General features: G+C 45.2%; 101 protein-coding genes and 1 other RNA gene (1 of these 102 running past the window's edge). 54 read left to right on the top strand and 48 right to left on the bottom strand.

The window, feature by feature from the left end:
- Positions 1 to 208: 208 nt before the first annotated feature.
- Positions 209 to 1,384 (bottom strand): 2-octaprenyl-3-methyl-6-methoxy-1,4-benzoquinol hydroxylase, encoded by a 1,176-nt coding sequence (locus V1U08_RS19410; protein WP_330471280.1) that lies wholly within the window; start codon positions 1,382 to 1,384, stop codon positions 209 to 211.
- Positions 1,385 to 1,719: 335 nt separating this feature from the next.
- Here V1U08_RS19410 and miaB point away from each other — a divergent pair, with 335 nt between their 5' ends.
- From miaB to lnt, 5 genes are all read left to right on the top strand, one after another.
- A complete protein-coding gene (miaB, locus tag V1U08_RS19415) occupies positions 1,720 to 3,144 on the top strand; it encodes a tRNA (N6-isopentenyl adenosine(37)-C2)-methylthiotransferase MiaB (protein ID WP_014231058.1) in 1,425 nt (474 codons plus the stop codon).
- A 72-nt stretch (positions 3,145 to 3,216) separates the two neighbouring features.
- Positions 3,217 to 4,314: a PhoH family protein gene (locus tag V1U08_RS19420; protein ID WP_014231057.1), complete on the top strand. Its 1,098-nt coding sequence runs from the start codon at positions 3,217 to 3,219 to the stop codon at positions 4,312 to 4,314.
- 2 nt (positions 4,315 to 4,316) lie between these two features.
- A complete protein-coding gene (gene ybeY / locus V1U08_RS19425) occupies positions 4,317 to 4,781 on the top strand; it encodes an rRNA maturation RNase YbeY (protein WP_239951773.1) in 465 nt (154 codons plus the stop codon).
- A 104-nt stretch (positions 4,782 to 4,885) separates the two neighbouring features.
- Positions 4,886 to 5,785 carry a CNNM family magnesium/cobalt transport protein CorC gene (corC, locus tag V1U08_RS19430; protein ID WP_014231055.1) on the top strand — a complete coding sequence of 300 codons (900 nt, stop codon included), beginning with the start codon at positions 4,886 to 4,888 and terminating at the stop codon, positions 5,783 to 5,785.
- A 34-nt stretch (positions 5,786 to 5,819) separates the two neighbouring features.
- Positions 5,820 to 7,337, top strand: coding sequence for an apolipoprotein N-acyltransferase (gene lnt / locus V1U08_RS19435; protein ID WP_330471281.1), 1,518 nt, complete (start codon positions 5,820 to 5,822; stop codon positions 7,335 to 7,337).
- 41 nt (positions 7,338 to 7,378) lie between these two features.
- Here the strand turns inward: lnt and V1U08_RS19440 are convergent, their stop codons facing one another.
- Positions 7,379 to 7,849 carry a zinc ribbon-containing protein gene (locus V1U08_RS19440; protein WP_014231053.1) on the bottom strand — a complete coding sequence of 157 codons (471 nt, stop codon included), beginning with the start codon at positions 7,847 to 7,849 and terminating at the stop codon, positions 7,379 to 7,381.
- A gap of 154 nt (positions 7,850 to 8,003) precedes the next feature.
- Here V1U08_RS19440 and leuS point away from each other — a divergent pair, with 154 nt between their 5' ends.
- The 12 genes from leuS (at position 8,004) to lipA (ending at position 20,561) form a co-directional block, all read left to right on the top strand.
- On the top strand, positions 8,004 to 10,580 hold the full coding sequence (gene leuS / locus V1U08_RS19445; protein WP_020333724.1) for a leucine--tRNA ligase: 2,577 nt from the start codon (positions 8,004 to 8,006) through the stop codon (positions 10,578 to 10,580).
- Between the two features lie 157 nt (positions 10,581 to 10,737).
- A complete protein-coding gene (locus V1U08_RS19450) occupies positions 10,738 to 11,280 on the top strand; it encodes an LPS-assembly lipoprotein LptE (RefSeq protein WP_014231051.1) in 543 nt (180 codons plus the stop codon).
- Positions 11,281 to 11,285: 5 nt separating this feature from the next.
- Positions 11,286 to 12,305 carry a DNA polymerase III subunit delta gene (gene holA / locus V1U08_RS19455; RefSeq protein ID WP_239951767.1) on the top strand — a complete coding sequence of 340 codons (1,020 nt, stop codon included), beginning with the start codon at positions 11,286 to 11,288 and terminating at the stop codon, positions 12,303 to 12,305.
- Positions 12,306 to 12,392: 87 nt separating this feature from the next.
- The gene (gene rsfS, locus V1U08_RS19460; RefSeq protein WP_020333722.1) at positions 12,393 to 12,710 is read left to right on the top strand and encodes a ribosome silencing factor; all 318 of its coding nucleotides are present in this window, start codon (positions 12,393 to 12,395) and stop codon (positions 12,708 to 12,710) included.
- Positions 12,711 to 12,714: 4 nt separating this feature from the next.
- Complete coding sequence (rlmH, locus tag V1U08_RS19465) at positions 12,715 to 13,185, top strand: 23S rRNA (pseudouridine(1915)-N(3))-methyltransferase RlmH (RefSeq protein WP_010446437.1); 471 nt, start codon at positions 12,715 to 12,717, stop codon at positions 13,183 to 13,185.
- A gap of 29 nt (positions 13,186 to 13,214) precedes the next feature.
- Positions 13,215 to 15,140, top strand: a complete 1,926-nt coding sequence (gene mrdA / locus V1U08_RS19470) for a penicillin-binding protein 2 (RefSeq protein WP_330471282.1) — start codon at positions 13,215 to 13,217, stop codon at positions 15,138 to 15,140.
- Positions 15,140 to 16,261, top strand: a complete 1,122-nt coding sequence (rodA, locus tag V1U08_RS19475; RefSeq protein ID WP_020333719.1) for a rod shape-determining protein RodA — start codon at positions 15,140 to 15,142, stop codon at positions 16,259 to 16,261. Before mrdA ends, rodA begins: the two co-directional genes overlap by 1 nt.
- A 2-nt stretch (positions 16,262 to 16,263) precedes the next feature.
- Complete coding sequence (locus V1U08_RS19480; RefSeq protein WP_330471283.1) at positions 16,264 to 17,070, top strand: septal ring lytic transglycosylase RlpA family protein; 807 nt, start codon at positions 16,264 to 16,266, stop codon at positions 17,068 to 17,070.
- 93 nt (positions 17,071 to 17,163) lie between these two features.
- Complete coding sequence (locus V1U08_RS19485; RefSeq protein WP_014231045.1) at positions 17,164 to 18,342, top strand: serine hydrolase; 1,179 nt, start codon at positions 17,164 to 17,166, stop codon at positions 18,340 to 18,342.
- Between the two features lie 139 nt (positions 18,343 to 18,481).
- The gene (ybeD, locus tag V1U08_RS19490) at positions 18,482 to 18,760 is read left to right on the top strand and encodes a DUF493 family protein YbeD (protein ID WP_014231044.1); all 279 of its coding nucleotides are present in this window, start codon (positions 18,482 to 18,484) and stop codon (positions 18,758 to 18,760) included.
- Positions 18,761 to 18,936: 176 nt separating this feature from the next.
- A complete protein-coding gene (gene lipB, locus V1U08_RS19495; RefSeq protein ID WP_330471284.1) occupies positions 18,937 to 19,599 on the top strand; it encodes a lipoyl(octanoyl) transferase LipB in 663 nt (220 codons plus the stop codon).
- Positions 19,596 to 20,561: a lipoyl synthase gene (gene lipA, locus V1U08_RS19500; protein WP_014231042.1), complete on the top strand. Its 966-nt coding sequence runs from the start codon at positions 19,596 to 19,598 to the stop codon at positions 20,559 to 20,561. The genes lipB and lipA overlap by 4 nt, the downstream gene beginning before the upstream one ends.
- Positions 20,562 to 20,809: 248 nt before the next feature.
- Here lipA and glyA read toward each other — a convergent pair whose 3' ends face one another.
- The gene (gene glyA, locus V1U08_RS19505; RefSeq protein WP_020333718.1) at positions 20,810 to 22,060 is read right to left on the bottom strand and encodes a serine hydroxymethyltransferase; all 1,251 of its coding nucleotides are present in this window, start codon (positions 22,058 to 22,060) and stop codon (positions 20,810 to 20,812) included.
- A 345-nt stretch (positions 22,061 to 22,405) separates the two neighbouring features.
- Between glyA and V1U08_RS19510 the strand changes: the two genes are divergently transcribed.
- Positions 22,406 to 23,011 (top strand): YitT family protein, encoded by a 606-nt coding sequence (locus tag V1U08_RS19510; protein ID WP_014231040.1) that lies wholly within the window; start codon positions 22,406 to 22,408, stop codon positions 23,009 to 23,011.
- Positions 23,012 to 23,083: 72 nt separating this feature from the next.
- Here V1U08_RS19510 and treC read toward each other — a convergent pair whose 3' ends face one another.
- The 4 genes from treC to gmhB all read right to left on the bottom strand — a co-directional run bounded on the left by treC (position 23,084) and on the right by gmhB (position 28,154).
- Entirely contained in the window at positions 23,084 to 24,769 is a 1,686-nt protein-coding gene (gene treC / locus V1U08_RS19515; protein WP_330471285.1) for an alpha,alpha-phosphotrehalase, read from the bottom strand.
- A 161-nt stretch (positions 24,770 to 24,930) separates the two neighbouring features.
- Complete coding sequence (gene treB / locus V1U08_RS19520; protein WP_330471286.1) at positions 24,931 to 26,355, bottom strand: PTS trehalose transporter subunit IIBC; 1,425 nt, start codon at positions 26,353 to 26,355, stop codon at positions 24,931 to 24,933.
- Positions 26,356 to 26,546: 191 nt separating this feature from the next.
- Positions 26,547 to 27,500 carry a trehalose operon repressor TreR gene (gene treR / locus V1U08_RS19525; RefSeq protein ID WP_065302047.1) on the bottom strand — a complete coding sequence of 318 codons (954 nt, stop codon included), beginning with the start codon at positions 27,498 to 27,500 and terminating at the stop codon, positions 26,547 to 26,549.
- 102 nt (positions 27,501 to 27,602) lie between these two features.
- Complete coding sequence (gmhB, locus tag V1U08_RS19530; RefSeq protein ID WP_014231036.1) at positions 27,603 to 28,154, bottom strand: D-glycero-beta-D-manno-heptose 1,7-bisphosphate 7-phosphatase; 552 nt, start codon at positions 28,152 to 28,154, stop codon at positions 27,603 to 27,605.
- 342 nt (positions 28,155 to 28,496) lie between these two features.
- Here gmhB and metN point away from each other — a divergent pair, with 342 nt between their 5' ends.
- From metN to V1U08_RS19545, 3 genes are read left to right on the top strand one after another with little or no spacing between them, the layout of a single operon-like run.
- Complete coding sequence (metN, locus tag V1U08_RS19535; protein WP_014231035.1) at positions 28,497 to 29,531, top strand: methionine ABC transporter ATP-binding protein MetN; 1,035 nt, start codon at positions 28,497 to 28,499, stop codon at positions 29,529 to 29,531.
- Positions 29,521 to 30,198: a methionine ABC transporter permease gene (locus tag V1U08_RS19540; protein WP_014231034.1), complete on the top strand. Its 678-nt coding sequence runs from the start codon at positions 29,521 to 29,523 to the stop codon at positions 30,196 to 30,198. Before metN ends, V1U08_RS19540 begins: the two co-directional genes overlap by 11 nt.
- Before the next feature lie 33 nt (positions 30,199 to 30,231).
- Positions 30,232 to 31,041, top strand: a complete 810-nt coding sequence (locus V1U08_RS19545; RefSeq protein ID WP_014231033.1) for a MetQ/NlpA family lipoprotein — start codon at positions 30,232 to 30,234, stop codon at positions 31,039 to 31,041.
- A 103-nt stretch (positions 31,042 to 31,144) separates the two neighbouring features.
- On the opposite strand, the gene V1U08_RS19550 is transcribed toward V1U08_RS19545, so the two are convergent.
- Both V1U08_RS19550 and syd read right to left on the bottom strand, forming a co-directional pair.
- Positions 31,145 to 31,921, bottom strand: coding sequence for a Zn-ribbon-containing protein (locus V1U08_RS19550; RefSeq protein WP_014231032.1), 777 nt, complete (start codon positions 31,919 to 31,921; stop codon positions 31,145 to 31,147).
- Between the two features lie 2 nt (positions 31,922 to 31,923).
- The gene (gene syd / locus V1U08_RS19555) at positions 31,924 to 32,469 is read right to left on the bottom strand and encodes a SecY-interacting protein (protein ID WP_014231031.1); all 546 of its coding nucleotides are present in this window, start codon (positions 32,467 to 32,469) and stop codon (positions 31,924 to 31,926) included.
- Positions 32,470 to 32,576: 107 nt separating this feature from the next.
- On the opposite strand from syd, the gene queF reads away from it, so the two are divergent.
- The 5 genes from queF (at position 32,577) to xni (ending at position 39,899) form a co-directional block, all read left to right on the top strand.
- Positions 32,577 to 33,422: an NADPH-dependent 7-cyano-7-deazaguanine reductase QueF gene (gene queF, locus V1U08_RS19560; RefSeq protein ID WP_330471287.1), complete on the top strand. Its 846-nt coding sequence runs from the start codon at positions 32,577 to 32,579 to the stop codon at positions 33,420 to 33,422.
- Between the two features lie 108 nt (positions 33,423 to 33,530).
- Positions 33,531 to 35,813 carry a tetratricopeptide repeat protein gene (locus V1U08_RS19565; RefSeq protein ID WP_065296431.1) on the top strand — a complete coding sequence of 761 codons (2,283 nt, stop codon included), beginning with the start codon at positions 33,531 to 33,533 and terminating at the stop codon, positions 35,811 to 35,813.
- A 97-nt stretch (positions 35,814 to 35,910) separates the two neighbouring features.
- Entirely contained in the window at positions 35,911 to 37,476 is a 1,566-nt protein-coding gene (locus V1U08_RS19570) for a GGDEF domain-containing protein (protein ID WP_014231028.1), read from the top strand.
- A 205-nt stretch (positions 37,477 to 37,681) separates the two neighbouring features.
- On the top strand, positions 37,682 to 39,058 hold the full coding sequence (ppnN, locus tag V1U08_RS19575; protein ID WP_014231027.1) for a nucleotide 5'-monophosphate nucleosidase PpnN: 1,377 nt from the start codon (positions 37,682 to 37,684) through the stop codon (positions 39,056 to 39,058).
- Between the two features lie 58 nt (positions 39,059 to 39,116).
- Positions 39,117 to 39,899: a flap endonuclease Xni gene (gene xni / locus V1U08_RS19580; protein WP_065302043.1), complete on the top strand. Its 783-nt coding sequence runs from the start codon at positions 39,117 to 39,119 to the stop codon at positions 39,897 to 39,899.
- Positions 39,900 to 39,967: 68 nt separating this feature from the next.
- On the opposite strand, the gene rlmM is transcribed toward xni, so the two are convergent.
- The 7 genes from rlmM to pomA form a co-directional block, all read right to left on the bottom strand.
- Entirely contained in the window at positions 39,968 to 41,059 is a 1,092-nt protein-coding gene (gene rlmM / locus V1U08_RS19585) for a 23S rRNA (cytidine(2498)-2'-O)-methyltransferase RlmM (protein WP_065302042.1), read from the bottom strand.
- Complete coding sequence (locus V1U08_RS19590; RefSeq protein ID WP_014231024.1) at positions 41,056 to 41,454, bottom strand: DUF423 domain-containing protein; 399 nt, start codon at positions 41,452 to 41,454, stop codon at positions 41,056 to 41,058. The genes rlmM and V1U08_RS19590 overlap by 4 nt, the downstream gene beginning before the upstream one ends.
- Positions 41,444 to 42,067: an alpha/beta fold hydrolase gene (locus V1U08_RS19595; protein WP_239949587.1), complete on the bottom strand. Its 624-nt coding sequence runs from the start codon at positions 42,065 to 42,067 to the stop codon at positions 41,444 to 41,446. The genes V1U08_RS19590 and V1U08_RS19595 overlap by 11 nt, the downstream gene beginning before the upstream one ends.
- Positions 42,048 to 42,968 carry a transcriptional regulator GcvA gene (locus V1U08_RS19600; RefSeq protein WP_014231022.1) on the bottom strand — a complete coding sequence of 307 codons (921 nt, stop codon included), beginning with the start codon at positions 42,966 to 42,968 and terminating at the stop codon, positions 42,048 to 42,050. The genes V1U08_RS19595 and V1U08_RS19600 overlap by 20 nt, the downstream gene beginning before the upstream one ends.
- Positions 42,969 to 43,660: 692 nt before the next feature.
- A complete protein-coding gene (thiI, locus tag V1U08_RS19605) occupies positions 43,661 to 45,109 on the bottom strand; it encodes a tRNA uracil 4-sulfurtransferase ThiI (RefSeq protein ID WP_014231021.1) in 1,449 nt (482 codons plus the stop codon).
- A gap of 211 nt (positions 45,110 to 45,320) precedes the next feature.
- A complete protein-coding gene (locus V1U08_RS19610) occupies positions 45,321 to 46,268 on the bottom strand; it encodes a flagellar motor protein MotB (RefSeq protein WP_243976161.1) in 948 nt (315 codons plus the stop codon).
- 14 nt (positions 46,269 to 46,282) lie between these two features.
- The gene (pomA, locus tag V1U08_RS19615; RefSeq protein WP_020333703.1) at positions 46,283 to 47,044 is read right to left on the bottom strand and encodes a flagellar motor protein PomA; all 762 of its coding nucleotides are present in this window, start codon (positions 47,042 to 47,044) and stop codon (positions 46,283 to 46,285) included.
- Between the two features lie 259 nt (positions 47,045 to 47,303).
- Between pomA and xseB the strand changes: the two genes are divergently transcribed.
- Genes xseB through dxs form a run of 3 tightly spaced genes read left to right on the top strand, consistent with a single transcriptional unit; the run spans position 47,304 to position 50,338 of the window.
- The gene (gene xseB / locus V1U08_RS19620; protein WP_014231018.1) at positions 47,304 to 47,546 is read left to right on the top strand and encodes an exodeoxyribonuclease VII small subunit; all 243 of its coding nucleotides are present in this window, start codon (positions 47,304 to 47,306) and stop codon (positions 47,544 to 47,546) included.
- 21 nt (positions 47,547 to 47,567) lie between these two features.
- Entirely contained in the window at positions 47,568 to 48,452 is an 885-nt protein-coding gene (gene ispA, locus V1U08_RS19625; protein ID WP_014231017.1) for a (2E,6E)-farnesyl diphosphate synthase, read from the top strand.
- Between the two features lie 20 nt (positions 48,453 to 48,472).
- Complete coding sequence (gene dxs, locus V1U08_RS19630; RefSeq protein WP_330471288.1) at positions 48,473 to 50,338, top strand: 1-deoxy-D-xylulose-5-phosphate synthase; 1,866 nt, start codon at positions 48,473 to 48,475, stop codon at positions 50,336 to 50,338.
- Between the two features lie 86 nt (positions 50,339 to 50,424).
- Here the strand turns inward: dxs and pgpA are convergent, their stop codons facing one another.
- From pgpA to V1U08_RS19700, 14 genes are all read right to left on the bottom strand, one after another.
- Entirely contained in the window at positions 50,425 to 50,931 is a 507-nt protein-coding gene (gene pgpA / locus V1U08_RS19635; protein WP_065302037.1) for a phosphatidylglycerophosphatase A, read from the bottom strand.
- Positions 50,932 to 50,971: 40 nt separating this feature from the next.
- Positions 50,972 to 51,937 (bottom strand): thiamine-phosphate kinase, encoded by a 966-nt coding sequence (thiL, locus tag V1U08_RS19640; RefSeq protein WP_020333701.1) that lies wholly within the window; start codon positions 51,935 to 51,937, stop codon positions 50,972 to 50,974.
- Positions 51,938 to 52,015: 78 nt separating this feature from the next.
- On the bottom strand, positions 52,016 to 52,483 hold the full coding sequence (nusB, locus tag V1U08_RS19645; protein WP_020333700.1) for a transcription antitermination factor NusB: 468 nt from the start codon (positions 52,481 to 52,483) through the stop codon (positions 52,016 to 52,018).
- Positions 52,483 to 52,953 (bottom strand): 6,7-dimethyl-8-ribityllumazine synthase, encoded by a 471-nt coding sequence (ribH, locus tag V1U08_RS19650; RefSeq protein WP_014231012.1) that lies wholly within the window; start codon positions 52,951 to 52,953, stop codon positions 52,483 to 52,485. Before ribH ends, nusB begins: the two co-directional genes overlap by 1 nt.
- Before the next feature lie 168 nt (positions 52,954 to 53,121).
- Positions 53,122 to 54,231 (bottom strand): bifunctional 3,4-dihydroxy-2-butanone-4-phosphate synthase/GTP cyclohydrolase II, encoded by a 1,110-nt coding sequence (ribBA, locus tag V1U08_RS19655; RefSeq protein WP_014231011.1) that lies wholly within the window; start codon positions 54,229 to 54,231, stop codon positions 53,122 to 53,124.
- A 135-nt stretch (positions 54,232 to 54,366) separates the two neighbouring features.
- On the bottom strand, positions 54,367 to 55,020 hold the full coding sequence (locus tag V1U08_RS19660) for a riboflavin synthase (RefSeq protein WP_020333699.1): 654 nt from the start codon (positions 55,018 to 55,020) through the stop codon (positions 54,367 to 54,369).
- A 17-nt stretch (positions 55,021 to 55,037) separates the two neighbouring features.
- On the bottom strand, positions 55,038 to 56,156 hold the full coding sequence (gene ribD, locus V1U08_RS19665; protein WP_330471289.1) for a bifunctional diaminohydroxyphosphoribosylaminopyrimidine deaminase/5-amino-6-(5-phosphoribosylamino)uracil reductase RibD: 1,119 nt from the start codon (positions 56,154 to 56,156) through the stop codon (positions 55,038 to 55,040).
- 6 nt (positions 56,157 to 56,162) lie between these two features.
- The gene (gene nrdR / locus V1U08_RS19670) at positions 56,163 to 56,612 is read right to left on the bottom strand and encodes a transcriptional regulator NrdR (protein ID WP_014231008.1); all 450 of its coding nucleotides are present in this window, start codon (positions 56,610 to 56,612) and stop codon (positions 56,163 to 56,165) included.
- A gap of 116 nt (positions 56,613 to 56,728) precedes the next feature.
- A complete protein-coding gene (locus V1U08_RS19675) occupies positions 56,729 to 57,979 on the bottom strand; it encodes a glutamate-5-semialdehyde dehydrogenase (RefSeq protein WP_330471290.1) in 1,251 nt (416 codons plus the stop codon).
- A gap of 17 nt (positions 57,980 to 57,996) precedes the next feature.
- Positions 57,997 to 59,136 carry a glutamate 5-kinase gene (proB, locus tag V1U08_RS19680; RefSeq protein ID WP_014231006.1) on the bottom strand — a complete coding sequence of 380 codons (1,140 nt, stop codon included), beginning with the start codon at positions 59,134 to 59,136 and terminating at the stop codon, positions 57,997 to 57,999.
- A 119-nt stretch (positions 59,137 to 59,255) separates the two neighbouring features.
- Positions 59,256 to 59,645 carry a sigma factor-binding protein Crl gene (gene crl / locus V1U08_RS19685; protein WP_014231005.1) on the bottom strand — a complete coding sequence of 130 codons (390 nt, stop codon included), beginning with the start codon at positions 59,643 to 59,645 and terminating at the stop codon, positions 59,256 to 59,258.
- 111 nt (positions 59,646 to 59,756) lie between these two features.
- A complete protein-coding gene (frsA, locus tag V1U08_RS19690) occupies positions 59,757 to 61,004 on the bottom strand; it encodes an esterase FrsA (RefSeq protein ID WP_014231004.1) in 1,248 nt (415 codons plus the stop codon).
- Positions 61,005 to 61,095: 91 nt separating this feature from the next.
- Entirely contained in the window at positions 61,096 to 61,560 is a 465-nt protein-coding gene (gene tet(34), locus V1U08_RS19695) for an oxytetracycline resistance phosphoribosyltransferase domain-containing protein Tet(34) (protein ID WP_014231003.1), read from the bottom strand.
- A 265-nt stretch (positions 61,561 to 61,825) separates the two neighbouring features.
- The gene (locus V1U08_RS19700) at positions 61,826 to 63,115 is read right to left on the bottom strand and encodes an NCS2 family permease (protein ID WP_014231002.1); all 1,290 of its coding nucleotides are present in this window, start codon (positions 63,113 to 63,115) and stop codon (positions 61,826 to 61,828) included.
- Between the two features lie 1,009 nt (positions 63,116 to 64,124).
- Here V1U08_RS19700 and V1U08_RS19705 point away from each other — a divergent pair.
- Entirely contained in the window at positions 64,125 to 65,597 is a 1,473-nt protein-coding gene (locus V1U08_RS19705; protein WP_330471291.1) for an aminoacyl-histidine dipeptidase, read from the top strand.
- 79 nt (positions 65,598 to 65,676) lie between these two features.
- Here the strand turns inward: V1U08_RS19705 and V1U08_RS19710 are convergent, their stop codons facing one another.
- The gene (locus V1U08_RS19710) at positions 65,677 to 66,216 is read right to left on the bottom strand and encodes a DUF3332 domain-containing protein (protein WP_065299211.1); all 540 of its coding nucleotides are present in this window, start codon (positions 66,214 to 66,216) and stop codon (positions 65,677 to 65,679) included.
- Positions 66,217 to 66,543: 327 nt separating this feature from the next.
- On the opposite strand from V1U08_RS19710, the gene V1U08_RS19715 reads away from it, so the two are divergent.
- Together V1U08_RS19715 and V1U08_RS19720 are read left to right on the top strand one after the other, a co-directional pair.
- The gene (locus V1U08_RS19715) at positions 66,544 to 67,611 is read left to right on the top strand and encodes a succinylglutamate desuccinylase/aspartoacylase family protein (protein WP_014230999.1); all 1,068 of its coding nucleotides are present in this window, start codon (positions 66,544 to 66,546) and stop codon (positions 67,609 to 67,611) included.
- 218 nt (positions 67,612 to 67,829) lie between these two features.
- A complete protein-coding gene (locus tag V1U08_RS19720) occupies positions 67,830 to 68,270 on the top strand; it encodes a DNA-directed RNA polymerase subunit beta (RefSeq protein ID WP_330471292.1) in 441 nt (146 codons plus the stop codon).
- Positions 68,271 to 68,352: 82 nt separating this feature from the next.
- Here V1U08_RS19720 and V1U08_RS19725 read toward each other — a convergent pair whose 3' ends face one another.
- Complete coding sequence (locus V1U08_RS19725) at positions 68,353 to 68,661, bottom strand: DUF3622 domain-containing protein (protein ID WP_014230997.1); 309 nt, start codon at positions 68,659 to 68,661, stop codon at positions 68,353 to 68,355.
- A 498-nt stretch (positions 68,662 to 69,159) separates the two neighbouring features.
- Here V1U08_RS19725 and V1U08_RS19730 point away from each other — a divergent pair, with 498 nt between their 5' ends.
- Entirely contained in the window at positions 69,160 to 70,620 is a 1,461-nt protein-coding gene (locus tag V1U08_RS19730) for an RCC1 domain-containing protein (RefSeq protein ID WP_330471293.1), read from the top strand.
- On the top strand, positions 70,620 to 71,933 hold the full coding sequence (locus tag V1U08_RS19735) for a di-heme oxidoredictase family protein (protein ID WP_330471294.1): 1,314 nt from the start codon (positions 70,620 to 70,622) through the stop codon (positions 71,931 to 71,933). The genes V1U08_RS19730 and V1U08_RS19735 overlap by 1 nt, the downstream gene beginning before the upstream one ends.
- Positions 71,934 to 72,171: 238 nt before the next feature.
- Here the strand turns inward: V1U08_RS19735 and purL are convergent, their stop codons facing one another.
- Positions 72,172 to 76,065, bottom strand: coding sequence for a phosphoribosylformylglycinamidine synthase (gene purL / locus V1U08_RS19740; protein WP_329346783.1), 3,894 nt, complete (start codon positions 76,063 to 76,065; stop codon positions 72,172 to 72,174).
- Positions 76,066 to 76,363: 298 nt separating this feature from the next.
- Here purL and mltF point away from each other — a divergent pair, with 298 nt between their 5' ends.
- Together mltF and V1U08_RS19750 are read left to right on the top strand one after the other, a co-directional pair.
- Positions 76,364 to 78,007 (top strand): membrane-bound lytic murein transglycosylase MltF, encoded by a 1,644-nt coding sequence (mltF, locus tag V1U08_RS19745; RefSeq protein WP_239949559.1) that lies wholly within the window; start codon positions 76,364 to 76,366, stop codon positions 78,005 to 78,007.
- Positions 78,008 to 78,519: 512 nt separating this feature from the next.
- The gene (locus V1U08_RS19750) at positions 78,520 to 78,654 is read left to right on the top strand and encodes a hypothetical protein (RefSeq protein WP_086027116.1); all 135 of its coding nucleotides are present in this window, start codon (positions 78,520 to 78,522) and stop codon (positions 78,652 to 78,654) included.
- A 51-nt stretch (positions 78,655 to 78,705) separates the two neighbouring features.
- Here V1U08_RS19750 and tadA read toward each other — a convergent pair whose 3' ends face one another.
- From tadA to V1U08_RS19780, 6 genes are all read right to left on the bottom strand, one after another.
- Positions 78,706 to 79,239, bottom strand: a complete 534-nt coding sequence (gene tadA, locus V1U08_RS19755) for a tRNA adenosine(34) deaminase TadA (protein ID WP_081280044.1) — start codon at positions 79,237 to 79,239, stop codon at positions 78,706 to 78,708.
- Between the two features lie 159 nt (positions 79,240 to 79,398).
- Positions 79,399 to 80,958: an AbgT family transporter gene (locus tag V1U08_RS19760; protein ID WP_014230991.1), complete on the bottom strand. Its 1,560-nt coding sequence runs from the start codon at positions 80,956 to 80,958 to the stop codon at positions 79,399 to 79,401.
- A 299-nt stretch (positions 80,959 to 81,257) separates the two neighbouring features.
- A complete protein-coding gene (locus V1U08_RS19765) occupies positions 81,258 to 81,668 on the bottom strand; it encodes a type IV pilus modification PilV family protein (protein WP_065299206.1) in 411 nt (136 codons plus the stop codon).
- Positions 81,658 to 82,971 carry a hypothetical protein gene (locus V1U08_RS19770; RefSeq protein WP_330471295.1) on the bottom strand — a complete coding sequence of 438 codons (1,314 nt, stop codon included), beginning with the start codon at positions 82,969 to 82,971 and terminating at the stop codon, positions 81,658 to 81,660. Before V1U08_RS19770 ends, V1U08_RS19765 begins: the two co-directional genes overlap by 11 nt.
- Entirely contained in the window at positions 82,968 to 83,585 is a 618-nt protein-coding gene (locus V1U08_RS19775; RefSeq protein WP_330471296.1) for a PilW family protein, read from the bottom strand. The genes V1U08_RS19770 and V1U08_RS19775 overlap by 4 nt, the downstream gene beginning before the upstream one ends.
- Positions 83,566 to 84,075 (bottom strand): GspH/FimT family pseudopilin, encoded by a 510-nt coding sequence (locus V1U08_RS19780; RefSeq protein ID WP_330471297.1) that lies wholly within the window; start codon positions 84,073 to 84,075, stop codon positions 83,566 to 83,568. Before V1U08_RS19780 ends, V1U08_RS19775 begins: the two co-directional genes overlap by 20 nt.
- A gap of 103 nt (positions 84,076 to 84,178) precedes the next feature.
- Between V1U08_RS19780 and V1U08_RS19785 the strand changes: the two genes are divergently transcribed.
- Positions 84,179 to 84,613, top strand: a complete 435-nt coding sequence (locus tag V1U08_RS19785) for a type IV pilin protein (RefSeq protein WP_330471298.1) — start codon at positions 84,179 to 84,181, stop codon at positions 84,611 to 84,613.
- 66 nt (positions 84,614 to 84,679) lie between these two features.
- On the opposite strand, the gene dnaJ is transcribed toward V1U08_RS19785, so the two are convergent.
- The 4 genes from dnaJ to grpE form a co-directional block, all read right to left on the bottom strand.
- Positions 84,680 to 85,831, bottom strand: a complete 1,152-nt coding sequence (dnaJ, locus tag V1U08_RS19790) for a molecular chaperone DnaJ (RefSeq protein ID WP_014230985.1) — start codon at positions 85,829 to 85,831, stop codon at positions 84,680 to 84,682.
- 217 nt (positions 85,832 to 86,048) lie between these two features.
- Positions 86,049 to 87,959, bottom strand: coding sequence for a molecular chaperone DnaK (gene dnaK / locus V1U08_RS19795; protein ID WP_014230984.1), 1,911 nt, complete (start codon positions 87,957 to 87,959; stop codon positions 86,049 to 86,051).
- A 334-nt stretch (positions 87,960 to 88,293) separates the two neighbouring features.
- Positions 88,294 to 89,568, bottom strand: coding sequence for a dicarboxylate/amino acid:cation symporter (locus V1U08_RS19800; protein WP_014230983.1), 1,275 nt, complete (start codon positions 89,566 to 89,568; stop codon positions 88,294 to 88,296).
- Positions 89,569 to 89,979: 411 nt separating this feature from the next.
- Positions 89,980 to 90,576, bottom strand: a complete 597-nt coding sequence (grpE, locus tag V1U08_RS19805) for a nucleotide exchange factor GrpE (protein WP_020333678.1) — start codon at positions 90,574 to 90,576, stop codon at positions 89,980 to 89,982.
- A gap of 146 nt (positions 90,577 to 90,722) precedes the next feature.
- On the opposite strand from grpE, the gene nadK reads away from it, so the two are divergent.
- The 3 genes from nadK (at position 90,723) to bamE (ending at position 94,173) form a co-directional block, all read left to right on the top strand.
- Positions 90,723 to 91,607, top strand: coding sequence for an NAD(+) kinase (gene nadK, locus V1U08_RS19810; RefSeq protein ID WP_014230981.1), 885 nt, complete (start codon positions 90,723 to 90,725; stop codon positions 91,605 to 91,607).
- Positions 91,608 to 91,903: 296 nt separating this feature from the next.
- Positions 91,904 to 93,568 (top strand): DNA repair protein RecN, encoded by a 1,665-nt coding sequence (recN, locus tag V1U08_RS19815; RefSeq protein ID WP_330471299.1) that lies wholly within the window; start codon positions 91,904 to 91,906, stop codon positions 93,566 to 93,568.
- Positions 93,569 to 93,813: 245 nt separating this feature from the next.
- Positions 93,814 to 94,173, top strand: a complete 360-nt coding sequence (gene bamE / locus V1U08_RS19820) for an outer membrane protein assembly factor BamE (protein WP_014230979.1) — start codon at positions 93,814 to 93,816, stop codon at positions 94,171 to 94,173.
- A gap of 62 nt (positions 94,174 to 94,235) precedes the next feature.
- On the opposite strand, the gene V1U08_RS19825 is transcribed toward bamE, so the two are convergent.
- Positions 94,236 to 94,589: an RnfH family protein gene (locus V1U08_RS19825; RefSeq protein WP_014230978.1), complete on the bottom strand. Its 354-nt coding sequence runs from the start codon at positions 94,587 to 94,589 to the stop codon at positions 94,236 to 94,238.
- Complete coding sequence (locus V1U08_RS19830; RefSeq protein ID WP_014230977.1) at positions 94,579 to 95,022, bottom strand: SRPBCC family protein; 444 nt, start codon at positions 95,020 to 95,022, stop codon at positions 94,579 to 94,581. Before V1U08_RS19830 ends, V1U08_RS19825 begins: the two co-directional genes overlap by 11 nt.
- A 118-nt stretch (positions 95,023 to 95,140) precedes the next feature.
- Here V1U08_RS19830 and smpB point away from each other — a divergent pair, with 118 nt between their 5' ends.
- A complete protein-coding gene (gene smpB, locus V1U08_RS19835; protein WP_014230976.1) occupies positions 95,141 to 95,626 on the top strand; it encodes an SsrA-binding protein SmpB in 486 nt (161 codons plus the stop codon).
- 67 nt (positions 95,627 to 95,693) lie between these two features.
- Positions 95,694 to 96,061: a transfer-messenger RNA gene (gene ssrA / locus V1U08_RS19840) on the top strand.
- 221 nt (positions 96,062 to 96,282) lie between these two features.
- Here ssrA and V1U08_RS19845 read toward each other — a convergent pair.
- On the bottom strand, positions 96,283 to 96,936 hold the full coding sequence (locus V1U08_RS19845) for a response regulator (RefSeq protein WP_020333677.1): 654 nt from the start codon (positions 96,934 to 96,936) through the stop codon (positions 96,283 to 96,285).
- Positions 96,926 to 97,606 (bottom strand): sensor histidine kinase, encoded by a 681-nt coding sequence (locus V1U08_RS19850; RefSeq protein ID WP_065302009.1) that lies wholly within the window; start codon positions 97,604 to 97,606, stop codon positions 96,926 to 96,928. The genes V1U08_RS19845 and V1U08_RS19850 overlap by 11 nt, the downstream gene beginning before the upstream one ends.
- Before the next feature lie 662 nt (positions 97,607 to 98,268).
- Between V1U08_RS19850 and V1U08_RS19855 the strand changes: the two genes are divergently transcribed.
- The 3 genes from V1U08_RS19855 to V1U08_RS19865 all read left to right on the top strand — a co-directional run bounded on the left by V1U08_RS19855 (position 98,269) and on the right by V1U08_RS19865 (position 103,347).
- On the top strand, positions 98,269 to 98,889 hold the full coding sequence (locus tag V1U08_RS19855) for a hypothetical protein (protein WP_065302008.1): 621 nt from the start codon (positions 98,269 to 98,271) through the stop codon (positions 98,887 to 98,889).
- Positions 98,889 to 101,342 (top strand): hypothetical protein, encoded by a 2,454-nt coding sequence (locus tag V1U08_RS19860; protein ID WP_065302007.1) that lies wholly within the window; start codon positions 98,889 to 98,891, stop codon positions 101,340 to 101,342. Before V1U08_RS19855 ends, V1U08_RS19860 begins: the two co-directional genes overlap by 1 nt.
- A gap of 178 nt (positions 101,343 to 101,520) precedes the next feature.
- Complete coding sequence (locus V1U08_RS19865) at positions 101,521 to 103,347, top strand: S8 family serine peptidase (protein ID WP_243976113.1); 1,827 nt, start codon at positions 101,521 to 101,523, stop codon at positions 103,345 to 103,347.
- 191 nt (positions 103,348 to 103,538) lie between these two features.
- On the opposite strand, the gene V1U08_RS19870 is transcribed toward V1U08_RS19865, so the two are convergent.
- The gene (locus V1U08_RS19870) at positions 103,539 to 104,363 is read right to left on the bottom strand and encodes a helix-turn-helix domain-containing protein (protein ID WP_014230970.1); all 825 of its coding nucleotides are present in this window, start codon (positions 104,361 to 104,363) and stop codon (positions 103,539 to 103,541) included.
- A 325-nt stretch (positions 104,364 to 104,688) separates the two neighbouring features.
- On the opposite strand from V1U08_RS19870, the gene V1U08_RS19875 reads away from it, so the two are divergent.
- The 9 genes from V1U08_RS19875 to V1U08_RS19915 form a co-directional block, all read left to right on the top strand.
- Entirely contained in the window at positions 104,689 to 106,410 is a 1,722-nt protein-coding gene (locus V1U08_RS19875; protein ID WP_014230969.1) for a purine-cytosine permease family protein, read from the top strand.
- 12 nt (positions 106,411 to 106,422) lie between these two features.
- A complete protein-coding gene (rhaM, locus tag V1U08_RS19880) occupies positions 106,423 to 106,746 on the top strand; it encodes an L-rhamnose mutarotase (protein WP_014230968.1) in 324 nt (107 codons plus the stop codon).
- 313 nt (positions 106,747 to 107,059) lie between these two features.
- On the top strand, positions 107,060 to 108,505 hold the full coding sequence (rhaB, locus tag V1U08_RS19885) for a rhamnulokinase (protein ID WP_330471300.1): 1,446 nt from the start codon (positions 107,060 to 107,062) through the stop codon (positions 108,503 to 108,505).
- An 11-nt stretch (positions 108,506 to 108,516) separates the two neighbouring features.
- Positions 108,517 to 109,776 carry an L-rhamnose isomerase gene (locus V1U08_RS19890; protein ID WP_065296401.1) on the top strand — a complete coding sequence of 420 codons (1,260 nt, stop codon included), beginning with the start codon at positions 108,517 to 108,519 and terminating at the stop codon, positions 109,774 to 109,776.
- A gap of 77 nt (positions 109,777 to 109,853) precedes the next feature.
- Positions 109,854 to 110,654, top strand: a complete 801-nt coding sequence (gene rhaD / locus V1U08_RS19895; protein WP_065296400.1) for a rhamnulose-1-phosphate aldolase — start codon at positions 109,854 to 109,856, stop codon at positions 110,652 to 110,654.
- Between the two features lie 222 nt (positions 110,655 to 110,876).
- Entirely contained in the window at positions 110,877 to 111,767 is an 891-nt protein-coding gene (locus V1U08_RS19900) for a LysR family transcriptional regulator (RefSeq protein WP_330471301.1), read from the top strand.
- Between the two features lie 108 nt (positions 111,768 to 111,875).
- Positions 111,876 to 113,414, top strand: coding sequence for a bifunctional GNAT family N-acetyltransferase/carbon-nitrogen hydrolase family protein (locus tag V1U08_RS19905; protein WP_014230963.1), 1,539 nt, complete (start codon positions 111,876 to 111,878; stop codon positions 113,412 to 113,414).
- 181 nt (positions 113,415 to 113,595) lie between these two features.
- Positions 113,596 to 114,183 (top strand): DedA family protein, encoded by a 588-nt coding sequence (locus V1U08_RS19910; protein ID WP_031779197.1) that lies wholly within the window; start codon positions 113,596 to 113,598, stop codon positions 114,181 to 114,183.
- A gap of 168 nt (positions 114,184 to 114,351) precedes the next feature.
- On the top strand, positions 114,352 to 115,343 hold the 5' portion of the coding sequence (locus V1U08_RS19915) for a Na+/H+ antiporter NhaC family protein (RefSeq protein ID WP_065296398.1). It continues 376 nt past the right edge of the window; only the first 992 of its 1,368 coding nucleotides appear in the window; its start codon is at positions 114,352 to 114,354; its stop codon lies off the right edge, out of view.

A 115,343-nucleotide genomic window follows, 5' to 3' on the forward strand; every position in this document is an offset into this window, starting at 1 on the left:
CGGAATTGGTAGACGCACCAGATTTAGGTTCTGGCGCCGCAAGGTGTGAGAGTTCAAGTCTCTCCTTCCGCACCATTATCGGAAAACCCAGCATTAGTTTGCTGGGTTTTTTCTTTTTTCTGTTTCTGGACTCGATGAATCTCTGATTTGTCGAATTAAAAAAGCGAGCTCTTGGCTCGCTTTTTTTCTATCTGCTATTTATTTCTGATCACATACCCAACGCGTATTTCAACACTTGCGCTTTAATTGGCCCTGAATGTTCAGCCAACTTTAATGCCGCATTGCGTGCAAGCTTCAAAGGCCCTAAATCATTGCTAAAGCCTTTGTAGAAAAAGTCCATACCCGTTTGCATTAACAGATTATCAGGACGACGTGCTCGCTCATATTTGGCCAAAAGCGGCTCAGTGAGTTCTTCCTGACCTAGTGTAACCGACAGCAACACATCAACATCTTTAAAGCCTAGGTTCACACCCTGCCCAGCTAACGGGTTAATGGTGTGAGCGGAATCTCCGACGAGTACGCAGCCTCTATTCGAATATGACTGAGCATGACGGCGAGTTAAAGGGAACGAACCAAACTGCAGAACCTCTATATCCCCTAATTCTTTCGGGAAGTAACTTATAATTTCGTTTTTTAATTGTGGCTTGGTCATGGCACCAAGTTGCTTGATGCGTTTTGGCGAATCATACCAAACCAGAGATCCTTGCCCTACTTCCTGACCATCTTCAGTAAGTGAACATAAAGGTAAGAAAGAGCGAGGACCACTTGGCGTAAACTGTTGCCAGGTAATATCTTGTTGAGGCAACTCGGTCTTTACGTTGATCAGCATACAGTGTTGGCGATAATCCCAAGCCGTGATCCCGATTCCGGCAAGCTGACGCACTTTTGAGTTAGCACCATCGGCGCCAATCACCCATTGGGCCTCAAATTGCTTACCACTCTCTAAAGTCACTCGATTAACGTCACCAAATTCGATTGTTTTTAGGCGTTCAGGACACTCTACAGTGAGGTTGTCATGGTTATCGAAGGCTTGCCATAAACCTAACTGAATCAGGCGGTTTTCAACAATATAACCAAGTTGCTCTAGAGACAGTTCATCGGAATGGAATCGTGTGCGACACTCTGGATGCTCCCATGTTTCCAAACGACGGTAAGGACAGACACGCATCGCTTGGATCGATGCCCATGCACCCAGTGATTCAAGCAACTTAACGGATTGGTGTGAGATGGCGGATACACGAATGTCCATCGCTTGTGACGGTTCAAACGCCTTTGGCTCTGTGCCTTCGACAACAACAACACTTCTGCCCTGCTGTGCGAACCCTATCGCGATTGCCGCTCCAACCATGCCTCCACCGATTACGGCGATGTCATATCTGTTCATTTTTTGTTCTTCATTATCTTGATTAAATTGCCTTTTCAATTGTACTTTCAGCCAATCCATTTACAAAACGGTTTATTTTCCCTCTTCCTAAAGATGCGGACTCTGCGTAAATTTACCCATTTGTAAACCGAGTGTTTCTGCCTGATTTGCGAGCTAAAAAACCTTGTTCGATATAAGGCAAAAGCCTAGATTTCATCAGGCTTTGCAGAGAATTAGCCAGATCACTAGTCAGGTGCTTTTTAAAGCAGTACAATACGCCGCTTACCGCCGTGATGGCGGCTATAATTTGAGCAATAGCTCTCCGATTTAAGTACAACTGAACGAGCGAAAGTGAGATGAGTAAGAAACTGCTAATTAAAACCTGGGGCTGCCAGATGAACGAATACGATTCATCAAAAATGGCCGACCTGCTTAATGCTGCAAACGGCTATGAGCTGACGGAAGAGCCAGAGGAAGCAGACGTACTTCTACTTAACACCTGTTCGATCCGTGAAAAAGCGCAAGAAAAAGTTTTCCACCAGCTTGGCCGTTGGAAAACACTAAAAGATAAAAAACCTGGCGTAGTCATCGGTGTGGGTGGTTGTGTAGCAACACAAGAAGGCGACCATATTCGTGAACGTGCACCATACGTTGACGTTATTTTTGGTCCACAAACTCTGCACCGCCTGCCAGAGATGATCAAACAGTCTCAATCTGACGATGCTCCAGTCATGGACATTTCTTTCCCAGAAATTGAGAAGTTCGACCGCCTGCCTGAGCCACGCGCGGAAGGTGCAACGGCATTCGTTTCAATTATGGAAGGCTGTTCTAAGTACTGTACTTACTGCGTAGTACCATACACACGTGGTGAAGAAGTTAGCCGTCCGATGGATGACGTATTGTTCGAGATCGCTCAGTTAGCGGAACAAGGCGTACGTGAAGTTAACCTACTAGGTCAAAACGTAAACGCATACCGCGGCCCAATGCACGACGGTGAGATTTGTTCATTCGCTGAACTGCTTCGTCTGGTTGCATCTATCGATGGTATCGACCGTATTCGTTTCACGACTAGCCACCCGCTAGAGTTTACAGACGACATCATTGCTGTTTATGAAGATACACCAGAGCTAGTAAGCTTCCTGCACTTGCCAGTACAAAGTGGTAGTGACCGTATCCTAACCATGATGAAGCGTCCACATACAGGCATCGAGTACAAGTCTATCATCCGTAAATTGCGTAAAGCGCGTCCTGATATTCAGATCAGTTCTGACTTTATCGTTGGTTTCCCTGGTGAAACAGACAAAGACTTCCAAGACACAATGAAGCTGATCAAAGACGTAGACTTTGACATGAGCTTCAGCTTTATCTTCTCTCCACGTCCTGGTACACCAGCAGCGGATTACCCATGTGATGTATCTGAACAAGAGAAGAAAGAGCGTCTATACGAACTTCAACAAACGATTAACCAACAAGCTATGCGTTACTCTCGCTTAATGCTTGGTACAGAGCAGCGTGTACTGGTTGAAGGCCCTTCTAAGAAAAACCTAATGGAACTGCGCGCTCGTACAGAAAACAACCGTGTAGTAAACTTTGAAGGTAGCGCCGACCTAATTGGTCAGTTCGTAGACGTGAAAATTGTAGACGTATTTGCAAACTCATTGCGTGGTGAGCTAGTACGTACTGAAAAAGACATGGACCTTCGTAGTGTGATTTCACCAACGCAAATGATGGCGAAAACACGTCGCGAAGATGAGCTGGGTGTAGCTACTTTTACGCCTTAAGCTCGTACAAATAGCCATGGAGAGCCTGGTCGTTATCAGGCTCTCAGTAAATGGCAAAAATGAGAGGCAACATTGAGCAATAAAATAGTAACTCTAGAAATCAACCTAGAACCTTCAGACAACCGCCGACTAGCTAGCCTGTGCGGTCCTTTCGATGACAACATCAAGCATTTAGAACGCCGTCTGGGCGTTGAAATCAACCACCGTAGTGACCACTTTACCATTGTTGGTAAACCACACACTTCTGCTGCTGCTCTGGATATCCTGAAATCACTTTATGTCGATACCGCACCTGTGCGTGGCGAGATCCCAGACATCGAACCTGAGCAGATCCATTTATCGATTAAAGAATCAGGCGTTTTAGAACAAAACACTGAATCAAACATTGAACACGGTAAAGAAGTGTTCGTGAGAACCAAAAAAGGCGTAATCAAACCACGTACTCCTAACCAGGCTCAATACTTGGTTAACATGGTGACTCACGATATCTCGTTTGGTATTGGCCCGGCAGGTACAGGTAAGACTTACCTTGCAGTAGCGGCAGCGGTTGATGCTTTAGAGCGTCAAGAAATCCGTCGTATTCTTTTGACTCGTCCAGCGGTTGAAGCGGGTGAGAAACTGGGCTTCCTGCCTGGCGATCTCAGCCAAAAGGTTGACCCATACCTTCGTCCACTGTACGACGCACTGTTCGAGATGCTAGGCTTTGAGCGCGTTGAAAAACTGATTGAGCGTAACGTGATTGAAGTTGCACCACTGGCTTACATGCGTGGTCGTACCCTGAATGATGCCTTTATCATTCTGGATGAAAGCCAAAACACGACGGTTGAACAGATGAAAATGTTCCTGACGCGTATTGGTTTTAACTCACGTGCAGTCATCACTGGTGACGTGACTCAGATTGACTTGCCACGCGGTGCAAAATCAGGCCTTCGTCACGCAATCGAAGTACTGAGCGAAGTCGACGACATCAGCTTTAACTTCTTCCAGGCAGATGACGTTGTGCGTCACCCTGTTGTGGCTCGTATTGTTAACGCGTACGAGAAATGGGAAGCGCAAGACCAGAAAGAGCGTAAAGAGTTTGAAAAGCGTCGCCGTGAAGAGCGTGATGCCAAACTGCTTGAAGCGGCAAAAGCTGAACTAAGCGCTCAAGTTACTGCGACTAAGGAATAAAGATGGCGATTGAACTTGATCTTCAACTGGCAGTCGAAAACGAAGAAGGCTTGCCTTCTCAGGAAGACTTTCAACTGTGGCTGGATAAGACTATTCCTCTGTTTCAGCCGCAGGCAGAAGTCACCATTCGTATTGTCGATGAGCAAGAGAGTCACACTTTAAATCACGAATATCGTGGTAAAGATAAACCGACTAATGTGCTATCTTTCCCATTTGAAGTCCCTCCGGGTATGGAAATGGATCTGCTTGGTGACTTGATTATTTGTCGTCAAGTAGTTGAAAAAGAGGCGATAGAACAGAATAAACCTCTGTTAGCACATTGGGCGCATATGGTTGTACATGGCAGCTTGCATCTGCTAGGTTATGATCATATCGAGGATGACGAAGCCGAAGAGATGGAGTCCCTCGAAACAGAAATCATGCAGGGTATGGGTTATGAAGACCCTTACATTGCTGAAAAAGAGTAACCTCGGTTGCTCAACAGGGAAAGGCGAATCACCTACATTACCCTCGTGTTCGTCTTTCTACGTGAGCTATCACACTTCTGATAGCGTTACTTAATTGAGAAACAATGAACGAAGATAATTCTCCCTCTTCTAGCGAAGGTAAGAAAGAAAAGGCAGAAGGTCCGAGTAGAAAGTCCTTCTTTGAACGTCTAGGTCAACTTTTCCAGGGCGATCCTAAAGACCGCCAAGAGCTTGTGGATGTTATCCGCGACTCAGAAGAAAATGACCTGATTGACCACGACACCCGCGATATGCTCGAAGGTGTTATGGAAATTTCCGAAATGCGCGTGCGTGACATTATGATCCCGCGTTCGCAAATGGTTACTGTTGAGCGCACTTACGATTTAGATACGCTAATCGCGCTAATCACGGATGCTCAACACTCGCGTTACCCTGTTATCAGCGAGGATAAAGACCATGTGGAAGGCATTCTACTTGCGAAGGACTTACTCAAATACTTAGGCTCAGGCAGCAACCCATTTGATATTGAAGAAGTAATTCGACCTGCAGTCGTGGTTCCGGAAAGCAAACGGGTCGACCGCCTGCTAAAAGAGTTCCGCGAAGAACGCTATCATATGGCGATTGTTGTCGATGAATTCGGCGGCGTTTCAGGCCTCGTAACCATTGAAGATATCCTTGAAGAAATCGTTGGCGATATCGAAGATGAGTTTGACGAGTCGGAAGAGACTGACATCCGTAAGCTAAGCAAACATACGTTTGCTGTCAGAGCTCTGACAACGATTGAAGAGTTTAATGAGACATTCGGCACCAACTTCAGCGATGAAGAGGTGGATACCGTAGGTGGTATGGTAATGACTGCCTTTGGTCACCTGCCTTCTCGTGGTGAACTGGTTGAAATTGAAGGCTATAACTTCAAAGTCACCGCTGCCGATAACCGTCGTGTCATTCAACTCCAAGTGACTATTCCAGACGAAGAAACACTGGTTGAAGCCACTCAAGAGTAACGCGATACCCTACCGGGAATATCAGAAAAATATAATGATGAATGTACTCTTTCATCGCCTCAAGCGGCCTTTAGTGGCCGCTTTTGTTGGCGCTTCCACAACACTGGCTTTTGCTCCTTACCAACTATGGCCTATCGCTATTCTTAGCCCTGCGATACTGCTTATCCTTCTTGCCAACCAAACGCCTAAACGCGCACTTTGGATCGGTTATTCATGGGGCCTTGGCCAATTTGCTACCGGCGTCAGCTGGGTATACGTCAGTATTGCTGGCTATGGCGGTATGCCGCTGATTGCCAATCTATTCTTAATGGGTCTGTTAGTTGCCTATCTGGCGATCTATTCGGGTCTGTTTGCCTGGCTAAAAAACAAGTTCTTTCCTCAATTCACCTTAACTACCGCACTACTTGCCGCGCCTGCTCTTTGGTTGATTACCGATTGGCTACGTGGCTGGGTAATGACAGGTTTCCCATGGCTATGGCTCGGATACAGCCAGATTGACGCCCCGCTGGCGAGCTTTGCTCCAATTGGCGGTGTAGAGCTTCTCACTCTGTTTATTATCATCTCTGCTGGCGCATTGGCATACGCTTGGTTACATAAACAGTGGCTAGTGGTGGTAATACCGGCTGTACTTTTGAGCACAGGTTTTGGTATCCGTCAGTATGATTGGGTGACGCCTCGTTCTCAGGACGTCACCAAAGTCGCGCTGATCCAAGGCAATGTCGACCAAAAACTGAAATGGCTGCCAACACAGCGCTGGCCAACCATTATGAAGTACACCGATTTGACTCGTGAAAACTGGGATGCGGACATCATTGTCTGGCCAGAAGCGGCGATTCCCGCTTTTGAGATAGAAGTGCCTTCATTTCTACAGAACTTAGACAGTGCTGCAAAAATGAATCACAGCGCCATTATCACTGGTGTAGTGAATCAGGACGAAGACCGACAGTTCTACAATAGCATTCTTTCTCTCGGAGCGACGCCATATGGCGATTACAGCTTTGACTTAACAGAACGTTACCATAAGCATCATTTGCTGCCATTTGGTGAGTTTGTGCCGTTTGAGGACATCTTACGCCCACTTGCGCCTTTCTTTAATTTGCCGATGTCTTCATTCAGTCGAGGGGATTTTGTGCAGCCAAACATCGTCGCGAATGGCATGCATATGGCACCTGCGCTGTGTTATGAAATCATTTTTAACGAGCAGGTTCGTCAAAACGTCAACGACGAAACAGATTTCATCCTCACGCTTTCTAACGATGCGTGGTTTGGGCATTCGATTGGTCCACTTCAGCATATGGAAATCGCCCGTATGCGTGCACTGGAGCTAGGCAAGCCTCTGATCCGCTCAACGAATAACGGATTAACTGCCGTCACAGACCACAAAGGTAAGATTATCGAGCAGGTACCGCAGTTTAAAACTGCAGTGCTGCGTGCAGAACTGACTCCAACCGATGGGAAAACGCCCTATCGACTCGTTGGCACCTGGCCATTGTATATTTGGGTAGCATTAAGTTTGATGCTCGCTTGGTGGACACCAAGAAAGAAAAGCTAATCAACTAAAAAGAGGCCAAACGGCCTCTTTTTTCATACTTGTTAAGGTTTTAAAGACTGACGACTAAAGCCAGTATGACCACATTTGATACACGGAATAATAACGGTTGGATGGTTATACGTGGTTTTATGACCACATTCATCACACACTAAAGTACCCAAACCAATCACATCACCAGCTTCATACAGGCCTTGATGCTCGAGGTCATCAAATAACTCAACCCATTCAACCTTGGTCCGGTCAGTAATTTCTAACAATCCTTGCCAGATTGAATCTGCAATCGTGAGGTAAAAAGGGCCACTTTTACTGTCTTCGTAATTTTCTGAAAACTCTTTTAAGTCAGATTTGACGTACGCTTTAATCAAAGCCAACTCATCTTTAGTCAGGTCATTCGCGGCTTCCACCACTTTGCCTGACGTCTCTATCGCTTTGTTAACTTCTTCAGGACTGTGCTTCAAGGTTTCAATCACATCCTCGAGCATTTCCTCATAACCTGTTTTACGTTTAGGCATAACTGACCTCCATCTTTCTCCTACCTGCGTGACTTGAGTACGCAAGGGTACAGATTGGCTATTGTTGTGATCCCTAGCTTTAGGTATTCTATGACGATCTATTTAAGTCTGTTCTAACCGAACTCACAAATTCCAAGATAACCGGATATCATCGATGCAAGAGCAATACAACCCACAAGACATTGAACAGAAAGTTCAAAAGCACTGGGATGACAACAAGACCTTTGTTGTAAGTGAAGACCCAAATAAAGAAAAATTCTACTGTCTATCTATGTTCCCATACCCAAGTGGTCGACTGCACATGGGTCACGTGCGTAACTACACCATCGGTGACGTAGTATCTCGTTTCCAACGCCTACAAGGCAAAAACGTGATGCAACCTATCGGTTGGGATGCATTCGGTCTGCCTGCAGAAAACGCAGCAGTAAAAAACAAGACAGCACCAGCGCCATGGACTTACGAAAACATTGAGTACATGAAGAACCAGCTTAAGCTTCTAGGCTTTGGTTACGACTGGAACCGCGAATTCGCGACCTGTACGCCAGAATACTACCGTTGGGAACAAGAGTTCTTCACTAAGCTTTACGAAAAAGGCCTGGTTTACAAGAAGACCTCATCAGTGAACTGGTGTCCAAACGACCAAACCGTTCTAGCGAACGAACAGGTTGAAGATGGCTGCTGTTGGCGTTGTGACACGCCTGTAGAGCAAAAAGAGATCCCTCAGTGGTTCATTAAGATCACTGAATACGCACAAGAGCTACTGGACGATCTAGACAACCTAGACGGCTGGCCTGAAATGGTGAAAACCATGCAGCGTAACTGGATTGGTCGCTCTGAAGGTGTCGAGCTTAAGTTCCAAGTGAAAGACCAAGCTCAAGATCTAGAAGTTTACACAACTCGTCCTGACACACTTATGGGTGTGACTTACGTGGGTATCGCAGCAGGCCATCCTCTTGCAGCATTAGCAGCAGAGAACAACCCAGAGCTTGCAGCATTTATCGACGAATGTAAGAACAACAAAGTTGCTGAAGCTGAGCTAGCGACAATGGAGAAGAAAGGTATGGCGACTGGCCTTACTGCGATTCATCCATTGAACGGCCGTGAAGTACCAGTATACGTAGCAAACTTCGTACTGATGGACTACGGTACAGGCGCGGTTATGGCAGTACCTGCTCACGACCAACGTGACTACGAATTTGCAACTAAGTACGGTCTGGACATCGTTCCTGTAATCAAACCAGTTGACGGCAGCGAGCTAGATGTTTCTGAGGCAGCATACACAGAGAAAGGCGTTCTGTTCGATTCTGGTGAGTTCGACGGTCTTGAATTCCAAGCAGCATTCGATGCAATCGCAGCGAAACTAGAAGCAGAAGGTAAAGGCACTAAGACTGTTAACTTCCGTCTACGTGACTGGGGTGTATCTCGTCAACGCTACTGGGGTGCACCAATCCCAATGGTAACGACTGAAGACGGTGAAGTTCACCCAGTACCTGCTGACCAACTACCAGTGATTCTTCCAGAAGACGTGGTGATGGACGGCGTAACGAGCCCAATCAAAGCAGACAAAGAATGGGCGAAGACTACATTCAACGGCGAACCAGCTCTACGTGAGACTGACACGTTCGATACGTTCATGGAATCTTCTTGGTACTACGCGCGTTACTGTTCACCACAAGCAGACGACATCCTGGATCCAGAAAAAGCAAACTACTGGCTACCAGTAGACCAGTACATCGGTGGTATCGAGCACGCTTGTATGCACCTATTGTACTCACGCTTCTTCCACAAGCTTCTGCGTGATGCGGGCTACGTAACGTCTGATGAACCGTTCAAGCAACTACTATGTCAAGGCATGGTACTGGCAGACGCGTTCTACTTCGAAAACGAGAAAGGCGGCAAAGAGTGGGTTGCACCAACTGACGTGAAAGTTGAGCGTGACGGTAAAGGCCGTATCACCTCAGCTACCGATAACGAAGGTCGCAACGTTGAGCACTCAGGCATGATCAAAATGTCTAAGTCGAAGAACAACGGTATCGACCCTCAAGAGATGGTAGACAAGTACGGTGCTGACACAGTACGTCTGTTCATGATGTTCGCTTCTCCAGCAGACATGACGCTTGAGTGGCAAGAGTCTGGCGTAGAAGGTGCAAACCGCTTCCTGAAACGTGTTTGGAAACTAGTGAAAGAGCACACAGCAAAAGGTGCAGCAGAAGCCGTTAACGCAGATGCACTTTCTGGTGATCAAAAAGCACTACGTCGTGACGTTCACAAGACCATTGCGAAAGTAACCGATGATGTAGCTCGTCGCCAGACATTCAACACGGCTATCGCAGCAATCATGGAACTGATGAACAAGCTAGCGAAAGCGCCTCAAGAGTCAGCACAAGACCGTGCTATCCTTGATGAAGCTCTTAAAGCAGTAGTTGCAATGCTTTACCCTATCACTCCGCACATTTCATACGAGCTATGGACTGCACTGGGTGAGACTGACATCGACAACGCGACTTGGCCAACTTTCGATGAGAAAGCACTGGTTGAAGACGAAAAAACAATCGTTGTTCAAGTTAACGGTAAGCTACGTGCGAAACTGACTGTTGCAGCAGACGCAACTAAAGAGCAAGTTGAAGAGCTTGGTCTGAACGATGAGAACGTAACTAAGTTCACCGAAGACAAAACCATCCGTAAAGTCATTTACGTTCCGGGTAAACTTCTGAACATCGTTGCAAACTAATCATAGTCTGCAATTTCTCTCAGCTTAGCGAACTTATTCGCTAACCAAGAGTCATTAAACAGGGTAGTCCTCTACCCTGTTTATTTACCTCAAACCATTCCCACTGAGTGGTTTAAGGTAAATATCCCCCTTATGCAATTTAGGATGAATACAATCAATGCGCTTTTTCTCTTTGATTAAACTACCTGTGGTATTGGTATTAGCCGGACTTCTCTCTGCCTGTGGTTTTCACCTTCGCGGCGAATACTCTGTACCGGAAGAGCTGCACACCATGTCATTCACCAGTTACGATGAATACAACCAGCTAACCCGCTACGTGAAATCTCAGCTCACGCTGAATAAAGTAGAATTAGTTCAACCATCGTCAAGCGTACCAAACTTACATCTGATTGAGACAAGCCTTGAAGAGCGCACGCTATCGCTTTACCAAAACAGCCGTGCGGCAGAGAAAGAACTGACTTACGTTGTACAATACCGTGTCACGATCCCGGGTTATGGCACGAAGAACTACACCACTACAGTCAATCGCAACTATCTGGATAACCCACTGACAGCCTTGGCTAAGTCGGTTGAACGCGACGTGATTAAAGATGAAATGCACTTACAAGCTGCCAAGCAAATGATGCGTCAGTTAGGACGAGTGCGTGCAGAATACGAGTCTGGCGAAATTAACCAGCCAACTGCGAACACGAATTCTTAAGTAACATGCGAGTATATGCTGACAAGCTGGCGGATCATTTAGCCAAGCACATCAAGCCGATTTACCTGATCTTTGGTAATGAACCACTATTAATTCAAGAAAGCCGTCAAGCAATCCAAAAAACCGCATTCCAACACGGTTTTGAAGAAAAGCATCGCTTTGCGGTTGATGCGAGCTTAGATTGGAATCAGGTTTATGACTGCTTTCAAGCGCTCAGCCTGTTCTCCAGCCGCCAACTCATTGAGCTCGAAATACCAGAAAGTGGCATCAACACCGCAATAAGCAAAGAACTGCAGGCACTGTCAGACATGATGCATGACGACATCATGCTGGTCATCATCGGTAGTAAGCTGACTAAGGCGCAGGAAAACAGTAAATGGTTTAAATCGCTCAGCGCGAAAGGTGACTGGGTAAGTTGCCTGACACCAGACCTCCAGCGCCTGCCAATGTTCATTCAGGCTCGTTGTCGCAAACTTGGATTAAAACCAGACCAGCAATCGCTGCAAATGCTCGCTCAGTGGCATGAGGGCAACCTGTTTGCACTGTCGCAAAGCTTAGAGAAACTCGCTCTGCTTTACCCTGATGGCGAACTCACCATCGTGCGTTTAGAGGAAGCGTTAAGTCGACACAACCATTTTACAACGTTCAACTGGATTGATGCTTTGCTTGCAGGAAAAGCTAACCGTGCCCAACGTATCTTACGTCAGCTTGAAGCTGAAGGCGTGGAGGCGGTGATTCTTATTCGTAGCGTGCAAAAAGAGTTCAACCAACTGCTGAGCATGCATCAGGATTTGACCAAGATGAACATAAACCAAGTGTTTGAAAAATACCGTGTGTGGCAAAATAAACGCCCTTTGTATAACGCAGCCTTGACTCGTCTTTCAGCCAGAAAAATCTTTAAGCTTGTGTCTCTTCTTACTCAGGCAGAGATAAAAGCTAAAACCCAATATGACGAATCCGTCTGGCCAACTATGCATCAATTGAGCCTGGAAACCTGCTCTCCTGATATTAAGCTGGCAATTTAAAAACCAAAGCGTGATATAGTGCGCGACCCGTTTTGCCAGATTAGCGCAAAACTATTTAGAGATAAGAGACAAACCGAGGAAAACCGAGTGCTTCGCGAAGAACTGAAAGACTTTCTAGCTGATAAAGCCGACGATATGAAAGCGGAAGATATCATCATCCTGAATGTGGAAGGCAAATCAAGCGTGACAGATTACATGATCATCTGCACGGGCACATCTAAACGCCACGTTTCATCCATCGCTGATCACGTTGCGACTGAAGTAAAAAAAGCAGGTCTTGAACCTTTGGGCATGGAAGGTGAGAACGAAGGTGAATGGGTGGTTCTGGATATGGGCGATGCCATGCTGCACGTGATGCAAGAAGAACACCGCGAGCTATACCAACTAGAAAAACTCTGGGGTTAATCTTTTGAAAATTCAACTCATTGCTGTTGGTACAAAAATGCCAAAGTGGGTCGAGGAAGGCTTTCAAGAGTATCGCCGTCGTTTCCCGCACGATATGCCACTTGAACTCGTGGAGATTCCTGCCGGAAAACGTGGCAAGAACGCTGACATAGCTCGCATTCTGCAAAAAGAAGGCGAAGCGATGCTGGCCGCAGTGCCAAAAGGGAGCCGTATCGTCACTCTGGATATCCCTGGCAAAAAGTGGGACACCCCACAACTGGCTGAACAACTGGAAGCCTGGAAACTGGATGGGCGTGACGTATCGATTTTAATCGGCGGCCCTGAAGGTCTGGCTCCAGCATGTAAAGCAGCTGCAGACCAAAGCTGGTCATTATCAGCCTTAACGTTACCGCACCCTCTGGTACGTATTGTTATGGCTGAAAGCTTATACCGAGCGTGGAGCATTACCGCTAACCACCCTTACCATCGCGAATAATCGCTGTTTAACTTTAGAGCCAAGCGTTAATGATTCATAGACGCCGCAGTCAAATTCGAGATTATCAAGCCGAAGCGCGCCTGTTTGCCAGCCGCGCTATCGTTGCATTTATCGGTATCGTCATTTTGATGGGAGCCCTGGTCGCCAACATGTACAACATTCAGGTGAACCAGTTCCAAGATTACCAAACTCGCTCTAACGACAACCGTATTAAAATCGTACCAATTGCGCCCAACCGCGGGCTTATTTACGATCGCAACGGTGTGTTACTGGCGGAAAACCGCCCTGTCTTTAACTTGGAGCTGACTCCAGAAAAAGTGAAAGACATTGATGAGACCATCAAAGAGCTGCAAACCATTCTGGAAGTCACACCAGAGCAAATTGAACGCTTTCATCGCGAGCGAAAACGCACCCGTCGCTTTAAATCTGTTCCTCTTCTCACTCAGCTGGACGAAAAGCAGGTTGCCGTATTTTCAGTCAACCAATATCGCTTTCCCGGCGTAGAAATCAGTGCGACCCTAAAACGTTACTACCCATTTAGTGAAGTGCTTACCCACGTGATTGGCTATGTTTCTCGCATCAACGATCGAGACATACAACGGCTGATTCGTGAAGAAAAAGCCTCGAACTATCAAGCGACCCGTGACATCGGTAAGCTCGGCATTGAGAAATATTACGAAGATATTCTCCATGGAACTGCTGGCTACCAAGAGGTCGAGGTGAACAGTCGTGGTCGGGTGATCCGTACACTGAAATATGTCCCACCCGTTCCTGGCAAAGATATTGTATTGAACCTGGACATTAATCTGCAGCTTTATGTGCACCAGTTGCTTGATGGTCGTCGCGGCAGTGCCGTGGTTATCGACCCAAGAGATAACGGTGTGCTAGCGATGGTATCTAGCCCGAGCTACGATCCCAATGCCTTCGTTCATGGTATTTCTGGTAAGGCTTACCGTGCGCTACTTAACGATAAAAACCGACCTCTGGTAAACCGAACGACATTAGGTATTTATCCACCAGCGTCAACCATCAAACCATTTATGGCCGTTGCCGCGCTACAAGAAGGCGTTGTGACTCCACAAACAACCCGTAATGATCCAGGCTACTGGCGTATTCCAAATTCAGACACTCGCCCATTCCGCGACTGGCTACGTTGGGGACATGGCCGTGTTGATATCATCAAATCAATTGAAGAGTCAGTGGATACCTTCTTCTACCAAGTGGCTTACGATATGGGCATCGATCGCATTTCCAGCTGGATGATGATGTTCGGCTTTGGTGATTACACCGGAATTGATATTTACGAAGAAAGTAAAGCAAACATGCCAACCCGTGAGTGGAAAATGTCTCGCCACAGAACACCTTGGTATAAAGGCGATACGATCCCGGTAGGTATTGGTCAGGGTTACTGGACTGCAACGCCGATGCAAATCGCTAAAGCAACCTCAGTGCTGGTCAACGACGGAGCCGTTACCGCGCCACACTTGCTTAAAGCTTCCATCAACAATGGTGGCGATTTCGACGAGCAGCACTCAGAGGAATACTTGAGTTATCCGCCGATTAAAGACGTACCGAAAAAGTACTGGGATATGGCGAAAGAAGGCATGCGCCGTGTAAACCATGGGGTTCGAGGTACAGCTCGTCGTTCGTTTTACGACATGAGCTACGAAACCGCAGGTAAATCCGGTACCGCTCAGGTATTTGGCTTGGCTGAAGACGAAGAGTACAAGGCAGATGAAGTTGCCGAACATTTGCGTGACCACGCCTTATTTACTGGTTTTGCACCGTTTGATGATCCAAAAGTAGTCGTGACTGTGGTACTCGAAAACGCGGGTGGCGGCTCAAGTAATGGCGCGCCTGTAGCAAGAAAAATCTTTGACCGTGTCGTACTCGGCCCAGAAAAAATCGAGCCTGAAGAAGATGAAAACAACGTTAAGCAAGAGGCTACTCAATAATGAAAATGGATCCCTCTACAGGTAAAAACCGAGCCCTGTTTGAACGCTTCCATATCGACTTGCCACTCCTGCTAGGCATTTTAGCGTTGATGGCATTTGGCTTGGTGATCATGTACAGCGCGAGCGGCCAAAGCCTGGCGATGATGGATCGTCAGGCCATGCGTATGGTGCTCTCTCTTGTGGTGATGGTAGTGCTTGCACAACTTTCTCCACGCACCTACGAGAGTCTCGCGCCCCTGATGTTTGCGTCAGGAGTCATCCTGCTTTTTGGTGTGCTGTTTTTTGGTGAAGCGTCCAAAGGTGCCCAACGTTGGCTAAACCTTGGTTTCGTCCGATTCCAGCCATCTGAATTACTCAAGCTGGCCGTGCCGCTAATGGTGGCTCGTTATATTGGTCGTCAGCCACTTCCGCCAACCTTCAAAACCTTGATGGTTGCCTTAGTCATGGTGTGTGTACCGACCATTTTGATTGCGAAACAGCCTGATTTAGGCACTTCGATCCTGATCGCGGCATCCGGTATTTTCGTTATCTTCCTTGCAGGCATCAGTTGGAGAATCATTGCAGCTGCGGCTGTTGCTCTGGGTGGCTTTATTCCAATTCTGTGGTTCTTCCTGATGCGTGAGTATCAGAAAACGCGTGTACGAACCTTGTTTAACCCAGAGTCTGACCCCTTAGGTGCGGGCTACCATATCATCCAGAGTAAAATTGCGATTGGTTCTGGTGGTATTTCAGGTAAGGGCTGGTTACACGGGACACAATCTCAGCTGGAATTTTTGCCAGAGCGACACACTGACTTTATCTTTGCAGTAATTGCTGAAGAATGGGGTATGATTGGTTTTCTTTGCTTATTAGCCATCTATCTCTTCATTATTGGTCGAGGCCTGTACCTTGCTAGCCAAGCACAGACCGCATTTGGACGAATGATGGCAGGCAGTATTGTACTTAGCTTTTTTGTGTATATTTTCGTAAATATCGGCATGGTAAGTGGCATCCTGCCTGTCGTAGGCGTACCGTTACCTCTAATCAGTTACGGTGGCACTTCAATGGTGACCTTGATGGCTGGCTTTGGTATTTTAATGTCAATTCATACGCACAGAAAAGCATTCTCTAAGGCGACCTAGACATGCAAAAACGCGCTTTATATTCCTTAGTTTTTTCTGCAGTTATTTTGGCTGGATGCTCATCAACCAGCCAGAAAACTCAGCAAGATGGCCGCTACGAACTTGAGTCTGATGTCGCGCCAGACACACCACTTTCAGTGGATCATATTGAAGACGCCTACCCTAAGTACGAACCATACAGCTTAGGCGGCAACAGAGACTACCATCTCCTCGGTAAGAACTACCAAATTGTACGCAACGCGAAAGGCTTTACCGAACAAGGACGAGCGTCCTGGTATGGTAAGAAATTTCAGGGCCATTTGACGTCCAACGGTGAAATCTACGATATGTACTCAATGACAGCGGCACACAAAACACTGCCTCTACCGAGCTACGTCAAAGTGACTAACACCGATAACGGCAAAACAACGGTAGTACGCGTGAATGACCGAGGTCCATTCCATGATGGCCGAATTATTGATTTAAGCTACGCGGCGGCACATAAGTTAGATGTACTTAAAACTGGCACCGCGAATGTCAAAATTGAAGTCATCAGCGTAGATAAACCGACCGACAAAAAGTCTTTGGACGAGCATCCTAAATACGTAATTCAGGTCGCATCTTCAAAAAATGAAAATCGCGCCCGAACTTTAGGCTCAGAACTCGGTCAAAAGCTGGATACGGATACTTTCCTTGAAAATGCGAAAGAATCGTATCGCTTGTTATTAGGCCCGTTTAGTGACTATTCCCTGACGCAAGCCACACTGGATAAAGTAAAATTGCTCGGCTATTCGTCTGCATTTATTAAAAAACACAACACTGTAAAATGACGTAGGTTCATGGATTTCTCATTGAATCCCCTCTGATTATCGCTGGGGATTCTGATAAGATGTCCGCAGTTAAACCCAAAAATTTGAATTACCATGAATAAAAATAAGTTTGTGAAATCTATTCTCGTCTCATCCGTTGTTCTTTCAGCAACCTTTGCTCAATCAGCTCTTGCCGCACCGATCGTGGTACCAGACTCTCCTCAAATCGCAGCGAAAGGCTACGTACTGATGGATTACCATTCAGGTAAAGTACTGGCAGAGAAAGAGATGAACACAAAGTTGTCTCCTGCTAGTCTGACCAAAATGATGACCAGCTACGTTATTGGCCAAGAGCTAGCGCGTGGTAATATTTCAGAAGATGATGATGTAACCATCAGTAAAAACGCATGGGCAAAAAACTTTCCGGACTCTTCAAAGATGTTCGTCGAAGTTGGCACCACTGTAAAAGTAAAAGACCTGAACCGTGGCATTATCATCCAATCAGGTAACGATGCATGCGTGGCAATGGCAGAGCACATCGCCGGTTCGGAAGATGCTTTCGTTGATCTAATGAACGCATGGGCAAACACGCTGGGTATGAGTAACTCTCATTTTGCCAACGTGCACGGTTTAGATAACCCAGAACTTTACTCAACGCCATACGACATGGCACTGCTAGGTAAAGCGCTTATCCGTGATGTACCAAACGAGTACCGCGTTTACGCTGAGAAGAAGTTCACCTACAACGGCATTACCCAATACAACCGTAACGGCTTGCTTTGGGATAAGAGCATGAACGTTGACGGTATCAAGACAGGCCACACAAGTAACGCTGGTTACAGCTTGGTAAGCTCAGCAACTGAAGGCCAAATGCGTCTGGTTGCGGTAGTGATGGGCACTAAAGATGCAAACGCTCGTAAATCAGAAAGTAAAAAGCTGCTAAGCTACGGCTTCCGCTTCTTCGAAACTGTTGCTCCACACAAAGCTGGCGAAACATTCGTAGAAGAAAAAGTATGGATGGGTAACAAAGACACTGTGGCACTGGGTCTGGATAAAGATACTTACGTAACCCTTCCACGTGGTGAAGCTAAGAATCTAAAAGCAAGCTTCGTACTTGAAAAAGAGCTAGAAGCCCCAATTAATAAAGGTGATGTAGTTGGTAAGCTATACTATCAAATCGATGGTGAAGATATTGCCGAATACCCGCTAATGGCACTGGAAACCGTAGAACAAGGCAGCCTATTCAGCCGTATGTGGGATTACATCGTATTGTTAGTTAAGAGCTTCTTCTAAAGACAGCTAAAGATTAACAAACCGATTCATTAAGCCGCCGACTATGGCGGCTTTTTAAGTCAATAATCCTTGCCTTGAGTTCACCTTAAATTGACTGTACTATTTCGCACCGCAACGAATACCAACTGGAGTTACCGATATGCTAACCATCAACTCTGATGCTAAATTAAAAGACCTGCTTGAGTTCCCTTGTTCTTTTACTTACAAGGTAATGGGTCATGCAAAGCCTGAGCTTCCAGAACTTGTTCTTGAAGTCATTCAGCGCCATGCACCTGGTGACTACAGCCCAACAGTAAAACCTAGTGCGAAGGGCAACTACCACTCGGTGTCTATCAATATCACAGCGACCTCAATCGAGCAGGTTGAAGTCCTATATAAAGAACTGGGCGAAATCGACATCGTTCGTATGGTTCTATAAAAATTTGATAAATTAAATTTTTTTTGAAAGCAGCTTCGGCTGCTTTCTTTTTATATATCAACAAGATAGTAGAAAAACACTTACCTTTGAGTTAAAAAACTGTTACTCAATGGTAGAGTAGAAGGATTATCCAGTTTATAATCCAAACACTTTATATAATCGCGACAGGAAATGCCATGCAACACCAACTTGTTGTAAAACGACTTGGCCGCCAGGACTATGAGCCCGTATGGAAGGCAATGCATGAGTTCACAGACCAACGTACAGAAGAAACACCTGATGAAGTTTGGTTGGTAGAACATAACCCAGTATTTACTCAAGGTCAGGCAGGTAAAGCCGAGCATCTGATCAACACTGGTGATATTCCTGTCGTGCAAAGCGACCGCGGCGGTCAAGTGACTTACCATGGCCCAGGCCAGTTAGTCGCATACTTCCTGATTAACCTGCGTCGCAAAAAATTAGGAGTACGAGATCTCGTTACCAGCATAGAGAACCTCGTGATCAACACGCTAAAAGCATACAATATCGACTCTGCAGCAAGACCAGACGCTCCTGGTGTCTACGTCGATAGTAAAAAAATATGCTCTCTCGGCTTACGTATTCGTAAAGGCTGTTCCTTCCATGGCCTCGCCTTAAACGTCAATATGGATTTAACACCATTCCTGCGCATTAACCCTTGCGGGTATCAAGGCATGGAAATGGTTCAGGTAAGCCAATTTGGTGGACCGGACGATGTGGAAGCTGTAGAAAAGCAACTAATAGAAGAACTCGTTACTTTGCTCGACTACGAGCAAGTGGAATTCAGCACAGAAGCACCTTCTCAAGGTAATAAAGCATGAGCAAACCAATCCAGATGGAAAAAGGCGTTAAATATCGTGACGCCGACAAAATGGCATTGATTCCAGTAAAGAACATGCCTACAGAGCAGAAACAAGTGCTGCGTAAGCCTGATTGGATGAAGATCAAGCTACCAGCCGATAGCCAACGAATCCAAGACATCAAAGCAGCAATGCGTAAGAACAAACTTCACTCTGTATGTGAAGAAGCATCTTGCCCGAACCTGGCTGAATGTTTTAACCACGGTACTGCAACCTTTATGATTCTGGGCGCAATCTGTACTCGTCGTTGTCCTTTCTGTGATGTTGCTCATGGCCGTCCATTACCACCAGAAGCGGAAGAGCCACAAAAGCTGGCGAAAACCATCGCTGATATGAAGCTGAAGTATGTAGTAATCACTTCTGTAGACCGTGATGATCTGCGTGACGGTGGTGCACAGCACTTCGCTGACTGTAACCGCGAGATCCGTGCGTTGAACCCTAACATCAAGATTGAAACTTTGGTTCCTGACTTCCGTGGTCGTATGGACGTCGCACTGGATCTGATGAAAGATAACCCGCCAGATGTTTTCAACCACAACTTGGAAACTGCGCCACGTCTTTACCGTAAAGCTCGTCCAGGTGCAAACTACAAGTGGTCTCTACAACTGTTGAAGAAATTCAAAGAACAGCACCCAGATGTACCGACTAAGTCAGGTCTGATGATGGGTCTTGGCGAGACTAAAGAAGAGATCGTCGAAGTACTGAAAGATCTGCGCGAACACGGCGTAACGATGCTAACGCTTGGTCAGTACCTGGCGCCAAGCCGTCACCACCTGCCAGTAGAACGTTACGTTCCACCATCAGAGTTTGATGAGCTTAAAGAGATCGCACTGGAACTTGGTTTTACACACGCAGCGTGTGGTCCATTTGTTCGCTCTTCATACCATGCCGATATGCAGGCTCAAGGTATCGAAATCAAGTAATCAATTGATTATTAAAGCTAAAAAGGTTGGCACTTCGCCAACCTTTTTTTGTGTCTGGCATTTTTTGTATCTAGCAAATGATGCTAAAAAGTCATTCCAAACGCCAGACAAACAAAAGGCCCTCAATTGAGGACCTTTAATATATCAATGTTCAAAGTAGATGAGTCGAGTTCTAGGAGAACACACGGAGTTTGCGCGAGCAAATGAGTATGTTCGACACCGAAATCGGCTCACTCTATGAAGAACAATTATGCGTAAACTGGTAGACGCTTACAAATATCTAGCACTTTCTGTTTTGTCGCTTCGATAACTTCTTCGTTGTCGATGTTATCAAGAACGTCACACATCCAGTTCGCTAGCTCTTTTGCGTCTTCTACTGTGAAGCCACGGCGAGTGATTGCTGGCGTACCTACACGGATACCAGACGTTACGAATGGGCTACGTGGGTCATTTGGTACTGAGTTTTTGTTTACTGTGATGTTCGCTGCGCCTAGTGCTGCGTCAGCTTCTTTACCAGTAATGTTCTTGTCGATTAGATCAACTAGGAACAGGTGGTTTTCTGTACCATTAGAAACGATTTTGTAACCGCGTTCTTGGAACTGAGCAACCATTGCTTTCGCGTTTTCAACTACGCGAGCTTGGTATGCTTTAAATTCAGGTTCCATAGCTTCTTTGAACGCTACTGCTTTACCAGCGATAACGTGCATTAGAGGGCCACCTTGACCACCAGGGAAAACAGCTGAGTTCAGCTTTTTGTACATGTCTTCGCCAGCGTTAGACAGGATAAGACCACCACGTGGACCTGCTAGTGTTTTGTGCGTCGTTGTTGTTACAACGTGTGCGTATGGTACTGGTGTTGGGTAAACGCCTGCTGCGATAAGACCAGCAACGTGAGCCATATCTACGAATAGGTAAGCATCAACTTTGTCTGCGATTTCACGCATGCGTTTCCAATCAACGATTTGAGAGTAAGCTGAGAAACCACCGATGATCATCTTAGGCTTGTGCTCAATCGCAAGCGCTTCCATCTCGTCGTAGTTGATTTGACCAGCTTCGTCGATACCGTAAGGGATAACGTTGTAGTGCTTACCAGAGAAGTTTACTGGTGAACCGTGAGTCAGGTGACCACCGTGTGCCAGGCTCATGCCTAATACTGTATCGCCTGGGTTCAGAAGCGCCATGTATACTGCGCTGTTTGCTTGAGAACCAGAGTGAGGCTGTACGTTTGCGTATTCACAACCGAATAGTTCACATGCACGATCGATTGCTAATTGTTCCGCTTTATCTACGTACTCACAACCGCCGTAGTAACGCTTGCCTGGGTAGCCTTCAGCGTATTTGTTCGTTAGCTGAGAACCTTGAGCTTCCATTACACGTGGGCTTGTGTAGTTTTCAGAAGCGATAAGTTCAATGTGTTCTTCCTGGCGAAGAGTTTCTTCCTGGATAGCTGCGAACAGTTCCGCATCGTAATCTGCGATGTTCATATCACGCTTAAGCATCTGTATCTCCTGACTCAGATTAGTACTGAAATTGGCAAAAAAACTGTTTAATGACCGAGCGCAAACGTTTCCGTCACCCTAATGGCGCGCATTCTACATAATTTGATCTGGGTCATAAAGAGAAAATTTAAATTTTTCTCATGCAGTTTCTTCATGATGACAAGTAATAAATATCATGTCGATGTTGCAATCATTTAAACAACAGTCATTACTGTCAATTTTGTGCTTTACACCCTGTAAAACAGCAATTACATAGGTTTACCGTAAATTTTAGCCTCTAGCTACCGAAAAGATCATCTTTTTACTATGATGCCAGCCTTATTTCTCACCTATGACTGCAAATTGATGGAAAAACACTCGTTAAAAGAAGACTGGATAGCAATTCTCACAGGTACCTTTTTGGTTGCTCAAGGCGTTTTCTTTCTCCAATCCGCGCAACTCCTTACTGGAGGAACCACCGGGTTGGCTTTGCTTATTAGCCAATTTACACCTTTTACCTTTGGTGTGCTGTACTTTTTAACTAACTGCCCTTTTTATCTGTTAGCTTGGAAACGCTTTGGACGTCACTTTGCCATCAATAGTGTTATTTCTGGTGCTTTAGTTTCAATTTTTGCCGATCATCTTTATTTACTGATTTCATTAGAGTCAGTCAATGAAATCTATTGTGCTGTCGCGGGCGGGCTACTGATGGGGTTAGGCATGCTAATCTTGTTTCGTCATCGCTCTAGCCTGGGCGGCTTTAATGTTTTGTGTTTGTTTATCCAGGATAAATTTGGCATTTCTGTCGGCAAGAGTCAGATGGCGATTGATGTGTGTATTGTATTAGCGTCGATGTTCTTCGTCTCACCTTGGGTAATCGCTTTGTCCGCCTTAGGGGCGTTTGCGCTCAATCTGGTACTCGCCATGAACCACAAACCACATCGATACTCTGTTACCTACGGCTCTCAGTAACCCCGACGAAAAAAGGCTTTGGGGAGCATTCCAAAGCCTTTAGTGGGGGAGACAATATCAGGAAAAGTTAAGCTACTCTTCAATCAACAAAATTCGTGTTTCATACGGACGCAGTGTCTGATGTCGAGAGGCAACCGAACTTACCGAATTATGGTAGTTGGACAACAAACACTTCGCTTTCGCCATCTCAAAACGCTCTGGCAAGACACATTCCACCTCTTCCCCATAGTAATTATTGATACACAACAACGTCTGGGATTCATTCTGGCGAGCGTAAGCAAAAATACGCAAATGCTCTGGCAGCAAATCTTCATAGCTGCCGCCCGTGATGACCGGGATCTGTTTGCGCAGTTCAATCAAGCGCTTGTAGAAATAAAATACGGAGTTTAAATCTGCTACAGCAGACTCGGCATTGATTTGCGGATAATTCTGCGCGACCTCGAGCCAAGGCGTGCCTTTGGTGAAACCTGCATGCGGTTGGCCATTCCATTGCATAGGCGTTCGCGAGTTATCACGAGACTTCTGAGCCAGAATAGCCATCATTTCTTGGTGTGAAACACCATCACGATTGACCATGATGTCGTACATGTTGGTACTTTCGACATCGCGATATTGACTGATCTCGGTATAACCCGGATTGGTCATGCCAATCTCTTCACCCTGATAAACATAAGGTGTGCCCTGCATCATGTGAACAGACGCAGCCAGCATCTTCGCCGATTCAACACGGTAGTGCTGATCATCACCAAGTCGGCTGACCACACGTGGTTGATCGTGGTTACACCAGAACAGCGCTCCCCAACCTTTACCGTTTAACCCTGTCTGCCAGTGATTAAAGATTTGTTTGAGCTGAAGAAAGTCAAACGGTGCTTTGGTCCACTTATCACCGTTAGGGTAATCTACTTTCAAATGATGGAAATTGAACACCATAGAAAGCTCTTCGCCGTCTAAAGAGGAGTATTGCTGACAGTGCTCAAGGGTTGTCGAAGACATTTCTCCAACCGTTACACTGCCGTACTTTTGAAATACCGCTTGGCTGATTTCCTGCAAGTACTCATGCACTCGTGGACCATCGGTATAAAAACGACGTCCATCGCCACGCTCATCACTCGGGAAGTCTTGCTGTTTAGATATCAGGTTAATGACATCAAGACGGAAACCATCCACGCCCTTCTCTGCCCAAAAGCTGATCACGTCTTTGACTTCTTCACGCACTACTGGGTTTTCCCAGTTTAAATCCGCTTGCTCCTTGGCAAACAGGTGCAAGTAGTACTGATCGGTTGCTTCATCCAGTTCCCATGCGTTTCCACCAAACTTGGATTGCCAATTGTTGGGCTCTGCCCCCTCTACCGGATCTTTCCAGATGTAATAATCGCGATATGGGCTATTTTTATCACCCAGCGCAGACTGGAACCATTTGTGCTCAGTCGAGGTATGATTGACGACGATATCCATGATAATTCGGATACCCAGCTGGTGCGCCTCCGCCAGTAACTCATCGAAGTCCGCCATGGTGCCGAAGTCAGGATTGATCGAGTAGTAATCGGATATATCGTAGCCGTTGTCGATCATTGGCGATGCGTAAACAGGCGTTAGCCAAATCGCATCCACACCAAGGTGCTTTAAATAATCCAGTTTAGAAATGATCCCTTTGATATCACCCGTGCCTTTGCTGTCACTATCGCAAAAACTCTTCGGGTAAATTTGGTAGATTGTTGCGGTTTTCCACCAGCTGTTATCTTGCTTGGTCATTGCCATTTCTAACACCCACTTACCATTAAATTAAAAAGTCACCATGACAATCATGGTTAAAGTTCAAGCACTCCTGAACTCAAAATGACGTAGTCAGGAATGGCTGTTTTCAATTGGGAAACAAGCGATGGCATGACATTCTCCATTGCCATCGCTGATTTAAGTTTTTATGCGTTTGCCGTTTCAAGTTCACCTTTCGCTTTTGCGCGCTTATAAAGAATCAGCGTCAAGCCAGCTGGGACCACTATCGCCACCAACATTGCTAATGCGAACACACCCCAGAACTGAGGCTGAATAGATAAGATGCCCGGCAAACCACCCACACCGATACCGTTCGCCATTACGCCAGCGCTACCACAAACTGCCGCCGCACAAGCACTACCAATCATTGCGCTTAGCATTGGGAATTTGTATTTCAGGTTGATGCCGTACATTGCAGGCTCAGTCACACCCAGATAAGCGGAGATTGCCGCCGGAACGGAGATTTCACGCTCATCTTGTTTTTTACTGATGATAATGATGCCAACCACTGCTGATGCCTGAGCAATGTTTGAAAGTGCAATCAAAGGCCAGATTGGGGTACCGCCAAGCTCTTGCATCAGCTGTAAATCAACCGCGTTGGTGGTGTGGTGAATACCTGTAATAACCAATGGCGCGTACAAGAAACCGAAGACTGTCGAGCCGATGATGGCAAAGTCTCCCGTCATGGCAGCCTTAGCAGCGAATGCCACACCGTTACCTAACATGCGGCCAAATGGACCAATGATAGAATGCGCCAGAATCACCGAGATAATGATGGAAACAAATGGCACCACGACGAGATACAAGTAAGACGGAGTGATACGTTTAAGGTATTTTTCGATATACGCCAGTGCGATACCCGCGAGCATGGCAGGAATCACCTGTGCCTGATAACCCACTTTTTCAATCACAAACCAACCGAAATCCCACACTTCCGGTACTTGTTTACCAATCAAATAGGCGTTCATTAACTGCGGAGAGACCAGAGTCACACCGAGAGTGATCCCCAGAATCGGCGTACCACCGAGCTTTCTCACTGTTGACCAACAGACGCCAACAGGCAGGAAGAAGAAGATCGCTTCACCAATCAGCCATAGGAATGAATGGACCGTCGCCCAGAACTGACTGATTTCGGTCAGCGTTTGGCCATCAAACATCTTGATGTCGCCAATCACATTACGGAAACCAAGAATCAGACCACCAGTGATAATCGCCGGTAGCAGAGGCACGAAGATTTCAGCAAGGTGAGAGATGCCACGCTCAACAATGTTCATGTTCTGACGCGCAGCATTTTTTGATTCATCTTTGCTGGCTTCGCTTTTACCCGTCATCTCGATCAGTACCTTGTACACTTCATCGACTTCAGTACCGATAACGACCTGGAATTGACCTGCGTTGGTAAAACAGCCTTTTACTATAGACAGAGCTTCTAACTGCTTGATGTCAGCTTGCTCAGTATCATTAAGTACAAAACGTAAACGAGTTAAGCAGTGACTCACACTTGCAATATTGTCTGGCCCACCGACCAGCTCAATAAGACGCTGTACATCTTGACGCGCAATCTTACTCATAACTTTGCCCACCCTGTATTGGATATGTTTAACTTTTCTTTGTATTTATTATTAATGGGAACATTCCCATGAAGTGGTTTTATATTGCCACCTGAAGATAAAAAACAAAATGGGAACAGTCCCATTAATTGAAAAGGATCACAAACTAAGTCTAGAGCAGAACACTCATTATGCGACTATGGCATATATATCTAACCGTGGTGGCTGACAGGTTTCTGGGTGAAGTGGAGTAAAGAGTCATTGCCGCTCAACTGATTAATCAGCATGTTAGCGGCTTTTTTGCCTGCATGCGTATAACCAGGATCGACACTGAAGATATTCGGGAAAAGAAAAGAAAGGAGTTCATTGCCGCCCACGCCAGTGACGACAACATCTTCGCGCCCTAACTCTTGTAGACGTTTAATAACCCCAAGTGCAAGCGTATCACTGGCACAAACAATGGCTTGGGTGTCTTGTTGTAATACGTGATCGACCAACTGATAAGCACTCTCATGGCTAAGTGCTCCGGTCTTAAAGCAAGGCAGGATATTTCTGCTCTGGCACCACAACTGGTAAGCATTCAAACGGGCAAACCCCGTGGTTCTGTCATCAGAATCCACACCGATATAGGCAATACGAGAAAGCGATTGCTGCTCTAAGTGAGAAAGCGCCATATCGATAATGCCTTGGTTATCATAATTAATAGAGGAAACCTCATTCGTATCCATGGCAATCACCACAATACGACTGCCCCACTCAGCGAGGGCCTTCTCATCGCAACCTGTAAAACCAAATACAATCACGCCATCTACATTGCGACGTCTAAGAACCTCAAGATGCTCAATGGTTTTTTGGCGATCAAACTGGCTTTCCATGATCACCACATCATAACCAGCAGAATATAACTCACGAAGCATGGTGCCTACGGCTTGGTTTTCTGATGGTGAATCTAAACGAGAAATGATCACGCCCACCACCTTTTGACTTCCTCCACGCATCGACTGAGCGGATTTAGAAGGAACATAACCTGAATCACGAATGATTTTTTCAACCTTCTCACGCGTTTCTGGCTTTACCTTGGGATCGTTCGTGAGCACACGACTTACCGTCGACTTACCAACGCCAGCCAGTTTTGCGATATCAAGAATGGTGAGTTTTTTGTTCATAGGTGATCAAACTAAAGTGGGTAGAAACTTAGGTAAATGAACTTTAACAACAAATAGAGAAAAGGGAAGCCAGTGCTTCCCTTTAAAAATACAGCGATAATGTTATTTGTTTAAATATGCAGGAACGTCAGCAATGCTATCTAATACTACAGTCGCTAGCGCTTCACCCTGCTCAGTAATTGGTTTGCCGGTACGTACAAGAATCTTGGTCCCTACGCCAGCTGCTTCTGCTGCCATCATGTCTTCCGCTTTGTCGCCAATCATGACCGATTTTTCCATGTCGATCTTCAGGAAGTCACGTGCAGAAATGAACATACCCGGCTTTGGCTTACGGCAGTCGCAATCTTGCTTGTATTCGCCAATCCCCTCTTCAGGGTGATGCGGGCAGTAATAGAAGCCGTCAAACTCAACGCCGTGATCAACAAAGTTCCAATCCATCCATTGAGTCAGAGATAAAAATCGGTCTTCACTGAATTTACCGCGTGCGATACCAGATTGATTCGTCACAAGAACCAACATGTAACCTTGGTCTTTCAGCGCTTTCGTCGCTTCAAACACACCGTCAATGTACTCAAAATCATGTTCGTCATGAACGTAACCATGATCGACGTTAATCACGCCATCACGGTCGATAAAAACAGCAGGTTTTGCCAAAACGTATTTCTCTATTAGCTCGGTTTAAGCAGATTATTACATACCTTATAAGCTTCAACACTATCTATTTAGATTGACATTGAGACAAATCAGCACGCTACGTCTCAAGAATCGTTGAATCTCGGGGGCTTTCATCTTATGTTCGAAAATACACCTCTGACAGAACCAAGTTCCGATATCAGAACGTTTGCACATTTAGACGTCTAGACGTAAAAATATCTATTGACTTAAATCATCTTAACCCATAGCATCAACTGAAAATTGAGATAGAGCTCAAAATTAAGTTCTGTCAAAAGCCGTTTTTGACAACGAAGTTCCCCATATCTCTATGCAGGTTGAAACATGATAGAAATAGAAAACGTCAATAAAGTGTTCTACCAGGGCAGCAAAGAAATTCTGGCTCTGAAAGACATTAACCTACATATCGCCAAGGGCACCATCTTTGGGGTGATCGGCTCGTCAGGTGCTGGTAAAAGTACTCTGATTCGCTGTGTGAACATGTTAGAGGCTCCGACCTCTGGCTCCATCATCGTAGATGGCGTTGACCTGACCAAACTAAGCAAAACACAACTAGTAGAAACACGTCGTAATATCGGCATGATTTTCCAGCACTTTAACCTGCTGTCGTCTCGTACCGTTTTCGATAACGTTGCACTACCTCTTGAACTCGCAGGTAAAGATAAATCGCATATCAATGCGAAAGTCACTGAACTACTGAAACTAGTAGGATTAGAAGACAAACATGAAAGCTACCCAGCGAACTTAAGTGGCGGCCAAAAGCAGCGTGTAGCCATTGCTCGTGCATTAGCCTCTGATCCAAGCGTTCTACTTTGTGACGAAGCCACCAGCGCATTGGATCCGGCAACGACTCAATCAATCCTTGAGTTATTAAAGAAGATCAACCGTAAACTCAACATCACTATTTTGCTAATCACTCATGAAATGGAAGTGGTTAAAAGCATCTGTCACGAAGTGGCGATCATCGGTGGTGGTGAACTGGTTGAGAAAGGCACCGTGGGTGAAATTTTTGCTCACCCGAAAACAGAACTGGCGCACGAGTTCATTCGTTCGACTCTGGATCTGTCTATTCCTGAAGATTACCAGGCTCGACTTCAATCAAGTCGTGTTGAGGGCAGCTACCCGCTAGTCCGTATGGAGTTCACTGGCGCAACGGTTGACGCTCCATTGATGTCTCAGATTTCACGCAAATACAATATTGATGTAAGTATCCTAAGTTCAGATCTTGATTACGCCGGTGGCGTGAAATTCGGCATGATGGTCGCTGAACTGTTTGGTAATGAACAAGATGACAACGCAGCAATCGAATACCTGCGTGAGCACAACGTGAAAGTAGAGGTACTTGGTTATGTCCTTTAATACGGCTTCTGAATGGCTGAGCCTAAATAGCAATCTACTTCTTGGGGCAACCTGGGAAACGGTATACATGGTTGCAGTTGCGGGTATTGTCGGCTTTGCTATTGGTATTCCTTTAGGCGTTATTTTGCACATCACTAAAAAAGGTGGTTTGCTAGAGAACACTAAGCTTAATAGCATTCTAGGCGCGATTGTTAACGTGGGCCGTTCTGTGCCATTCCTTGTACTGATGGTTGCAATTATCCCAGTGACTAAAATGCTGGTCGGCACCTTTATTGGTACAACCGCAGCAATCGTACCGCTCACCATTGGTGCCATTCCGTTTGTTGCGCGCCTTATCGAAGGTGCCCTACTTGAGGTACCAACTGGCTTAGTGGAAGCGGCACAATCTATGGGTGCCACACCTGTACAAATCATTACAAAAGTTCTGCTACCTGAAGCAATGCCGACTATTGTTAACTCAGTGACAATTACACTCGTAACCTTGGTCAGCTACTCTGCAATGGCAGGTACCGTTGGCGGCGGTGGTCTGGGAGACGTTGCAATCCGTTACGGTTTCCACCGTTACGATGTGACAATCATGGCTGTTACCGTCGTCATGCTCATTGTTCTAGTACAAATTATTCAGTCTATCGGCGACGCAGTGGTACGCCGCGTGGATCACAGATAAGCATCAAATTACATAAATTATAAGGAGATACCGATGAAATTTAGCCTTAAAGGTCTTTTGACTGTCGTAACAGCCGCTTCTGCTCTAGCACTTACTGGTTGTGGTGATAAAGAAGTTGATGTGAACAAAGTAAAAGTGGGTGTTATTGCTGGCGCTGAAGCACAGGTTGCGGAAGTTGCAGCTAAAATCGCAAAAGAAAAGTACAACCTAGACGTTGAGTTGGTGACATTTACTGATTACGTTACACCAAACGCAGCGCTAGACGACGGTTCAGTTGACGCTAACGCATTCCAACACAAGCCATACCTTGATCAACAGATTAAAGACCGTGGCTACAAACTGGCTATCGCAGGTAACACATTCGTTTACCCAATCGCTGGTTACTCAAAGCAAGTTAAATCTGTTGATGAAATCCAAGATGGCGCGCGTATCGCAGTACCAAACGACCCAACTAACCTAGGTCGCGCACTGATCCTTCTACAACAACAAGGTTTGATTGAACTACGTGACGGCGTTGGTCTGCTTGCAACGGTACGTGACATCGTTGGCAACCCTAAAAACATCGAAATCATCGAACTTGAAGCGCCACAACTTCCACGTTCACTAGACGATGTAACGCTATCTATCATCAACACAACATACGCAAGCTCTATCGATCTGTCTCCAGAGCGTGACGGTGTGTTCGTTGAAGACAAAGAATCTCCATACGTAAACCTAGTTGTAGCGCGTGAAGAGAACGTTAACGCTGAGAACGTACAAAACTTCGTGAAAGCTTACCAAACTGAAGAAGTTTACGAAGCAGCGAAAGAGCTATTCAAAGGCGGCGTTGTAAAAGGCTGGTAATATAACCCGTCTTAGCAAACATCTCTGCTGACCATTACAAAAAGGGCTGATGTGAAAACATCAGCCCTTTTTCTTTTCGATTCAGCAGGAGATACAAAAACCGTTACTTGAGATGGTCCCAAGAGATATTCGAAACAATTCTGCAGTCATCGCACTTAAAGTAGAAGATGTCATGCAAGGGCTCGTCTAATAGCCAGTCACCACCACACTTAGGACACTTACGTGCTTTTTCACTTTCAAGTGACTGGCCACCAACGCGGTATTGATAGTAGTACGTCGGAATTTTAGTGATGTATTCAATACGGCCACGTAAATCCCAACCACGGCGAAACAGGACACTGTCAGAATCACATATCTCGTGCAGCGCGGCATGCTCAGCACGGCATCCGCCCGCCATTTGAATTTCATCACACGCCTGCCATTCCGTTTGCCACTTAATGACCGCTTTATGGTCGCCGTTGAGTGTTGGATCATTGCGGTACAAAGGGATTGGTAATAAGGTTTCACCGCTTCGCAGTGGCGAACAAGTATGTACGTAAGTGGTATAAAGCACCTGCCAGCTTGGTGTCTCTTCTTCTGCTGCTTGTTCAGAGTTCAGATCACGACCAAGCAAGCGCATTTTCGGCGCGAGCAAAGAGGCTTCCGACAAACGATTCATACACACTTTGACAAAGTCTGAATGGTAACGCGGGTGTAGGCTGTCCTGCTCCGGGCAAACCACACGCACAAAAAACTCGCCATCGCCCATCACAATAGGAAACTCACGACCAAGTACCTGGCCGTTATAACGCAATGCGTCCATTAACCCATTAATCGCCTTATCAACCGCGCTTACGGTAGTGTTATCAAAACACTCAAACTGCAATTCAACAACGTACATGTTTACACCGCAGCTTCTAAATTGGTCAGGAACTCACTGACATTATCGGCAAGAACATCACGCTGAGAAGTACCCAGACGCTCAAGAATGACATTGCCCGTCAAGTTACAGATAGAAATAACATCCAGCTCTGCGTCTGTTGCAGCAATAAAAACGGTTGGTTTAAGCTTCAGGCGACGCTGTGTCACCAGATGACCAAGAATATTTTCTTGCAGACGATCAAAATCATCATCGCTCCACACCTGCAACAACGTTAGTTCGTTACCCTTCCAGGTCGCTTCCATGTCTGCGCTGTATTGCGAACCATAAAAAGTTTTAATGTCATCATGCAGTGTCAGCTCAATCGCATTTTCAACGTTGGTGAAATCAGCTTGCTCTTCACGCAGACACGCTTTCCATAAGACCGCCCCATCTCGTTTCTCTTCAACACATGGAGATACAAGATCAGCAAGCTCTTCACTGCGTGGCAATTCATTGTGCTTATTTTGCCAAGCTTGTTGATAGCGTAGGCTAAAATCTTGTAGCGCCTGAGTAACGGTTTGGGTCATGAAGGTCTCCTATTCCTTGTTTATCTGCCTGCAATATTTGCCAGATAGCAATTAATCAGCGGATTCAGTAAAATTCTCTCCATTCTAATCGAAAACGACCACAAAGTATGAGCAAATATTCCAACGCTAAGGAGCTCGCAGGGCTGACTCTGGGTAAAAAGACCGAGTACGCGAACCAATATGATGCGAGCTTGCTGCAACCTGTACCGCGTAGCCTTAACCGCGATGATCTTGAATTAGGTGAAGCGCTGCCGTTTATGGGTCATGACATCTGGACCTTGTATGAACTGTCATGGCTCAATAGCAAAGGCCTGCCACAAGTGGCCGTTGCAGAAGTGTACATTCCTGCGACCAGCGCTAACTTAATTGAGTCCAAGTCATTTAAGCTGTACCTGAACAGTTACAACCAAACCCGTTTTGCAAGTTGGCAAGACGTGACCGAGCGTTTAGTACAGGATCTTTCGGCTTGCGCTGGTGAACAAGTCATTGTTGAAGTAAACCCGGTCACTCATTACACCAATCAGCCTATCGTCACGATGGAAGGTGAATGTATTGATGATCAAGACATTGAAATCAACAGCTACGATTTTGATGCATCCTTACTGGAAGGCGCTGCTGGTGACGAGGAAGTCGAAGAGACGCTACATAGCCACTTGCTGAAATCAAACTGCCTGATCACCAACCAGCCAGACTGGGGCAGCGTTGAAATTCGCTATCAGGGCGCGAAGCTAGACCGTGAGAAGCTGCTGCGCTACCTCGTTTCTTTCCGTGAGCACAATGAGTTTCATGAGCAATGTGTCGAGCGTATTTTCACTGACCTGATGAAATATTGTCACCCAAGTAAACTGGCCGTGTTTGCTCGCTATACTCGCCGTGGTGGTTTGGATATCAACCCTTACCGCTCCACCGAGAACGCCAAGCCAGAGCACAACCACCGCATGGCTCGTCAGTAATTATTTAGTAGCAGAAACAAGTTCGGCAATCTATTGGATTGCCGAACGTTTTTAATACCTAAGCATGGTATTATCAAAAAATCTAAACCGGTTCGAGGGAACGAAAGGATGTTTTGGGACAGATCGCGTCTATTCAAATTGATTGGCTTTTTCTGCTTACTGCTGGCACAGCCGCTTCACGCGACCATTTTATCTTCCACTTTACTTAATGAAGCCCAACAACTGGCAGAAATCGATCCTTCACAAGCAAGACAAGCTGCAACCAACTACCTTTTACAGCGAGAGTTGATAGAACGCAGTGAAAGTGATGGTCCTTCTGCCATGTCTCGTGAAGAAACCGACCGTAGCATCCGAACCCCGAACAGCACCATCGAAGCACATAAAATTATTGCCCAAGCAAACTTCGCTTTGGGGGATGTCAGTGCAGCAATCAAAAGCCTCAATGAAGCGCAAACTCTGGCACAAAAATACGAGCTTCCATACCTGTATCTGGATGTGCAACTGATCCGAAACCAGATGATCTGGACTGGAAATAAAAATTACGCTGCCGCGGAAGAAGCTCTGGACCAAATAGAGAATACGCTTAATCAAGAGGATGCCGTTTTACAGCGTGCTGATAGCATTCGTTATCGCTTGGTCATGCAACGTGCGCTTTTAGCCTCCTATCGTGGTGATAGTGTCAAAGCAGAAAGTTATTATGCCGAAGCAAAAGAGATGCTGGAACAAACTCGCTCCAGCTTGGCACTCATCGATTACTACACCACGGTTGGCGAGTTTTACCTCAACGAGAAAAAATACAACCTTGCGCTTTCTGAGCTTTTATACGGTTACTGGCAATCGATTGAAAGCGATAGTGGGGCCAGGCTGGCCAAAGTAAACCGATTACTGGCAAGACTATTCCAAGAGCGACGCGTATACGATAAAGCAGTCGAGTACTTATCTCAGGCTGCAGACTTTTATGACTCTTACCCAAACTCACCTATCCTGGCGGATGTGCTTGAGCAGATGGGTGACATTTACTTTTATCAGGGTAAATTTAACTTGGCACTGGTCCACTACTTCAATGTATTGGATCACGAGAGTACGAGTAAAAGTATCAACCGTATGATCAATATTCGTCTGAGCCTTGCCGCGACTTACCTTCAACTCTATAACTACGCTCTGGCGGGGCAATATCTGGATAGCTCGACTGAATTGCTCGAATATGCCGACATTCCAGCGCTTAAGGCCAAAGCTGCCCTACTTCACTCGGGTCTGGCTTATCATCAGAATGACAGTAAAAGCGTAATTGAAAACGCGCAAAAAGCGCTTATGTTCATTGACGCGACGGCTACAGGAAATAACTTTATCAAGCAGCAGTCTTACCGTTATCTTGGACTGGGTTATGAACAGGCAGGTGAATACCAGCTTTCGCTACAGGCGTATAAAAAATACACCAACTTAGTAAAACTGGAGCAGGTGCAGTTAAACCAGATCAGCGAAGATGCATTCCGTCAGCAAAAAGAGTTCGCAGAGCAGACTATTCACTATGTAGGACTAACCGAACGCTTGGCACAAGTCGAAGGAGAACACCGTAAATTCCAAAAAATCTCTTTCGCTCTGTTTATTACCGTCTTAGTGATGTTTTTGTTCATCATGCGCCGTGGCGTCATCATTCAGCGCCAGTCAGGTCAGATAGATAAACTACGTAATGACCTGTTCACCCACTCACGCTCTCGCCTGAATAACTTACGCATGTTGAATGTAAAACTGTCGCGCTCTTTGAAGAAATCGAGTGACACCTTCGAACAGTGGCAGCTTGGTGAGTTAATCCACGAGCCTCTCAATGACCGTCTGCGCTTTGTGATGATCGACCTGCCTTTCTTACGCAGTATGTACGTTCAAAATGGTTACAAAGCAGGGCTGGAGTTAGAGCGAGCGTTTGGTGAGTTCCTGGCAGAAAAGATCAAAAAGCCCGCTCGTTTGTATCACTTCTCAGATGCGAACTTACTTTACATCGAACCCAACGCTGATAGAGATGCGTCAGCAGAAATGATGTTTGATAAGTTTCAGGCTTGGGTGGATGACTTTGCGAATCAGCATAATGTTAATCGTACTATTCGCATGGGAATCAGTGACTACCCGTTCCTGCCACGAGCCTACACGGCAATTAATGATGCAGAGCTGCTGGATTTACTCCTACTCGCAACGCATATTGCGCGAGAAATCAGCTTGCAAGATAAACAAAGCCATTGGGTATTCCTCAAAGCCATTGATAACGCGCCAGCAGCAAGCTTTGCAACCGGCGACATAAGAAAAGCGTGTCAGCACGCTATCAATCAAGGGTTAATCAAGATTCACTCTTCATACAAGAATGAGGATGACATCAAGAAAATATTAAAAAATGGATAATTAAGCGCCACTTAGGATTAATAACTGATGACGCTATTAGGTTTTTTGTTATTATCAAGTGACCGTCATCTCACATGGATTTAAACGTAGTCGTTTCATGGGAATCTTGGAATCCGATATTCAGGCACAGCTGCATCAGTTAAGTTGTCAACTTGATCAACTTAAACTGACACATCGCGATAGTTCGCTGAAGTTTAAACGTGAGCAACAAATCCTTAAACGAGTTCTGGCGTCTTTATCGTCTGCATGTCCCGGTTCTGATGCGCAACTATCCAGCTACTTGTCAGAGATTCAGCAAGAGCTACAGCATAAAACGGATATCAGTGCGTTAATCCCTCGTTTGGCGATATTAGAGAGAAAGCTTAAACAGCAATCCAGAACCATGGAAAAACAGAGCGACCATCTCGACGAACAAATCAAACGCAGTGGTGAAACGCTGCAACGAGTGACCGGTTTACCCGCCCAACTAAAGCGCGAACTGCGTAATCTGATGAGCTTTTCTGAAGCGAACTCTGTGACTAATGTCGATCAAGCGACCAAACTGCTCAGTATTTATGAACGTGCGCTGAAAATCATCGCTTCTAACTCACGTTTACATTTAACCGAATTTGAGAACACTCCAGAGAAGTCTCAGCTTGAGTCTCTTGCGAGCGATCTGCAGCATACCATTACGGAACTGGATTTTGAGGGTGAGTGTGGCGAAAAACTACTCGATATCCGCGCTAAGCTCCTGATGGGAGTGAATGCAGAGTCTTTAGTGGAACTAACTCTGGTAACCTTAAAGTTAGTGGTAGAAGCCACTAAATTTGAACGAGAAACCTCCAGTCAATTTCTCGACCAACTCAATACAGCCCTTGCAAGTAACCTGAAAACCATCCATCAAAACGCCGATCAGCATCAAACCTATTTTGAGCACCGCCACGAGCTAAACTCGGAAATGAATAGTTTGGTTGAGCGCAGTCAACGCTCGTTGAATCAAGCTCAGGATTTATCAGAGCTCAAGAAAGAGATGGCACCACTGCTGGCTAAAATGGCGTCACTATCGGAACGTTTGGAAATGACGGAAGCTCGTGAACAAGCATTGCAAGAGCGAATGACTTACAGCAAAAACCAGCTGGAAGCCGTCTTTGAAACCACACAAGACTACCGCCGCCGCTTGGATGACCAGACTCAGCGCCTTCTGCTTGATCCATTGACCAAGGTATACAACCGCACCGCATTTAACGATCGTCTCGAACTGGAATACCGACGCTGGGTACGTTCTCAAAGAAACTTACGTCTGGTCATGTTTGATGTCGACAACTTTAAAGCCGTAAACGATAGCTATGGCTATACCGCCGGCGACAAAGCACTCAAAATCATTGCCCGTACCATCAGTAAACGAGTCTCCGAATTAGAGACGGTTGCTCGCTTCGGCGGAGAAGAGTTTATCTTGCTTATTCCGGAGCAGTCGGAAGAGTACACATTAGAATTAATGAAAAGCATCCAGCGTGAAATCGGCCAGCTGCCGTTTAAATTCCGAGAGCAAAGCATCATGATCACCCTAACCGCGGTTTCTACTTCATTTAGAGAGTCTGACTCTCCGGAGCAGGTACTCGGTCGTCTCGGAAAAATGGTACGCGAAACTAAAAAGCTTGGAAAAAACCAACTCAACTGGAGCTGAATCGTTCAAAATATAAGCAAACAAACAGATTTCATCCCTTAAGTTTACTTATATCCACCATTTTTCAACGAGTTATCACATTTCTTCCATTCCAGTCTGCTAAGCTTCAATTATCCAGCCTTCCAATCACCACTCACAAACGACACGTATAAACCAAAGGTGATGGAGTACTTTACCTCAAATATAATCACAACAAGGAGGCGCTATGATTACCCATATCAGCCCCGCAGGTAGCATGGATTTGCTATCCCAACTGGAAGTTGAGCGTTTAAAAAAGACCGCATCGAGTGATCTTTACCAACTTTACCGAAACTGTACATTAGCGGTCTTGAACTCAGGCAGCCATACCGATAATTCAAAAGAGCTGTTAGACCGATACCAATCCTTTGATGTTGATGTGCTTCGCCGTGAACGTGGCATCAAATTAGAGTTGACCGATCCACCAGAGCACGCTTTTGTCGATGGTGAAATGATTAAGGGGATACAGGAGCATCTGTTTTCAGTCTTACGCGATATCGTGTATGTGAATATGCACTTGGCTGACAGCCAACGTTTAAACCTGACGAATCCTGTTCATATTACTAACCTGGTATTTGGTATCTTACGCAATGCCAGAGCACTTACGCCCGGCATCGCCCCTAATCTGGTGGTTTGCTGGGGTGGACACTCTATCAACGCAGTAGAGTATCAATACACCCGAGAAGTGGGTAACGAGTTAGGCCTACGAGAACTGAATATTTGTACCGGTTGTGGACCTGGTGCGATGGAAGGGCCAATGAAAGGGGCAGCCATCGGCCATGCTAAACAGCGTTATACCGAGCAGCGCTACTTAGGCCTGACCGAGCCGTCTATCATCGCGGCTGAACCGCCAAATCCGATCGTGAATGAATTGGTGATCATGCCAGACATTGAAAAACGTCTGGAAGCCTTTGTCCGTATGGCGCATGGCATTGTGATATTTCCGGGTGGTCCTGGAACCGCAGAGGAGCTGCTCTACATTCTGGGTATTATGATGCACCCAGAAAATGCCGATCAACCAATGCCAATCGTACTGACTGGGCCTAAGGAAAGTGAGGACTACTTCCTTGCGATCGATGAATTTATTCGTGACACGCTTGGAGAAGAAGGTCGAAAACATTACCAGATCGTGATTGATAATCCGTCAGAAGTTGCCCGAATTATGAAACGCGGCATGGACGATGTTCGCACACATAGGAAAGAAAAAGGCGATGCCTACAGTTTCAACTGGTCACTAAAAATCGAGCCGCACTTCCAGTTACCATTTGAGCCAAATCATGACGCAATGGAGCAATTGGATCTGCATATGGATCAGGAGCCTCAAGTTCTCGCAGCAAACTTACGTCAGGCGTTTTCAGGCATTGTTGCAGGTAACGTAAAAGCGGAAGGCATTAAAGAAATCGAAGCGAAAGGTCCGTTCACCATCCATGGCGAACCAATACTGATGAAGAAGCTCGACAAATTACTGCAAGACTTCGTCGATCAACATCGGATGAAATTACCCGGTGGCACCGATTATGAACCTTGCTACCGAATCGCTCATCCTGAAAATGATGGTCGATAGTCAGGCTAGCATTCGTTACACTAGGGGCATTACGCCCCTTTTTTATTGCTAAGTCATTATGTCTATTCATCTTGTTATTATTGATGCCCTAAATCTGATCCGTCGAGTGCACTCCGCTCAACCCGATCCCACTGACATAGCAAGAACCATTACCACTACCCAAAGAACGCTGACTCGGATCCTGTCTGAGGCGCAGCCAACCCATATCATTGCGGTATTTGATCATCATGAGCAAGACCGAGGTTGGCGTGCCGAGATACTGCCGGACTACAAACAAAACCGTAAGCCAATGCCGGAGCCGTTAATGCAGGGCCTCGATGCGATTCAGCAAGCTTGGTGGGAACAAGGTATTGACTCATTGCTGTCTGACGGCGATGAAGCCGATGACTTAGTAGCAACACTAGCAACCAAAGTCGCTGGGCATGGAGAAAAGGTCACCATTGTTTCGACCGACAAAGGCTACTGCCAACTGCTTTCTCCGACATTACAAATCCGAGATTACTTCCAGCACCGTTGGTTAGATGAGCCATTCATTGAAAAAGAGTTTGGGGTTAAACCAAGTCAGTTGGCTGATTACTGGGGGCTGGCTGGCATCAGCTCGAGTCAGGTTCCGGGCGTTCCGGGTATCGGACCTAAAGCCGCAAAAGAAATTCTGACCCAATTCGACGATATTGAAGCAGCTTACGCCAGTGACGAATTAGTACCAAAGTATCGAAAAAAACTGGATGAGCATATCGAGTCAGCCCGCCTATGTAAGAAGGTCGCAGCACTAAAATGCGATATTGAGCTTGGCTTCAATCTGCAAGATATTCGCTTTACTGGGCCAAACAAAGCCGAATAAAATTGTTCCAGCCAATAAAAAAGCTCCTGAAAATAGGAGCTTTTTTAATATCTGTTCAACTCGCTTAATTAGTATGGCGAGATGTTCGATAAGCACTGGATGTGAATGGTGATCTCTTCACGGTCATGGTACAGGTGCTTAGCTTGCAGCTTGAACTTCACCTTGTTCTCAATCAGGAACATTTTCAGGTTTTCAAGATCTTGCAAAACCTCGTCATAACGACCTTTCATTGGCAGCTTGAGGTTAAAGATGGCTTCTTTTGCCCAACCTTTTAGTAACCACTGTCCCATAAGATGTGCCACGCGCGCAGGTTTCTCAACCATGTCACACACAATCCAAGTGACATTCTTGCGGTCTGGTTCAAACTTAAAGCCATCCACCATGTGGTGTTTGATCTGGCCAGTTTCCATCAGACTGTCTGCCATCATGCCATTATCAACACAGTGAACAAACATCGAACGCTTCACCAGTTGGTAGGTCCAGCCACCCGGACACGCACCTAAGTCTACACCCCACATACCCGGAGCCAAACGCTCATCCCACTCTTCACGTGGAATAAATACATGGAAGGCTTCTTCAAGCTTCAATGTTGAACGGCTTGGTGCATCTGCCGGGAACTTCAGACGAGGAATCCCCATGAAGAATTGTGAGTTATTACCCGGGAATGAGTACCCTACATAACAATGACCCGGTGCAACAAAGCAGATGTGTAATACTGGCTTCTTAGCGTTGTCTTTATCCCACATCAGGCCTTTTCCACGCAGAGCCTGACGCATTGGCACAGTAAATTTACGGCAGAATTTTAGTAGCTCTTTCGCTTCATTAGTGTCCGGCGTTTCAATACGCAGATCACCACAACGAGGGAAGCTTTCGACTTCAGACAACGCCTCAAGAATTGGGCTGATGCGGTCATCGCTTGGCAAAGATTCACATTCGGCTGCAACAGCAAACATTTGGCGAGCAAAGATCAACGAACTGAAGTCGAGACCTTTTACCAGTTTGTCTGCGTCTCCATCCTGGTAACACTCGAAGACAACATAACCTGAGTTTTTCTTCACACGAGGGAAGCCGTACACTTCCAACTGTGTCGCTTTGTCCTGAATTTCACCAGCACACTCTTTCTCAAAGCCTGAACGGCAATAGAGCATTAGTTGTTTCACTTGGAGACCTCTTTGATATTAAACGCAGCAAAAAAGAACAAACACCAGCCGATCATAAACATCAACCCTCCCAATGGAGTAATCGGTCCAAACCATTTAATGCCTGTCAGCGCCAGCGCGTATAGACTGCCGCTAAAACAAAAGATGCCGATGATAAAGCAAATTGCAGCGATGAAAAAATACTTTTGCGCTTTTTGTTCTAAATTCACCAACAGTAGAATGGCACAAAATGCGATCGCTAAAGTATGGATGAACTGATACAGCACACCCGTTTGAAATACATCAAGAAGATACGGCGCAAGTGTCGCTTTTAAACCGTGGGCAGCGAATGCCCCTAGCGCAACAGAAACTAATCCAGACAAACCTGTAAAGGAGAGTAACCACTTACTTTTCACTGTACACCTCGTTAATAAAACGCGCTAAGTGTTCAACCGCTAAAGCAATATTGCCCTCTTCGGTATACCCCGAGCGCTTGCGTGGTTTAAAACTGTGGTCACCATCTGGTACAAAAGTGACTGACACCTGATCAGATAACGTGAAGTTTTCAAACTCTTCACGCTTTCCAAAGGTATCCCGCTCGCCTTGAAGAATCAGTGTTGGTTTCTCAAGCGTTGCCAGATGTTCACCTTTGTAGTTTTCTGGCTTGCCCGGTGGGTGAAAAGGAAAACCTAAACAGGCAATGCCCGCCACCAGCGTATTTTCAGCCAACAAACTCGACATACGCCCGCCCATAGATTTACCGCCAATAACAACTGGTGTACTAGCAAAGTGAGTGATCACTTCTTCGTAGGCATCGAGCAGCTTTGGCGCACGATCTGGCGGACGCTTTTTGCCATCTTCGGCACGTTTCATCATGTAAGGGAAATTAAACCGGACGACACGAATGCCCTGCTCAACTAACCCTTTAGCAACTGCGGCCATGAAGTCGTGCTCCATCCCTGCCCCAGCGCCATGGGCAAAAATAAATAACGGTCCGCTTTCCGGCCCCTCAACTATCCACTGGCTCATCCAATACTTCCTCTTGTTCTTTTCTCGCTGTTGCAAGCATCCAGTCACGGAACGTTGCGATACGCCCCATATCCGCTTGCTGCTCATGACAAACCACGTAGAACGCATTCTTCGATATCAACACCTCATCAAATGGTGCGATAAGTCGTCCTGCTTCCATTTCTGGCTGAGCTAACACGTTATTTCCTAGCGCAACACCTTGTCCATGCACTGCCGCCTGTAACACCATTGTTGAATGGCTAAAAATAGGGCCATGATTTACATTGATGCCTTCGATGTTGTAGTGGCGAGTAAACTGCTTCCAATCTTTACGCGAAGTATCATGTAACAAAGTGTGTAATCTAAGGTCATTGAGAGATTCTAACGGCTTCGTCCCCAATAGTAATGAAGGCGAACAAAGCGGAATCAAAAATTCTTGATACAACTTGTCTGCACGTAAACCAGGCCAGTTACCACGTCCGTAATAGATAGCGACATCGACGTCGTCAGTCAGTGAGCCTTCATCCATGTCTACCGCTTTAATCCTGACATCAATGTCTGGCTCCTGAGCGTTAAAGTCGGCCAACCGTGGCACGAGCCACTGAATAGCAAAACTTGGCGGCAAACTGATCGTCAAAGCACCTTTTTCACTACGTTCCAGTACTTTATCGGTCGCTTCTGCAATAGAAGTAAAAATATCCTTGATGTCTAAAAAGTAACTTTGACCTTCTTCCGTGAGTAGCAAAGAGCGGTTTCTGCGGCGAAATAGCTTGAGTGATAGAAACTCTTCCAGCGCTTTGATCTGGTGACTCACTGCAGCTTGGGTGACGAAAAGCTCTTCGGCCGCACGAGTAAAACTAAGATGACGTGCTGCTGCTTCAAATACTCGAAGAGAATTCAAAGGAGGCAATCTGCGAGACATAAGGAACCTCAAATAGGATTAGTTTTTTTTATCTGAAACATTATAAAATCTCCGTTGCCGAACAGCCAGATAAATTCTATATTTCACCCCGCAACACGGGCCTGAACGGCTTGATTTCTCTATAAATCAATTGGCTTCGTTGTTGCGATGTTGTGTTTGCAAACTCGTTTTTCGAGTTAGGTAGATTTCTACCAAAATGTTTTGTCTACTATCCCTGGGACAAAACAATACTTCCTGTATTTATTTTTGACCTGTCTGTCAAATTTCTTACACCGCCTGTTTAGGCGGTGTTTTTTTATCTGAATTATCTAAGTTTAACAAAATAACAAACTAACCCATAAAATAATGTCAGTTTGATTCACTGCCGGGTCAACTCAACCTTGCAAGACTGCCTTAGTGACACTTCAACTATCCCCACAGCGTCATTACACTAACTAGCATTGTGATAGATACTGAACAACCTAGCATCTCTCCTACCTAGATAAAAATCTCTCGACTTCATCCTTGGAATAGAGCTCATCGTTTTTCGCTCTGTTCGGATTAATTAACGTTATATCAGTAGTCATTATAAAGATTGCGAGTCACTTCAATTTAACCACTTAAAATCCTTTCTTACGACAGAATAACAGACATAAAAAAACGCAAACTGATCACTCAGTTTGCGTTTAGAAAATCTTCTTGTTTTCGCCTTACTATGGGCGATAAACCTTCACGTTGTTAAAGCCCTGCTCTTGCAAGTAAAGCGCTTGCAGTCGGCTCATCACACCACGGTCACAGTACAACAGGTAAGTCTTGTCTTGGTCCAAGTCACCAAACTGAGTACCCAGCTTGTAGAACGGGATGTGTTTGATATCAACGCCGTCAATTTCTAGAGGGTTATCGTCTTCCTCTTCAGGACTACGGATATCAAGAACAATCGCATGCTCTTCAACAGCCTGAACCTGTTCGACTTCTGGTGCCGCTTTTTCAGATTCTTTCGCGATATCACGAATATCCATAACACGCGCTTCTTTCACCACATTTTCCAAAATGGTGAAATCAAAATTCGCTTCTTCAGCTTCCAGCTTCGCTTTGACTGCTTTAACTGTCGGCTTCTTAGAAATGACACCACAGTATTCAGGCATCGTCTTCGCGAAGTCTTCAGTACCAATTTCACGCGCCAGGTTGATGATGTCTTCTTTGTCCCAGTTAATCAGAGGACGCAGAATCAGAGTGTCTGTCACGTTATCAATGTGGCGAAGGTTTGTTAGCGTTTGGCTAGAAACCTGACCCAATGCTTCACCTGTTACCAGAGCTTCAATCTTGAATTTCTGAGCAACCATACCTGCGGCACGCATGAACATACGCTTCAGAATGACGCCCATCTGGCCATCATCTACTTTCTCAAGAATCTCAGCCACAACAGGTTCGAAATCAATCGAGATAAAGCGAACTTTTGCTGAAGAACCGTACTTATTCCATAGGTAGTGGGAAACCTGTTTAACACCGATTTCGTGCGCAGGACCACCTAAGTTAAAGAAGCAGTAATGTACTTTTGAGCCACGCTTAATGTGCAGGTAGCTTGATACGCCTGAGTCAAAACCACCCGAGATCAGGCTTAACACATCTTCTTGTGTACCTAGCGGGAAGCCACCAAGACCTTTATGACGCGCAAGAACCTGGTTCAGTTTGTCACCCGACACTTCAACCTTTACGGTTACGTCTGGGTTGCGCAGTTTCACGCTCGCGCTTTCGACAGCTTGGTTCAAACCACCACCAACGTAACGTTCCAACTCAATCGAGGTAAAGTCATGTTTACCACGACGCTTAGCGCGAACCACGAAGGTTTTGTTTTCAATCAGAGGACGGCTTAGCTCAAGCACTTGCTCAAAGATATCGTGCAGATCTTTAAACTCAGACTGCTTTACTTCCAGTACATGATGAATGCCAGGAGTGTGAGTCAGAATTTCTAGCACTTCCGCGTAGTATTCGTTGCTCTCAGAGGTCACTTCAATGTGATCGCGACGGTTAAATACTGCGACAGATTCCGTACGGCTCTTGACGATATTACGAATGTTACACTCTAAAATCTTTGTGAAGCGCTTACGCACAGATTCACTTTTTACAAAAATTTCTGGATGGGGCTTTACAATAAATTTCATAGTCTTGTTCGCAGGTTAGTTTCGCAATCAACAGAGAGTGATACTCAATTTCGATACTTCATACGCAGCAAAACCACGTCTTGGTCACAAAAGATTGTCTGAGCTCACTTCAAAGGCGCAAGATTATACACCCAAGCGGATTGGAAAGACAAAAAAAGCGAGCAATCTGCTCGCTTTCTTATCTCTCCGCTGACTTTAAACCCAAGCCGAGTTATTGAATAACCGGCACTTCATCGCTGTAGAGTGGTTCACCCTGCATAATGCTGATTTCCACACGTCGGTTAAGGGCACGATTGTCATCGGAGTCATTTGGAACCAGCGGTTCAGTGTCAGCCATTCCTCGCACTCGTAAACGTTGATGAGAAAACCCTCTCACCTTCTCCATCTCCTGCGCGACAGAGACTGCACGCTGAGAGGACAGATCCCAGTTAGAGCGGTACAGTTCAGAATCCAGCACTTGGTTATCGGTGTGGCCAGAGATTCTCACAATGCCCGGTACGTCTTTGACCAGTTCAGCAATTTGGCGTACCAAAGGACGGAATTTAGGCTGTAAGAATGCGGAGCCTTCTGGGAACGCGCCCTTTTCACGCATGCGAATCACGATCTGTTGACCTAAGTTTTCGACTTCGATAGCACCCTGATCGATCTCTCGCTCTAGCGCTTTCTTGATGCTCTCCATCAAGGTTTCCATCTCTTGCGACATCATTTGCGACTGCTGCTGTTGCAAGTCGGATTCTGCCGCCTGGTTGTCTCTTGTCGATGTCTCCGGTGACTGGCCACCTGTTAATTTTCCTTGGTCACGCTTACTTCCACCTGAACGATCCGATTCACCTTCATGGAATTCCAATGTTTGCTGCGTGATGTCCATGGTTTGCTGCATAATAACGTCGATCGGCGTTGGTTCTGGACGTCCCGGTCTGAACTCCTGAGCAATAATGCTGGTTCCTTTCGGGATATCTTTTACTTCGAGCTGACTTTGTACACCAAAGGCGAATTTCATTGAGCCTGCAATCTGCTTAAATTTGAGCACATCCATCTCTGAGAACGAGAGTAGCAGTACAAAGAAGCACATCAATAGTGACATTAAGTCAGCAAATGTCCCCATCCACAAAGGAAGCCCAGGTGGCGGACAATCACATTTATTATCTTCATCATCCATCACAACGCTCCTGATTACTCACCGATCTCTAGGGCGCGCTTGCCTTCATTGAGATAGTTCTTCAGGTAACTGTCGATGACTCGCGGGTTCTGACCGTCCTGTATGGCGAGAACACCATCCATAATAAGACGACGATTCAACGTTTCTTGATCTCGTCTTAAAGAGAGTTTGTCAGCGATCGGGAAAAACACCATGTTAGATAAGATAGCGCCATAAAGCGTGGTCAAAAGCGCAACGGCCATCGCGGGTCCAATGGATTTAGGGTCATCCATATTCGAAAGCATTGCTACCAGACCCACTAACGTACCAATCATTCCCATCGCTGGCGTAACATCACCAAATGCACGGAATACGCCAGTACCTTGTGTGTGTCGCTCACCAGTCAACGCAATATCTTTTTTTAAAGCAGCACGAACCACATCAGCATCGTGACCATCCACCAACAGGTCGATGCCTTTTTGCATAAAGCTGTTATTTATTTCCATCTCTTCTAATGCGAGAAAGCCACCTTTACGTGCCGCATCTGCCATCTCTACAATTTTCGCGATCAAGTCTTCTGGCTCGTCCGCCTTGAAAAGAAATGCTTTACCCGCAATTTTTGCCGCCCCAAAGAACTGCCCGATGGTGAACTTCATCAGCACGACAAAGGTAGAGCCGCCAACAACGATAAGGATTGATGTTACATCGACGAACATACCGATGCTGCCACCGAGCACCATCGCCATCACAACGAATGCAATACCACCTATCAAACCTATTAGGGTTGCTAAATCCACAAAGCACTCCTCTCGCTCTTTTTATCTATTGCTAACGAATTACTCCTTGTATCGACAACTTGCGGAGAACTTTTAGAAAAATCTTAGCTAGCAGATCACAAATTGATACCAGTAATCTTTAGTAAAATGGGCACTTTCGTCGCTTAGACACATTTAGAGCCAATTTTGTGACAATTATGTAAGGTTAAATTTGACCAAGTTACTAGGCTAAGGTAACTTTCGTGCATCTTATGAGAGGCTGAATTAAGGCAGAGAAGAGATGGCGGTTAAGAAACCAGAAAACATGACCTTCGAAGCAACCATTGAAGAGCTTGATAGCTTGGTTGATCAATTAGAAAATGGCGATCTTGCTCTAGATGATGCCTTACGTAAATTTGAACGAGGTATTGCCTTAGCTCGTGCTGGCCAAACAAAGCTAAGCGACGCTGAACAACGCGTAAGTATTCTTCTCAGCGAAGATGATGAAGCACCACTGAGTGACTTCAATCCAGATTCAGAATAATTATTAGTAGTGAGCGATGTGATGCAACAGACATTGACTTCTTTCCAACAAAGAAACAATCAGCAATTAAACTTGTGGCTAGAACAGCTTCCTTATCAAGAACTTCCATTGATTGATGCAATGAAATATGGCCTTTTGCTAGGCGGGAAACGCGTTCGCCCTTTTCTTGTTTACATCACAGGCCAAATGTTCGGTTGTAAACCTGAAGATCTGGACACACCAGCCGCAGCAATTGAATGCATTCACGCTTACTCACTTATTCATGATGACCTGCCAGCGATGGATGACGATGAGTTACGCCGTGGTCAACCGACTTGCCATATTAAGTTCGATGAAGCGACCGCAATACTGACTGGTGACGCTCTACAAACGCTCGCCTTTACTATTTTGGCAGATGGTCCTTTAAATCCAGAAGCTGAAAGCCAGCGTATCAATATGATAAAAGCTCTGGCTCATTCGTCTGGCTCCAACGGCATGTGTGTCGGACAAGCACTGGATTTAAGTGCAGAGAATCGTCAAATTTCTCTCGAAGAAATGGAAGAAATCCATCGTAAAAAGACCGGAGCCCTAATTGACTGTGCGGTTAAATTAGGCGCTTTGGCCGCTGGTGATAAGGGTATCGCAGTTTTACCTCATTTAGAGCGCTATTCGAAAGCAATTGGTTTGGCGTTTCAGGTTCAAGACGATATTCTTGATATCATTAGTGACACAGAAACATTGGGTAAGCCTCAGGGTTCTGATCAAGAACTCAATAAGAGCACTTACCCTTCCCTGCTGGGTTTAGAGGGAGCGATAGAGAAAGCTCACTCTCTGTTACAGGAAGCACTTCAAGCATTGGAAGCTATCCCATACAATACTCAGTTACTTGAAGAGTTCGCCCGATATGTCATCGAGCGCAAAAATTAACACTATAAGCGCGCATTTATATGACTCTTGATATTTCAAAGTACCCAACACTGGCGTTAGCAAATACACCGGAAGAGTTGCGTCTTCTTCCTAAAGAAACATTACCTGCACTGTGTGATGAGCTTCGAACGTATCTGCTAAATTCAGTGAGCCAATCAAGCGGACACTTAGCGTCTGGCTTAGGCACAGTAGAGCTCACAGTTGCCCTGCATTATGTATATAACACACCAGTAGACCAGTTAATCTGGGATGTTGGTCATCAGGCTTACCCACATAAAATCCTGACCGGACGTCGCGACAAAATGCCGACCATCCGTCAGAAAGGTGGGCTTCACCCATTCCCTTGGCGCTCAGAGAGCGAATACGACACGCTGTCGGTAGGTCACTCTTCGACTTCTATCAGTGCTGGACTTGGCATGGCCATCAGTGCACAGAAAGAAGGTAAAGGGCGTAAGGTCGTGAGTGTTATTGGTGACGGCGCCATTACCGCGGGTATGGCATTCGAAGCAATGAACCACGCTGGCGATGTTCATCCGGATATGCTGGTGATTCTGAACGATAACGAAATGTCGATTTCAGAAAACGTTGGTGCGCTGAACAACCACTTAGCGAAATTACTGTCTGGTAGCCTGTATACGTCGATTCGCGAAGGCGGTAAAAAAGTGCTTTCTGGCGTTCCGCCGATCAAAGAGCTGGTTCGTCGTACTGAAGAACACCTCAAAGGCATGGTTGTCCCTGGCACGCTATTCGAAGAGTTCGGATTTAACTACATCGGCCCAATTGATGGGCATGATGTCAATGAACTGGTTCAGACACTGAAGAACATGCGTGAGTTGAAAGGCCCTCAATTCCTGCACATCATGACCAAAAAAGGCAAAGGTTATGAGCCAGCAGAGAAAGACCCTATCGGTTACCATGCTGTACCAAAGTTCGCACCATCAAATAACAGCCTGCCAAAAAGCAGCGGTGGCAAGCCAACGTTCTCAAAAATCTTTGGTGACTTCCTGTGCGACATGGCCGCGCAAGATCCTAAGCTAATGGCGATTACGCCAGCAATGCGTGAAGGTTCTGGCATGGTGCGTTTCTCTAAAGAGTTCCCAGAACAATATTTCGATGTTGCTATCGCTGAGCAGCATGCAGTGACGCTCGCTACCGGTATGGCGATTGCTGGCAATAACCCAATCGTTGCCATTTACTCGACCTTCTTACAACGCGGTTATGATCAGCTCATCCACGACATCGCAATTATGGATTTGCCAGTCATGTTCGCTATCGACCGAGCCGGTTTGGTTGGTGCTGATGGTCAGACTCACCAAGGTGCGTTTGATTTGAGCTTCATGCGCTGCATTCCAAACATGGTGATCATGGCACCAAGCGACGAGAATGAATGTCGTCAAATGCTATACACTGGTCACAAGCACACGGGTCCGAGCGCAGTTCGTTACCCTCGTGGAAACGGCATGGGAACCGACATCGAAAGTGAATTTACCGCACTTGAGATCGGTAAAGGCCGAATCGTGCGTCAAGGTGAGAAAGTCGCCATCCTGAGCTTTGGTACCTTCCTGGGGAGTGCGTTAGAAGCGGCTGAAAACCTTAATGCAACGGTTGCTGACATGCGCTTTGTTAAGCCGTTAGATGAAGAACTGATTCGTCAGCTAGCGAGCGAACACGATGTACTCGTGACTCTGGAAGAGAATGCGATTGCTGGCGGTGCCGGTGCAGGTGTTCTTGAATTCATGATGAAAGAAAAAATCATCAAGCCAGTTCTCAACCTTGGCTTACCTGATAAGTTTGTTCATCAAGGCACTCAGGATGAGCTGCATGAAGAGCTTGGTCTGGATGCGAAAGGGATTGAACAATCCATCAACGATTATCTGGCGAAGTAGTCTTCACTAACGTTAACTTACTGATACTAAAAAGGGATGCATGATGGCATCCCTTTTTATTTTGCTCAGATGTAGTTTAAAGCCTATTAGTTCATCCAGCCTGCGTAGTGGGCAACTAAAAACAGTACAATGCCCGCCATAACACCCGCGACAATGTCATCGATCATGATGCCTAATCCACCATGCACACGCTTATCAAGCCAACCGATAGGCCAAGGCTTAACCATGTCGAAGAAACGGAACAAGATAAAACCAGTCAGCAGCCACTTCCATTCAGTTATTGGGATATTCAGTGCCGGCATAATACTCATCGTAATCCAAAAGCCAGCGAATTCATCCCAGACGATCGAACCATGATCGTGAACTTTCATGTCATCAGACGTCACCTGACAGATTTTCACGCCAATTACGCATGATATGAGTACCACGACGACATAAGCAGAAAACGGCAGTTGAGCTAACAACAAAAAGAAAGGTACCGCAGCTAATGTCCCCATCGTTCCCGGAACAACAGGCGACAAACCGCTACCAAACCCTGTTGCCAATAAATGCCACGGATTCTTTAACGAAATAAGAGAAAGAGGGTTGGTCATATCCTTAAACCTATAACTGCTAGTTTGGTTTCAATCGTGGTTACTTAAAGTGGTCGAAACCGCTTAAGTCCCAGTCAAGAGGTTGATTGTTGTCATGAAGCTCAAAAGTACCATTCGGTCGAATCTGACCAATGCATGTCACCTTACACCCAATATGGGACAGAGTACTTTGTAACGAGCCATGGTTTTGCTCTGAGACGGTAAAACACAACTCGTATTCTTCACCACTCGATAAAGCATACTGCTGTGCGCTGACCTTATCATCTAAAAACTGCGCCAGATCCGAAGATATAGGCAATTGAGAGACATCGATACTGACACCGACCTGTGACCGCTTCAGTATGTGCTTGATATCGGATATCAAGCCATCGGAGATATCGATAGCAGAAGATGCAAGACCAACTAGAGCTTGTCCCGCTAAAACACGTGGCGTACTCAAGTAATGCGCTTTTTCCAAACTCTCCGCACCTACGCGTGTACGAAGAGAGTTGTCTAAGATAACATCCAGTCCAGCTTTCGCATCGCCAAGACAGCCTGTTACATAAACCCAGTCGCCTACTTTAGCCCCTGAACGAGTTAATGCTTTTCCTTGCGGGACAAATCCCTGCACAGTCAATGTTAAACTCAAAGGCCCTTTGGTGGTATCCCCGCCGATAAGTTGAATACCAAAATAATCAGCAAGTTCAAAGAAGGCATCACAGAAAGGCGCAAGCCACTCTTCGTCAGGCTCCGGCATCGTTAACGCAAAACTCACCCACGCAGGCGTCGCGCCCATCGCGGCTAAGTCGCTGATGTTTGAAGCGAGTGCTTTGTGCGCGACCCAAGCAGGGTTCGCGTCAGGAAGAAAGTGTGTCCCCGCAACTAAGGTATCGGTGCTGATCGCAATATGCACATTATCTGGTGCTTTGACCAGTGCACAATCATCCCCTGCAGCAAGGTGAACATCTTTTCGTTGGTTTTGACGACCAACAAAGTACTTGTCTATTAAGCTAAATTCACCAGACATAATTTGTTTTTCTTTTTATATAAACGCTTTTGATATAAAAAAGGTCAGCATATGCTGACCTTTTTACTGAAGAAATCGTTATTTCTTACGTACGTGAGGTGCTGCTTTATCCAGCACACCATTCACAAACTTGTGACTGTCTTCCGCAGCGAACACTTTTGCAAGTTCAATCGCTTCGTTGATCACGACTTTGTAAGGCACATCTTCGCGACGAGTCATCTCGTACATAGCAAGGCGAAGAAGAGCAAGTTCCATCATATCCAGATCCTGCATTGGACGTGAAATGTATGGACGAATTTTACTATCTAGCTCAGCGTGGCTAAGTACAACACCGCCTAGTAGTTCACGAAAGTACTCTACGTCAGTTTCTGGCGCTGCTAGAGCTGGCTCTGATGCGTGAAGTTCTTCTTCATCGTATTTGTCACCAGACAAAAACTGTTCTTCAATCTTGGCAACATTCTCTTTAGTAATTTGCCATGAGTAGATCGCTTGTAGAGCGAATTGACGTGCATTACGACGTGCGGCTGGTTTCACACTGGCCCCCATTAGGAATCAATTTCAGATAGTACATTAATCATTTCAAGTGCGCTTAGTGCAGCCTCTGCACCTTTATTACCAGCCTTGGTTCCTGCGCGTTCAATCGCTTGATCGATAGTATCAACAGTCAAAACACCAAATGCGACTGGAATGCTGTATTCCATAGACACTTGTGCCAGACCTTTGTTCATTTCACTACAAACATAGTCAAAGTGAGGCGTTCCACCGCGAATAACTGACCCTAAAGATACGATAGCGTCGAATTTACCGGTTTTAGCAACACGTTGAGCTACTAGAGGTAGTTCTACGGCACCTGGACAACGAACAACGGTAATGTTGTCATCGCTTACTTGCCCGTGACGCTTTAGTGTATCGATCGCACCAGAAAGTAGGCTTTCGTTAATAAAACTGTTGAAACGAGAAATAACGATAGCAATTTTTGCATTTGGCGCTGGGAAGCCACCCTCGATCACTTTCATAAGCTTTCCTTTAACTCTATTTTTAAGTGAAATATGTTCATCAAGTGAGAATCGCCGGATTCTAGCACAATTGTGTGAGCAATATCTAATGGAAATTGGCGGGAGCAACGAGTTACTGGCCTAGGACAGCATAAGACTATTCAAGACCAGTAACTTATCGTTCAGTCGTTACTCACAGACGTATTCAACGACGTTTAGGCCAAAACCGCCTAACGCGTGGTATTTTTTATTGCTTGACGATAACAGACGCATGTCATTCACGCCAAGGTCAGCAAGAATTTGAGACCCAACCCCTACACGACGAGAAGTGCCTTGTTTCTTCGCAAGCGTAGGAGCTTCACCTTTATCTTGCGCTTCAAACATCTTCACGCGATGGATAAGAAGCTCACTAGAATCTTCATGACCAAGCACAACTAAAACACCGCCTTCTTCACCGATGCGCTTCATCGCTTTATCCAGTGTCCAGCTGCGCTCAGCATTGCGGTCACTGCGAAGTAAGTCGGTAAACACATCTTGAAGATGTACGCGAACTAATGGTGTGTTTGCTTTCAAATCACCTTTACACATCGCGTAATGGACTTGGTTATCAATCGTGTCTTTGTAAGTCACCAGATTAAACTCACCAAATTCGGTCGGCAGCTTACATTCAGCAACACGCTCAATGGTTGTCTCGGTATTGTTGCGGTATTCGATTAAATCAGCGATCGTACCCAGCTTGATGCCGTGTTTTTCACAGAAGATCTCAAGATCTGGTCGGCGAGCCATCGTGCCGTCATCATTTAGAATCTCAACAATAACCGACGCAGGTTCCAAACCAGCAAGACGAGCTAAATCACAGCCTGCCTCAGTGTGGCCAGCGCGCGTTAACACACCACCATCTTGAGCCGCTAGTGGGAAGATATGGCCTGGTTGAACTAAATCCGCTGCTTTTGCATTTGGCGCTACAGCCGCTTGAACAGTGCGTGCTCGATCCGCAGCTGAGATACCCGTTGTTACCCCTTCTGCTGCTTCAATAGAAACCGTAAAGTTTGTCGTGTATTGCGCGTTATTGTCTTGCACCATTGGCGGCAAACCAAGACTTGAGCAACGCTCCTTAGTCATAGTAAGACAAATCAAGCCACGTCCATGGGTAGCCATAAAATTGATCGCTTCCGGCGTGATATGCTCGGCAGCCATGATCAAATCACCCTCATTCTCGCGGTCTTCGTCATCCATCAAGACGACCATTTTACCTGCGCGAATGTCATCAATAATTTCTTGTGGTGTACTGATTGGCATATTCTGTTTCCCGTTATTCTAAATTTATTTTCGGCAACAATTTGTTGGGGCTTGAGTACAAGCAGACTTACGGCAATAGTTTGAGCTTTACAAACGGTAAGTCAATTGCCCCACGGATGTTCTGTGAATACTGTCTTAGGCGAATCCGTTCTGCTGCAAGAAATCCATAGTAATACGCGACTCTTGCTTCTCTTCTTGCTGCCCCTGAAGTAATCGCTCCATATAACGAGCTAATACATCCACTTCTAAGTTAACTTTGCGACCGACCTGAAATTGATCAATCGTGGTTTCTTCGCTCGTGTGAGGAACAATCGTTAACTTGAATGCATTTTTACGTAAGTCATTTACCGTAAGACTAATACCGTCTACGGTGATCGAGCCTTTTCCTGCAACATATTTGCTGATTTCGGCAGGCATCGCCACCCAAAACTCGATTGCTCGACCCACTTGATTACGTTCTACAATTTCGCCAACACCGTCAACATGACCAGACACGATATGTCCACCAAAGCGCGTGGTGGGCAGCATGGCTTTTTCTAGATTAACCTTGTCACCGACTTGATATTGTGCAAAACCCGTCATTTTCAGTGTCTCTAACGACAGATCCGCACTGTAATAATTGCTGCCAAAATCAATAACCGTCAAGCAAACGCCATTAGTCGCGATACTGTCGCCCAACTTAACGTCAGACATATCTAAATTGCCCGTTTCGACGGTTACGGTGATGTCTTCGCCTTTCGGCGTAATCGCAGTAAGTTTACCTACTGCTTCTACAATGCCTGTAAACATAATTGCTTCTTTTCTATCTATTTTCGTATAAGCGTTGCGGTAATTCGAATATCTACCCCAACCATACGAGCATCGGTAATGTTCAGATCGATAACGTGATCCATTGACGTTAAACCAAGTGCCCCAATCAGCCCGCGACCATCACTGCCCATCAACTTTGGAGCAAGATAAACGATCAGTTCATCTACAAGATTAGCCTGTATGAGTGCACTCGCGAGCGTCGCACCCGCTTCAACCCATAAATGATTGACTTGATGCTGATTGGCAACGGCTTTCAACGTCGTCGCGAGGTCAATCTGGCCATCTTCATTCAATTGAGGGGCGATATCACCGTCTTGACTGACAATGATGCGCTCACCATCGGTATTAAACAACTTGAGATCATCTGTCAGCTGGCATTGGCGATCTAAAATGATGCGTACTGGCTGACGTACAGCTTCGGGTTGATACTGCTCTCGTATCGTTTGAGGCAAATCGTCCCAGCGAACATTCAATGAGGCATTATCGTCAATCACCGTTTTGCTGGTCGATAATATCCCACCACTCATAGCACGATAACGCTGAACATCCTGACGAGCCCGTGGGGAGGTAATCCACTGGCTCTGTCCATTACTGAGTGCGGTTTGACCATCGAGACTGGCCGCCATCTTTAATTGGATGAAAGGCATACCCATCTGCATAAATTTGATGAATCCTCGATTCAACTCGAGAGCGTCGCTTTCCAGTAAGCCAACCTGAACCTCGATTCCTGCATCGCGAAGCATTTGAATACCTCGCCCTGCGACTTTTGGGTTCGGGTCTTGCATCGCACAAACAACTCTCGCCACCTTCGCTTTAATCAGCCCTTCGGCACAAGGAGGCGTTCGCCCATGGTGAGAACAAGGCTCGAGAGTAACGTAGGCCGTCGCGCCTTCGGCTTTACCTTCAGCCATTCGCAGGGCATGGACTTCGGCATGTGGCTCTCCAGCTCGGAGATGATAACCTTCCCCGACTATCTGTCCATCACGAACGATGACGCAACCAACATTTGGATTAGGAGCCGTGGTATAGATGCCGCGCTTAGCGAGCCTAATTGCGCGCGACATCATTGAGAAATCTTGAGGGGAGAAGGTAATTTGAGGCGTGTTTTGATCCATGTTTAATCAGTCTTCCAGACGGGCAATCTCTTCGCCAAATTCGCGGATATCTTCGAAACTGCGATAAACAGACGCAAAACGGATGTAAGCCACTTTGTCCAGTTCTTTCAGCTGATCCATCACCAAGTTGCCAATCATCTCACTTGGTACTTCACGCTCACCCGTAGCGCGTAGCTGGGATTTAATCATACTGATCGCCAGCTCAATTGCATCAGCGCTGACCGGACGTTTTTCTAATGCACGCTGAATGCCACCGACCATTTTATCTTCGTCAAACGGTTCGCGGTTGCCATTGGATTTAATCACCTTAGGCATCACCAGCTCAGCGGTTTCAAACGTCGTAAAGCGTTCACTACAAGTCAGACACTGGCGGCGACGACGAACCTGATGGCCATCTGCAACCAAGCGAGAATCAATAACTTTTGTTTCGTTTTCCGAACAAAAAGGACAATGCATATCACCTCCAATCAATGCGCTCTTAAAAGCCAAACTAGTGTAGCGGAATTGGTATGCGAGAGAAAACAAAAAGGGGCGTTATCGCCCCTTTTTCAATCAATATCGAGTGGAATATGTTAACTACGTACTAAGTAGTTGGCTTTACCTACCCATTTGTAGCTGGTCAGCTCTTCTAAGCCCATTGGACCACGCGCATGAAGCTTCTGAGTAGAAACGGCAACTTCAGCGCCGAGACCAAATTGTGCACCATCGGTAAAGCGTGTTGCCGCGTTAACATATACTGCCGCAGAACCCACAGAGTTGATGAACAATTCTGCATTTTCTAAGCTGTTAGTCATGATCGCATCTGAGTGGCTGGCGTTATGTACTCTCATGTGGTCAATGGCGTCTTTTACATCATCAACGACTTTCACACCGAGCGTGTAGCTCAACCATTCTGTATCAAAATCACCTTCGCCCGCATCGCGAATTTGCTGCGCGTTCGCCATCAGCGCTTTAGCTTTTGGTTCAGCAACAAAAGTCATCTTCTCGCTCATGCGCTCAACCAGCAAGGCTAAGAATTCAGCCGCCACGTTTTTGTGCACTAATAAGGTATCAAGTGAGTTACATGCCGATGGACGCTGTACCTTTGAGTTTTCAACCACGTTAAGTGACTTCTCAAGATCCGCCGATTCATCAACAAAAATATGGCTGATGCCAAAACCACCGATAATAACGGGAATAGTACTGTTTTCTTTACACATTTTGTGTAGGCCAGCACCACCACGTGGAATGATCATATCCACGTAGTCGTCCAATTTTAGCAATTGAGAAACTAGCTCACGGTCTGGCTTTTCAATGTATTGAACTGAAGCCGCAGGCAGGTTCGCTTTAGCTAATGCAGACTGGATAACTTTGACCAGCTCCATGTTAGAGAAGAAGGTCTCTTTACCACCACGTAAAATGCTGGCGTTTCCGGTTTTCAGACACAAGGCTGCGATATCAATCGTTACGTTCGGACGTGCTTCGTAAATCACACCAACAACACCAAGGGGAACGCGGCGACGAGCCAAAGACATGCCATTTTCTAGCACTTTACTGTCGATTTCGCTACCAACAGGATCATTAAGGCTGATCACGTTACGTACGTCATTCGCGATACCCGTTAAGCGCTCTTCATTCAGCAGCAGACGGTCCAGTAATGCATCCGTCAGACCTGCTTCACGGCCAAGTGCGATGTCTTTTGCATTCGCAGCCAAAATAGCCGCTGAGTTTGCTTCCAGCTCATCGGCAATGATAGCCAGAGCTTGGTTTTTCTGTGATGTTGACGCTGTCGCCAATTCAAAAGCTGCATCTTTAGCAGCTTTACCCATGTTCGTTAAATCCACTGTGCTTCCCTTAATTTCTATTCCTGAATGACGACAAGATCATCGCGGTGAATGACTTCTGAGCCGTAATCGTGCCCCAAGACAGTGATGATATCTTTGCTGTGCTTACCAGAGATTTTAGTTAAATCCTCGCTTGAGTAAGCACTAATACCACGAGCCACTAACTTACCATGAGTATTGGTAACACGTACCACCTCACCACGGGCAAAATCGCCACTGACCTTAGTCACCCCTTTGGCTAACAAGCTGCTGCCTGTGCCAATCACTGCGTTTACTGCACCATCATCGATAATAATATCGCCTGATGCAGCAGGACCAGCCAAGATCCAACGCTTACGGTTTTCCAGAGCTTCAGAACAAGGTAAGAAACGTGTGCCATGTGGCTGTGGGCTCAATGAATCAAAAATCACGTTAACGGCACTACCCGCAGCAATGATAACTTCAATCCCTGCGCGACGAGCGATATCTGCCGCTTGAAGCTTAGTCGCCATACCACCAGTACCCAGCGTCGTGCCACTGCCACCTGCAATTTTGCGTAGCGTGTCATCAATCGTCTTAACTTCTTTGATCAGCTCGGCATTTGGGTCTTTACGTGGGTCGGCAGTAAACAGTCCTTTTTGGTCTGTAAGGAGCAGTAATTTATCTGCACCACATAAAATTCCCACTAGAGCCGACAAGTTGTCGTTATCTCCGACTTTAATTTCGCTTGTCGCTACGGCGTCATTTTCATTAACGATCGGAACGATATCGTTTGCGACTAAAGCGTTAATCGTATCGCGCGCGTTTAGAAAACGCTCACGATCTTCCAGATCTGCACGAGTCAGTAGCATTTGGCCGATCTTGATATCGTAAATACTAAACAGAGACTCCCACGTTTGAATCAAACGAGTTTGCCCGACTGCAGCAAGTAATTGTTTACTCGCCATTTCGTTGGGCAATGCGGGGTATCCAAGATGCTCACGCCCTGCTGCAATTGCACCAGACGAAACCATTACCACTGAATGGCCTTGTTTCTTAAGTTCAGCACACTGGCGCGCCAGCTCAACCATATGAGCACGGTCTAGCGCGAGTGTCCCGCCTGTAAGCACACTTGTACCCAGTTTCACAACGACGGTTTTTGGATGTGAAACGACTGCATTTTGTTGATTCGTTGTCATGATGTCTTCTGAAGTGAAAAACAAATTAAAGGAGAGTTTTAACAATCAAATTGGGATTTAACAAGAGAAAAGGTGCGAAAACGCACCTTTTTGTTTTTCAGCGAAGAAAAAGGGCTGAATCAAGCAAAGTCAAACGACTCTGTATGGTATTCAACCTCTAATTTGAAATGCTCTTCGAGGGTATCGACCAGTTTCTGATGGAAGGTACTTTGTGTTAAGTAAACTTCCTCTACCGATTTTTTAGGCAACGCTTCCGAGTCCCATTGCCCTTCTTTATTGTATTTGCCAATGTGGTATTTGGCAGTAAAGCCCCCTTCGATGGCCTCTAAGTCCATCCACCAGCCCCAAAACTCTCGTTTTTCTGGTGATTTCTTATCGTCGACGCACACCGACAAACAATCAAAATAGTAACGACCTTCTTCTGATTGCGGTTCTCGTAGATAAGGCCCTATCGCCTTTAACTTAGACATCAAGCGAAAGTGAGTTGGCCCCTGAGTCGTCTCTGGCATATGAATCTCCGTTTCCATAATAAAAAGTGAATACTCAAGAATGATTATTATTTGATTATCATGAGCTTAATTTTTGCTCAGGTATTCACTTTAACTCAATGGGAAGGTTTGTCATCTTAATAATTCATCTTCCAACCACTTTATGGCCAAATCGAGGGATTGCTCATAACCTTTTGAAATAGACTTGGCGCTGATTTTTTTCGCCTGGCCATACTGACTAAACAGTGCAACTAACTGATTATCACTATGTGGTGAAACCGGATCGCCTTCCAAGCCCAATGCCAGAATTGGCACCTTAGTTCTACGGTTGGTTAGAAAGCCCTGAACTTTCAACGACCAGGCTTTCATTTGCCCTGCCATGCTGTTGATGTCTACCGCACTCTTGCCTAATCGTGATGCCAATAAATCCAGGTACATTTTCGGCATCTGCTGTAATTTTTGAGACGAGGTAAATAGATCGTGTACAGGCGCGCCCATCGCAACGCAGGCTTTGATCTTTTCCTGCTCAAGAAATGAGAGACGAACCATTGCATTGCCGCCAAAGCGAAATCCAACTAAACCCACTTTATGGTGATCAACGTAAGGAATCGAATAGAGCTCATTCAGGACTGCCTGATGGATACAGCTCGTATCTTCAGTCAGAGGCCAGTGTGAACTGTGTCCAATCGAAGGCATATCAACCGTTAGCATCGCAATATCTTTCGGCGCAAAATGATGACGGAACAGTTGCCACATGTCAGTTTGCAGACTATCCAACCCCGCACTAACCATCACCACAGGCAATTGCTTATCCGTTCTAGGCAGATGTAAATTCGCGATAATTTTTCGATTCTGGTACGGCACTTCGATTTGTTTGATCGTGTATTGGGTTTTCTCTGCCCCTTCCGAATACGCTTTGTTGGCCAGTACTTGAGCCTGCAACGCTAAGTTATCGTTCTTTAAATGCGGGTAGCCAGCGATACTGAAACACAAAGAGGCAGTAAAAAGCTCATCAGCAGCTGCTTCTCCTTGCAAATTTTCAGAGCGCTTTTGATGCTCCATGCCCAACTTGATCCACTCGAACGTCCAGTTTCCACTGTGGTAACCCATAACGGTATCTAACCATTCATCTTTAGTACGAGAGTGCTTTGATGACGCTATTTTAGATAATACCGATTCTATATCGATAGGAGGTACACCTTGCCATGCCCATTGCAGACGGAGTAAATGACGATACCAGGCACTATCTCCCTGCTCTTCTCTTTCATCGAGGATTTTCTGGCTAGTTGGCATGTACTGAGTCAATGCCGAGGTTTCTTTGGCTTGCTTGTGTTTGACAAACAAAGTTTCGGATAGGTTTTTACTGATATCTTCCGGCATACGAAGCGCCCTAGACTATTTGCAATATTTACAATGATAATAAAAAAAATGCCCCTAAACAGGGGCATTTCTCAATATTCTTTGACTGCAATTATTTTTGCTTGCGGTTTACCGGCTCAACGTACTGGATAGACATATCCCACGGCTGCTCGATCCAAGTATCTTGCTCAATATCAACAACGTAGTCATCAAGAAGCTCTTTACCTGATGGCTTAGCGCATACAGCAATCATTTTTGCTTTAGGGTACATTTCACGCAGTTGACGTGCTGTATCACCGCTATCTACTAGGTCTTCAACGATTAGGTAACCTTCACCGTCACCTTCTGGTGCTTTAAGCACAGACATATCACGCTGATGGTCATGGTCGTAGCTTGAAATACAGATAGTATCAACGTAACGAATGCCCAGTTCGCGAGCCAGAATTGCACCAGGAACCAGACCGCCACGGCTTACTGCCCAGATACCTTTCCACTGCTCAGCTGGCATTTGCTTTTCAGCCAGTTCACGACAGTAAGTCTGCATCGCATCCCAAGTGATAATGAATTTTTTACTCATTGTAATAACCTAATAATTTAAAAATATGTATCCCCAATATTCAGTGAAAAAGGCGGATAAACGACATATTCACTAAGCTCTCAAACTAAATTTGAGGCGGGGCTTAAAGCAGCGCAAACGATTATTCTACCGAAAGCTAATATTAATACCAATGGTGATATCAAATTTCTCCACATAGAGCGCAGAAACATCGATTTCGGTGAACAAAATAAAAATAAAAAGCCAGTAAGAACAGATGTCCTCACTGGCTTGGAACCAAATAGAATTAACCTACAAGGTATTTCACGATAAAGATGGCTGACATCACCCAAACACTGAGCGATACATCACGGCCTTTACCACTAAATAGCTTGATAGCAGAGTAAGCGATAAAACCTAGAGTGATACCTTCAGCAATTGAGAAAGTCAGTGGCATAACCAGACAAGTAACAACCACTGGTGACGCTTCAGTCAGGTCGCGCCAATCGATACTTACTAAGCCAGACAGCATTAGGATCGCTACGTAAAATAGAGCGCCTGATGTTGCGTATGCTGGAATCATACCTGCAAGAGGTGAAAAGAATAGAGCCAGTAGGAATAATACGCCAACAACCACAGCCGTCAGACCAGTACGACCACCAGCAGCTACACCCGCAACACTCTCAATGTAAGAAGTGGTGTTTGATGTACCCAGTAGAGCACCTACCGAAGTTGCAGTTGAATCAGCAAGCAAAGCTTTATTCAGGCGAGGAATGTTACCGTTTTCGTCGGTTAGTCCTGCTTTTTGAGAAACGCCAACCAGCGTACCTGCAGTGTCGAACAAGTCAACGAATAGGAAAGCAAATACAACGGAGATCATGCCAACTTCAAACAAGCCAGAGAAGTCTAGTTGTAAAAACGTAGGAGCAATACTTGGTGGTGTCGACATCACACCGCCCCATTGTACATCACCGAAAAGTAGTCCTAATGCAGTCACACCAAGAATGGCAATCATTACCGCACCTTTCACACCACGGTGAACAAGCGAAATAGTCAGGAAGAAGCCGATTGCAGCAAGTACTGATGGTAACGACGTAATATTACCCATCGAAACCAGTGTCGCTGGGTTATCAACTACGATACCTGCATTTTTTAGTGCAATAAACGCAAGGAACAGGCCGATACCCGCTGAAATACCGGTACGTAGAGAGTGAGGAATTGAGTTGATGATCCATTCGCGGATCTTGAACACACTTAATAGAATGAACAAAACACCAGAGACAAATACGGCAGCGAGTGCCACTTGCCATGTGTAACCCATTCCCAATACTACAGAGTAGGTAAAGAACGCGTTAAGCCCCATACCCGGAGCCTGTGCGATTGGATAGTTTGCTACCAAACCCATAATGAAACAGCCAATGGCCGCAGCAAGACAGGTTGCTACAAAAATAGCGCCACGATCCATGCCTGTGTCAGATAGGATAGCTGGGTTTACAAAGATGATGTAAGCCATGGTCAGGAAGGTAGTAACACCTGCGATGATCTCAGTGCGCACATTTGTGCCATTTTCACTGAGCTTAAAGAGCCTTTCGAGCATGATCGAATCCTGTTAAAGGTAAAAAGTAAACGGTTGCGTAATCGATTGTGTGAATTATAAAGTTATCAAATAGCAAATTCTAGATAGAATCTTCACTCTAAATGGATTTTTTTGCAGGATATGAAACCCATTCGCTAGGATTCTTCGCACGAAAAAAAATTAAGACTTAATAAACAATGACTAGCGAGTTAGGACACAAAACGTACAAAGAATACAAACTGAACAATGTTCTAAACTTTCAAAAGGAAAGCTCGATTTCTAGTTAGCTTTTAGAGCGTATTGCGTGAAGATATCGCATTAGACAGGACAAGCGATAAGGGAATTGGCACTTAGTGATGAATTTTTAGACAAGCCACGAAAAAGAACATAAAAAAACGCCACTCAAAATGAGTGGCGGCGAATCATGTCAGAACTATTACTGAAAAAAAATTCCAAATTATAGGGGTGAACAAACTGTTCAAGTCACATGCGTTGACAACTTACTTAGTAGCCAAAGCTTGTTGGGTATACAAAGTTACCGGTATATACAGATTTGCTATTCCAGAACATTGTACTTGGTAAACCTTTCATAACTATCACCTTCTTAATCAATTAATGCAGTCGTTGATTCTCAGTTCCTTGGAGGCGATTAACGGACTCATCCTTTGAGCATTTTATTCTTCTCTCTGAAGATGGTTATAAATATACCACCAAGAAATTTTATTACAAGGCTTTTAGTGACTCAAATCACAAAAATTAACCCAGCACACAGATAAATTGCGATTATTGTAACTAAATTACACTTTTATAAATAAACGTGTGAGGAAATATGACAAAAATCTCATTGTGTCGTGATTCTCATTCATAAACTGTGACAATACTGAAAGAAATCCTTCGGTCGCCGACTACTAGTCGCGTTCTTCAGGTGGTATCCTTGGGCTATTCAAGCCAGATGGCACTAGCAGTTTATGCTAACCATATGTAATTTTCACAATGCATATCTGGAAATATAGATAAAAAGGAGCTTTCCGTGTCTGAATTCCATTCTGAAATCAGTACCTTGTCACCCACTCCACTTTGGCGCTTTTTCGATAAGATTTGTTCTATCCCTCATCCATCGAAGCATGAGGAAGCACTGGCACAATACATTATCGGTTGGGCAACAGAGCAAGGATTTGACGTACGCCGTGATCCTACTGGTAACGTCTTCATCAAAAAGCCAGCCACTCCAGGTATGGAAAACAAAAAAGGTGTGGTTCTTCAAGCACACATCGACATGGTGCCGCAAAAGAACGAAGACACTGACCACGACTTTACTAAAGATCCAATTCAACCATACATCGATGGTGAATGGGTAACCGCAAAAGGCACTACTCTCGGTGCTGACAACGGCATCGGTATGGCATCTTGTCTTGCGGTTCTTGCTTCTACCGACATTAAGCATGGCCCGATTGAAGTGCTGCTGACCATTGATGAAGAAGCAGGCATGACAGGCGCATTCGGGCTTGAGTCTGGCTGGTTAGAAGGTGAAATTCTGCTAAACACCGACTCTGAGCAAGAAGGTGAAGTCTACATGGGTTGTGCTGGCGGTATCGACGGTGCAATGACATTCGATATTACTCGTGATGCGATCCCAGCAGGCTTTGTCACTCGCCAACTAACACTAAAAGGCTTAAAAGGCGGCCACTCTGGTTGTGATATTCACACGGGTCGCGGCAATGCCAACAAATTACTGGGTCGCTTCCTGGCAGGTCACGCTCGTGAATTAGACCTTCGCTTGGTTGAATTCCGCGGTGGTAGCTTGCGTAATGCGATTCCTCGTGAAGCATTCGTTACTGTTGCACTTCCAGCAGAAAACCAAGACAAGCTTGCAGAGTTGTTCAACTACTACACTGAGCTACTGAAAGCTGAGCTAGGTAAAGTAGAAACCGGTATTGTTACTTTCAACGAAGAGATTGCAACCGACGCTCAAGCGTTTGCTTCTGTAGACCAACAGCGCTTCATCGCGGCGCTTAATGCATGTCCAAACGGCGTTATTCGTATGAGTGACGAGATCGAAGGTGTCGTAGAAACCTCTTTGAACGTTGGTGTCATCACCACCGAAGAGAACAAAGCAACCGTACTTTGCCTAATCCGTTCTTTGATTGATTCTGGCCGTAGCCAAGTGGTTGGTATGCTGCATTCCGTTGCGGAACTGGCTGGCGCTCAAATCGAGTTCTCAGGTGCCTACCCTGGCTGGAAACCAGATGCGGATTCAGAGATCATGGCAATCTTCCGCGATATGTACGAAGGTATCTACGGTCACAAACCAAACATCATGGTGATCCATGCAGGTCTAGAGTGTGGCCTATTTAAAGAGCCTTACCCTAATATGGACATGGTATCTTTTGGTCCTACGATCAAATTCCCTCACTCTCCTGACGAAAAAGTGAAGATCGATACCGTTCAGCTATTTTGGGATCAAATGGTCGCTCTACTGGAAGCGATTCCTGAAAAAGCATAATCACTTATTGCGTGAAAATAAGATAAAGTCAAAAAAGGGTGCAATCGCACCCTTTTTTATTGCAGATGATGCTAGCTGATTACACACGCGTTTGTGCGTAGGCTGCCAACTCATCCATTGAAGTCTTAGCTACCACTGCACCATCAATGTAGTAAGTGACAAAGTCGCCTTCACGTACGCCAGTCAACAATGCTTTGTCACCATTACTGTAAGTAATGTCCATTTGAATGGTGTTTTCGTCGATTTGTTCCATTTGGCCTTGCTCAATCACGCGATTATTCGCAAGAGGGCTAATTGGAGCTGTTGTCAAAGACTTATCTAATTGATGGTTTACATCAATGTAAGTATCCACCTTAGAATCAAAAATATGCGGCTTACCGTTTAACGGGTTTTTACCTGTCCAAAATTCCAATGAGTTAAATACGATATAATCAGCTGCGATCGCTACACCATAAACGGGTGCCATAAGCATGTTCAGACCACCACGAGCATAACGGTTATCAACAGCTTTTAAGTTAAAGCCCATAACATAACCAGTCACTGCATTACTGCCCACACAACCTGAAAGCGCAACTGCCACAGCAGTCATTACGCCAATTTTAGCTATTGCCTTTTTCATCAAAACCTCAGAGTAGAGTTTATTCGGTCAAAATCCGGCGCGGATATTAGCTAAATAAAAATGAGGAAAAAAGCCATATTTTGTCACTAAAAGTTTTATTATTACTTTTAAGACTCAATTAGTTAGAGGCTAAATAGTTACCTGCCAATATATAGAAATAACAAGATAAAACCGTTATAACTGGCGTCATATTTACAACATAAATCTCACACAAGAGTGATTACTCGCGTTAATTAAAATAATTTGTCGTATCCTTAATCAAAATGATTAGTTTGATTATGACGCGATTGTTACATTGTTGAAAAACTATTGGAAAGAGATGGTTTTATGGTTAGAAGTAAAAGAAGCAAAACCTTTGAGCTCCTCGGATATCAAGTACAACCAGGTCAGCGATTAGAGATCGAATTCGAAGCCGCACAGCTTTATACGCACTCTCCTTTGTCGATTCCCGTAGAAATCATCCACGGAAAACAAGACGGCCCAGTACTGATGGTTAACGCTGCCATTCATGGGGATGAGCTCAACGGCGTTGAAATAGTACGTCAGATGATTAACCAATTAGATCCACAGAAGCTGAAAGGCACAGTCATCGCTGTTCCAATAGTGAACGTATTCGGATTTATCCATAAGTCTCGTTACTTACCAGACCGGCGCGATCTCAACCGTTGCTTTCCGGGTAGTGAGAAAGGCGCGCTCGCATCGCGAATGGCATATGGCTTCTTTAATAACATCGCGAAACGTTGTAACTATATTATTGATTTACACACTGGTGCTATCCATCGTACCAACCTGCCACAAGTACGGGCGAATCTTAGTAACCCGGAAACATTACGAATAGCGAAAGCCTTTTCCACTCCAGTCATCATCGACTCAGCATTGCGCGACGGCTCTTTGCGCAGTGAAGCGGAAAAATGTGATATTCCGGTGCTCACCTACGAAGCGGGCGAAGCGTTACGCTTTGATCCACTCTCAATCAGTGCAGGTGTGTTGGGTATTCGTCGTGTCATGCAGGCAATAGGTATGTTGCGGGCAAGCCGTAAAAAATTCCCAGAGCCAGTGATCGCGAAGTCGACCAGTTGGGTTCGTTCACCAGGAAATGGCATTTTGCGTACTGTGGTGAATTTGGGAGATAAAGTTGAACAAGGCGAAACCCTCGCCTATATCAGTTCTCCCCTTGGGCATATTGAGCTGGAACTCACCGCACCTAAAAGCGGTCTGGTCATTGGCCAACACACGCTACCTTTAGTAAATGAAGGTGATGCTATTTTCCATCTGTCTTACTTCAAGCATGGTGACGATGAAGTTGGTCAAGCCGTGGAAAACTATATTGAAGAGCTGAACGAGTATGATGTTGAACAAGTCACGACAGGTCAAATACCACTCGACGTTCAGTAAAGTACAAAGTTAGAAAATCGAAGCCTAGTTGTGTTAACGCTGGGCTTTTCCCTCCCAAAAGTAAAACTATGCTTCCTCATCAGATTGCCAAGCTATTAAAACAAAGGTTAGCCTCTGACTAAGTATCAACTCCCAACAGAGATACCTCGTGCAAAGAAACACAATTGCACAGTGTTTTATTTATTTGTATGATACCTGCTTTTGCTTGCATTCATACTATGTACAAAACCTTTTCTATTACTCTGATGAGTTTCGTATTCTCGACGTACAGTTTTGCCCAGTCATCAGATCTTATTGCCCAATACTTACAAGAACAAAACCAGCAGTCATCTTATGACGATCACTACGCCCATCCCGTTGCAGCGCAGTTAGATACAGAGGCTAAATCCACAGGGGTAATCTGGCGCGAAGATGGCAAACCAGATCACTGCCAATACGTTAAAAACCGATCTGCAGCTACAGGTAATTTTGACTACGGTGAAGCGACCGATCTGTCCGATGGCTTACATCATTTCGATTTACCGCCAGTACATTCACCCAATATAAAAGTATCGCATCGCGTTTATGCCAATTCGCCAAATTTATTGCCAGGCAACCAGCAGTTCTCGACACCATCAGAAGGTTCAATCAGCCTTTCAATCTCATCGGACTGTTTTTGACTAACATAACACCTATAAAAAAGCCCTGAACAATACGTCAGGGCTTTTTAACATCACAAGTTAACTTGTCTAAATCGAAGTCTTATTCTTCGTCAGCTTCTGCTTCAGCATCACGCGCTTTACGAGCTTCTTCTTTACGAACTTTAGCTGCAAGTTGCTCAGCTTCACGCTCTTGACGTTGAGCTGCTTTACGTTCGTTGCGAACTACTTGGTTTTGAACAAAACCAGCCAGCTCTTGTTCAGCCCAAGCTTGAGCTTTCTCTTCACTTTCAAAACCAGTTTCACGCTTTGATACTACAGTTTTACGAGAAGTTACTTGGCGAGTGATCTCTGCGCTCCAGCCGTTACGTTTTTCAGTTACGCGGATAGCAAATTTTTGATTTTTTGACATTTAATTCATTTCCTAAGGGATTAATCAGGGATTCGGTCAACTTGATAACTCCATCTAAGCTGAGCTGTTTAACACCATCCCTTGGTAAGCGCGGTATTAGAGCATAAATCACCGTTGTTGGCTGCAAATTTTTTCCTTACTTTTTTAACTTCAGCGATTCATGGGGAATAGCCATGATAACAACGCGACTCAAGCTCATTTGATTTTTTCAAAGAAATACGCCACTCCGCAATTCCGTATACGCCCCGCTTAAAACCCACAAGGTAATTTCACTTTGACCACTTTAAATTCTCAGTGTCAATACAAGTGCAGTGATGTAATCAAGGGAATATATGCAGAAACGAGTAAGACTGACACGGTTAAATTTAACCCAGCTGAGTTAAAGGCAGGTTAAAAATGTGAAGAGAAACACAATAAACCATCATCCATATGGATTAATTACTCTAAAAAACATATATAACCAACCGTAATAAAAACAATTCTCAGTTAGATTATCAAATGAAATTAACAAAGACACTTTTGGCAGTACTCGTTACTGCCCTTGCAGGTTGCGATTCTAATGACGAAGCGACCACTGCTAACTCTGGACCAGATACCCAACTAACCAAATCGTGGGATGCTCATAGTACCTATGCTTCGGAAACAACCGTTTCCGGGACCAGTAGCGACACTGACGGTGTGGAGTCAGTGACCGTTTCAATCAATGGTACTGTTCATTATGCTGACTTCGATGGCCAAAACTTTTCACTAAAGATCAACTTGGTACCGGGCTTAAATAACTACACCGTGACGGCAACAGATTCACTAGGCAATCAAACATCATTGGAAGATCAAGTCTATTTCGGTCATCAAGTATCTGCTGGCGGCGCTCATAGTGGCGCTATCTTAGACGGAAAACTATGGACTTGGGGTCGTAATAACAAAGGACAAACTGGCCACGGGTATGTCAGTACTCTTGAAGAAGAAAACCACCCAACTACTCCAACGGAACTGACCGTTATTAGCGAGGAACAAGCCGTCTCATTTGTATCATTGGCATTCAACCAAAATGCCTCTATTGCACTTGATAGCACAGGTCAGGTTTGGGCTTGGGGTGACGGCGACGGAGGCCAACTTGGTTTGGGTGAAGACGATGACATATTGAGCGAAGAAGATGTATTAAGTCCGCAAAAAATATCCTCTTTGGAGAATATTATTTCTGTCGCTCGTGGATATGATCACACTGTAGTTCTCGACGAACTAGGCCAAGTGTATACCTTTGGTGAAAACGACAAAGGACAATTAGGTAACAACTCGCTAGAGGACTCCGACTTCCCGGTAAAAGTTGAGATATCAGATATTATTCAAATTGAAGCTGGATCAGACAGTACTTACGCACTAGATATTAACGGCAACCTATACGGATGGGGGCAAAACAACAATGGTCAGCTCGCACAAGGACAAGACTATGTTGAAGATATCCTTATCCCTACTCTGATTAACTTACCTGAGAAAATCACCTCATTTTCAGCGGGTAAAGCACATGTCATCGCAATTGGGGAAAGTGGTCAGCTTTATGGTTGGGGTCTGAACGCAAGCAATCAATTAGGTAATGATGAGGACGAATCATGGCCAAGAGAGCTTTATGAAGCAACAGTATTACCTTGGGTTGAAGATGGCGTCATGGTTTGGGCAAACGGTAACCAAAGCTTTGTTGAAAGATCAGATGGCCAAATATACCCGTGGGGTAACAATGGTATGGGTACATTAGGACTAGAAACTGATGAGAGCCCTATCGCTCCGACGGTTGCAATTACAGACCTGTCTTCGGTATTAGACATCGGTGCTGGCGCATTACACACCGTGGCTCTAAGGTTCGACAGCGTATTGTTCACTTGGGGCTGGAGCTTTGAAGGGTCTTTAGGGATCCCTGATCCAATTAATGCTTGGGGCTACTCTTTGCCACAGAAAGTGAAATGATGAAAAAGTCTTTATTATTTCTGTGCAGTATTTGGCTTTTTGGTTGTGACGGTTCATCGTCACAATCAGAAGATCAGCCAGCATACGTTGAACTTGGGCCTGCAGGTGGCGTAGCCACTGTTAGCTATGATGCAAACAACGGCTTTTTGCAATTTATTCCTGAATTGGACATTCAAGACTATCACGGAGCCTCTCAAGGCAGGGAGCTGTTCATCGCTACATGGCTTCCTGCTCCCGGAAGCCGTGAACTGCTCGATGGTTTAGGCCCTTTGGCAATAACGGATTCATGTACAGGTTGTCATGAAACATCAGCCAGAGCTGAATCACTGAAAAGTGATGGCAGTACGGGAGACGGCATTTTATTCCGCTTGGCAGATAAAAACGGTGCCATCGACCCATTCCTTGGTGGACAGTTGCAAACTTTTTCTGCCGATGGGTCTCCAGAAGGATCCGTGACTTGGACTAAAGGCAGCAGTGACGAAATTCTCTTTCATCTTAATGATGCAATGAATCCTCTCGCGGAAGGGGTGTCTTTGGGGCCTCGCCTCTCACCACAGCTAATTGGCATGGGGTTGCTGGATTTGGTTCCAGAATCAGTCATTCTTGACTATCAAGATATCGAAGACAGTAACTCTGATGGTATTTCAGGGCGGGCACATCAGCTAGAAACATGTATCGGACGTTTCGGCTGGAAAGGCGTTCACTGTACTTTAGAAAGCCAAGTAGCAGGTGCTTTCCATCAGGATATGGGACTCACATCCAGCTATAACCCTGCAGAGCCTTGTACTGAACAACAAGAGGTTTGCGAATTGATGCCATCTGGCGGTTCGCCGGAAGTATCCGATGCTTCACTCGAAGCAATTAATGACTTCCTGACCATTCTTGCAGTGCCTGAACGACGCAACGGAAGCAGCATTGCTTTCCAGCAAGGTCGAAAGCTGTTTATGGATGTAGGCTGCAACGCTTGCCATCGAGAGTCACTGACGACAGGTGAAGTCTCTCGTTTCCCTATTTTAAGCAATCAAACCTTCTATCCATATACAGATTTGTTATTGCACGATATGGGAGCTGACTTAAGCGATGGTGTGAAAGAAGGCAGTGCAGAACCAGCAGAATGGAAAACCCCACCCTTATGGGGACTTGGTCTTATCGAAGGTGATGGTCAGAGCCGATTTTTACATGATGGTCGCGCTGAAGATCTGCAAAGTGCCATTTTGTGGCATGGCGGAGAAGCGCAATCCGCTAAACAAGCGTTTGTAGAGCTAACTAAAGAAGACAAACAGTTACTCTTAGATTTCCTTCGCTCCATTTAGCTAACAGCCGCGTTTAAATGCCAGTAAGCAATTGCTTACTGGCATTTTTTATTGCGTAACAACTAGAAAATACGCTGTAAACCAGTCACTCAGACCCAGAAGCAGAAGTCATCACCATCAAAATTTCAAAGACACTATCGAGCATACTCTTGGTGAGAGTTTGGTTGGTAAAAACAAAAAGCGCAGACCTTTCGATCTGCGCTTTACGGTTTGTTAGCTGTTTATATAAAAAACAGAATTAACCGATGTTCTTACGTGCGTTTTGGAACATACGCATCCAAGCGCCGTTTTCACCCCAGCCTTCTGGAGACCAAGAGTTTGCAACCGTACGGAATACACGCTCTGGGTGAGGCATCATAATGGTTACACGGCCATCTGCTGTAGTCAGACCGGTAATCGCATTTGGCGAACCATTCGGGTTGTTCGGGTATTGTTGCGTTGGGTTACCGTTATTATCAACGTAACGTAGTGCTACAGTACCTGACGCTTCAATTGCGTTTAGGTGCTCACCGTCACGTACTTCTACACGACCTTCACCGTGAGAAACCGCGATAGGCATACGTGAGCCAGCCATGCCGTCGAAGAACACAGAATCAGACTTCTGTACTTCAACCAGACTAAAGCGTGCTTCAAAACGCTCAGATTCGTTGCGAACAAAACGTGGCCACAAGTCTGCACCCGGGATAAGTTCTTTCAGGTTAGAAAGCATCTGACAACCGTTACACACACCTAGAGAGAATGTCTCTTCACGGTTGAAGAACGCTTGGAACTGCTCACGAGCTTGTGCGTTAAACAGGATAGACTTCGCCCAACCTTCACCCGCACCTAGTACGTCACCGTAAGAGAAACCGCCACACGCTACCAGACCTTGGTATTCATCCAGTGCCGCTTGGCCTGTCAGAATGTCGCTCATGTGGATGTCGGTTGCTTCAAAGCCAGCACGGTCAAAGGCTGCTGCCATTTCAACGTGAGAGTTAACACCTTGCTCACGAAGAATCGCCATCTTAGGTTTCGCGCCTTTCGCAATGTAAGGTGCTGCGATATCTTCATTCACATCAAAGCTTAGAGATACGTTCAGACCTGGGTCCGTGTTGTCTTTCTTCGCTTCAAATTCTTGGTCTGCACATGCTGGGTTATCACGTAGCGCCTGCATTTTGTGCGTTGTTTCAGCCCAGATAACACGTAGGTCTGTACGTGAACGCTCAAGTACAACTGCATCACCAGACGTGATAACAAAGTCGTCTGAAGCTTCAACAGAACCAATCACATGTGAACATGCTTCTAAGCCATTCGCTGCTAGCGTAGACAGAACTGAATCCAGCTCTTCGTTCTTAACCTGAACAACTGCACCTAGCTCTTCGTTAAATAGAACTGCCAGCGCATCTTCGCCCAGACCTTCGATGTTCGCTTTCACACCACAGTGACCAGCGAATGCCATCTCAGCAAGTGTTACGAACAGACCGCCGTCACCTTTATCGTGGTAAGCAACAAGCTTGTCATCACGAACCAGTGTTTGCATTGCATCGAAGAAGCCTTTTAGCTGCTCTGCGTTGTCTACGTCTGCAGGCTTGTCACCAAGCTGCTTGTAAACCTGTGCCAGTGCTGTTGCACCCAAACGGTTTTTGCCGTTACCCAGGTCAACAAGAACAAGTGAAGAATCACCTTTGTCAGTGCGTAGCTGAGGCGTTACTGTCTTACGTACGTCTTCAACACGGCCAAACGCAGTGATTACTAGCGATAGTGGCGAAGTCACTTCTTTGCTTTCGCCATTTTCTTCCCACTTGGTCTTCATCGACATTGAGTCTTTACCAACAGGGATAGTCAAACCTAGCGCCGGACATAGCTCTTCGCCCACAGCTTTCACTGCTTCGTAAAGACCTGCGTCTTCACCTGGGTGACCCGCTGGAGACATCCAGTTCGCAGACAGTTTAATGCGCTTAATATCACCGATGTCAGTCGCCGCGATGTTAGTTAGTGACTCACCAACAGCCAGGCGAGCAGACGCGCCGAAGTCTAGTAGAGCAACCGGAGTACGCTCACCCATCGACATCGCTTCACCGTGGTATGTGTCGTAACTTGCCGCCGTAACTGCACAGTTCGCTACAGGAACCTGCCAAGGACCAACCATCTGGTCACGAGCGACCAAACCTGTTACTGAGCGGTCACCGATAGTAATCAGGAACGTTTTCTCAGCTACAGTTGGAAGACGAAGTACGCGATCTGCCGCTTCGTTGATTTCAATACCGTCACGTGTAATCGCTGGGCTATCTACTTTCAATGTCGTTGCTTCACGGTGCATCTTCGGTGTTTTACCAAGCAAGATATCCATTGGCATATCAATTGGCGTGTTGTCGAAGTGAGAGTCTTCTAGTGTCAGATGACGTTCTTCTGTTGCCACACCAACCACTGCGTAAGGTGCACGCTCACGCTTACAGATTGCATCGAATGCTTCCATATGTTCTGGCGCAACTGCAAGAACGTAACGTTCCTGAGATTCGTTACACCAGATTTCCAGCGGGCTCATGCTCAATTCATCATTTGGTACATCACGTAGCTGGAACTTACCGCCACGCTCGCCATCGTCACAAAGCTCAGGAAGTGCGTTAGAGATACCGCCCGCGCCCACATCGTGGATAAATGCGATTGGGTTCTCTTCACCTAGCTGCCAACAACGGTCGATAACTTCCTGACAACGACGTTCCATCTCTGGGTTTTCACGCTGTACTGAAGCAAAGTCCAGATCTTCTGCTGACTGACCAGACGCCATTGAAGACGCAGCGCCGCCACCAAGACCGATGTTCATTGCCGGGCCACCAAGTACGATTAGGCTCGCACCTACTGGGATCTCTTTCTTCTGTACGTGTTCGTCACGGATATTACCCATACCACCAGCAATCATGATTGGCTTGTGGTAGCCACGAATTTCTTCACCTGCGTGAGAAGTCACTTTCTCTTCGTAGGTACGGAAGTAACCTAATAGGTTTGGACGACCAAATTCGTTGTTGAATGCCGCGCCACCCAGAGGGCCTTCAAGCATGATATCTAACGCGTTTACGATACGACCCGGCTTACCGAAGTCCGTTTCCCAAGGCTGTTCAAAACCAGGAATACGCAAGTTAGACGTTGTAAAACCAACCAGACCCGCTTTAGGCTTACCACCGATACCTGTCGCGCCTTCGTCACGGATTTCACCACCTGAACCGGTTGATGCGCCTGGCCATGGAGAGATAGCCGTTGGGTGGTTGTGCGTCTCTACCTTCATCAAGATGTGCGCATCTTCATGGTGGTAAGTGTATTGACGTGATTTAGGATCTGGGAAGAAACGACCCACTTTAGAACCTGTCATTACCGCTGCGTTATCTTTGTAAGCAGACAGAACGTGGTCTGGCGTCGTTTCAAATGTGTTTTTGATCATCTTAAACAGAGACTTCTCTTGGTCTACGCCATCGATAGTCCAGTCTGCATTAAAGATCTTATGACGACAGTGCTCTGAGTTCGCCTGAGCAAACATCATCAGCTCGATGTCGTTTGGATTACGACCTAACTTAGTGAAGTTCTCCACTAAGTAATCAATTTCATCTTCTGCTAGCGCCAAGCCAAGTGAAACGTTTGCTTCTTCAAGCGCAAGACGACCACCAGCTAAGATATCAACGTGCGCCACTGGAGCTGGCTCTGCCACAGTAAATAGTGCAGAAGCGGCTTCAAGCTCGGTAAACACCGTTTCCATCATGCGGTCGTGGATTAGCGCTTTAACTGTGTCGATTTGAGCATCAGAAAGTGTCGCAGACGTTTCTACGTAGTACGCTGTACCACGCTCCAGACGCTTAACATTGTCCAGACCACAGTTGATAGCAATATCGGTAGATTTAGAAGACCAAGGCGAAATAGTGCCAGGACGAGGCGTAACAAGAAGTAGAAGACCTTCAGGCTCGTGCTCTTCGATCGTTGGACCGTAAGTCAGCAACTTTTCAAGCTTTTCTAACTCTTGGTCATCAAGGTCAGATTTTAGATCCGCAAAGTGCATAAACTCGGCGTAAATGCCGGTTACAGGCAGATCTTGTTCACGACAAAGTTCCAATAGTTTGTTAACACGGAACTCAGAAAGAGCTGGGGAGCCACGCAAAATTCTCATGTGCTTAGGTCTCTTATGCAATTGATTAAGGTGATATTGGAATAAATTCAGCCACTTAGGCGTAAAAACCCGAACTTATACCGATTCCACCTCTCCTTTGCGAGCGCATTATATAGCAATTGTTTTTGTGATGTAACACCAAAAGCAACCGTTTGCGTCAATTTTTTTATCAAATTTGAATTATAACCAAAATGTCGATAAAACACGCAATGTCGCACTCTATGTGTGCGATTCCCTTTGCCCCACCACTTCCCTTTGATATAAAGGTAGTTAGAAATTTCTCGAGAAGTACCAATTAATGCAAATTAGCCAGCTCAACCGACTTAAGCGCAGCGTCCTACTTTTCGCTTCTGTGCTACTACTTTCTGCCTGCCAAATTGAGTCGACCCCAAAAAGTGAATTCCAAAAAATCCAGGAACGTGGCGTTCTTCGAGTTGGCACACTGAATAACCAGCTCTCTTATTACATTGGTCCCGATGGCCCTGCGGGCTTGGACTATGAACTTGCACGTCAGTTCGCAGAAGAACTCGGGGTGAAGCTAGAAATTAAACCCGCTTTTCGCCAAGCCGATCTTTTTCCAGCACTCAAGAAAGGCGATATTGATATTATTGCCACAGGTTTGAACCAGACTTCTCAAGCGGTAAAGCGTTTTCGACCTGGCCCTGCCTACTACTATGTCAGCCAGCAAGTCGTGTATAAAAAGGGGCAGCTGAGGCCTCGTAGTATTGAGCGATTGATAAAATATCAAGCGACTCAGGCTGACGAAGCCGATGCCGATAGCAACGCGGCAGCTAATACACTGCAAATCGTCGAGCAATCACAATATGTTCCGACACTAACGGCATTAAAAAAGCAGTATCCTGAGCTACAGTTTGAAATCGTTGGCAACGCCGATACCAGAGATTTGCTGAAACGCGTATCCACAGGCGAATTGCGCTTCACGGTGACGGACTCAGTTGAGCTTTCACTGGCCCAGCGCCTTTACCCTGATTTAGCTTTAGCATTTGAGTTAACGGAAGACCAACCGGTGTCTTGGTTTACCCGCCGTTCCGAAGATGAAAGCTTATACGCGATGCTGATAGAGTTTTTCGGCAACATCAAGCAATCGGGTGAACTCGCCTCCTTGGAAGAAAAATACATTGGCCATATTGAAGCGTTTGATTATGTGGATACTCGGGCTTTCATTCGTGCACTGGATGACAAACTTCCTAAATGGTCTCCCCTATTCCAAAAGTACAGCGAAGAGTTTGATTGGCGCTTAATCGCAGCATTGGCTTATCAAGAATCTCACTGGAAACCAAAAGCGAAGTCTCCAACTGGCGTGCGCGGCATGATGATGCTCACCTTACCTACGGCGAAAAGCGTCGGCGTGACCAACCGTCTCGATCCTGAGCAGTCTATCCGTGGTGGTGTCGAGTACCTGCGCCGGATTGTCGCTCGCGTACCCGAAACGATCAGTGATCACGAAAAGATTTGGTTCGCGCTGGCGTCTTATAACATTGGTTATGGTCATATGCTGGACGCTCGACGCCTGACAAAAGCTCAGGGCGGCGATCCCAATGCGTGGGCGGACGTAAAAGACAGGCTACCATTACTGCGTCAAAAGCGTTTCTACAGCCAAACGCGTTACGGTTATGCCCGAGGAGATGAGGCGCGTAATTACGTTGAAAATATTCGTCGTTACTATCAGTCAATTATCGGCCACGTCAGTCAGAAGCCAGCTACCGATGAAAGCACTGAAGATCTGCAAGTCATCCCACCGCTCAATCCCGACACCCTCACGTCAGGTGCAGTAGAAAGTATCGCTGAGACAGTATCGGGCGCTGTTGAGAGTGTATCGGAACCAACAACAGAGCAGATAGAGGATGAAAAACCCGAGGTTTCAGGCGCTTCTGGTACGACAGAAGAAAACGAAACAACGTCAGAAGTCATTCCCGAATAAGACTCAAACATCGAATTAAAAATGGCGAGTGAATAGCTCGTCATTTTTTGTTGAGTCTTTGAACAAACTTATCTAGAATCGATCTTTCCGAGTTCGGTCAGCATCATAAAGTAAGTGCAAACAAACTTAACGACCAACATTGTAAGCCCTTAATATTTAAACGTTAGTTAGATATTTTGAGCACAATATACTCGGCTGGCTACCCTCTCCCGATTAAACATGACACTGATTATTAGAATGTCATCTAATGGTTGTCCACTAATCTGAGATCGGGATATGAATGTCATTGCGATTGAAAATCACATCGATGACGCTCGGCCCATTATCAGTGTTGCAATTTCCCATGCCTAACTGGACGCCAACTACACACCACGTTTTGTGTTAGCGGGGTTGATTATGTTGTGCATGAAAAAGTGAATTGTTTAACGTGATAACGATGAGTTTAGGTTAGTTAGACACAATCAGTGTCTACTTGAGGGTGTTCGTAGTCTTGTCTGCTAGAGGTTTAGAATATGAGAAGACGTAAGGTTCAGTCAAAGCGTTTGCATAATACAGTGGCGGCAATTCGTCGTAAGCGCAAACTGACGAGCATGAAAAAGAAAATCAGTGAACGCCATCGTGTTTTCATTCACTTAGTGAATCACTGATCAAGAAGCAAACATCTACCCGAACGTAGATGTTTGCTGAATCTCTCTTCCTCAATTCCCATTCTTTGTCTGATCACTCTGTAACGCTTTTTCAGCCTGTTTCTTTGCCTTAATCTCTTTACGGCGGCGTTTAAAAAAAGCTTGGAGCTGATCTCGGCACTCGGCTTCTAACAGCCCTTTTTCAACCATTGCATAATGGTAGGCTGCCTGACTTTCGAACAGGTTTAACACTGTCCCTGCGGCTCCGGCTTTCAGGTCCGGCGCACCGAATACCACTCGCTTAACACGGCTGTGTAACAGCGCTCCAGCACACATCGGGCAAGGTTCTAACGTCACATAAAGCGTTGTATCCAATAAACGATAGTTCTCTAATACTTGTCCCGCTTTGCGCAGAGTCTGAATTTCTGCATGGGCAGTCGCGTCATGAGTACAAATAGAGCGGTTCCAGCCCTCTGCAATAACCTCTCCATCTTTTACTAAGACGGCTCCAACAGGCACCTCTCCTTCCGCTTCAGCCAGCTCAGCCAATTGGATGGCTCTACGCATAAATTGTTCGTCTTGGGGCGTAAATTGAAGGTCTGACAAAGGGACTCCAGATTAGTGAATGTGCGACGGGCCAATATTACCACTAACTTTCGACACGCTACAGTCACGTTAGAAATTACCGATGTCCTCCCCAAAAGAAAGAACAAAAAAAAAGCGCAGACCTTGCGATCTGCGCTTTCAAATTTAAGCTTTTGCGACTTACATGGTGTAAGTGTACGGCGCTTGAATACCTAGAGGAATACCAATCATCCAGTAAACAATCAGGAAGATTGACCAGCCGATCAGCATAGCGATCGAGAATGGCATCATCAGTGATGCAAGCGTACCAATACCGGTCGACTTCACGTAACGCTGACAGTACACCACCACTAGTGGGAAGAATACCATCAGAGGTGAAATGATGTTCGATACAGAGTCACCGACACGATATGCCGCCTGAGACAACTCAGGAGAGATGCCAACCGCCATTAGCATAGGAACCAGAATTGGACCAATTAGAGCCCATTTCGCAGACGCAGAACCAATAAGCAGGTTTACCGAAGCCGTTAGCAAAATCATACCAATGATCGTAGCTTCACCCGGAAGGTTCATTGCTTTCAGACCTTCAGCGCCGTATAGCGCCAGCATCGTACCAATGTTTGACTGAGCAAATGCTGATAGGAACTGAGCACAGAAGAAAGACATAACGATGTAAGCACCCATCGTCGACATGGTGTCTGCCATCGCCTTAATGATGTCGTTGCTGGATTTGAATGTACCAGAAACTTTACCGTATACGTAACCAGGGATGATAAACAGAATGAAGATCAGTGGAACGATCGACTTCATGATTGGTGCAGAGAATGCAGTAATCTCGCCTTCAGGTGAGCGTAATGCTGAAGTTTCAGGAATTAACGCCACAACAAGAAGAGCAATACCAGCCAGCATCGACCAACCCGCGTAGCGGAATGCTTTTGATTCAATTTCAGAGAATGAACCTAGGTCAGGAGCGGCTTCTGCATCTTCATCTACTGGGGTTTTCGCTAAACGTGGCTCAATAATTTTCTCAGTAACGTACCAACCGATAGCCACAATGATTACTGATGAGATACCAGTAAAGAAGATGTTTGCTAGAGGGTTAACAACGTATTCAGGATCGAGAACTTGTGCTGCTGTTTGCGTGAAACCAGCCAACAGTGGGTCGATACCAGAAGGAATAAAGTTTGCAGAGAAACCACCTGATACACCCGCGAACGCTGCCGCAATACCCGCTAGAGGATGACGGCCTGCTGCATGGAAAATAATACCACCCAGAGGGATAACCAGGACGTAGCCAGCATCTGCTGCAGTATGCGATACAATAGCAACCAGAATAAGCATTGGAGTAAGAAGCTTCGCAGGTGTAAAGCTCAGCATCTTCTTAAGGCCCGTGGTGATAAAGCCTGAAGAGTCAGCAACACCCACGCCCAACATAGCGACCAATACGATACCTAGTGGTGCAAAGCCAGTGAATGTCGTCACCATATTTGCAAGGAAGCTAGCCAACGCTTCCCCTGTCAACAAGTTAGTGATGATTAAAGTTTCACCAGTTCTAGGGTTTACAAGATCGAAAGAGACATTCGATAAAAGTGCAGATGCCGCCCAGGTAATGACTAGTGCCCAAAAGAACAAAATCGCAGGATCAGGAATTTTGTTACCTGCACGCTCAATAAAGTTTAGAAAGCGATCCATCCCACTCGGCTTAGAAGATGGCGCCTTATTAATTGCTTGGTTACTCATGGTAACTCCATAATGAATGATGTTGGTGCTATGGCCTTTTGGAATAATTTATTGCGGCCTGTTTTCAGCCAAGTATTCTAGTTAAAACCAAGATAAAAAGTACAAGATGCTAGTATTTTTTCATATTTGGAGACACATTTTGCAAAAATGGCAACCGGATGAAACATAATAAAAACAGCAGCACATCATTCACGTTAACAGTTCTAAAACCCTCCATTAACTGATGGAAATAAACCTGAAAAGGACGTAGGAAAAAGCGACGATGCTTTTTAAAGCAATAATGACGCACTGGAGAAGCGTTATTTATCAAATTCACTATAACGAGAAATCATCGTTTTCAACTGAACAGACTGGGTCTGCCCCATCCTGTCTTCCCAGCTTGAAGTAACAGTAATCGTTTTAAGAGACCCAGAGATTGTTGCGGGAGGCACCACCCACTCCACTGTGTAAGCTCCCGCAGCGGAAGAGCCTGTAGCGATAGAATCAAAGTCGGCGATGGGTATTACAGAAACGGCAGAAGATGCACCTCGGGTGCGGAACCATTCGAGTTTGTTTTCGGCCAGACGAAGAGCCTCGATACTTTGAATCGCATAGTCCGATTCGCGCTCTAAGTACACATTTAGCTTTGTTAAACCTAATGCCCCTACTCCGAGAAGCAGAAAAGCAACTAATACTTCGAGTAAACTAAATCCTTGCTGTTTAGAGATCATTCCAGGAGCCTTTTTTCCAATATACTTTTTTGATCTTTTTCAATGGTTCATCAATCACATCACGATTGTACTGAAAATCTAATGCGGCGTTGAAAAGAGCGAAAGTGCCAGGGGCATCCATTACAAAACCTCCTAGAGGGTTAAAAGAGCCATGTTGGAAGTAGCCGACTCTTTCCTTTTTCATTGGTACGGTAGCAGCAAGCGCAGAAATCACCCCTTTTAAATCTTTATGGTTCTCAAGTTTATCCCAACCAACAAAGTCCGGAACAACCCCCTTCGGATCAGCATATAGGGGGGAAATAAAGTGATAGAGCATGCCAGTAAAGTCCTGAGTTCCTCTCGTAGATAAAATCCCGTCTTGAACGACTAAAATAATGCCACTACCACTTAAGTGTTTATCAATAGCAGATTTGATGCTGGAAAATCCTGCCGTATCTATTTCACATCCACCGTAGACCCAAACCAGATCTTTGCCGGCTTTAATGTTGTCTACGATATTTTCCGCACACTTGTCGTTGAAACTAGGCTTAGGTAAATCTTTCTCAGAGTCCAATTTGGCAGGGTTTAATGAGAGTGGCACATAACCAAACAGCGAGTTGTCAGACATCACATCAAACCATTCGCTTCGTGGCACATCAAATACATCCTTAAAAGGATCCATGCTTGAAGATTTTCGATAGTCATCTTCAGAGTTAGCAACACTCTTTGCCCAACTGTAATGAGTTGTTGCACATTCTTGCAATTGTCCAGGGTTGCTATCTGGAAATTTTGCGTAAGGCTTTTTAGACATTTGATAGGGATGACGTGTGCTCACGCTTGTAGCATAGAAATAATTGGAGTAGAGAACCGACGTGCATTCCCATAAATTATTTCCGAGACTTTTTCCGGGATCAGCAGAACTCGTATAGGAACCATTAATAACAAGATCAGAAGTAGATTTTATAGCCCCAGCCCCGCCAACAGCTGGAAACTTGATGATTTTCCGAAGCCTTGCGTTTTCTAATTCAGAAGTAACGACACTAAATTCTCCAGCAGAAAAAGTTAATCCATTGAGTTCCATTGCAGTTTTACAATCATCTACCGTGACGGGTATCTTTTTCTCTAGTTTAGCTTTAGAAAATGCACATTCCAGCCCACCCTCAGCTTTCCAATGCGCCTGTCGAGCTCTTAACTCATTCTGAGCAACTTTGATTTGAAAAAAGATACCTTTTGATGAAGCAAGAACCACAATCAAAGCAAGCAGCAAAAGAATGGAAGTCACCAGCAGTGCGACATAGCCTGATTGATTAGACTTAAATTTCATTGCCAGTTCCTTTGCTTAATTGAGACTGTTTCCACTTTGCTAAAAGAGCCATCAACCGTTTGTAAACCTAATTGGATGTCGGTTAATGCACTTGTCGTTTTTCCATTCGTAACGGTTCCTGAACTCACTGAAAATTGAGTGACGTGCAAAATATCTTCATCAAATAAAGATCGACAAAAATCTATACCATCAAAAGTTAATATTTGAGCTTGTGAAACCACACCTTTTTCGCATATTAAAAGTCGAGTATCGCGCTTCTCATACTTAATGTTTCGATAGTCTTTGTTACCCGGAGAGCCTTGTTTGAAATAAACAAAACCAACAGAAGAAGCGCCGCTCAACGTTATTGTATTTATAGAGCCAGATACCTTGAGCGAATTACCGTTTCCGCCATCGTAACCAGCTCGTTGAATATCTTCTTTCATCATTGCAAAAGTAAGGTTAATCCCCTGTAGGAGATGCAACTCCAAACTTTTATCTCTTGCTGTTTTTTGCAAGCTAAGAAAGACCGAGCCAATCACACCTAATAGAATTAAACCAATTAAAGAACTGATCATTAACTCGATTAAAGAGCTGCCTCTTTGATAGCGCAGCCTAACATTTAGAGTAGTCATATAATTTTGCTCCCGACATACTGCAAACTTTAATACGACCAGGAGGGTTAGAAAGTTTGATTTTCAGTTTGGAATTCTGATTGTTAGTCGAAAAGAACTCTATATTCCCAGAGTTCGGCCGTCCTCTTACTTCTTCAAAGCTTATATATTTCGCGTCATAGTTATGATTTATCGATAGCTCTGAATAAGGTGAACCGGATAAATGTAAAATGCTCATTCCGCCAGCAACGGAGGAATCCGTCAAGTTAAGTGACCAATTTCCTTTATTAATGGTGTTACCTTTATCCATCGAAAAATGTACATACAACTTTTTATTTCTCATTACCGCTTCTGACCTACTTTGATTCAGAAAACCAAAGAGTTCTGTTGCAAGGCCTTGCATCTGTACTGTTTGTGAAACACGACTAAATCTTGGTGCCGCAACTGCCAATAAAATACTCAGCACCGATACCGTAATAAGTAGCTCCAATAACGTAAACCCGCGAGGCATTTCCCAAATTCCTATGCAAACATCTAGTCAACAGTAATTCATCTTGCACAGATGCTATCACCTGCGAAAAATAGCCGTAAAAGTGAAAAGGGAACTACTCGTAATGATTCGAATATATTGTTGTAACAGAGACAAAATAAGATTAAGCGGGATGACATTGATCGAATTACTGATAGCCGTCGTGATTGTCGGGATCATTTCTGCTATCGCTTATCCCTCGTACACAAATCATGTCATTAAGTCGCACCGAACGGTGGCACTGAGCGATATCAGCCGTATCCAACTGGCTTTGGAAACCTCTTATGATGGAGGGTATGACTGGAGCTCTATTATTTCGGGAGGCAATTGCTCGATCTGTGATTCTGCAAATGATCGCTTTACTTTTTCTATCGTGAGTTCCGCAACCACGGCTTATACCATCACGGCAACAGCGAAATCCGATCTCGGCCAAGATAAGGACAGTTGCTTCCCCTCAGGAGTCAATGCACTCAAACTTACTGCAACCAATGTTGAGTCACCAAGTACATGCTGGAACTGAGCTTCGTCTAAAAACAAAAAGGCCTGCATCTCTGCAGGCCTTTGTGATTTTGAATTGTGGGGCGCTTTAGCTCGTCAGGTCATCGAAGAACTTTTTAACGCCATTGAAGAAACCTTCTGACTTAGGCTTGTGTTTTGTCGCCGCTTCGCCACCACAAGATTCTTCAAACTCTTTTAGCAACTCTTTCTGACGTGAACTTAGGTTCACCGGAGTTTCTACAACCAACTTAACGATCAGATCACCGATACCGCCGCCACGAACACCTTTCACACCTTTACCGCGCATACGGAACATACGGCCAGTTTGCGTTTCTGATGGTACTTTCAGGCTAACTCGGCCATCCAATGTTGGTACTTCTACTTCACCACCTAGTGCTGCCATGGCAAAACTTACTGGTACTTCACAGTATAGATTGTTGCCATCGCGCTCAAAAATATGGTGGTCTTTTACGTGTACCTGAACATATAGGTCACCTGCTGGTGCGCCCATTTCTCCCGCTTCACCTTCGCCAGACAGACGAATGCGATCACCCGTATCCACACCGGCAGGGATCTTAACGTTAAGTGTTTTGGTTTTCTGTTTGCGGCCCTGACCATGACACTCGTTACAAGGGTCTTTGATGATCTTACCTTTACCATGACAGGTTGGACAGGTTTGCTGAACCGCGAAGAAACCTTGACGCATTTGTACTTGGCCGTGGCCATGACAAGTACCACAGGTTTCAGCTGACGTACCTTTTTTCGCGCCGCTACCATCACAAGTATCACAGTGAACCAGTGTTGGAACTTCGATTTCTTTTGTTACACCGCGAACGGCTTCTTCTAGAGTCAGTTCCATGTTGTAACGAAGGTCAGCACCACGTTGTGCACGATGACCACCGCCACCACCACGGCGACCGCCACCAAAGATATCACCGAATACATCGCCAAAGATGTCGCCGAAATCAGCACCGCCGCCACCAAAGCCGCCACCACCGAAACCGCCGCCGCCTTGTTCAAAAGCAGCATGACCGTACTGGTCGTAAGCCGCTTTCTTCTGAGGATCAGTGAGAATTTCGTACGCTTCTTTTACTTCTTTAAACTTATCCGCAGCAGAATCATCACCCTGGTTACGGTCTGGGTGGAATTTCATTGCAAGACGCTTATACGCCTTTTTGATATCACGTTCTGATGCATCACGGCTTACGCCTAATACTTCGTAAAAATCACGTTTTGACATGTTCTTCGTCACCAATGTAGTACTGCAAACGGCCGCTGCCGCTTGGTGTTAATATCGTTTTAGATAAAAGCTTTCTCTGAAAAGCGCTTAGCTAGAAAGACTGGGCTATTTACAAACATGCGGGCGTTAGAGTCACCTCAAACGCCCGCAAAGATTCCAATAAGTGTTTCCAACAGGGTAATTTTCTACCAAAGTATCAAATTACCCTAATGTTGAATTACTTCTTATCGTCTTTAACTTCTTCGAACTCTGCATCTACAACATCGTCATCTGCAGACTTTTGAGCGCCAGCTTCAGCACCTTGTTGTGCTTGAGCTTGTTGCTGAGCGATTTCCATCAGTTTTTGAGCAGCAGTCATTAGCGCTTGAACTTTAGCGTCGATAGCTTCTTTATCTTCGCCTTTACGCGCTTCTTCTAGCTCAGAAATTGCAGCTTCAATCTTCTCTTTCTCTTCAGCTGGAAGTGCTTCACCCGCTTCTTCCACTTGCTTACGAGTACCGTGAATCATTTGGTCTGCTTGGTTACGTGCAGTTGCTAGCTCTTCGAACTTTTTGTCCGCTTCTTTGTTAGCTTCTGCTTCTTGTACCATTTTCTCGATGTCTTCGTCGCTTAGACCGCCAGAAGCCTGGATAGTGATCTTCTGCTCTTTACCAGTCTGCTTGTCTTTCGCTGATACGTGTAGGATACCGTCCGCATCAAGGTCGAAAGTTACTTCGATTTGTGGCATGCCACGTGGTGCAGGCTGGATGCCTTCTAGGTTGAATTGACCTAGAGACTTGTTGTACATCGCTTGCTTACGCTCACCTTGTAGAACGTGGATAGTTACCGCGCTCTGGTTGTCTTCTGCTGTAGAGAAAACTTGGTTCGCTTTAGTTGGGATAGTTGTGTTCTTCTCAACTAGCTTAGTCATTACGCCACCCATTGTCTCGATACCTAGAGACAGTGGAGTTACGTCTAGAAGCAGTACGTCTTTAACGTCACCAGCAAGTACACCACCTTGAACTGCAGCACCCATAGCTACCGCTTCATCAGGGTTCACGTCACGGCGAGCTTCTTTACCAAAGAACTCAGCCACTTTCGCTTGAACCATAGGCATACGAGTCTGACCACCAACTAGGATTACGTCAGTGATTTCGCTTACTGATAGGTCAGCGTCAGCTAGAGCTACTTTTAGAGGCTCAAGAGAACGTTGTACTAGGTCTTCAACTAGAGATTCTAGTTTCGCACGAGTCACTTTGATGTTCATGTGCTTAGGACCAGTCGCATCTGCAGTAACGTAAGGTAGGTTTACGTCAGTTTGAGTAGTAGAAGAAAGCTCGATTTTCGCTTTTTCTGCTGCTTCTTTAACACGCTGCATTGCAAGTGGATCGTTCTTAAGGTTGATACCTTGCTCTTTGTTGAACTCGTCAACCAAGTAGTTGATCAGACGGTTATCAAAGTCTTCACCACCTAGGTGAGTGTCACCGTTAGTTGCCAGAACTTCGAACGTTTTCTCGCCTTCAACTTCATCGATTTCGATGATTGAGATATCGAATGTACCACCACCAAGGTCGTATACAGCGATAGTGCGGTCACCGCCTTTCTTGTCTAGACCGTAAGCTAGCGCTGCTGCAGTTGGTTCGTTGATGATACGTTTAACTTCTAGACCTGCGATACGGCCAGCATCTTTTGTTGCTTGACGCTGAGCATCGTTGAAGTAAGCAGGTACTGTGATAACTGCGCCAGTTACTTCCTCACCTAGGAAGTCTTCAGCAGTTTTCTTCATTTTCTTAAGAACTTCAGCAGAAACCTGAGGAGCAGCCATTTTTTGGCCTTTCGCTTCTACCCAAGCGTCACCGTTGTCAGCCTTAACGATTTTGTAAGGCATGATTTCGATGTCACGCTGAACTTCTTCGTCTTCAAAACGACGACCGATTAGACGCTTAATTGCAAATAGCGTGTTTTCAGGGTTAGTTACTGCTTGACGTTTTGCTGGCTGACCTACTAGTGTCTCACCATCAGTGTAAGCAATAACCGATGCAGTAGTACGTTCACCCTCTGCGTTTTCAATTACACGAGGTTTGTCGCCGTCTAATACAGCAACACATGAGTTAGTAGTACCTAAGTCAATACCAATGATTTTACCCATCTGGCTATCTCCGAATAAATTCTATTTTCGTTTGGTTATAACCCCAATGTGGGGGGAGGAGAATCGGGTTTCAACCCTTGCTCACAAACAAAAATAATCAATGTTTGCTTCTCTATGCCACATAGATAAGGGCGGTAAAATGCTTTTCAAGGGCAGAATTGAAAAAAAGCGTTTTTTTTCTGATTTAATCGCTTTCTTTCTGATTAGTTAGGATTAGGTCACATCAAAGTCGTTCAATAAAGCAACACTAACCAAGAGAAAATGGGCACTCATGGCCCAGAAAACAAGAAAGCGAGCCGTAATAGCTCGCTTTCTTGTTTATTGGGTAACGCTACTATGCATTTGCCTGTACTGGCTCAGCATCAACGCTCTCCTCTTTACCAATCTCACCTTCTGTTTTTGCAACAATAGTGTTGACTGCGGTATCACCCACCACGTTTGATGAGGTACAGAACATGTCATTGATACGGTCAACTGCGGCAATAATTGCCAGGCCTTCTGGTGGTAAACCGAGTTGGTGAAGCAGAACACCAACCATCACAACACCACCGCCAGGAACACCACCCGCACCAATCGATAACAGAAGAATCGTCAAGCCTAGGGTGAAAATGTCCGAAGTATTAATAGGCTGACCAAAAGCGTTGGCGACAAACAATGTAGCCAGTGCAATATAGATAGACACACCTGACATGTTCATTGTCGCGCCTAGTGGCACACCAAAGCCTGCAACTGATTTAGACACCTGTAGCTTGTCTGTCAGAGTACGCATCGTTACAGGAATTGTCGCGTTTGAGCTTGCCGTAGATAGAGAAAATAAAATCTGCTCGCGAGTCGCACGAAGAAATGTCTTCGGAGACGTGCCTGTAGCAAGACCTACCGCCATTGGATAGAAAACGAAAATCCAGAACACAAGCATAGTCACAACCAAAGCAACATAACCTGCAACGGACATTAGCGTGTTTGCATCCAGCGTCGCACCTAATTGAATCATCAGCGCGAATACACCGTAAGGCGCAAGGCTCATCACCAACCCAACCAGCTTCATCATGATCTCATTAGCCATCTTAAAGGTACGGATAGCAGGACCACCACGAGAATCCAAAGCTTGAATCGCCAAACCGGTCAGAATTGCCATAAAAATGATTTGTAGCATGTCGCCATTAGCAAATGCCTGAACTGGATTGCTAGGGACAATGTTAACTACGAGAGAAAAGATATCTGGCGTTTCAGTTGTGGTCAGTTTAACGGTTTCAGCAACGGTACCGGCTAAATTAGCACCTGCACCAGGTTGGAAAATAAGGCCGACTGTCAGAGCAGCTGTAATCGCAATAATTGTGTTAACGATATAAAGCGCAAAGGTTTTACCACCAAGGCGACCAAACGCGCTGATATCTTTAAGATCAACAATGCCACATACGATTGAGACATAAACCAAAGGAACAACCAACAATTTAATCAGCGAGACGAACATGCCGCCCACACCTTCTGCCGTTCCAAGTAAGTAAGTGTCAAAAATCGCAACACCGTTAAATAAGTATTGGATTGCAGTTCCCAAAATGAGGCCGGCAAACAAGCCGACAAAAATCTTACTAGAAAGCGATTTATCCATCGTAAATCTCCGATATGTTGTGTTTGCTATTAACGCTTTTGTAGTTATATATGCTTACTTTTAAAGCATTCGTCGCAAATCATACACAGAGAAGTTACAAAATAAAGAGAAAGTTTACAAATTTGTTAACACTGAATATCAGCAAAATTCACTAGTTATCTCCCCAACATCCAGCACAAGCTTTCACAAAGTAAGTAATTACAGGAAGTTATGAAGCTTGAGTTCGAAACACAGAGCAAAAACTGAACTAATTTTCACTATAAGAGAAATAATCCCCAATAAGAAAATATTTGAAGAAGATCAACTTTCAATTTCTAAGGGAAAAAATAAAACAGTGCAATTGATGGAATAAAAAAATGCCCATCACCAATGTGATGGGCATTTTCAAATTGTTTTCAGCGGTAGTAAAGCTTACTTAGCAACCATAACCATTGCTGGACGAACAACACGGCCGTTTAGTTCGTAACCTTTTTGCATAACGAACATAACCGTGTTTGATTCGTGATCCGGGCTCTCTTGGATAGACATAGCCTGATGGAATTCAGGGTTGAATGCCTCGCCTTCTGGATTAATTTCCTTCAGGCCAAATTTAGAAACCACATCAACGAAGGTTTTGTGAGTCAGTTCCACACCTTCAAGAATCGGCTTAATGACCTCATTTTCTGTGTCTGCCGCCTGAATTGCGCGCTCTAAGTTGTCAATAACAGGAAGCAGTTCCTCTGCGAACTTGTTCAGAGCGTATTTACGCGCTTTATCGATCTCTTGTTCGGTACGACGACGCATGTTCTCGACATCAGCTTTTGCACGCAGAACCGCGTCTTGCTGATCTTTCACTTTTGTCTCGCTAGACAGTAGTGCTGCTTCTAGTTGAGCAATTTTAGCGTCTTTCTCGTCACCAACTTCTTCCAGCTCCGCTTCAGCTTCTTGAGCTGCTGCTTCCACTTTCTCAGCCTCTTCGATGATTTGATCAAGCTCTTCTTCTGTAACTTTGTTTTCTTCGTTGCTCATGATATCTCCAGAATTCAACGTAATGCCCTTCAAGCCATGCGTTTTTTTGCGGGCTTTAAACACATAAAAATTCGCATATTTAGGTAACTTGCCATTATTATGGGGATGAAGATTCCTGATTCAAGCCTCTTTAATGCGGAAATGCTATGAAAAATCCATGTAACGTGATCGCGATTATCGGTAAACCTAGAGATCAACAAGCTATTCAGACTCATAGTGAGCTGTACCAATGGCTGACATCAGAAGGTTACCAAGTATTTATTGACGATCGTCTTACTGCAATTTTAGACGAGATCCCGCCAAAGCAGTTTGCGAGCTTAGTTGAGCTAGGACAAAACGCAGATCTGGCGATTGTGGTCGGTGGTGACGGTAATATGCTCGGAGCCGCACGAATTTTATCTCGTTTTGACGTTCCCGTAATTGGTGTCAACAGAGGTAACTTAGGCTTTCTGACGGATTTAAATCCAGATGATTTCCAAGCCGCCCTTAAAGCTGTACTGGACGGTGAGTATATTGAAGAAGAGCGCTTTCTACTTGAAGCTGAAGTGCATCGACATGGCCAAATTAAAAGTCACAACGCCGCTTTAAACGAAGCTGTACTCCACCCTGGCCAAATCGCACATATGATTGAATTTGAAGTTTATATCGATGAAAGCTTCGCTTTTTCATTGCGTGCAGATGGCTTAATCGTATCGACTCCGACAGGTTCTACCGCCTACTCGCTTTCTGGTGGTGGTCCAATTCTTTCACCAAGCTTGAACGCGATCTCTTTGGTACCGATGTTCCCTCACACACTTTCCAGCCGACCTTTAGTCGTCGATGGTAACCGCCGTATCAAATTGCTGGTATCTCCAGAAAACCGTGGCACGCAAGAAGTCAGTTGTGATGGCCAGGTATCTTTGCCTGTTTCTCCGGGCGACGAGATCCACATTTACCAGAGCCCGAATGTGCTCAAACTTGTTCATCCAAAAGACTACAGTTACTACCACGTTCTGAGAAACAAACTAGGCTGGTCGAGCAAGCTCTTTTAACCTCTGTTATTCTATTTACAAACGCAGGTATCCACATGCCTGCGTTTTAATCTCTGTAGTTAGAAAGCATTAAAACCTCCCAATTACCGTCGGCTATCTTCCTAAGTCCTTTTATTCAATATCCCCCTAACTCTTTCAATTTAAATAAGTCGTTGTCTCTCATCGACGTGTTTTTCCTAACCCATCACAAAAATCCATTTCACCAACAAAAAATTTAAAGACCACCTTTACTGTATGAACAAACAGTATATACTGTTTTCTTATACAGTATTGTTCAGTTATACAGGTAAATAAAAATGCTGGCTCATCTAAGTGTTAATAATTTTGCGATTGTTAAGTCTTTACAACTCGAGCTGTCTAAGGGCATGACCACCATTACGGGTGAGACAGGTGCGGGTAAATCTATTGCTATTGATGCGCTCGGTCTCTGCTTAGGTGGGCGTGCTGATGCAGGCATGGTTCGACAAGGTGAAGAAAAAACCGAAGTGAGTGCCGCTTTTTTACTGGATAACAACTTACATGCAACGCGTTGGCTAGAAGATAATGATCTGCTCGATGGCAGTGAGTGTATTTTACGTCGCATCATTACAAAAGAAGGCCGTTCAAGAGCTTTCATTAATGGCAGTCCGGTACCACTTTCACAACTCAAATCTCTCGGACAGCTTCTGATCAATATTCATGGTCAACATGCCCATCACCAGTTGATGAAAAGTGATCATCAAATGGCCATGCTGGATCAATATGCGGGTCACCTTAATCTACTAAAAAGTACTCGCAGTGCCTATCAGCACTGGCGTCAGGCAGACAACAACCTCAAGCAACTAAAGGAAAACAGCCAACAGAATCAGGCACAAAAGCAGTTGCTTGAATACCAAATCAAAGAACTGAATGAGTTATCGCTAGGTGAAGAAGAATTTGCAGAACTCGAACAAGAGCACAAACGACTGTCCAATAGCGGTGAACTCGCCGCTACCTGTCAACAAGCCATCGAACTTATTTACGAAGGTGAAGAAGTCAATGCGCTTGGTATTTTGCAATCGGCCAATCACTCCCTGATTCAATTAGCTGAGTTAGATGAAAAATTAGCAGAACTGCCAAATATGCTGGCAGAAGCCATGATTCAGTTGGAGGAAACCAAAAACGAACTCCGCAGCTACCTTGACGGCATTGATGTCGATCCGGGTCGCATGGCTTATGTGGAAGAACGTTTCTCCAAAGTCATGTCTATGGCACGTAAACATCATGTTATGCCAGAGGAACTTTACCAGCATCATCAAGACCTTCTGGCCCAAATAGAAGCCTTAGATTGTTCTGATGAACGATTGGATGAACTCGCACAGGAAGTAGAACAAAAGTATCAAAGCTTCTTAACTGCAGCGGAAAAATTACATAAATCACGCAGTCGTTACGCTAAAGAACTGAATAAACTAATTAGCCAAAGCATGCACGAACTAAGCATGGAAAAAGCGGTGTTCAGCATTGAAGTTAATAACGATAATGCCCATCCTTCTCCATTGGGTATGGACAGTGTTTGCTTCCTGGTTTCAACAAACCCGGGCCAGCCACTGCAACCAATCGCTAAAGTCGCGTCCGGTGGTGAGCTATCACGTATCTCGCTAGCCATTCAAGTCATCACCGCTCAGAAAGTCGATACTCCAAGCCTCATCTTCGATGAAGTCGATGTAGGTATCAGTGGCCCGACCGCCGCCGTAGTAGGTAAAATGCTGCGTAAATTGGGAGAGTCAACTCAGGTACTGTGTGTCACTCACCTTCCTCAAGTGGCAGGTTGTGGACATCAGCAAATGTTTGTAGCAAAGCAGACTAAAAAAGGTCAGACGGAAACCCAGATGCACGCTCTGGATGAGCAACAACGCGTGGCAGAATTAGCCCGTCTGCTAGGTGGCAGCCAGATCACCGACTCGACCCTTGCAAATGCTAAAGAGCTACTTATCGCCGCTTAAAAAACATTCCCTGGAGCCATGGAGAAAACATCCATGGCTTTTTGTTTTCTACTCACTTTGAACGACGTTTTGGTCTTGCATTCAAATTATCTGTCAGAATAGACACAAATGAATATCTGCCAATAAATGCAACTCAACTCAAAATTCGTTGTCAGATTCCCTACCATACGACGCATAGCTTTTTACATCTGCGTCGAGCTTGTTTATTATCAGCGCAGTATTTTAAAGGTTAGTAAGAAATTATTATGCAATTAAAGAAGTGGTTAGTTGCCGTACCATTAGCAATGACATTGCTTACAGGATGTTCGGTAGTAGAAAAACTGGTTTATCGCATTGATATCAACCAAGGCAACTATGTAGAACAAAGTGCGGTAGATAAATTAAAGTTTGGGATGACTAAAGCACAAGTTCGCTTCGTACTTGGCTCACCAATGCTTATCGAAAACGGCTATCCAAACACATGGTATTACATATACCACCATACTCCGGGCCATGGCGATCCAGTGCAAAAAGACCTTGTTGTTAATTTTGATGATCAAGGCACACTTGCTGATATTGCTGGCGACTTCCCGAAAAGTGACGCGTTTTACGAGCAAATTCAATAACAAAACCTTTATACAAAAAAACCTCCCATCTGGGAGGTTTTTTAATGTTTGGCATTTACAAGTTAATCGCTTTTACGCATAGCGTTAGGCTTGCCACCTGTAACGGGATCAGCATTACCTGCGGCTTTAGCTTGTTCAGCACGTTTACGGCGAATCTCTTTGGGATCGGCGAGAAGCGGACGATAAATCTCTATACGGTCTCTGTCGCGTACAGTGGCATCCAATTTTACATTGCGGCTAAAGACACCAACTTTATTCTTCGATAAATCAATCTCCGGGTACAACTCAAGTACGCCAGATTGACTAATAATCTCTTCCACCGTTTCGTGTTTGTTCACAACTAAATTGAACACACGTTGCTCATGCGGTAAGGCGTAAACGACCTCAACATGAATCATGTCTGATTCAATACTCATAACACTCGTATACCTGTTTCGCGCGTTTTGTAAAAGCATTGACCATGTTACTGGTTAACTCATTAAAAATCTTACCAAAGGCCATTTCAATCATTTTACTAGAGAATTCAAATTCAAGCTTAAGTTCAACCTTACATGCTTGCTCATCTAGTGCAGTAAAAAACCAGCCACCACGTAGCGTCTTAAAAGGACCATCGACCAGATTCATCATAATGGACTGACCAGGAATAAGTTCATTAGACGTGGTAAAGGTTTTACTGATCCCAGCTTTCGCGACATCCACAGAAGCCACCATACCATCGCCAGAAGCGTCAATGATTCTGGAACCTGAACAACCAGGCAGAAACTCTGGGTACTTAGCAACATCATTGACCAGATCAAACATCTGCTCTGCACTAAACGACACCAACGCAGAACGGCTGATTTGCTTCATACTTACTCCTATCGATACATGTCCAGATGAAAAGCGAGCCCCAATTTTACTTTTATTCCGCGATTGCGCAAATAAAAGGATTTCCTAACCGATATCCAAGCCGTATAATGACGCCATTATGGCAAAGAAAAAATCAAAACAAAAAGCGGGTAGTAACACTATCGCGCTGAACAAAAAAGCTCGCCACGAATATTTTATCGAAGATGAAATCGAAGCTGGCATGGAGCTCCAAGGTTGGGAAGTGAAAGCCCTTCGCCAAGGTAAAGCCAATATTTCTGAAAGTTACGTATTTATGCGTGACGGTGAAGCCTTTGTGAGTGGCATGACAATCACTCCTTTGAATCAGGCATCGACACATGTAGTGGCGAACCCTACTCGTGTGCGTAAACTACTCATGAGTCGTCGCGAACTTGATAACCTACTCGGACGTGTTAACCGTGAAGGTATGACGTTAACGGCACTCTCTCTGTACTGGTCTCGCTCTTGGGTGAAACTAAAAATCGGCGTAGCAAAAGGTAAAAAGCTGCACGATAAACGTACGGATTTAAAAGAAAAAGATTGGGCAAGAGAAAAAGCGCGCGTAATGAAGAGTTCACTGCGTTAATCTTGACCACTTAAACGCATAGTGCTGGACAGCTAATACTTTTCTGTTACTATGCGAACAATACCTTGGGGCTGATTTAGGATTCGACGGGAATTCAGAAGTCTGAGGTGCATGCCGAGGTGCGGTAGGCCTCGTTAACAAACCGCAAAAAAATAGTCGCAAACGACGAAAACTACGCACTAGCAGCTTAATACCCTGCTCAGAGCCTCTTTGCCCTAGCTTCCGCTTGTAAGACGGGGAATAACAAAGAGTCAAACCCAAACTAGCTAGCCCGGATTCTCCCGCCTGAGAGATGAACGGCGAATTATAATTCAGGATAGTCATTCATTAGCGTGTCGGTTCGCAGGTGGGTGGTGAATTTAAAGATCGACTAAGCATGTAGTACCAATGATGAAAGGTTTTCGGACGGGGGTTCAACTCCCCCCAGCTCCACCAAACGTTTGGAAAGGGCGATAACTCCTAGAGTTATCGCCCTTTTTGTTTTTTTATTATTGTTTTGTGCCAACTGAACTAAAAGGGTTACCGAAATACTTTGCATCCACTGGGTGGCAGCGTTGCTCTCAGTAGCGCCCTTTTCGTTGTTGTTCTTAACATTCCCCCTTTTACCAAAAGCATCATACTCTTTGCATTAGGAGGAATGATTCACAGCCTGGTACTCACGTTGTTGGAACCAAGAGCTTGTTCTCAATGGCAAAGCGAACAAGATTTGGAATATCTTTAATATTCAACTTCTTCATGATGTTGGATCTGTGTGTTTCAACGGTTTTGATACTAATGCATGTATCGTCAGCTATTTTGTTTGTGGAATACCCTTCGACGATTAGCTGAAGTATTTGCCGCTGTCTGCTTGTCAGTAAATCCAAAGGTACTGCATCTTGCGTTTTTCCTAGCAAGTCCTTGAGCATAGGCTTGTCGATTTTTTGGCTGATATAGCTTCCACCACTCATAACGGATCCAACCGCTAGCTCCAGCTCTTCCACTGCAGAATCTTTAAGTAAATAACCTTGAGCACCATTTCTTAAGCATCTTGCAACATACTCAATATTTTTATGCATCGATAGCATAAGGATGTTAATTGGTATCTTGTGCTTTCGGATCATACTAATCAGCTCTATTCCATTGATCCCCTTAATTGAGACGTCCAGAATAAGTAGGTCTGGTTTAGACTTTTTCAGATTTGGGATCAAGTTGAGCCCCGTTCCACTTTCACCAACCACTTCAACACTTGATAAGGTGTTTAAAATACTGCATATACCCGCTCTGACGATATCATGGTCATCAACAATAAATACTCTACTCTTATAGATCATATTTAAATTCCGCCAATATTCTTGTTCCAGTATTTAGCTCTGATTGGATATGGATTTTTCCGTTGTGACGCCTAGCCCTTTCCTCCATACCCAGCAATCCTAGGTGTAGGTTGGTGTTTACTTTGCGCTTTATGCTGGTTATTTCAAAACCATTACCATTATCCGAGATAGATACTGTTACTTTTTCTCTGTCAAAGTCTAAATTAACGAAGATGTTGGTCGCGTTAGCGTGGCGGATTGCATTATTTACGGCTTCTTGGATTATTCTGAACACGTCAACTTTTAATTGTTGACTGACATCAGGGAAGTTATTTCTATATTTAAAATCTATTTTATTCTCTTGAGATATAGACATTTTTTCAAGAAGACGTTTAATTGCATCAATAAAACATAGCTCACTAATAACACCGGGTCTTAACTCGGCAGATTTATGGCGAACTTTCTCTATAATGTCTTCAATTAACTCTATTGAGTCATTGACGCGGTCACTACGATTACAACACTCCTTCCGGTGCAATTGTAAGTTGATTTGAATAGCGGTTAATATCTGCCCGAGATCGTCATGCAGTTCCCTAGATATACTTGCTCTTTCTTCCTCCTTACTGTTTTGTAATTTTTGATTAAGAAAACGTATCCATCTATCTGGATCTTCAAAACTTACACAATCCATGTGGCTCTTACCCCGATTCATAGAACCATTTTACTAGCAAAAAACTTAACACTCTACTAAACTAGTGCGCTAGTACACTTACAAATTATATGCTTCTATAGAGTGATGCATTAATCCTTTAATGCATTGATTAACATTTGAATAACACCATTATTTTTTTACATCAACTTAAATAAATAGAAGAAGAACCATTATTTTCACAGCAATAAGTAGTGATAAATCTATTTTTATCGAACTACTATTCCCTGAAATAAATAATTTTTGATAATTCCAACTAATTATAGGGAGAAAAATAGATATTTATAACACTCAAATTTCAATTGGCAATCGCTATTTTATGGAAGCAAGGTCAACACTTGCGTAGATTAAAATCTGAGCAAGAGCTCTAGCCTTAAAAAGCAGATAAAAAGAGAGGAAAATTCACCATAACGGTTATCCCTTTCAAAAACAAGCATATATCTAATAACAGTGCATATGTAGCCCGTAATATTCCCATCTACCCTTCAAACAATCCCTTTGTAAATAAAGCCATCATGGTTTTGTAGTTTTTAAAAAATCAGGGAATCCCTGATATCGCAATTTAATACCATTCGCTATTTTGATTCGATGGTAGAGGATCTACCTGAATAAATTGCTAAAAAATATATAGTCAAGGATAACTAATGAAACTCAGATCAAAGATGGCTGTGCTGCTATCAGCGTTTACGCTGTTTGCACCTATCGCACAAGCAGCCCAACTCCAATCGCAAAACCTTAAGCAACTCATTGCCGAATCTGAAAGCATTATTTCAGGTCAGGTTCAAACCGTCACTGATGGCATTTCTGATCAGGGCTTACCGTACACAGAAGTTACTATCAAAGTTAGCGACGCGGCATTAGGTAAACACGCCGAAGGTTCTGAATACACGTTTCGTCAATTTGGCTTACTAAAGCCTCGTACTCTGCCAAATGGCAACCAAATGCTAGCGGTAGCACCAGAAGGCTTCCCTCGCTGGAACCAAGATGAAGTCGTTGTCGTATTTATGCATAAACCAGCATCACTTACTGGTCTTCAAACAACGGCAGGCATGGCTAACGGTAAATTCGTCATCCAAGGTGGCAAAGTAGTAAATGAGTTTGATAACCAAGGCATTTTCGAAAACCTAGAGTTTGCTGAAGGCGCGCTTGCTCCATCTGAGCAACAAATGGTGAATACAGAAGGTGCTTACAACGCAGTGGCTTTCATGAGCCTACTAGGTAAAGCAGTGTCAGAGCAATGGATCAGCAATGGGAAGATGAAATAATGAAACACAGTACATTAACAGTTGCGATTGCCGCTCTACTCTCTGCAGGTGCCGTTCAAGCAGGTGGTCCACTATATACGACAGAGGATGGTAACCCGACACCTTTCCTATGGGACACGTCTAATGGCTCTATTCCAGTCTATGTTGACGGCGGCGACGCTTTTACTTACGACTACGACGGTTCAGTATTTTTATCGATTGAGCGAGCACAGCAAATAACTCAATTTGCTTTCAGTCAATGGAATAATGTTAAAACTTCTACATTCCAAGCAGATGTAGCGGGCACCATTGAAGAACAAACGGGTATCGCTGACGTAGATGGATCTAACGCCCTTCAGTTTTATACTCAGCAGAATGGCTACGGCTTCTGGATGCTTTACGATACAGATGGCAGCATCCTAGAAAACGTGTTCGGTGTTCCTAAAACTGCAGTACTGGGTATCGCCTTCCCTGAGATTGCGGACGGAAACAACGTGATTATCGAAGCAACAGCGGTAATCAATGGCTGGAACGTGTACGCCAACGATAATGCAGGTCTCCAAATTGCTGGCGTGTTCACTCATGAAATCGGGCACGCAATTAACTTATCTCACTCTCAAACGAATGGCCATATTGGTTACAGAAGTAACCCTTCTTCACCATTATTCCCAGGTGTGAAAGGCTGTAACGTAGAAGCAGTTCATGCGCATGATACGGGTAACTGGTATTTAGGTGAGATTAACCGCGCCGACCCAGAAGTGATTGAGACTATGTACCCGTTCATCGGTCACCACGGTGCAGGAGCGGTAGCACAAAGTACGGTTAACATCACTGATGACCGCGTGGCCATCTCTAACCTTTACCCTACTCAAGAGTACTTGAGCCAATTTGGCTCTATTGAAGGTACGCTTCGCTTAAAAGACGGCTCTACTGAATACAGCGGTGTAAATATCATCGCTCGTAACATCGATGATCCTTTATTTGATGCGGTATCAGCACAGTCAGGTAACTTGACACAAGGTAAAGTCGGTCCTGATGGCTACTTTAAAATTAATGGTCTGACTCCTGGCCAAAGCTATGTACTTTACACCGAAGAAATCAACAGCGGTGCTTATCCTACCGCTACATCTGAGATCCTATCGGTCGCGGAATACTGGAACGACAACGAAAGCAGCAACCCAGCGTCTGATGATCCATGTGACGTAACACCAATCGTTGCGGAAGCAGGCCAAACCAAAACAGCGGACTTAGTGTTTAACGGCTATCAAGATGGTGTTGACTTCAAACAAGTGGTTTATGCACACCTAAGTGACTTAGCAAAAAATGGTAAGTCTTCAATAGGTATGGCAGGCAGCACTCCATTTATTTGGGATGAAAGTAAAGGCTTTAAGCTTCTTCCTGATTATCTAAGCACTGGCTCAGCCAAAATGAGCGCAAATGGTAACAAACTTCTGGTCAACTCTGATCACGACAGAAACGGGATTAATGCACCAGTTATCTGGACGGATGCAAATGGTGTAATGCCATTAGGTGACCTTACGGGCAATGCGTGTGGTGGGTCAAGTGAGCAAGGTAAATCAGCAGCAACAGGTTGGGATATTGATGCATCAGGAAATACGGTAGTTGGTACCGCTTATAAAGATGCTGATGGTAATGGAACCTGTACTACTTACTTTACCGGTGATGTTGTGCCGTTCATCTGGACACCTAAAGAAGGTATGCGCGAGCTAGATACCAGAAATGTTGACTGGTCAAATGCAGCTTGGGCTCGTGCACATGCTGTTTCAGGTAACGGTGAAGTGGTAATGGGCGCTCTTGGCGGCTACAAAGCAGTTGCATGGGTCAATGAAGGTGAAATGATCAACCTTTATGACGCTGTTGGTGCAATGGGCGCGTACACCTCTTCTCACGATGGCAAGCAAGTAGCACTACAAACGAGAACAGGTAACGTTCTGTTGTGGGATCACACTAAAGAAGGCGATGCAGCATTTACTGATATTGGCGGCTTAGAATGGTGTAAAGATGTACCGCTAGTCATGCTAGGCAGTGACTTCTGTGAAACGCGAGGTATTGATTGGGTTCATGCTGCGATTGGTAAATACACTGGATTAATGCCTGCTGACATGAGCGACAACGGCGACGTAATCATCGGCCGCGCTGGTGATATCCGTACTGGATTCACAGGTGCAATCTATATCAAAGGCCTAGGCTGGATGAAACTGGATGAGTTCTACGCAAAACAAGGTGTATTAGAAGCTCAAGACGCCTACATGGATAACCCTATGTCACTTTCTGGCTCTGGCGCAAAAATGACAGGTGGTGTAACTGGTTATTCTGTCGCTTTCCATGTCGATATGTCTCACGTATACGTTTGTGAAAACGGTGCTTCTGTCAAAACAGGCTTCCCGAACGGATTAATTAACAAGATGAACTCTGGCGCGGAATTTGGCCGCTGTGAGCATCTAAACGATTAATTTTACGATGAAATAGCAAGGTGGCTAACAGATTGATAGCCACCTTTTTCAAAAGAAATAATTTCGACGGACACCTTATTACTCCTTAGAAAAGGAGTAATGAATAGAAGAAACACACCAAACCGCTTTGATTAAAGATCAAGTGGATAACTGGACGTTACAATCTTTAGGGATGATTATGAAAATATTAAATAAGTCGCTAATTGCAATGGGTATTTGTTTATCTTTTAGCGCGCATGCAGCCGATGACCGTTATATCATTCAAGTTGATAGCGCAAATAAAGGCGTTGTTAAAAACCTGGCCAAAAAACTGGGTGCAGATATCAATGTCGAAGGTGAAGAGTTTTTTGCCGCGACCTTCACTGGCAAAGACTTAGAAACCGTTAAAGGGCTTCTTAACAACCCACATATCCAACTTATCGAAGAAGACGCAAAGCGTAAACTGCTTAGCTACAGCGATGACATCGGTGACGCACGTGAAACTCAGTTAACTCCATATGCTGTATATCAGTCTCAAGCTGATCAACTCACTTTACAGCCTAATGACTTCATTAAAGTTTGTGTTATTGACTCTGGCTTAGACCGTTCAAACAATGACTTTGAGTGGACAAATATTACTGGCGACAACGACTCTGGCACTGGTAACTGGGATGAAAACGGCGGTCCACACGGCACGCACGTAGCTGGTACTATTGGTGCGGCAGACAACGGCTTTGGTATTATTGGTATGGCACCAGGCGTACCAATGCATATCGTTAAAGTCTTTAACTCTGATGGTTGGGGATACTCTTCAGACTTAGCGTACGCCGCAGAAAAATGTGCGGATGCTGGTTCGAATATCATCAATATGAGTTTGGGTGGCGGTGCGCCAACAACGGCAGAAGAGAATGCGTTCAAAGCCTTCACTAACGACGGCGGTTTAGTACTCGCAGCAGCAGGTAACTCTGGTAATGATGTTCTTTCATTCCCGGCAGGATACCAGTCAGTCATGATGGTCGGTGCAAACGACAATAATGATCAAATCGCGGCGTTTTCTCAGTTCCCTGAATGTACCATCGTGTACAACGGCAAGAAAGGCAAAAACAGCCAGGAAATCATTGATTCTACCTGTGTTGAAGTCACAGCAGGCGGCGTGAACACACTTTCAACTTACCCGGCAAACATGGCCTCTACGTCAGTCTTAGCGGCGGGTGAGCAAATCATTGCTTCCTCTAGTTTTACCTTTTCAGGTCAGGGTGATGTTTCAGGTGAAGTTCACTACATGGGGTTAGGCAACGCGGTTGATACCGACGCTAACGGCAAGATTTGTCTGATGGACCGTGGTGAAATCACCTTTGATGAAAAAGTACTTAACTGTGAAAACTCAGGTGGTATTGGTGCCGTTGTCGTAAACAATGTTGATGGCATGCTTAACGGTACATTGGGTGAGGCAACCACGACCTCTATTCCAGCTGTGGGTACCGACCTAAAAGATCGCGCTCTATTGCATGCATCTTCGACTATTGGTGTTGAGGTTAGCACTTCTGATTACGGCTTTATGAGCGGTACCTCAATGGCGACACCTGGCGTAGCGGGTATGGCTGCGTTACTTTGGTCAAATCATCAGGAATGTACTGGTACTCAAATCCGTGATGCACTAAAACAAACTGCGTTTGATGCAGGTGCGTCAGGCCGAGATAACTACTTCGGTTATGGCATTGTGAAAGTTGCGGATGCTAACGAATACTTGTTAGCGAATGGCTGTGATCAACAGGCAGCAGCGTACATTGAACTGGCTACGTCAACTTACACTGCAAAACAGGGTCAGAAAGTTAACCTAGAATGGTCAAACGCTACAGCACGTAAAGTAGACGTTTACCGCAACGGTGTGATTGTATCTACAACTGGTAATGATGGTTCATTTACAGATACATTAGCAAGTGACGCCTTCGGCATGTACACATATAAAGTATGTGACCAATCAAGCGGTAACTGTTCAAATCCGTCAAGTGTCTCATTTGAGTAAAGATACCTGAGCGTCAGGCAATGACGCTCACTTCTATTTTCATTTGATAGTTACCCCGGCTATCACAATCCGCTCCAATTATTTAGCCCACATAAACTAAAGACCACCCTAGGGTGGTCTTTTTATTTGTTCATTGTCTTACATCCGGATTTTATAATTAAGCCCATGCAATTAGAGGCTAGGATAAAAGATTAATTACCGGAATGGCGCATTCGTGCTTCTCGTGGTGTCTGATTAAAGACTTGCTTGAATTTAGTCGAGAAGTAATTACTGTCCTGATACCCAACCCCAAAAGCAATATCTGTAATAGATTGATCAGTGTATAGAATATCTGAAAACGCCTTGCTGGTTCGCGTATAATGTAAGTACTGATTAAAGTTCATCCCAGTCAGTTTTTTTATACTGTTTGTTAATTGACGCGATGAAAGCTTAACGGCATCCGCTACTTCTTCTATTTCATTCACTCCAGCGTAATGCTGTTGAATATGGGACAAAGCATAAATCACTTTATCATTGTTATTTAACAGATCGACGTCTTTTATTTTTCCTCGCCAAAGCTCAACAATAATCTGCTGGAAAATGAATTGAGCAATCATTCTCGACTCTTCACTATTAATATGAGACTCAATATGCAATCGATCTATTAGTTGACTCACTTGCTGTGCCGTCTTTTGATTAATAAACCAGCCCGTTTCTTTATCTGATTCACTAGGCATAAATCGCTTAAGCTCCGAGCAAACTTGGAGTTTCTCCTTTTCAAACAGGATATTACTCAAATACAGATCATCGACGGAATCAAATAGGTGACGGTCTTCTTTCTTAACAAAGCAGACGTAATTTTTGCTCAGATTCATAGGCACATCATTCATGACATGTGTACCACAACCCTCTGAAACAATAATGATTTCTTCAAAGGAGTGCGCATGCTCAGGATAAGGTTCCTGAGGAGCTCTAAGCTCGGTAGTGACCGGACTATTTGAGTTCATAAAGAACTCTCTCGATTTAAGATAGATCATTTTACACCTCTTTATTCTACGGGCTAAATGTAGAGGCTTAGACTTCTGTTTACCTAGTCGAATATCTCACTTTTGCTCACTCTTTTATTGATATTTTCAAAAGTGTGAAGGCAAAGTTGCTCACCTTAAAAAACTCACCAAAATACCCTCTTATCTATGTTAATTCTCCAAGGTTAAAATTTGCCAGGTTTGTAAGCTGACCTTAATCCTTCTGATGACAAACATTACGAACGTCAGCATTTCAGAGGGAAACGTAAAATAAAAGTTTAAACAATAAATATAAAGACATAAGAAACAAAAGCTTACGAATAGCAAGGAGACAATCATGTCTGAAACTATTACCTCTACACAAACACAAGAAACAGAAGCTGCCTTAAATGAATATGAACAAGAGCGAGTGCCCAAACATAAACTGCTTGGTTGGCGGCACTTTCTCGGCTCTTATTCCGGCGAACACGTAGCGGGTACCGAATTTGTTATCGGTGCCGCTTTTGTCGCATGGGGAGCAAGTACCTTTGATATCCTGATGGGCCTGCTAGTTGGTAACCTAATGGCAGTACTTACCTGGGCATTGATCACCGCGCCTATAGCAACCCAATCTCGATTAACAGTTTACGAATATCTGCGCAGAGTGGCTGGCCCTGGATTTAACAAAGTCTACAACGTGGTCAACGCCGTGTTGTTCTGTGCATTAGGCGGGGCAATGATTACCGTGTCAGCCTCTGCAGTACGTATTTTATTTGATATTCCAGCGCAAACTCACTGGTATCCAAATAGTGCTGCGTTTATTGCAGTTGCACTCGCAGTGGGTGCCATCGTTGTCGCCATTGCGGTACTGGGTTTTCAAAAATGTGCTCAGTTCGCAACGGTTTGTTCACCTTGGCTGCTGATTATCTTTGTGACTGGTGGCATGGTCGCCCTTCCAGCACTGAGCAACGTTGGCAATGGTGAAACCTTTACTGGGTTTGGTCAGTTCCTTTCTCTGGCGGATCAATACATCTGGACCGGACAAACACCAGATGGCTCACCATCAATGACGTTCTGGCAGATCGCAGCTTTCGCTTGGGTATGTAACCTGGCAATGCACGGTTCTCTGGGTGATATGGCGCTGCTACGTTTTGCGAAAAGCGCAAAATACGGTTACTTCTCAGCATTTGGTATGTTCTTCGGCCACTACATTGCATGGATTTGTGCTGGTGTAATGGGCGCAGGTGCCATGCTACTAATGCAAACCAGCATGTCTAACCTAGACGCAGGCGGTATCGCATACGCTGTGCTTGGTTCAACGGGTATTATTGCTGTAATCATCGCAGGTTGGACAACCTCAAACCCAACTATCTATCGCGCAGGTTTGGCGATCCAAAGTATCTTCCCGAATAAATCACGAGCATACATCACGACTATCGTTGGTGTGGTTACTGCGGTTATTGCTTGTTTCCCATTTGTATTTACTCGCCTATTAGACTTTGTAGGTTACATGGGCCTATTGCTTGCACCAGTTGGCGCGATCATCGTTTCGGAGCATTGGGTATTTAAGAAAATTGGTCTGACGCCACTATGGTCAAAATACCAAGGTAACGACCTAAACAAAGCCGCTCTTATCACTTGGGCAATTGGCGTCGTCTTCGCCGTGACTTGTGAACAGTTAGGCTTCTTGCACCTGTTCTTCCTATTCGTCCCAACTTACCTGCTATCGATGGCGATCTACATCATGCTAGCAAAATCAATGGGCGCAGGCGATGACTACACTCAGCAGGAAGCGGAGTACCAAGAAGAGCTAAAACAGCGTGAAACGTACCATGCGGAGCTAGCAAAACGCGAAGAAGCACAGCAAACAGAAGCAAAACCAGCCAGTATGCTGGAGAAGGTATCTGGCGCAGTTGCCCTGGCTTCCTTGGCTGCCATCGTGATTTCGGCACTGAACGTGTGGGGAGCTGGCGCTGACTATCAAGTCGCCTTCGAATCCTTTAAATCTTTCGCGATTTATCCGACCATCATTTACTTTATCACCGCAACCACCTGGATCACGCTACGTGATAAAGCATAGGAGACTCAGCTAGTGGAAAATCTGATTCGAAAAGCCTTTGTCATGCAGTTAAATGAAGGCTGTAAGGCGGAATACAAAAAGAGACATGACGAGATCTGGCCAGAGTTGGTGGATGTATTAAAAAGTCACGGTGGCCACAATTACTCCATCTTTCTTCATGAAGACACCAACCAGCTGTTTGGCTATGTCGAAATCGAGAACGAGGAACGCTGGCAGCAAGTTGCCGAAACGGAAGCTTGTCAGAAATGGTGGTCCTTCATGCAGGACATTATGGCAACCAACCCGGACAACTCTCCTCAATCGATTGAGTTAGATTCCGTTTTCTATCTTGCTTGAAACACACTCTAACAACCAAGCCCCGCAATTCGCGGGGCTTATTATTTTTAGCCAGCCAAATGTTACGCCCTCCCCGTTATTTCAAACAGTAAATAGCTTGAATAAATAAGAAAAACCACACCTTTTACACGCCTACTCCACTTCACTTAAACCCAGGTTTTATCTGGCCTCAACGCACGAGTTGTCAAAAGTTTGAATTACCGCAAGAGCTTCTTGAGAAAAACGCATCGAATACGTTTTTTCAGGGGGATTTTTGAAGTTATTTAGTGCGGAAAAACGGTGTAATACCTCTAAAGAACAAGAGGTGTTAATCATGATGAAGGCTGTGATTGCAATAGACCTTGGGGCGTCAAGTGGACGCGTCATGGTCGGTTATCTGAACAACGGAAAAATCGATCTCGAAGAGTTTCACCGTTTTCAAAACCAGCAAGTGATGCATGGTAATGAGTCGTGCTGGGATCTCTACTCAATCTTGGAAGAGATCAAAGTAGGCATCAATAAAGTACTTGCGACTGGAATAGAGATTACTTCTCTGGGCATTGATACCTGGGGTGTAGATTTTGTCTTGCTGGACAAGTTTGGCCGCCACCTAGGCGAGTTCGTCAGCTATCGTGATGCGCGAACTGAAGGTACGTTGGAAAAACTACTTGAAGATAGCCAACTGACACGTGAGCAAATCTATCAGCAAACTGGGATTCAGTTTCTACCGTTCAATACACTTTACCAGTTAAAAGCGATTGCTGATCAAAAACCGGAATGGTTCTCAGATATCGATACTCTGTTGTTTATTCCGGACTACCTGAACTACAAACTCAGTGGCGTTAAGCATTGTGAGTATACCAATGCGTCCACCAGCCAATTGCTGGAATGCAAAGATAAGATCTGGAACAAGCCATTACTGGATGCTTGTGGCGCGAAGATGGAATGGTTCCTGCCACCTAAAATGCCTAACCGCATTATCGGCCAATACCATGTAGGCGACATACAAATTCCGGTCTGCTCGGTAGCAAGTCACGACACCGCTTCAGCGGTAGCAGCGACCCCTATCGCACATGACACCATGGCTTACCTGAGTTCAGGCACTTGGTCTCTGGTAGGGATTGAAAGCTTCGAACCGTACACCGGTGAGCTCGCATACCAATACAACCTGACTAATGAAGGTGGAGTCGACGGTCGTTATCGCGTGCTGAAAAACATCATGGGTTTATGGCTAATTCAGCGCATCAAAGCAGAAAACCCATCACTGACTTTCCCTGATATTGCCAGTCTTGCACGTCAAGCCGAGCCGTTTAAGTACATCGTGAACCCAAATGACAACGATTTCTTAAACCCATCATCCATGACGCAAGCGATTAAAAACTGGTTTAAAAAACGTGACCTTGAAGCGCCAGAAACCCTGTCCGAAGTCATTCGCTGTATCTACGACAGCTTAGTACTGGCGTACGACAGGGTACTGACTGAGCTATCAGAAGTCACCGGCAAACCAATTACTGAATTACGCATCGTCGGTGGCGGTACACAAGACCAGTTCCTTAACCAACTTTGTGCGGATGTGTGTCAAATCAAGGTTTCGACCGAACCGACAGAAGCCTCCGCACTGGGCAACGTGATTAACCAATTTATCGCGTCCGACATTATTACCTCACTGGAAGAAGGCCGCCAAATTATCGATGCCTCTTCTGACGTGAAGAACTTTACTGCAAACCCTATTGAGGGATTGGAACAAATCAAATCCCAATTCCAACAAATTACTAAATAAGGTACCTGACCATGAGCAAAGAGCAGATCATTTCAGCTTACGAGCAAGCAAAAGCGGTTTTCGAAAAGTACGGTGTGGATACAGACAAAGCACTAGAACTACTTAACCAAACGCCAATCTCTATGCACTGCTGGCAAGGCGACGATGTACGTGGTTTTGAATCTCCAGATACGGCATTAAGTGGCGGTATCCAAGCAACAGGTAACTACCCTGGCGCAGCAAAAACGCCTGCACAACTACGTGCAGATATGGAAAAAGCCTTCTCGCTGATTCCGGGTAAAAAACGTGTCAACCTGCACGCTATCTACATTGACGCTGATGAATACGTAGAACGTGATCAAATCAAACCTGAACACTTTGCACGTTGGGTTGAGTGGGCAAAAGAGAAAGATCTTGGCCTGGACTTTAACCCGACTTTGTTCTCTCACCCGAAAGCAGATGACGGCCTGACGTTGTCTCACCCAGATGAAGAGATCCGTCAGTTCTGGATCGACCACGTAAAAGCGAGCCGTAAGATTTCTGAATACTTCGGTCGTGAGCTTGGCTCGGCTTCATTCATGAACATCTGGATTCCTGATGGCATGAAAGATCAACCCGTTGACCGCCTGTCTCCACGTGCTCGTCTACAAGACTCTCTGGATAAAGCACTGGCTGAGAAAATCGATACGGCATTCCACAAAGACGCGGTAGAAAGCAAACTGTTCGGCATAGGCGCAGAAGCGTATACGGTTGGTAGCAACGAGTTCTACTTAGCATACGCAGCAACTCGCGGTACAGCGCTATGTCTGGATGCGGGCCACTTCCACCCAACAGAAGTCATCAGTGACAAAATCAGCGCATGTTCTCTGTACGTAAACGACCTGCAACTGCACGTAACGCGTCCGGTTCGCTGGGACTCTGACCACGTGGTTTCTTTCGACGACGAAACTCAGGCGATTATGCGTGAAATCGTACGTAACAACCTGCTCGACCGCGTCGCTATCGGCCTGGACTTCTTTGATGCATCAATCAACCGCGTTGCAGCTTGGGTTATCGGCACCCGTAACGCGCAAAAAGCATTGCTAAAAGCCCTGCTAGAACCAGTAGCGCAATTAAAAGCGGCAGAAGAGTCATTCGACTACACCACTCGTTTGGGTCTAATCGAAGAAACACACTCTCTACCATGGGCAGCAGTATGGAACTACCACTGCCTACAAAACGAAGTCCCTGTTGGCTTTGATTGGATCAACGACGTGAAAGACTACGAAGCAACCATTCTGGAAACACGTTAATTCAAATCGCTCAACAACAAACAAGTCAGATTCACTATCTGGCTTGTTTGGTTAACTAGATATAAAAGGCTAATACTATGATTCAATTAAACGATGCAGTAATGCTCGAAATAGAGAAAGTCAGCGAAGTTTCTCAATACCTTTGGCAACGTGAATGGGCAGAGCGCAACGGTGGTAATATCTCTGTTGATGTGACTGATCTGTTCGATGAAATTCCTCAAGTAGACGTGCAAGAAAAAGCACTGCCACTGCAATTGCCAATCGAAAGTGCGAACCGCATTTACTACGTAAAAGGTACCGGTCAGCGTATTCGTGAATTACGTGATCCTGCCTATGCTGGTTGTGTTCTTAAGATCAATGATGCAGCTAACGGCTACCAAATTCTTTGGGGTGGTAAAGCGAGTGATGATTTCGCACCGACCTCTGAGTTCATCAGTCACATCAAGATCTTGGTTGATAAAATCAAAGCAGGCTCTGACCACAGATCAGTGGTTCACACTCACCCACTAGAGCTGATCGCTTTATCTCATCACCCAGATATCTCTAAAAGCAGCGAACTGTTCACGCATACCTGCTGGAAAATGCTGCCAGAAGTACGCGCATTCGTACCTCGTGGTATCGGTATGATCCCGTACTGCCTGCCTTCTTCAGAAGAGATGGCAGATGGCACAACCGCGTCACTGCAAGAACATGATGTCGCTATCTGGGAAAAACACGGTGCAACCGCTTCTGGCGCAGATGTTCTACAAGCATTTGATTACATTGATGTGGCAAACAAAGGTGCCAAGCTGTACCTGATGTGTACTTCAGCTGGTTATGAGCCGGAAGGTGTCACTAAAGAAAACATGGAAATCCTTAAGAAAGAATTCAACTTATAAGGTGTAAAGGTTGGCTCTTGGTGATGTAAGGGGCACAGAGAGCAAACCATCAACATCCGTTGAAGCGTAGGGGGCAAGGTCTGGTATTTATCCAGACCTTTGCTTTTTTAGCTTCCCTCGTTATTTACCTCTACTGCCACTCCAATGTCTGATTCAGTTACTTTGCTTCAACAGACAAATCCTCTACTCTGTGAATAATTACCTCTCAATGGACCTGAAGGCATGTTAAAAGGCAGTGAGTACCCTTCCATCCGAGCATTAAGAGCTTTTATTGCCGTCGCTAACCACCTGAGCTTTTCCAAAGCCGCAGATGAACTGTGTTTGACACAAGGTGCGGTAAGCAAACAAATCGCCTCGTTAGAGCAGCTGGTGGGATTACCATTGATTAAACGTGGTCTGAGTGGCGTGGAACTCACCGCTGAAGGTAAACGGTACTTACCACAGATAACGGAAGCGCTGGAGATCATTCAGCATGCCACTGCGAGCCTTATTCAGTTCAATACGGAACAGGAGCTATTGACGGTTGATGTTACGCCTTCTTTTGCCAGTTTGTGGCTCGTGCCCAATATTGACGACTTCCACCAGCAACATCCGAATATAAGAGTCAAAATTCGCACTGGTGATGGTGCCATCACGAACCTCAACAATGACAGCGATCTCAACGTGAGGTGCCTATCGCTTTCAACACACTATGATTACAGCTACTTATTGTGTGAAGAAACCTTACTGCTGGTTGGCAGTACCAACATGCCACCGTTGCAAAGCCGACAAGCGGTAAGTGATTATCCGTTTATCCCCCAAACCACTCGCCCTCAGCTTTGGGAACAATTCAAGATTGAACACGCACTAGAAAACCCGATCACTTATCACTCGGTCGGATTTGAGCATTTCTATTTAGCTTGTGAAGCAGTAAGGATGGAAAAAGGTCTGGCACTGTTGCCTGATTTTATGGCGCAATTTTCTATTCAGCGCGGCGACATTCAGCATATCCAGAACATGACCCTGCAAAGCGGGTACGGCTATTATGTGGTCATTCCAAGTTACCGCTTAAACACCAGAAAAGTGTCGCTGTTCTACGATTGGCTAAAAAGTAAATTGATGCACAACGCCTAAAAGCGAAGGCAGTGATTACATAACCTTAACCGTGGTCGGGTGTATGTATGGTTAAAAATATGGCATTCTCATCCATACTGTTTGAAAAGGATAAATGGAAAGTAGTATATGGACAGCAACACGCCGAAACTCTCTTTACGCACCATTGAGCCTACGGACTACCCAGAGCTCGCAGAATTGATGGATCTGGTATTTCCGGATGTTGGAGGCTCATGGCCGCGCCTGACCATCATGGATCTTATTCATCAGTTCCCTGACGGGCAAATTTGTATTGAAGATAACGGTAAGATTGTCGGTGCTGCGCTGACGATGAAAGTCGATTACAATCGAATCTCACTCCCTCACCTTTACAGTGACATCATCACTGAAAACAACGTCATTCAAAACAAAGTCACTGGCGATGCCATGTACGGGCTTGATGTATTTGTCCATCCAGATTATCGCGGATTGCGCTTAGGTCGTCGTCTGTATGATGCGCGTAAAGAGTTATGTCGCAGTAAAAACTTTAAAGCGATATTAGCCGGTGGGCGTATCCCCAATTACCATAAATACGCGGATGAACTCAGCGTTGCCGAGTACATCGATAAAGTTAAGCGACGTGAACTTCACGACCCGATTCTGTCATTCCAACTGGCCAACGATTTTGATGTAAAGCGTATTATGCGTGGTTATCTGCCGGAGGACGATGCGTCCATGGGCTACGCAACGCTACTTGAATGGGACAATTTTTTCTACGAAGAGGATATTCAGTCTGTCCACGATGTCGAAAAAACGCTGATTCGTATTGGTGTTGTGCAATGGCAAATGCGCGCAATGAACGATTTGGAAGATTTGCTGGATCAAGCGGAATTCTTCATCTCTTCTTTGGCTAATTACAAAGCTGACTTTGCACTGTTCCCGGAGTTCTTTAACGCTCCGCTGATGGGACTACAAAAAGATCAAAACTCCGTCGAGGCAATCCGTTTTCTCGCCAGCTTCACAGAAGAAATTAAAAATCGCTTCTCACAAATGGCGGTCACCTACAACATCAACATCATTGCGGGAAGCATGCCGGTAATTGAAGAGGACGGAAAACTCTACAATGTCGCCTACCTGCTTCAGCGCGACGGTGAGATAAACGCCCAGTACAAAATTCACATCACACCCCACGAGCAAAAAGACTGGGTCATCGACGGTGGTGACAATGTTCAGGTATTTGAAACCGATGCAGGTAAAGTCGGCATTCTGATTTGCTACGACAGCGAGTTCCCGGAATTGGGTCGAATGCTGGCCGAGCAAGGCGCTCAAATCGTATTTGTTCCATTTTGGACGGATACCAAAAACGGCTATCAGCGCGTACGAATTTGTTCTCAGTCTCGTGCGATCGAAAACGAGTGTTATGTGGCGATTGGCGGCAGTGTAGGTAATTTGCCTCGCGTCGACAACGTGGATATTCAATATGCCCAGTCAGCCGTATTTTCACCTTCTGACATTTACTTTCCACACGATGCAACGTTGACAGAAGCAAGCGCGAATACCGAAATGATCATTTTCGCGGATGTAGACTTAACTAAGCTGAAGCAACTCAATACGGAAGGCTCGGTGACGAACTTACGTCATCGCCGACTGGATTTGTACGGTGGTTTTACCAAAGCAAAAGATCAATAACAAACTTACGCCAGCTTCTTTTATTTAAAGCGGCTGGCGAATATTCTGTGCAAACTTTATCGGCCTGTCTTCGAGACGCGATGCCAACACACTATGACAACCAGACACTAAGGCTTCGCGGCCTTTGTCTTTATTCCGAGACAGTACGGGAAAGCTTTTGGAACAGATCAACGAACTACTCATCTCTATGAAGCCCCTGCTTGAGCAGTATGGTTACTTAGCGCTGTCTGTCAGTATTTTCCTTGAAGGTATCGGAATTCCTATGCCCGGTCAGTCGCTCATGGTCGCGGCTTCGATTCTCTCTTCAGAACAAGTGATGAACCTCACTTTAGTGATGGCGGTATCCTGGCTGAGCTGCTTTATCGGTAATACCTGCGGTTACTTAATTGGCTACTACTTTGAAGGCTGGTTAGATGAAAAAGGCTACATCTCTGGACCAAAAATGCAGAAACTTCAGGGAGCGATACTAAAATACGGGCCTGCTTGCCTGGTCGTCAGCCGATTTATTGAAGGTATGAAGCAGTTTATGCCGTTGGCTTGTGGTATCGCCAAAATGCCCCGTAAAGAGTTCTTGCTTGGCAATGCCCTCGCAGCCACCATTTGGGTCATGGTATTTAGCTTGCTTGCGCACTTTGCGTTTGAGCACATGAGTTCACTCAGCCATCTTTATACTCAATACAAGTACTTTGTCTGGGTAATAACTGCCGCCTTATTTGTATGGATGGTACTCTGGATTATCAAACGAAAAAAATCAAAAACTGCCGAATAATTAGACTCATAATTAAAACGAATAGTATCAATAAGATAAAACCCAAATCTTTATGTTCTATTCTCTCGGAGTGCACGTTTACCCAGCCATTTAGACGTCTAGACGTTGACTTCTCTTGGCTGTGAGATTAGTCTTCACGCCTTTCTCGTTTTAAGATTTGTCGTTTACATGTCCGGTTCTCAGCACACTACTAAAGCAGTTGCACCTTCTGCGGTCGCACTCATTCCACTTCTTGTCTTTCTTGCTCTATTTATTGGTGTAGGTACCTACCTATCGCTACAAGGCGTAGAATTTGCGTTCTACCAACTACCAGCGCCAATCGCTGTGTTGCCAGCGATCATCATCGCCTTTTTGTTGAGTAAAGATAAGCTCAATCGCTCTATCGAACACTTTATGCGTGGTGTAGGTCACCAAGACATCATTGCTATGTGCATGATCTACCTGCTTGCGGGCGCATTTGCGGCGGTAGCTAAAGCCTCTGGTGGTGTTGATGCGACGGTGAATCTGGGCTTGTCAGCGATTCCGACCAGCATGATCTTGCCGGGTCTGTTCCTGATCTCGGCATTCATTGCGACGTCAATGGGTACTTCGATGGGTACAATTGCGGCAGTGGCTCCGGTTGCGTTAGGTATTGCGGAATCGGCGGGAATGAGCTTGCCATTAACGGCAGGTGTCGTACTCAGTGGCGCCATGTTTGGTGACAACTTGTCGATCATCTCTGATACCACCATTGCAGCAACGCGCTCTCAAGGCTGTGAAATGAAAGATAAGTTCAGAGAGAACATCCGTATTGCCCTGCCTGCGGCACTGGTTGCGATTGCGATTTTTGCTTACAACAGCACAGCGACACAAGTACCAGAAGCGGGACCAATTGAGTGGCTGAAAGTGCTGCCATACGTCACTATTTTGGTGTTAGCGGTATCTGGCCTGAATGTATTTGTGGTTCTGACTATCGGCATTTTACTGGCGGGTGGTGTTGGTCTTATCTCTATCGATGGTTATGGCCTGACGAATATGGCGCAAGATGTTTACACTGGCTTCGGCAATATGCAGGAGATCTTCCTGTTATCGATGCTTATTGGTGGCCTGAGTGAACTGATGCGTCGCCAAGGCGGTCTTGCATTCTTGACTAACTTAGTAAGCGGCATGATCAAGACTTT

This window comes from Vibrio sp. YYF0003 (genome assembly GCF_036350715.1).
GTDB lineage: Bacteria > Pseudomonadota > Gammaproteobacteria > Enterobacterales > Vibrionaceae > Vibrio > Vibrio natriegens.

Bases quoted from the DNA above. Each gene is read 5' to 3' on its own strand.
- grpE (WP_020333678.1), bottom strand. From the start codon at position 90,576: ATGAGCAACGAAGAAAACAAAGTTACAGAAGAAGAGCTTGATCAAATC.
- V1U08_RS19595 (WP_239949587.1), bottom strand. From the start codon at position 42,067: ATGAGCCAGTGGATAGTTGAGGGGCCGGAAAGCGGACCGTTATTTATT.
- V1U08_RS19770 (WP_330471295.1), bottom strand. From the start codon at position 82,971: ATGAAATTTAAGTCTAATCAATCAGGCTATGTCGCACTGCTGGTGACT.
- V1U08_RS19855 (WP_065302008.1), top strand. From the start codon at position 98,269: ATGAAACTCAGATCAAAGATGGCTGTGCTGCTATCAGCGTTTACGCTG.
- treC (WP_330471285.1), bottom strand. From the start codon at position 24,769: ATGGCAATGACCAAGCAAGATAACAGCTGGTGGAAAACCGCAACAATC.
- thiL (WP_020333701.1), bottom strand. From the start codon at position 51,937: ATGTCTGGTGAATTTAGCTTAATAGACAAGTACTTTGTTGGTCGTCAA.
- ribD (WP_330471289.1), bottom strand. From the start codon at position 56,156: ATGGATCAAAACACGCCTCAAATTACCTTCTCCCCTCAAGATTTCTCA.
- ribBA (WP_014231011.1), bottom strand. From the start codon at position 54,231: ATGCCAATCAGTACACCACAAGAAATTATTGATGACATTCGCGCAGGT.
- thiI (WP_014231021.1), bottom strand. From the start codon at position 45,109: ATGAAATTTATTGTAAAGCCCCATCCAGAAATTTTTGTAAAAAGTGAA.
- V1U08_RS19715 (WP_014230999.1), top strand. From the start codon at position 66,544: ATGGTTAGAAGTAAAAGAAGCAAAACCTTTGAGCTCCTCGGATATCAA.
- V1U08_RS19440 (WP_014231053.1), bottom strand. From the start codon at position 7,849: ATGCCTAAACGTAAAACAGGTTATGAGGAAATGCTCGAGGATGTGATT.
- V1U08_RS19565 (WP_065296431.1), top strand. From the start codon at position 33,531: ATGTTTTGGGACAGATCGCGTCTATTCAAATTGATTGGCTTTTTCTGC.
- V1U08_RS19720 (WP_330471292.1), top strand. From the start codon at position 67,830: ATGTACAAAACCTTTTCTATTACTCTGATGAGTTTCGTATTCTCGACG.
- metN (WP_014231035.1), top strand. From the start codon at position 28,497: ATGATAGAAATAGAAAACGTCAATAAAGTGTTCTACCAGGGCAGCAAA.
- V1U08_RS19710 (WP_065299211.1), bottom strand. From the start codon at position 66,216: ATGAAAAAGGCAATAGCTAAAATTGGCGTAATGACTGCTGTGGCAGTT.
- frsA (WP_014231004.1), bottom strand. From the start codon at position 61,004: ATGCCGGAAGATATCAGTAAAAACCTATCCGAAACTTTGTTTGTCAAA.
- ppnN (WP_014231027.1), top strand. From the start codon at position 37,682: ATGATTACCCATATCAGCCCCGCAGGTAGCATGGATTTGCTATCCCAA.
- lnt (WP_330471281.1), top strand. From the start codon at position 5,820: ATGATGAATGTACTCTTTCATCGCCTCAAGCGGCCTTTAGTGGCCGCT.
- V1U08_RS19845 (WP_020333677.1), bottom strand. From the start codon at position 96,936: ATGATCTATAAGAGTAGAGTATTTATTGTTGATGACCATGATATCGTC.
- V1U08_RS19410 (WP_330471280.1), bottom strand. From the start codon at position 1,384: ATGAACAGATATGACATCGCCGTAATCGGTGGAGGCATGGTTGGAGCG.
- ribH (WP_014231012.1), bottom strand. From the start codon at position 52,953: ATGAAAGTGATCGAGGGTGGCTTCCCAGCGCCAAATGCAAAAATTGCT.
- nusB (WP_020333700.1), bottom strand. From the start codon at position 52,483: ATGGGGGCCAGTGTGAAACCAGCCGCACGTCGTAATGCACGTCAATTC.
- V1U08_RS19570 (WP_014231028.1), top strand. From the start codon at position 35,911: ATGGGAATCTTGGAATCCGATATTCAGGCACAGCTGCATCAGTTAAGT.
- V1U08_RS19860 (WP_065302007.1), top strand. From the start codon at position 98,889: ATGAAACACAGTACATTAACAGTTGCGATTGCCGCTCTACTCTCTGCA.
- purL (WP_329346783.1), bottom strand. From the start codon at position 76,065: ATGAGAATTTTGCGTGGCTCCCCAGCTCTTTCTGAGTTCCGTGTTAAC.
- dnaK (WP_014230984.1), bottom strand. From the start codon at position 87,959: ATGGGTAAAATCATTGGTATTGACTTAGGTACTACTAACTCATGTGTT.
- V1U08_RS19540 (WP_014231034.1), top strand. From the start codon at position 29,521: ATGTCCTTTAATACGGCTTCTGAATGGCTGAGCCTAAATAGCAATCTA.
- V1U08_RS19760 (WP_014230991.1), bottom strand. From the start codon at position 80,958: ATGAGTAACCAAGCAATTAATAAGGCGCCATCTTCTAAGCCGAGTGGG.
- V1U08_RS19660 (WP_020333699.1), bottom strand. From the start codon at position 55,020: ATGTTTACAGGCATTGTAGAAGCAGTAGGTAAACTTACTGCGATTACG.
- lipB (WP_330471284.1), top strand. From the start codon at position 18,937: ATGCAACACCAACTTGTTGTAAAACGACTTGGCCGCCAGGACTATGAG.
- nadK (WP_014230981.1), top strand. From the start codon at position 90,723: ATGAAAAATCCATGTAACGTGATCGCGATTATCGGTAAACCTAGAGAT.
- V1U08_RS19865 (WP_243976113.1), top strand. From the start codon at position 101,521: ATGAAAATATTAAATAAGTCGCTAATTGCAATGGGTATTTGTTTATCT.
- xni (WP_065302043.1), top strand. From the start codon at position 39,117: ATGTCTATTCATCTTGTTATTATTGATGCCCTAAATCTGATCCGTCGA.
- miaB (WP_014231058.1), top strand. From the start codon at position 1,720: ATGAGTAAGAAACTGCTAATTAAAACCTGGGGCTGCCAGATGAACGAA.
- dnaJ (WP_014230985.1), bottom strand. From the start codon at position 85,831: ATGTCAAAACGTGATTTTTACGAAGTATTAGGCGTAAGCCGTGATGCA.
- queF (WP_330471287.1), top strand. From the start codon at position 32,577: ATGAGCAAATATTCCAACGCTAAGGAGCTCGCAGGGCTGACTCTGGGT.
- V1U08_RS19905 (WP_014230963.1), top strand. From the start codon at position 111,876: ATGGACAGCAACACGCCGAAACTCTCTTTACGCACCATTGAGCCTACG.
- V1U08_RS19900 (WP_330471301.1), top strand. From the start codon at position 110,877: ATGTTAAAAGGCAGTGAGTACCCTTCCATCCGAGCATTAAGAGCTTTT.
- rodA (WP_020333719.1), top strand. From the start codon at position 15,140: ATGAAAATGGATCCCTCTACAGGTAAAAACCGAGCCCTGTTTGAACGC.
- V1U08_RS19780 (WP_330471297.1), bottom strand. From the start codon at position 84,075: ATGCCTCGCGGGTTTACGTTATTGGAGCTACTTATTACGGTATCGGTG.
- V1U08_RS19785 (WP_330471298.1), top strand. From the start codon at position 84,179: ATGATTCGAATATATTGTTGTAACAGAGACAAAATAAGATTAAGCGGG.
- xseB (WP_014231018.1), top strand. From the start codon at position 47,304: ATGGCGGTTAAGAAACCAGAAAACATGACCTTCGAAGCAACCATTGAA.
- syd (WP_014231031.1), bottom strand. From the start codon at position 32,469: ATGACCCAAACCGTTACTCAGGCGCTACAAGATTTTAGCCTACGCTAT.
- V1U08_RS19510 (WP_014231040.1), top strand. From the start codon at position 22,406: ATGGAAAAACACTCGTTAAAAGAAGACTGGATAGCAATTCTCACAGGT.
- ybeD (WP_014231044.1), top strand. From the start codon at position 18,482: ATGCTAACCATCAACTCTGATGCTAAATTAAAAGACCTGCTTGAGTTC.
- mltF (WP_239949559.1), top strand. From the start codon at position 76,364: ATGCAAATTAGCCAGCTCAACCGACTTAAGCGCAGCGTCCTACTTTTC.
- V1U08_RS19830 (WP_014230977.1), bottom strand. From the start codon at position 95,022: ATGAAGCAAATCAGCCGTTCTGCGTTGGTGTCGTTTAGTGCAGAGCAG.
- proB (WP_014231006.1), bottom strand. From the start codon at position 59,136: ATGACAACGAATCAACAAAATGCAGTCGTTTCACATCCAAAAACCGTC.
- V1U08_RS19550 (WP_014231032.1), bottom strand. From the start codon at position 31,921: ATGTACGTTGTTGAATTGCAGTTTGAGTGTTTTGATAACACTACCGTA.
- pgpA (WP_065302037.1), bottom strand. From the start codon at position 50,931: ATGACCAACCCTCTTTCTCTTATTTCGTTAAAGAATCCGTGGCATTTA.
- mrdA (WP_330471282.1), top strand. From the start codon at position 13,215: ATGATTCATAGACGCCGCAGTCAAATTCGAGATTATCAAGCCGAAGCG.
- glyA (WP_020333718.1), bottom strand. From the start codon at position 22,060: ATGCTTAAGCGTGATATGAACATCGCAGATTACGATGCGGAACTGTTC.
- V1U08_RS19875 (WP_014230969.1), top strand. From the start codon at position 104,689: ATGTCTGAAACTATTACCTCTACACAAACACAAGAAACAGAAGCTGCC.
- ybeY (WP_239951773.1), top strand. From the start codon at position 4,317: ATGGCGATTGAACTTGATCTTCAACTGGCAGTCGAAAACGAAGAAGGC.
- crl (WP_014231005.1), bottom strand. From the start codon at position 59,645: ATGCCAGAGACGACTCAGGGGCCAACTCACTTTCGCTTGATGTCTAAG.
- corC (WP_014231055.1), top strand. From the start codon at position 4,886: ATGAACGAAGATAATTCTCCCTCTTCTAGCGAAGGTAAGAAAGAAAAG.
- V1U08_RS19725 (WP_014230997.1), bottom strand. From the start codon at position 68,661: ATGTCAAAAAATCAAAAATTTGCTATCCGCGTAACTGAAAAACGTAAC.
- leuS (WP_020333724.1), top strand. From the start codon at position 8,004: ATGCAAGAGCAATACAACCCACAAGACATTGAACAGAAAGTTCAAAAG.
- V1U08_RS19735 (WP_330471294.1), top strand. From the start codon at position 70,620: ATGAAAAAGTCTTTATTATTTCTGTGCAGTATTTGGCTTTTTGGTTGT.
- V1U08_RS19850 (WP_065302009.1), bottom strand. From the start codon at position 97,606: ATGGATTGTGTAAGTTTTGAAGATCCAGATAGATGGATACGTTTTCTT.
- V1U08_RS19750 (WP_086027116.1), top strand. From the start codon at position 78,520: ATGAGAAGACGTAAGGTTCAGTCAAAGCGTTTGCATAATACAGTGGCG.
- nrdR (WP_014231008.1), bottom strand. From the start codon at position 56,612: ATGCATTGTCCTTTTTGTTCGGAAAACGAAACAAAAGTTATTGATTCT.
- treR (WP_065302047.1), bottom strand. From the start codon at position 27,500: ATGAACAAAAAACTCACCATTCTTGATATCGCAAAACTGGCTGGCGTT.
- V1U08_RS19730 (WP_330471293.1), top strand. From the start codon at position 69,160: ATGAAATTAACAAAGACACTTTTGGCAGTACTCGTTACTGCCCTTGCA.
- holA (WP_239951767.1), top strand. From the start codon at position 11,286: ATGCGAGTATATGCTGACAAGCTGGCGGATCATTTAGCCAAGCACATC.
- treB (WP_330471286.1), bottom strand. From the start codon at position 26,355: ATGAGTAAGATTGCGCGTCAAGATGTACAGCGTCTTATTGAGCTGGTC.
- V1U08_RS19545 (WP_014231033.1), top strand. From the start codon at position 30,232: ATGAAATTTAGCCTTAAAGGTCTTTTGACTGTCGTAACAGCCGCTTCT.
- V1U08_RS19610 (WP_243976161.1), bottom strand. From the start codon at position 46,268: ATGGATGATGAAGATAATAAATGTGATTGTCCGCCACCTGGGCTTCCT.
- V1U08_RS19765 (WP_065299206.1), bottom strand. From the start codon at position 81,668: ATGATCTCTAAACAGCAAGGATTTAGTTTACTCGAAGTATTAGTTGCT.
- V1U08_RS19700 (WP_014231002.1), bottom strand. From the start codon at position 63,115: ATGCTCGAAAGGCTCTTTAAGCTCAGTGAAAATGGCACAAATGTGCGC.
- V1U08_RS19480 (WP_330471283.1), top strand. From the start codon at position 16,264: ATGCAAAAACGCGCTTTATATTCCTTAGTTTTTTCTGCAGTTATTTTG.
- V1U08_RS19870 (WP_014230970.1), bottom strand. From the start codon at position 104,363: ATGATCTATCTTAAATCGAGAGAGTTCTTTATGAACTCAAATAGTCCG.
- ispA (WP_014231017.1), top strand. From the start codon at position 47,568: ATGCAACAGACATTGACTTCTTTCCAACAAAGAAACAATCAGCAATTA.
- V1U08_RS19890 (WP_065296401.1), top strand. From the start codon at position 108,517: ATGAGCAAAGAGCAGATCATTTCAGCTTACGAGCAAGCAAAAGCGGTT.
- V1U08_RS19825 (WP_014230978.1), bottom strand. From the start codon at position 94,589: ATGAGTATTGAATCAGACATGATTCATGTTGAGGTCGTTTACGCCTTA.
- V1U08_RS19450 (WP_014231051.1), top strand. From the start codon at position 10,738: ATGCGCTTTTTCTCTTTGATTAAACTACCTGTGGTATTGGTATTAGCC.
- recN (WP_330471299.1), top strand. From the start codon at position 91,904: ATGCTGGCTCATCTAAGTGTTAATAATTTTGCGATTGTTAAGTCTTTA.
- V1U08_RS19775 (WP_330471296.1), bottom strand. From the start codon at position 83,585: ATGACTACTCTAAATGTTAGGCTGCGCTATCAAAGAGGCAGCTCTTTA.
- V1U08_RS19800 (WP_014230983.1), bottom strand. From the start codon at position 89,568: ATGGATAAATCGCTTTCTAGTAAGATTTTTGTCGGCTTGTTTGCCGGC.
- rhaB (WP_330471300.1), top strand. From the start codon at position 107,060: ATGATGAAGGCTGTGATTGCAATAGACCTTGGGGCGTCAAGTGGACGC.
- rhaD (WP_065296400.1), top strand. From the start codon at position 109,854: ATGATTCAATTAAACGATGCAGTAATGCTCGAAATAGAGAAAGTCAGC.
- smpB (WP_014230976.1), top strand. From the start codon at position 95,141: ATGGCAAAGAAAAAATCAAAACAAAAAGCGGGTAGTAACACTATCGCG.
- V1U08_RS19600 (WP_014231022.1), bottom strand. From the start codon at position 42,968: ATGTCTCGCAGATTGCCTCCTTTGAATTCTCTTCGAGTATTTGAAGCA.
- bamE (WP_014230979.1), top strand. From the start codon at position 93,814: ATGCAATTAAAGAAGTGGTTAGTTGCCGTACCATTAGCAATGACATTG.
- lipA (WP_014231042.1), top strand. From the start codon at position 19,596: ATGAGCAAACCAATCCAGATGGAAAAAGGCGTTAAATATCGTGACGCC.
- dxs (WP_330471288.1), top strand. From the start codon at position 48,473: ATGACTCTTGATATTTCAAAGTACCCAACACTGGCGTTAGCAAATACA.
- V1U08_RS19485 (WP_014231045.1), top strand. From the start codon at position 17,164: ATGAATAAAAATAAGTTTGTGAAATCTATTCTCGTCTCATCCGTTGTT.